Below are 112,999 nucleotides of genomic sequence, written 5' to 3' on the forward strand. Positions count from 1 at the left end.
CTACATCAACCACCGCAGCACCGATCTCTGACCTTGGGCTCCCCGCATAGCCCGCTCCCGCTCTGGAATCGAGAGAATACGCCGGTCACGAATACGTCAGGCCAGCACTTAACGCTTCGTAGTTCTCAGAAGGGTGCGCCGCCTTCGGTCCTCGGCTGAGCGCGGTCTGGCGATCACCCCCACAAGAGAGCTGCGATCACCGCGTGAATGACCCAACGCCAGCGTGTTCTCACCCATCAACCCAGAAGCCAGTCTCCATCAAGGGAGGCTCGGGCGCTGAGAATGCGCCCCCGGGGGCGCCCCGCGACATAGTGCGGTGGACAGATGCGTCCAGCACCCTCCTCCATGAAACCCTGACCTGTGAGCCTGATTAGGTCAAGTCGTTCCTTCCGGACGCGCCAGATGAGCCCACGGAGAGGTTCTCGACAGCGATATGCCTCCGCCCTCGATGGCTGGGGGGTGCCCAAAGCTTGATGCGACCGGGTCTTGGCTTCAAATCGATGAGTCGCAGTTAGGCCGATGAGCAAGAAATCGGTCGCGGCACCGGCATCGGTTTCGCTACCGTGCGGCGGTCGCACCATGCTCGGGGCGGGCAAGTTCCACTCACTGGTACGCGCCCTTACAGGCGCGATGATCCACATCACAATCGGAACCAGGCCGTCATGGGGCTTCCCTGTCGTTATCCGCCGGTTTTGTGTAGAGGACAAGACGACAGCCGGCCCCTCCGACGTGGCTTCACCAACGATTGGAGATCAGATGAGTCCCACCGCCGGGAAAACCATTCTTGAGAAATTCGCCGACGAGCTGCTGGAATCCACCAGGACTTTGGTGCCGGTGCCGCCACTGCGGGAGCGGTTCGACGGCATGGAGTTGCAGGATGCCTATGACATCCAAAACACCCAGCTACAGCACCACCTCAGTCAGGGGCGCGCGCTGGCAGGACGGAAGGTTGGACTGACTTCTCCTGCCATGCAGCAGCAGCTCGGGGTGGACTCCCCTGACTTTGGTTTTTTCTTCGCGGACATGGTGCATACCGATAATGCGCGGATCCCTGCGACTGGGTTCATCGCTCCCAAGGTCGAACCGGAGTTCGGCTTCGTGCTCAAGGAATCACTCACCGGCCCCAAGGTGAGTCTCGAGCGGGCCCGTGCCGCGATCGGCGCCGTCTATCCGGCGATTGAGATCATCGACTCACGGATCGCCGACTGGGACATCCGTCTGCTCGACACCGTGGCCGACAATGCGTCCTGCGGTGCCATCGCCGTGGGTTCGACCCCGCTGGACGTCAATCCGGAAGATTTGATCGATGTCGCCTGCTCCCTGCTGATCGACGGCCAGTTGCGGGAATCCGGCACCGGGGCCGACGTCATGGGCGACCCGGTCGCCCCCTTGGCGTGGCTGGCCAACACCCTCGGAGAACAGGGCGTGGCCCTCGAGGCGGGCCAACTCATCTTGCCGGGCTCCTTCACTAAGGCACTGCCCGTGCTGGCTGGTGAATCGGCCACCGCCGACTTCGGTTCCCTGGGCTCCCTGACCATCCACTTCACCTAGAAAACCGAGGACAACATCGTGACGAAGAAAACCGCCGCCATCGTCGGCTCCGGGAACATCGGTACCGACCTGATGTTCAAGATCATGCGCCGCAGCCAGAACGTCGAGGTGAAGTACATGGTCGGCATCGACCCGGCCTCCGACGGGCTGGCCCGTGCCGCCCGCCTCGGCGTGACCACCTCCGCCGAGGGCGTGGACTGGCTGTTGGCCCAGGAGGAGAAGCCGGACTTCGTGTTCGAGTGCACCTCGGCTAAGGCCCACGCCGCCAATGCCCAGAAGTACAAGGACGCCGGGATCCACGCGATCGACCTGACCCCGGCCGCCGTCGGACCCTATGTGGCCCCGGTGGTGAACCTGGACTCCGTCGAGGACGTCATGAACGTCAACATGATCACGTGTGCGGGTCAGGCCACCACGCCGATTGTGGCCGCGGTGTCATCAGTCGTGCCGGTCGAGTACGCCGAGATCGTGGCTTCGATCGCTTCTAAATCCGCCGGTCCGGGCACTCGGGCCAACGTGGACGAGTTCACCGAGACCACGGCCAAGGCCCTGGAGGTCATCGGCGGCGCGAAGACGGGCAAGGCGATCATCATCATCAACCCGGTGGAACCGCCGATGCTGATGCGCAACACCATCTACTGCATGATCCCGGCCGAGGCGGCCGAACCCGGGGAGCAGCAGGACGGCATCCGCGCCGCGATCGCCCAGGCCCAGGAGGACATCCGCGGGTACGTGCCCGGCTACGGGATGACCGTGGAACCGCAGTTTGATTCAGCTCGCGAGGACTGGGGTGGTTTCGGCCGGGTCGGGATCTGGGTCCAGGTCTCCGGCGCCGCCGACTACCTGCCCGAATATGCCGGCAACCTCGACATCATCACGGCCGCGGCCACGCGGACTGCCGACCTGCTGGCCGAGAAGATGGACGCCGCCCTCGTGACCGCCGGCTCCACGAACTGAAACGAGAAGAACCTGATGACTGCCCCCATGAACACCGCTTTCGACATCCGCCTGACGGACACCACCCTGCGTGACGGCTCGCACGCCATGAGTCATAAGTTCACCGAACGCCACGTTCGGGACATCGTCCGGGCCTTGGATGATTCCCGTGTGGAGGTCATCGAGGTCACCCACGGTGACGGGCTCGGTGGCTCGTCGTTCAACTACGGCTTCTCTCTCACCCCGGAATTGGATCTGATCAAAGCCGCCGTGGACGAGGTCAAGCAGGCCAGGATCGCCGTGCTGATGCTCCCCGGTCTGGGTACCATTCACGACCTGAATCAGGCCCACGCCGCCGGGGCCTCGGTGGCCCGGATCGCCACGCACTGTACCGAGGCGGATATCTCCATCCAGCACTTCCAGCACGCCCGGAATCTGGGCATGGAGACCGTCGGGTTCTTGATGCTCTCGCACCGGTCCAGTCCGGAGGAGCTGGCGAAGCAGGCCCGCATCATGGCCGATGCCGGCTGCCAGTGCGTCTACGTGGTGGACTCCGCCGGTGCGTTGATCCTCGAGGACGTCTCCGACCGCGTCTCGGCCTTGGTCGCCGAGCTCGGCGATGACGCTCAGGTCGGCTTCCACGGGCATCAGAACATGAGCTTCGGGGTGGCCAACTCGGTGTACGCGGTGCGGGCCGGGGCCAAGCAGATTGACGGCACCCTGGTCGCTCTCGGTGCCGGCGCCGGCAATTCGCCGACCGAGGTCCTGGCCGCCGCGTTCGATCGTCTCGAGGTCAAGACCGGCGTGGACGTCCAGGGCCTGATGGGCGCGGCCGAGGACGTGGTCAAGCCGATCATCACCCGCATGCCGGTCATGGACCGCGCCTCGATCATGCAGGGTTATGCCGGGGTGTATTCCTCGTTCCTGATCCATGCCGAGCGCGCTGCCGAACGGTACGGGCTTCCGGCCTACCGGATCCTCGAGGAGGTCGGCAAGGCCGGCTACGTCGGTGGTCAGGAGGACATGATCGTGGACGTCGCCGTGAAGCTCGCAGCGGTCAACTGATATGTAGTGGTGACTTTTCAAGAGGCAGAGTGAGACACCCGTCCCGTGGTGGGGCGGGTGCCTCGTGCTTCACCTCCGGGGGTCTAGTGAGTGTGTCGGTTCTTCGCGCGCGGTCAGAATGACCCTATGGGTTTGGATCAGGGCATGAAGAAGAAACCTTGATGTTCCGGTAGGGCTGTCGCGGGGCGACTCCAGGTCCTCTTGACTCGCCCATAGAAGCTGGCCGCCCAAAACACCAGGAGAGGCAAGGGCGCCTGCAGGCATCGGACGAAGCCTTTCCAACTCGTGCTTACACAAGAATGGCCCGGCCGCGGCCAACTGTGGGTTGGCCGCGGCCGGGCCGTGGTGAGGGCTCTACGTTTTACTGGTAGACGGCGAAGGCCTTGTTGGAGTTGAAGACGTCCGTGACTACGAGGTCTGACCATTCCCTGCTCAGGCCCAGTTCCTGGACGGCGCCGAGCATGCAGAACCAGTTCAGGATCTCGTGCTGGCCGGCTTCCACGACCTCGTCGCTGGTGTAGTTGCGCATCGTCTCGAAGTCGTCCTTCAACAAGACGTCGTACATCTTCCGGTCGGCTCTAGAAGACATCATCTGAGTGCTGTGGTCTCGCCTCGTAACTCTCTAAAGGTGGCCGAGCAACGGAGGGATGGAAGGAGGGGAGGCGCCTGCCACAAGCCGTATGGCATGGCGCATTTCTCCTCCATGACTATGAACCACTAGCTAGCCGTTCAGTTTGTCCAGATAGATCGTCTTGATTTCCTGGAATGAGGCCAGCCCTTCCCGCCCGAGTTCTCGGCCCAGGCCGCTGGCCTTGACGCCGCCGAACGGGGCGACGGGGTCGTTGGCGTAGCCGTTGATGCCGATCGTTCCGGTGCGCACCGTGCGGGCAAAGGCCTCGCCACGCTCCGGATCGGCCGTCCAGACCGAACCGCCGAGGCCGAAGTCCGAATCGTTGGCGATGCGGGTGGCGTCCGCCTCGTCCTGGTAGCGGATGATCGAGAGCACCGGGCCGAAGATCTCCTCCTGGGCGATGGTGGCCTTCGGATCGACATCGGCGAACACGGTGGGTTCCACGAACCAGCCTTGGTCGATGCCCTGAGGACGCCCGCCGCCGACCAGCAACCGGGCTTCTTGCTTGCCCTGGGCGATGTATCCCTCCACCCGATCACGCTGGCGTTCGGAGACCAGCGGACCGATCTGGGTCTCCGGATCGAGGGGATCACCGACCTTCAGGCCGGAGTACAGGTCGGCCAGGGTGCCGGTCAGCTCGTCATAGCGAGAGCTTGGAACCAGCAAGCGGGTCCCGGTCCAGCAGACCTGGCCGTTGTTGATCATGGTGGCGGCGAAGAAGTCCTCGAGCTGGGAGTCGAGGTCGGCGTCGTCCAGGATGACGGCGGCGGACTTGCCACCGAGTTCCAGGGTGACGGGGCGCAGGAGTTCACCGCAGGCGGCGGCGACCTTGCGACCGGCGGCCGTCGAGCCGGTGAAGGCGACCTTGTCCACCCCGAGGTGGGACACCAGGTAGGCGCCGATCTCGCGACCGCCCGGGACGATGTTGATGATCCCTGCAGGCAGTCCTGCCGCCTCGGCGGCCTCCGCCAGCAGGAAGGCGTCCAGCACCGTCTCGAGGGAGGGCTTGAGCACCACGGTGCAGCCGGCTGCCAGCGCCGGCGAGAGGGCCAAGAACGTGATGGCCTGCGGGACGTTCCACGGCACGATCTGGGCGACCACGCCGATGGGGCGTCGGAGCACCTTGGTCTGTTTGCCGAGCAGGCCCGGTCGGATCTCCTCCTGGGTGCTCTCCGCCAGGTCGGCGAAGTAGCGGACCAGCACGGGCGGGAAGCCCTGTTCCCACTGCTGGGCCAGCCGGATGGGCATGCCGTTCTGGATCGTGACCCGCCGCGCGGTCTCCTGGCCGCGCGCCTCGAGGGCTTGGGCGAATCGCTCGAGCGCCTCCCTCCTGCGTGAGGGGCTCCAGTGGGCCCAACCGGTGGGGTCATCGAAGGCACCGCGAGCAGCGGTGACCGCGGCGTCGACGTCGGCCTCACGGGCCTCCGGCACACTGCCCACGCGTTCGTGGGTGGTGGCGGAGTGGACCTCGATGCGTTCCGCAGTGGCGGGCGCGGTCCATTGCCCGCCCAGGAACAGGCGGTCGTAGTCGAGGGTCTGCTGGGTGTCGACGGTGGTCATGGTTTCTCCTATGACGGTGGGGCTCGGTGGGGGTGGTCTCAGCTGTGGGTGAGGACGACCTTGACGGCTTGCCCGTTGGCCTGGGCGGTGACGGCCTCGTTGATCTGCTCGAACGGCATGGTGGTGATCAGCCTGTCGAAGGGGAACCGGCCCTGCTCGTACAGCGCGATTAACTCGGGGATGAAGGTGTCCGGGTCACTGTTACCCTCGACGATGCCGGTGAAGCTCAACCCGCGGGCCTGCATCTCCAACAGGTTCACGGTCAACGCCGCGGCCGGATCGGAGGGGACGCCGACCATGCCCAGGTGCCCCTGCTGCCCCATGGACGCGAGGATCTCGGTGATCACCGGACCCATGGCCGTGGTGTCCAGGACGTAGTCGACGCCCGCCGGGACAATAGCCCGGACCTGTTCGGACAGCGGGGAGGCCAGGGGGTCCACCGCGTGGGTGGCCCCGAGCTCCAGGGCCAGGTCACGGCGCTGGGGTACCGGGTCGGACACGATGATCGTCCCCACCCCCCGGGCCACGGCGCCCAGCACGCCCGACAAGCCGACGGACCCTCCACCGGTCACCAGCAGCGACGAACCGGGCCGGGCGTCGAGCGCGTTGAGCACCGCCCCGGCCCCGGTCTGCACGCCGCAGCCCAGCGGGCCGGCCAGCTCCAGGGGAACCGACTCCGGGATATGGACGACATTGCGTTCCCGCGCCATGGCCAGGCGGGCGAACGTGGACTGGCCGAAGAACATCCCGGCGACCTGCCCGGCGTCGTTGCCCAGGGCGCTGGTGCCGTCCGGCCGGGCACCGCTGAAATTGCGCGCCATGAACTCGGCGCAGTAGGCCGGGGTCCCGCTCTCACACTGGGCACATTCCCCGCAGCTGTTGAAGCTCGCGGCGATCCGGTCCCCCACCTTAACCTTGGTCACCCCCTCGCCGACCGCCACCACGGTCCCGCTGCCCTCGTGCCCCACGACGCCGGGGAAGGGGAAGGGCAGGTGCCCGTCCCGGACCGCCAGATCCGTGTGGCACAGCCCCACGCCGGCCACCTCGAACAGGACCTCGCCGGGGGCAGGATCGGCGATCTCCAGCTCCTGGAGGGTGAAATCGCTCCCTTGGGACTCGAGAACGGCGGCCGTGGTCTTCATGTGGACTCCTTGACGGTGGGTCGGGATGGGTGGGTCTGGATGGGTGGGTCTGGATGGGTGGGTCTAGGGATGGGATGCGTGGGTCAACCGTTGGAGGTGGAGACCCGCACGCGGGCACCCTCACAGGCCTCGGACACGATGAGCTGGCACGAGAGCCTGGAGTTCGGGGCGGCATCATCGAGGAACTCGACGAGGTCGGTCTCCTCGGTCATCGCGTCGTCGAACGCGCCCTCCGGAGCATGTTCCAGGAACACGTGGCAGGTGGCGCAGGAGCAGCTGCCGCCGCATTCGGCGACGATGCCGGGCAGGTTGTTACGCACCGAACCGTCCATGACGGACTGGCCGCAGGGCACGTCCATCTGCTGTTCGGTTCCGTCCGGGAGGACATAGGTGATGGTGGGCATGGCCTTCGCTTTCTGGGTCTCTGGCGTATCTGGTGTGGTGGATGTCCGGCGGGCAGAACCGCTCAGGCGGCGATCAGGACCTTCAGGTCGGTGGCCGGGTCTCGCAGGGCTGCGGCCTCGACGGGGCATCTGCTGGACAGCATCCGCTTGGAGGCCATGAAGTCCTTGGGCGCGTTGACGGTCTCCGCGGCGACGAGCCGGCCGTCCCGCAGGTGGTAGAGGGCGAAGCCGCCGCCGGCCGGGTCACCGCGCTGGACGGTCTCGTAGTCGCCGTGGACGATTCCGGCGATCTTGATCTTCAGGTCGAACTGATCGGACCAGAACCACGGCACCTCGTGGTCCTGTGCTGGCCGACCCAGGATCAGGTCGACGGCGTGCCGGGCCTGGTCCACCGCGCTGGGAATGCTCTCCACCCGCATGCGGCCGTCCATGATCTCCAGCCCGTCCACCGGACGGTTGGTGACGTCGCCGATGGCCAGGATTGACTTGTCATTGGTTCGGCACCGCGCGTCGACCGTGATGCCGTTGCCGCACTCGAGCCCGGCCTGCTCGGCCAGCGCCTGACGGGGCACGGCCCCGGCTCCGACGAGGACGGTCCCGCAGGGGACCACGGTGTCGTCGGCCAGGCGCACTCCGCCGACCCGGCCGGAGTCGCACACGTACCCGACAGTCTGCGCGCCGGTGAGAATCCTGGTGCCGCTGGCACGGTGATGCTCGGAGAGCAAGCCGGACAGCGCCGGACTCGCGACCCGGGCCAAGAGGCGGTCCTCGCGCTCGATCACGGTGACGTCCACACCCTGGGCGCGCGCCGCCGCGGCCACCTCGAGCCCGATGTAACCACCGCCGACGATCGCCAGTGGGGCCCCGGAGAGGATCGCCTCCTCCAGCCGCTCGGCATCGGCCAGGTCCCGGAGGGTGTGGATCCCATCCAGTCCCTCACCCGGTAGGTTCAGCCGCCGGGGTTCGGCTCCGGTGGCCAGCACCAGCAGGTCGTAGTCGAGTACGCCGCCCCCGGTCAGCACCACGTGACGCCGGTCCCGGTCGATGGCGGTCACCGATTCACGCAGGTGCAACTCGATGCCCTGGGACTGGTAGTACCCAGGGTCGTAGATCCACTTGACCTTCTCGTCCCGACCGGTGCCGGATGTGCCGAAGGACTTGGACAACGGCGGGCGGTGGTAAGGGGCGTGCTCCTCAGCACCAACCAGGGCGATCTGTCCGTCATACCCCTCCCGACGCAGCAGTGCCACGAAGGTGCCGCCGGCGTGGCCGGCACCGACCACCACGATCTTGCGGGGATTCATGACAGCTCCAGGACCATCGGGCGGTTCTTCAGCCCACCGACGAAGTTGGTTTGGACGACCTTGCGTTCTCCGGCCAATTGGAGGGAACTGATCCGCGGCAACAACTCCTCCAGCATGACGCGGAGCTCCATCTTGGCCAGGTGCTGACCGATGCACATATGCGGTCCGTAGCCGAAGGCGATGTGCTTGTTGGGCCTGCGGTCGTAGCGGAAGTCGTAGGGATCCCCGAAAACCTCCTCGTCACGGTTGGCCGACTGGTACAGCGTCAGCAGCCGATCACCCGGCTCGATGCGCTGGCCGCGAAGCTCGTAGGGTTCAAGTGCCTGCCGGGTGAACTGCTTGACGGGGGACGCCCAGCGCAAGGCCTCGTTGACGAGGTCCGGAATCCTCGAGGGGTCGGCCTGGACGGCAGCCAACTGTTCCGGGTGTTCGGCCAGGGCCTCAAGGCAGCTGGCCAGGGTGGACGAGGTGGTGTCGTGCCCGGCGGTGGCGATGGCGATGAACCAGCCATAGGCTATCTCGCGCGGGAAGTACTCTCCGTCGGGCTGCTTGGCATTGGCGATAATGGAGGCGAGGTCGTCTCGCGGGTTGACACGGCATTCGTCCACCAAGGAATCGAAGTAGCGGTAGAAGTCCTGGATGGTGGCGGCCCACTGTTCCGCGGCCGCGGTTGGCGAGAGGGCTTCAACGTCGTCCCGCTGTGCATCCGGGTCGGCCGTGCCGAAGAAGTCCTGGGTCAGCGCCATCATGCGCGGTTCGTCCTCTGCCGGGACCCCGAAGAGGGTCATGATGACGTGCAGCGGGTAGTAGACGCTGAAGTCCTTGACGAAGTCCAGCTCGTTCGTCCCGGAAGAGAGCCGGAGGTCGATGGCCTCACGGGCCAAGTCCCTGATCTGGTCTTCCCACTTCTTCAATGACGCCGGCCGGAACCACTCGGTGGCGATATCCCGGACCATGGTGTGCTCTGGGGGATCGAGGTAGGTCACGTTTTCGAGGACACGCAGGGTGCCCCCGGTTAGCGACTTGGTGAACTCCTCCTCGGCCTTGGTCCCGAGGATGGGGTTGTGTGAGCCTTTGTTCTCGCCCCCGGCATTACTGAAGATCTGCGGCTGGCGTTCGATCTCCATGATGTCCACGTGCTTGGTCACCAACCAGACCGGGTCATAACCGTCCACTTCGACCTTGGCCAGCGGTGCATTATCCCGGAGCCAGCGATAGGCCTCGAAGACCGCCTCATCATCGCGGTGGCCTTCCGGGGTGACGATCTGGCGTGCAATGTGATCGGGGACCAGCGTGTCCTGAACATCCTGGGTAACGCTCATCATTTCCTCCTTGATTGGTGTGACTCAATCTAGGAAGCCTGTGAGGCGAATCACATCTATCGAAGGAGGTATCTTTCTGGCCCGGGGCGCCTCCAGCTACCCGCGCTCTCCCCGCCGATAGAGCGCAGCGGCCTGAGTCCGGTTGGAGACGCCCAACTTGCGGAACACGTTCCGGACGTGTGTTTTTGCAGTTCCCTCGGTGATCGTGAGCTCCCGACCGATCTCGGCGTTCGTCAACCCCGCAGCCACCCAGTGAAGAATTTCGCTTTCACGGACGGTTAGTTGATCCACGGGTGCCATCTCTCGAGCGGCGAAGCCGCCCCTGGAGCGTCGTTCTGCCTGAAAGGCAGTGTGCTCGGGCGGAGTGGCTCGATGCCGGGCGCGGTGAAGGCGCTCCAAGATGATGCCAGCTCCTGCAGTGTGGATGCTTAGCAGGCCCCGATCGAAATCGTCCACGCTCCCGGTCGTGGCATTTGCATCAATATTGACGAAGCCGACGACTGCATCTCCAGCTATCAGCGGTGATGCCACAAAGGCCTCAGCCTCCGTGGCTCTCAGCAACTCGGGATGGACCCGGCGGCTCTTGCGAATGCCATGCCTGAGAATCGAATGGCGTTCTCGGATCATCTCGTATTCGAAATAATCCCGCAGATCGCGAAACGGCTGTTGCCGTCCCGCCTCCACCAAGCGGCGACTCTCGTCTTCACCCTGAACCGAATGAGCTGACTGAGCCACCCAGTGAAGACCGTCTGCCCAGGAGAACAATGACCGCACATACCCGAGGCTTACGATTTCCTGCGGTACTTTGTGGATGAAGTCTTGCAGCGTGTCTACGGCGCGCAACCGCTGCAACGACTGGTCGACTCGATGCATCATTTCGTGGCGTGAAGCCATCGCCGTGGTGACCAGGCGACCCCTTAGGTCTACCACTTCAAGAAGCACGTCCCTTGCCACCTGCGGCCCGTCCAGTACGCCGGTCCGCGGTAGTTGTGGTCCGTGGGTCCGAAGAAAGTTCTCGGCCCAAATCAGAGCAGCATCGAGGGAAGGAAGATCGCTTCCGAGATCCCCAGGGGAATATCGCTTCCGCGCAAGACCCGACACGATTTGGAGGACGCGGTGAACGCGGTCGGTCAGGAACTGCCAGGCATCGCCTGAACCATCGGCAGGGCTGGTCATTCGACTCATCATCGACAACTAACCTTCCACGGGCGGGGTAACTGCTCCATTATTCCGAGAGCGTCTGAGGCTGCCGAGTGACTCCGAATCTTCTTTAATACACTCATTGAAATGTAGTCAACACACCAAGAGAGGCGATGGTGGTGCCGGAGGGCGTGAGGTAGTGCTTTCCACTCACCCCTGCGCAGGAAGGGCCCGGCCGCCGCCACCCGGTGAGGTCGGCAGCGGCCGGGCCGCGACGGGTCGATTGCGCATCATTGGTAGACGGCGAAGGCCTTGTTGGAGTTGAAGACGTCCGTGACTACGAGGTCTGACCATTCCCTGCTCAGGCCCAGTTCCTGGACGGCGCCGAGCATGCAGAACCAGTTCAGGATCTCGTGCTGGCCGGCTTCCACGACCTCGTCGCTGGTGTAGTTGCGCATCGTCTCGAAGTCGTCCTTCAACAAGGCGTCGTACATCTTCCGGTCGGCGTCGGTGTCCGGGCGGATGTGCCACAGCTTGTCTGCCAGGAAGGCGTGCGACCAGCTGGAGGACGCCACAAAGGCCACCCGGAGGTCGCGGTCCTTGAAGGCACGGGCGACGGCCTGACCCACCTGGAAGCACCGGGCCGGCGTCGGGCCGGCGGGGTCCAGGACCTCGTCCTCGATCTCGGCGAATCGGGCGAGACCGCCCTTACGGGCGATGGCGTGCTGTCCGTAGCAGTTCACCGTCATGGGGATGAACCGGTAGTCCATGGTCGCGCCGGCATTCTCATAATCCAGGAACAACTGGGTGTTGAGGATGGCGTGCGGGAAGTGCGCACCGTCCCGCTTCTTGTACGAGTAGGCCATGTCGAAACCGTCGGCAATCAGGGCGTCCGCCAGTGCCTTGGATTCCCCCGGAGCACCGCGCATGGTGATCTTGAAGTCTTCCGGCTTGCCCCACTGGTTGGGGCTGCCGCGCTCGTTCATCACCTCGAAGGCCGGGACCTCGAGGTCACCGTAGGCAAGGACGCAGAACGGGGGGACGACTTCCTCGCGGAAGTTCTCGTACTGGTCATCACCCCACACCACCACGAGGTCGGGTTCGAAGTCGTCGAGGGCCTGGCGGACCCGGGACAGGTTGTCGACGAGGGCCGCCCGGTGCTGGACAGCGGCGGCGTCGCCACCGTCGTCACCCCACTCCTGCCGCATCAGCTCCGGCCAGTTCTCCGGGTCCTTGTGCTCGGACGGGATGTCCGGGTCATTCAGGGTCCAGCGCAGCAGTCCGGCCATGTGCTCGTCCGTCCCGGCCAGCATCGGATAGTGCGTCATGCCAAGGGCAAGGAATTCTCCCATGGGTGTCCTTTCTGAGAATCCGGCGGCAAGGACCACCGGGTGACCTGCTTCACACCCATGCTGACCACTTTTCCTTCCACCGACCCCATGAGTTCCGGTGCCCGGAACCGACCGGGACGGGCCGGTGCCGGCTCTTGCTGGAATCGCCCCCCCCGCACCGGCCCTGGCGCGAAGGGGAGCTCAGAATTCGTAAGGGAATAGCTCCTGCCGCTTACGGACCAAGGCGATGGTGTCTAGGGTGATCCGCTTGGCGGTCAGCATGACGCCCTGGGTGATGGCATCGGACAACGGCTTCGACGCGTCAAACTGCACGGCAACAGCACCCATGGGCCGACCCTTGATAAGGATTGGCGACGCGACGTTGCCGATACCTGCGTGGATCTCGCCGAACTGCACCGCCGATTTACTGGACCGGACGGCTGCGAGTTGCTCGCGGATCTCCTGCGGGTCAGTGATCGAGGTCGGCGTCATGGCAATGAGTGGAGGAGCCAGGATTTCGTCAATCTCCTCTTCTGGCAGGAACGCGAGCATGGCCCGTCCCGCAGCTGACAGATGCGAGGGGATCCTGGCCCCGGGCTCACCGATCGGGCTTGTGGTGTCGGCCGCATGGAGCGTCTGGATGACCACGACGTCCTTGCCGCGCAGGACGCCGAAATGGACGGGCGCATTGGACCAGGCCTGCAACTGCGCCATGTGCGGCAAGGCCATCTCACGCATCCCGTCCACTGGCATGGCGGACGTCATCTGCATCAGTCGGATCCCCAACCGGTACCCGCTCCCGTGCTGTTCGATCACCTCGAGCTCGCTCAGCCGCTGCAGCAGCCGATGCACGGTGGACTTGGGCCAACCGCTCTTTCGGCTGATTTCGGTCAGAGTCAGGACGCGATGCTGGCCATTGAAGGTGCCCAGGATGTCAAAGGCCTTCGCCAGGATGGACGGCCGATCCGCATCCCCGGAGTCCTTGGCTACCCCATCTAGGTCGGACAATACAGGTGCCTCCTCGCAAAGCCCGCCAAGGCGGAACTGGACAATGTGATGCGAATCACGGTAGTCGATCCGCGGGCCTTCTCCTGTACGCCGGAGACCACCTCAGACCCTGGGGTTCCGACCGCTGGAACAAACCGAGTGGGCCGCCTCACACCCCGGCTAGCGTCACCGGCAACCCCACCGATGTCGGAAGGAGGCCTGGATGACGGCCCCGGGAACCATTGATGTACACGCCCATTTTCTTCCAGAAGGTGACCCGCCTGCCGCCGTGACCGAGTCATTCCGCGACGTTCCGCGCGTGGTCCGGGATTCGTCGACGTCTGGCCGAGTAGTCCGCGGTGACGTTGATTTCCGCACCGTGCGTTCGTCCCTGTGGAATCTGTCCGACCGCTTGGCCGAGATGGACGCCGCGGGCATCGGCGTTCAGGTCATCTCCCCCATGCCTGTGGCTCTGGACTACCAGGCACCGCCCAAGGCTTTCGCCGCCTACTGCCGCTGGGTCAACGATGCCATCGCCGCGGCCGTTCGAGACAGCCAGGGCAGGCTCTGCGGATTGGGCACTCTGCCGCTGGCCGATCCAGAACGCCTCGTGCAGGAACTCGATTACCTGCACTTCGACCTCGGCCTGTCCGGCGTGGAGATCGGCACCCGCATCGCCGGGATGGATCTGGACGATGCACGTCTACACGGGTTCTTCGCGGCCGCTCAGCGGCTGGGGATGGCCATTCTCGTCCACCCCGTCGACGGCGGCGGCGGCGCCATCCGGCGCGGGGGTTTCGTCTACAACTTCGGCTTGGGCATGCCCTCGGACACGGCCCTGGCCGCCAGCGCATTGGTCTTCGGCGGGGTGTTGGAACGCTTCCCTGCCCTACGGATCGCCATGGTCCACGGTTGCGGGACTTTCACGTGGGCCTACCCGCGTCTGAGAATGGGCGCGAAGATCGCCCGGACCCATGACCTCGAGCAACTCGACCGGAACCTGGCCAGGCTCTACGTCGACACCCTGGTCTTCGACCCCGACGACCTGCGGCTACTCGTCCAACGCTTCGGGACCGAACGGCTCCTCGTGGGCAGCGACCACCCCTTCGTCCCGGGCCAACCCGACGGTTCGCTCAAGGACCTCGCCGAGATGGCCCCCAACCTGGAATCGGAGGCGATGTCCCGCATCCTGCGCACGAATGCGCTGGAGTTTTTGGGACTCCCGGTCACCCCGGGTGCCCAAGACCCAGGCTCTCCTTCCACCCATGAACCCGCCACCGCATCGATCAAAGGATAAGAACATGGCATTGACCGAAGAGAACATCCTGGACGTCCCTGGAATGGCCAGCCGCTGGGTCCGACTGGCCAACGGTTCCCGCGCCCACTACATGACCTCCGGCACCACCGGCCCGGCCGTCATCCTCCTGCACGGCGGTCTTCCGGGCTCCTCGGGCCTGGCCGGTTGGCGCTTCATGGCGCCGTATTTGGGTGAGAACGGGTTCCGCGTCTTCTGTCCAGACATGCCCGGTTTCGGCCTCTCGGACACCCGCGAGGAGTACTGGCCCAAGGGCATGGAGAGCTTCGTCGACTTCATCGACCAGTTCGCCGAGGCGCTGTGCCTGGACGAGTTCCACCTCGCCGGCAACTCCATGGGCTGCATGAACACGGTCAACTACTCCGTGGCGCACCCGGACAAGGTCAAAAGCTTCATCCTGATCGCCGGTGACATCGGCGACGTGGTCCCCGAGCACCTCACGCCGCCCTCCGGCGACTTCCACCTCACCGCCTACGACGGCACGCGCGACGGCATGCGGACCATGATGGAAGCCATCATCTACCGCAACGAGGCCATCAGCGAGGACCTGATCGAGATGCGCTACCTGGCCTCGAAGGACCGAATGCAGGCCCACGCGAAGTTCTGGCCGACGCTGCTGGAGTACCGCCGCATCGTCGAGTGGAGCGATCAGAACCGTGCCGCCCGCCTGTCCACCAAGGGCCGTCTGGATCGTCTGAACATCCCAGGTCTCTACCTCTATGGCCGCCAGGACGTTCTGACGCCCGTGGAGTGGGGCTATGTCCAGGAGGACCACCTGCCGAACGTCCAGTTCTTCTACCCGGATGAGTGCGGCCACCAGGGCCAAACCGACCGGCCGGACCTGTTCAACCCGGTGTTCCTGGAGTTCTTCCGGGACGGCAAGGTGTCCGGGGAAACCGCCGATGCGGCCGGTGTCTCCGATCGCCGCCCGGAGCTTCCGTTGGTAGACCGGTCCATGGTCCTCGCCCACTGAGCCCACCGTGTACCTGGGCTGACGCCCTCAGCCACAGTGGCCGCGCTCCGACCGGGCGCGGCCACTGTTTTCTTGTCAGGCACCTAGAGAAAGACCCACGATGACCGCTACGTCTGCTCCGGCCAAAAGGCTCGGCGCCCCGCTCCAGGTTCCCCGTGCCCGTTCCGTTCCGGGTTGGTGGTCCGTCTGCCTGATCATGTTCACCGTCGCTTGGGGCGGCAACCAGTTCACGCCGTTGCTGTCCATGTACCGGGCGGAGAACGGGTTCAGCGACGTCACCGTCAACACCCTGCTCTTCGCGTACGTCGTGGGACTGGTCCCCTCTTTGCTGTTGGCCTCTGCCGCAGCAAAGCGCTTCGGCCTCAAGCCGATGCTGGTGGCCGCCTTGCCGATGAGCGCGTTGGGCTCAGCCCTGCTGATCCTGGGGTCTACCGCACCGGCGGTCATGTTCCTGGGTCGCACCCTGATCGGCCTCGCCCTCGGGATCGGCATGGTCGTGGGAGGACTCGCCCTCAAGCAACTGTCTCTGGCCACCGCGACGGCTCCGTCCGAGCCCCTCCTCGGGGACCAGCGCACGACGGCGCGAGCTCCCTCGGCGCCGCGGTCCTCGGCCATGTCATTGACCGCCGGATTCGCCCTCGGCGCGGGTTTGGCAGGCGTCGTGGCCCAATGGCTCCCCCACCCCACGGCGTTGCCGTACGTTCTCCACCTGCTGGTGTGCCTAGCGGCGGCCTTGGGCCTGTTCTGGCTCCGGCTATCCGGGCGCGATGATGACATTGGGGCCCACCCCCTGCCCCAAACCCGGAGACTTCCCGCGGCCTACCTATTGGGTGTGCTTCCAGCGGCCCCGTGGATCTTCGGTGCCTTGGGCATCGCGTACGCAATCTTGCCGTCCGTAGTGTCCTCCCAACTCACAGGGCTCTCGACCGCCTTTTCGGCACTGTTATGCCTGATCAGCCTGGGAATTGGCTTTGCGGCGCAGCAGATGGTCGCCCACTTCACCGGTCGCTGGCGCTTCCCGGCCCGCCCAGTCGGCGTCGGTCTGTTCGTCGTTGGTACCGCCATGGGCATCGTCGCCACGATCAGTGCCTCGGTGGTCCTTGTCGTGCTCGCGGCCATCGTCCTCGGCATCGGCTACGGGCTCATCCTGGTGGGTTGCCTGCAGGACTGCGACCGACTCGCCGGCCCGGGCCAGCTCGGCCAGATGACAGGGGTGGTCTACACGCTGGGGTACCTCGGATTCGGACTGCCCATGGTGGTGGCGTGGATCCAGGAGACCTTCGGCACGTCCTACCCGGTGATGCTCGCCTGGATCGCCGGCATCGCCCTGGTGTCCAACCTGGCCGGCGCCCTCGCGATCCGCGTTGTGCGTCACCGCCACCGCTAGCCTCCCACCCGTCAGTCGCTTCAGGACACAAACACGGATCCTCAGTTCTACCAACCTGCCGAGGGACTCATTGGCACGAGAAAAGCCGGTCGTTTCCATGGCCGGCTTTTCGCTATCCGCTAGTCCCGATGAGGACAGCAGGGACCTAAGGAACGGGGACGAGGGACGGGGTCAGCAGCCCGTGGCCAACCATCAATTGGTTGACCCGCATTTCGGGGTCGGCGGCCAGGCTGCGCAGGCGCGTGAGGTCGGACTCGAGTCGTTCCGGATCGGTCGAGTGGAAGACCAGGCGCTTGGTTTCCGACGAGCTGGGCGTGGCTACCTCGTTGAACACCCGGCGGCGGTCGTCCGAGTAGTGGTCCAGGACGCTCTGCGGAGCGGTGCCCGCGATGACGGCCCCGAGGGCATCGGCGAGGACCAGGGAATCCATCATGCCGGAAACCAGACCGAACCCGTTGGTGGGGTTAGTGGCATGGGCGGCGTCACCGGCCAGCAGCAAGCGCCCCGTCCGCATGCTGGAGGCCACCCTCTGGTGCATGCGGTACACGGAATGCAGGGTCTTGTTATACGGCCCGGTTCCGGGCAGCACCGTACGGTAGAAGTCCTCGATGCGCTCCTCGATCGAGCCCATTGGCGAGTCGGCCGGCTCGGCGAAGGTGACCCGCCATAGCCCGTCGGAGGTGACCTTGGCGATCACCGCGCCGAACTCCGGGTCCACCAGGTAGTTGCAGTCGTCCCAGCCATGGGCGCCCAGGTCATACCGGACATTGGTGGCCACAAACTGCTCCGGCCAGGTGAAGCCGACGAAGTCGGCCTCGGAGGCCTTTCGAACCAGGCTGCGGGCGCCGTCGGCTCCGATCACCCAGTCCGCGTGGATCTCGATCTCCTGGCCGGAGGCCCGGGCGCGAATCGTGGCTCCGTTCCCGTCCTGCTCGACCGAGATGACTTCGGTGGACCACTGGACGGAGGCGTTGGGAAACGCCGCGAGGTGTTGTAGGACGATCCGTGAGATCTGGTCTTGGCCGAGCACGACCGCATACGGATATGGCGTGAGGTGTCGTACGGCGTCGATGCCGAGCCGGATGACCTCACCGGTCCTGAAGACGCGATAGCACATCTCATGGAGCCGGAAGCCCTCGGCTTCCATGTCCTCCAGGATGCCCAACTCGGCCAGTCCATCAAGGACGGCCCAGTGGTAGGTCATGGCCCTTGGCTCGGGGACGACGTCCGCATGGCGTTCCAGTACGATCACGTCAACACCCTGCCGGGCTAGGCCTAAGGCGTTGATGAGGCCGACCGGACCGCCCCCGACGATGACGACCTGATGGGAAGCTGCACTAGGCATGGCTCAACCCGCTTTCGTGAAAAGGCCAGTTGGCCCGGGAGAGGGATCTCCCGAGCCAACTGACGGTTGATGAGAAAAGTAGTTGGAGAAGTCCTGGGCGTAGTGGCGTGGATCAGTGCTGGGTCAGGGATGGCCCGGAGTCCACGGCGACCTTTGCCTGGACCTCCTTCTCGCTGCCGTCTCCGCTGTCCTCGCCCAGGGATAGTCCCTTGGTCTCCCGCAGGAAGACCACGCAGACAACGCTGATCGCGGCGAGGATCGCCATCATGGCGGTCAGACCCATGCTGCCGGTGGCCGCAAAGATCGGGGCCGCAACGATGGGAGGAATCGCCCCGCCGAGCACGGACCCGAGGTTGAAGGAGACGCCAGTGCCGGTGGAGCGGTAGCGAGTCGCGAAGATCTCCGGGAGCAAGGCCGTGGTGGTGCCGCAGGCCACACCGACGATCACGAGGGATACGGAGACGGCGACACCCATCAGGACGATGTTGCCGGAATTGGCCAGCGGGAACATGGCAAAGGCCCACCCCACGGCCGCCAGGTTGGCGGCACCGATGGTAATGCGGCGACCGAACCTGTCCGCCAGGACGGCCCCGAGGATGGAACCGCCGATGTTGAACATCACGCCGATGAGGTTGACGGTCAGCATCTCGTTGCGGCTGAAGCCCAAGACCGCGGTCCCGTAGTTGGTGAGATAGACGGCACCGATGTAGAAGAACGAGAGCCACATGATGGTGGCGCCGGCAGCGAGCAGGACTTCTTTAGTCTGGTGCTGGAACAGCTGGGCCAGGGGCGTCTTGGTTGCCTTCTTGGCGGCGGCCTTTGCAGCAGCCTCCTTGAAAACCGGGGTTTCGGAGATGCCGAGTCGGACGTACATGCCAACGGCGACCAGGACGACGCTGAGCAGGAACGGCACGCGCCAGCCCCACGCCTCAAAGGTCTCGGTGGACATCGTGAACCCGGTGATCAGGAAAGTGACGGTAGACAGCAGCAGGCCGGTCGACGTGCCCAAGGTGGGGGCCAGGGCGAACAGGGCTCGTTTGTCCTTCGGAGCATACTCGCCGACGAAGAGGGCGGCAGAGGCCCATTCACCGCCAACGGCCAGGCCTTGGGCGAAGCGCAGTGTAATGAGGGCCATCGGCGCCCAGATGCCGATGGTGTTCCCGTCGGGCAGCAGGCCGATCATGACGGTGGCGACGCCCATCAGCATCATGGTGATCACCAGGGTGGTCTTGCGCCCGACCCGGTCACCAATGTGGCCGAAGACGATGCCGCCCAGAGGACGGGCCAGAAAGGCGACGCCGAACGTGGCGAATGAGGCCATGACGGCCGCGGAGTCGCCGAGGGCCGGGAAGAAGATCTTCGGGAAGACCAGCGCAGCAGCCGTGCCGTAGATAAAGAAGTCGTAGTACTCGACGGTGGTGCCGATGAATCCGGCGGCAACGACCTTGCGCAGAGTGCGGGGCGAGGGCGTCGCGGAGGTGGGAGTGGTCATAGTGGGTTCCTCTCTGTCCCCTCCGCCATAGACGGGGATTCGGCAAAGGGATGTGACGGAACATAGAAGTAATTTGGATCACACTCTGAAGCTGTTCCGCTCACTGGAACTTCCGCTGGACCGCATGTTTTCGTCCCGGTTCCAGCGGTCGGAACCGGCCGGGCGGGAGTGTGACGCACGTCCTAGCTTCGAGGGCATGAGCATCCTGATCATTGGCGCATCCGTAGCAGGGACCCGCGCGGCACTCTCCCTCCGGCACCGCGGATTCGACGGTGGCATCACGCTTCTGGAAGCCGAAAACCGCTGGCCCTATGACAAGCCCTCGCTGTCCAAGGAGGCCCTGGCCGTGGACGGTACCGGCGAGGCACCCGCCCTCCTGACCCCGGAGATGGCCGAGGAGTTCCGCCTCGATATCCAGTTGGGCAGTCGTGCCGCCGCCCTGGATCCTCAGGCCCGCATCGTCACCACGGAGGACGGCAGAACGTTCTCCTACGGGAGCCTGATCATCGCCGCTGGCGCCGCAGCTCGGCAGCTTCCGGTGCCCCACGGTATGGCCGGTGTGCACACCCTGCGCACCCAGGCTGATGCCGACGCCCTGAGGGCGGTCATGGCCACCAAGCCTCGCGTTGTGGTCATCGGCGCCGGCTTCATCGGTGCCGAGTTTGCCGCCGCCGCGCGTCAGCAGGGATTGGACACCACCATCGTCGAGGCCATGGATGTTCCCATGAGCCACTTGTTTGGCCCGGAGGTCGGTGCGGAAGTCGCCTCGATCCACGAAGCCCACGGCACCCGTCTGGTGACCGGCGCACGATTCCAAGGTTTCGTGGGCGCCGACCACGTCGAGGGCATCAAGCTCGAAGACGGCACCGTGCTCCCCGCCGAACTGGTCCTGGTCGGCATCGGCGTCACCCCCAATACCGGGTGGCTGGCCGACAGTGGACTGCCCATCGAGAACGGCATCAACGTCAATGAGGACTTTGGGGTCGTCGGTTTCCCGGGTATCTACGCCATCGGAGACTTGGCCATGCGCCACCACCCGCTGCTGGGCATCATGGCCAGGATCGAACACTGGACGAACGCCGGTGAGCAGGCCGACGCACTGGCCACCATCCTGACCGGGGGCGAACCATCCGCGGCTCAACTGCCGTACGTCTGGTCTGACCAGTACGGGCACCGATTCCAGATCATCGGCCGGCCCAACATGGGAACCCTGACACACCGCGTCGGGTCCGTGGCCGAGGGACGCTTCCTGGCCCTCTTTGCGCACGAAGACGGCTCGCCCGTCGGAGCCGTGTCCTTCAATGACGTCAAGGCCATCACCCGATACCGCAAGAACCACAAGCGCGGCGGATCCGTCACGGACCTGATCGACCAGCTCACCCCCGCCAGCTAGGCGACACCGCACGAACAGAGGAACCATGCGCCATATCCAGCACTTCAACGACGGCCCGGACAAGATCCTGCACATCGAAACCGAGGGCTGCAAGATCAACGTCATCATCGGCACCCACGACCCCAGCGGCGAGCTGTTCACCACCGTGGAGATTCTGGCCGCCGAGCCGGACGACGAAGGCAACAACTGGATGACCATCGGCCCCAGCGCCGTCCTGGTCGTCCCTACGGCCGGCATGGATGACGCCGAATGGCACTTCCGCGACGCCGTCGCCAACCAGGCGGCCCAGTCCGCCAGCCACCACTAAACCACCACCAAGAGCTGGCCTTCCCGCCCGCCCAGCACCTCACCTCAGTCCCCGATGGAACGGAGCACACCATGACCGCGTCGACGTACGTCAATGACGACCGCCAGAACCACCTCTTCCAGGTCAACCGCGAAGTCTTCACCTCGCAGGAGATCCTGGAGAAGGAGAAGCAGGAAATCTTCAGCAAGGCCTGGATCTATGTCGGACACGAGTCCGAGATCCCGAACAAGGGCGACTTCCAGACCCGCGATGTTGCTGGCCGGCCGGTGATCTTCAACCGCGACCGCCACGGCGAGGTCCGCGTCATGCTCAACAGCTGCCTGCACCGTGGCGCGTCCCTGTGCCGCCACTCCTCCGGCAACGCCAAGATCTTCACCTGCTTCTACCATGGTTGGGCCTACCGAAACTCCGGCGAACTCGTCAACGTCCCCGGCAACGAGGACTACAAGGCCGAGCCGGCCAAGGTCTACGAGGGCCTCAAGGGACCGGCCAAGGTGGAGAGCTACCGCGGTCTGTACTTCGTGAACTTCGACGAGGACGCAGAGTCGCTCGAGGACTACCTCGGGGAGGCCAAGTACTTCATCGATCTGGTTGCCGACCAGTCGCCCGAAGGCATCGCAATCCTGGAGGGCACCCACAAGTACTCGATCAAGGCCAACTGGAAGCTGCTCGTGGAGAACAGTGTGGACGGTTACCATGCCAAGTCCGTTCACCACACCTACTTCGAGATGATGATGGACCTGGGGGCAACCCCGCCCATGCTCGGTGAGGAAATCGTCAACGGAGTGGCCCCGTCCGGCATGGGCACCGAGTTCCCCAACGGGCACGCCACCCTGATGTACCCGGCCAATGGGTTGCCATTGGCTACCGAATCGGTCAAGGAGACCCTCGCCGGTATGCGGCGCACCGCCGAGGAACGCTTTGGTGAGTCTTATGCCACCGCCATGTTCGGGCTCTCGCGCAACTCCGTCTTTTTCCCGAGCTTCATCGTCATCGACCTGAGCTTCGGCCTGACCCTGCGCACCATGTACCCCATCTCCCCCAGCGAGACGATCGTCACCGGTTGGCAGATCATTCCCAAGGGAGTGGACGAGGAGTTCATCAAGTACCGCGTCGACAACGCCCTCACCTTCTGGGGCCCGGCCGGCCTGGCAACCCCGGACGACGTTGAGGCCCTGGAGCAGGCCCAGAAGGCCTTCAGCACCCAAGCGGAAATCGGCTGGTCCGACATCTCCAAGGGCATGGGCAAGCAGATGCCCGCCGCCAACGACGAGCTCCAGATGCGCGCTTGGTGGCGCGAATGGAACAAGCGGATGACCGGCGAAGCCCTGCCGTCGGAAGGGAAGTCGTTCGTTCCGTTCCAGAAGCAGACCACCGACGCCTAGTCTCCGTTCCCAGAAAGGCATTGATATGGCCATCACCGCTCCCACGGCAACCGTCACCACCCGTACTGAAGTCGAGGATTTCCTCTTCCAGGAAGCTGAGATGCTGGACACTTGGCGCCTCGAGGAATGGCTCGAGTTGTTCACGTTGGACTGCACCTATGAGATCCCCGCAACAGACCGTCCGGACCTGGACCCGGGACTGTCCTGGTCCCTGATTCACGACGGCCGCACCATGCTCGAGCAGCGGGTGATCCGTCTGAAGAAGCCGGAGGCGCATGCGGAGTTCCCGCATTCGCAGACCAGTCGCATTGTCGGCAATGTGCGTATCCTCGCGCAGAGCGGCGATGAGGTCCTAGTGACCGCCAACTTCAACATCAACCGATCCAAGGCCGGGAAGTTCGACACGTATGTGGGCCGCTACGAGTACACCCTCGTGCCGACCAATGGGACGTTCCAGATCCGCCAGAAGAAGGCGATCCTGGCTCACGACAAGCTGGACCCCCAGGGCAAAATCAGCTTCATCATCTAACCGCAGCCAGTCACAGAACTGACGGTGGAGCCGGGCACGCAGTTGCCCGGCTCCACCCATGTTCCGCGCCAGACCGCCATTCCAGCCACTGGAACCTGATAGGCGGCAGACGCGGAAAAAACCTCAAGATGGATTCAAGAACGTGGCGCAGACCACACGCTTGCTCCAACTGAAGGACGATCCCATGAGCACCACCGCCTCCACCACTGCCATCTTCGCTTGCAACGTCGGGGATATCGAGGACGGCGAATCACTGACCCTTGAGGCCAATGGTGGCATCGCTGTCTACCGGGTCGACGGAGAGTTTTTCGCAACTTCGGACACCTGCACCCACGAGAAGTGGTCCCTTGGCGAGGAGGGCGAACTGGAAGGCCATGAGGTGACATGCACCCTGCACATGGCGCGGTTCGATGTCCGGACCGGAGCCCCGCTGTGCTTCCCGGCGACGCTCGCCCTGAAGAAATACGCAACGAGCATCGACGGCGACAAGGTCTACGTCCACCTCATCGAGGACTAAGAAACTTCACCACTCGGGTTAGGAACACATCATGAACCGTTTTATCGACAGGGTCGCTATCGTCACCGGCGCCGCCTCCGGTATCGGCAAGGCCATTGCATCCCGCCTCGGGGACGAGGGCGCGGCCTTGGTCCTGGCGGACATCAACGCCGCAGACCTCGAGACCGTCGCCGAGCAGCTGCGCGACGGGAACGCCTCCAGCATCCTCACTGTCCAGGGCGACCTGACCCAGCGCTCCGGGGCGGTCGATCTGGTGAACCGCACGCTCGAGGAATACGACCGCGTTGACGTTCTCGTGAACTGCGCCGGCGGCGGCGTCATCCTCCCGACCGCAGACCACACGGAGGAGACCCTCCGCGCCACCATCGACCGGAATCTTTGGACCACGATCTATGCCACGCTCGAGGTTCTACCGCACATGTCCGCACGCACCTACGGGCGCATCGTGAACATCGGCGCCGAATCGGTACGGAACGGTCTCTATCGCCATGCCGTCTACAACGCAGCCAAGGGCGGGGTGCATGCCTTCGGCACTGGCTTGGCCCGGGAATATGCCTCTTCGGGCGTCACGGTAAACACGGTCGCCCCAGCCTGGATCGTCACCCCCGAGGCCGCAGAAAAGCTCGAGTCCGCCTCCATCGAGGTCAAGGAAGACATGGAGGAGTTCGGCGCACAGATGCGAAACCTCATCCCCATGGACCGACCGGGCACGGTGGAGGAGGTCGCCGCCGCGGTGGCCTTTGTGGCCTCAGACGAGGCGTCCTACGTGACCGGACAGGTGTGGAGCGTCAACGGCGGCAGCTCGATGCTGTAGTGGCTCATTTGACGAGCTCGAATCCCCACATCTCAACGCTACTCCGCCGGAGACGCGTGCCGGCGTGACGATGAAACTCGGCGACAGGTGGTGCCAAGTAAATAGCGCGGACAAGGTGTGGTACTGCTCCCCAGGGCTTATGCCCAGGCGAACGACGCCCGGGAAGCGGGCGTAAGTTACTCGAACTTGATCCGCATCGACATCCCAAAAGGCTTTACAAACTCTCGGGATTGCTCCAAGCGGCTGGGAAGCACAGGCAAGAACGAGTCCACCGGGGCAGCAAGCCCGCGCAGAGAGTGCCGCCTAATCCACCACGGTTTTGCTCACCTGTCCTGCGTGTCCTACCGGAAGGAAATCCGTTGTTTCCCACTCAGCTGTCCGCCGTTCGAATACTCGACTTGAACAAGCTGGAGCGCGGAGACGCTATTGAGGTGCACCACTTCGACACCGTGGCCCTGCGGGGTCAGGTGGACGCTGTAGCACCGCACTTGGGCATCCTATGGATCCAGCAGAATGCTTGCCACGGACGCAAACTTGTCACACTTACCGAACACGAAGTCTGGAAGCTGTGACGTGCAGGGCGCTGGACAAGATCATCCATATACGCGTGGTGCCGGTGGAAGCCTTCCCCACCCTGACCGGGGGCAGACGTCCTCCAGCGGCCGGAAGTGACTCGAGGTGCCGTGTAAGAGCTGGTATACCCGTTTACACACCATCGGGGCCGACGGAGATATGCTGTCAGAGTGGGTCCTAAACCGGGCCTTTGACACTTTCGTGAGGGCGGGTCCTGAAGATGGTTGGACAGGTTGTCGGCTACGTTCGGGTGAGCTCAGTGGACCAGAACCCGGACCGGCAACTAGAAGCCATCGGGGAGTGCACCAAGGTCTTCACCGACAAGGTCAGCGGCAAGTCCCGTGCCAAGCGCACCGGCCTGGCGAAGCTGTTGGACTACATCCGCGACGGTGACACCGTCCGGGTGGCCTCCATGGACCGCCTGGGCCGCAGCACCCGAGACCTGTTCGACCTGGTCGACGAGATCGCCGCGAAGGGCGCGGCAGTGGAGTTCGTCAAGGAACGCATCACCGTGGACAAACATGGGTCCTCACCGATCGATGCGCTGATGCTCGGGGTCATGGCGTCCTTCGCCGAGTTCGAGCGCAACCTGATCCGGGAACGCCAAGCCGAGGGCATCGCCCTGGCCAAGGCCAAGGGCAAGTACGTCCAAGTGCCCAAGCTCAGTGCGCAGGACGTGGAGCAGGCCCAGGCCATGATCGACCTGGGCCTGCCTAAGACGGAGATTGCTGTGCGCCTAGGAGTGTCTCGCCAGACGCTTTACAGCACTCTCCATAGATATGCGAACGCTGAAGAACACCCCGCCTAAAAAAGCAGCGACTTAGATGGTCTCCGCAGCGATCGTGAAGAAACCGATGAGGACAGCCTCAAGACCGAGCAACTTGATGAAGGCCTCCGGAACGAAGGGGCCCTTGTCGGCCAGGTTGCACAACTCGAAAATGATCGCGAACCCGCCATAGGCGGCTATGGCACCAGCAATCACCGCGTTGGACCAGCCAAATCCTGCTGTCACGACAATCACTGCGATGGCGACTATGAACAGGAAAATAGCGAACCCGAAGTAGCGTCTGGTCATTTCCTTAGATTCTGGGGTGGCCTTTTTGAACGCGTCCTTGGCGTCGTTGAGAGTCCTGATCGCCTCTCTTAGCTCTGCGGGGTCGGGTTCCGGGGCAGGGGGTGGACGATCCATTAGTCGTAGTTCCTTCCTGGGAGCGAGTGAAGCCCGCTCAGACTAGGCCAGCCGAGGTGTGAGTTGGCGACCAATAGTCTTCGGTGACATGCATGGACGGTGCCGACCGTTGGCTTAGCGTTCCATGTCCATCCAGGCCCCGGGGGCCTTGCTTGCGTTGGTGGCCGGCCCCGGGGGTCGGCCGGGAGGGTGCCCGCGGGTCGGGGTTGGGCAACAAGGGAGAGCGGCTCATGACGTGGCTGCGGTAGTGATGGCGGTCGGCCATGGCGAGGCGGTCGCGTAGTTCGGTGCGGTTGATGGAGTCGATGAGTGGCTGGGGGTCGAGTCCTTGGAAGGCGGCTTTGTCAGCGAGGCGGCCGAGGGCTCCGGTGGTGTGGCGGGCGACGGCTTCGATGCCGACGGGGCTACCGCGGGTGATGTATTGTCCGGCGGCGGCGAGGTCGGCGAGGTCGGGGCGTCGTGCGTCGTCGCAGCGGCGGAAGGCGTCGACGAGGCGGTCGGCCTTGACGTTGTCTCCGATGACGTCGGCCAGGAGGTTGTCGCGGATGTGTTCGCTGGTGGCGGTGGCGTGGGCGATGAGCGCGACTTGTTCGTCGGTGAGCCCGGTCTTGGATGCAGCTCCTTCGGTGAGGGCTTGGGAGGCCCATTCGTACTGTGCGGAGGGCTGCATCGAGTTGAAGCGTTCGGCGGTGTCCGGGTGCAGGGTGGCTTGTTGGTCTTCGGGGACTGGTGCGTAGTGTCGGGCGAGTTCCTGGCGTGAGTGGGCCGGCTGTTGGCCGGTGACCATGGCGTATTCGGTGGCGGCGGTGGCCTTGAGGTCGGTTTCGAGGCTCCATCCGTGGCCGGCGGAGAAGACCTGGAGGCGGTCGTTATGAACGGCCCATGCCCGGGGGGGCTGTTCGGTGTGGCGGGTGAAGGCGTCTTGGAACAGCAGCGCCCGCTCGGGGCCCTCGGGCCCGTAGCCGATGGCCAGGTACCGGTCGGCGCGGTCTCCGAAACCGCCGGTGATGTGCTGGGCGACTTCAGCGGCGTGTGCCGGCCCGTCGCCGAGTTCGGCGGTCCAGGTGTGGACGGCGACGCCGACGTAGTCGGAGTCGTGGAAGCCGAGGACGGCGACCTGGTTGTCGGCGGGTTGGTATCCGACCATGTTGGGGACGGCCCCGGCCAGGGCGGTGGGGGTGGTGATGCGCACGGTGGGCTTGTCTTCGGCCATGGTTCAGTTCTGGGGTTCGAAGGTGACGGTGAGTGGTTCGCGGTGCAGGTGCAGGTCCACGAGTACTGCCGGGTCCGGTGCGTCGGTGAGGAGTTCGGCGAGCTTGTCGGTGATGGTCGATTCCATGGTGGTCTCCTGGTGGTGCTCTTAGTCGGTTGACTGTGGTTGGTCGGATGGCTGGGGAGTGGCGGTCTTGGTGCCCTGGTCTCCGCTCGTGCTGCTGGTGGTGGTGCGGCGTCGTTTGGCTGGGCGCAGCTTGTCGAGTTCGGGCTTGGTCCAGCCCTTGCGCTCGGCGTCCTTGAAGGCTTTGCGCTCGGCCGCCTGGGCGTCCTTCAGGGCTTGTTCGGCATCGACGCGGGCCTGCACGGCGACGGCGATGTCCTGAGCGGCGGCGAGGCGCTGGTCGTTGAGTTTGCGGGCCTGGTCAATGAAGGATTCGGTGATGTTCTCGGTCATGGTTTTCACCCTAGAGCGGACGCGCGATTCCCGCTGAGAAACCGTAGGTAGTTGTGGACATCTTCGCGCCGGTACCGGCGGATCGAGGCGCCGATCTCAATGGCCGGCAGCATGTCGTCCCCGGTCATCGAAAGCACTGTCTCGGCGTCGGTGCAGAGCACCTCGGCGACCTCGGCCACGGTGAGCAGAGTCGGGTAGCCGGCGAGCTGTTCGCCGGCCCGGTGGGTGGCCGCGTAGGCCAACACCTTGGCGCCGGTATCGGCACCGAGGAAGTCTTCGAGGGCAGTCTGGAAACCGCTGGTGGTGAGGCGCATCGGGAACTCTCCTGTCGTTTTGCTCTGGCTGCCGTTCCTTTCGGCGAAGACCGAAATACTCGGGCCGCCAGGTTCGGTCCAGCCGGAGGGGTCGGTCGTGGAATACCGGAGGGAGCGAGGAACGAGCGAGTGAGGATATGCCGCGAAAGCCGAGCCCGGAGGCTTGACCGGTTCTGGCGGACCAGTACCCTCCAAGGCCGAATGGAACGCTCCGTTCCCGTCAATGCTTCGCGGGCGGTAGCCCGCATCCACTCCCGCGCCAGCGGGACCGGCTGAGCCGGAGCCAGCGGGACCGACTGAGCCGGAGCCAGCGGGACCGACTGAGCCGGAGCAAGCTATATGGTTAGGTGCCCTAACCAGCTTGCGTCCTTGCACTGTCGCGACGTTCGGTGGGACACTCATGGGTGAGCGGCGTTGCACTGGGCGGACGTCAAGGACAGCAGGTCAGGCACGGGACGGGGGTGGTCGCGGTGGCGGAGCGCAAGCGTCAGGTCAACGTGACCGGTGGCCGTCCGGCACGTCGGGTGGTCAAGCTCTCCGCTTCTGAGGATGCGGCCCTGTCACTGGCTGCCGTGGAGCAGGGCGTGTCCGTTCCGCGGCTGCTGAAGGAATCCGCATTAGCGGTTTCGGTCGGTGAAACGGCAACGGATCGACGCCGAGTGCTGACCGCGTTGAACGTGATGACCGGGCAGCTCGCCCGTGTCGGGAACAACCTGAACCAGATTGCCCGTGGGCTGAACACCGACGGGGAACTGCACGGAGACGTGCGCGGGTCGTTGGATGAGTTGCGCGGGGTGCTGCGTGACGTTGATGTCACGATCGAGACCCTGGCGTTGGATAGGGGCACGCCATGATGCCGAACGTGGTCCGCGGCGGGCAGATGATCGGGCTGATGAGCTACCTCGCCGGCCCGGGTCGGTCCAACGAGCACACCACACCAATGGTGATCTCCGGCGACGACCGGGTATTGATTGAGTTCGAACCCGGACAGGAGCTTTCCGTCGAGGACGGGCAACGCATCGGTGCGATCCTGGACGGCCCCCGGCGTACGCATGGCACCGAGGTGAAGGCCCCCGTCTTCGCGTGGGACGAAGCGTCCCAGCGCAAGGTCAAGGTCGCCGAGAAGGACGGCCATGTCTGGCACTGCTCCTTATCCCTAGCCAAAGGCGAGCGGGAGGTGTCCAAAGAGGAGTGGGGAATCATCGCCCAAGAGTTCGTGGAGCGGATGGGGTTCATCGACCCGGATGGGGCGCAGTCCTCCCGCTGGGTGGCCGTGCACCACGGAGTGTCGAAAGCCGGCAACGATCACATTCACATTGCCGTGCAGTTGGTCCGGGAAGACGGAACCAAGGCCAATATTCACAACGACTACTACCGCGCGCAGAAGGTCTGCGGGGAGCTGGAAGCGGAGCACGGGCTGGCGGTGTTGGAGTCCCGTCAGGTGGCCCGTGGCTTGTCCGGGGATAAGCCCGCCGAGGTCGCTCGTGCGTCCGCCGAGGGCTACCCCCAGGCTCCTCGTCCGGAGCTGCGCCGACGGATGCGCACCGCGCTGGCGACAGCCGCCACTCCGTCCCAGTACATCGAACGATTGGGTGAGTTGAACGTGCGGGTGGCACCGTCGTTTGCCAAAGGATCCACCACCCAGATCCGCGGGTACAAGGTGGCCCTCGGCGAGGCACAGGAATCGGTCTGGTACTCCCCATCGAAACTGGATGCCACCCTAGGGTGGCCCAACGTTCTACGCCGCTTCGAAGGCGCCGGAAGGGAATCGGCCGAGACCCTGCTGGCCTCGATGCACAACAGTGCGAAGCGCGACTGGTCTTCGGTGCAGGTCGGGTCCTTTGACCCGGCATCGGTGGAGAAGTTGTTCAGCGGAAAGACCGGCACCGGCCCGGACGACCTGTCCACGATCTACGCCCGCTTGTCCATGCACGTCGAGCGAGGCAAGCCGGGTGCGTTCTCCCAGCTCTCGGAGCAGTACGCCCGTGCTGCCCAAGGGCGGGGCAACGTGACCCACGCGGTGCGCTTGGGAGCTCGATTCGCGGCCAAGGACAGTGCCCGTGGGTGGCTTGCGGTGTTGGCCCAGGCCAATCGGCTCTCCCGGGCGATGACCACTCAATCCTTGGCCACGCACCGTCCGCAGTTGGCGAGCCGCACCGCTGCGCTGATGCGCACCGTGGACGTGATCACGGCCCAGTACACCCTCGCACCCAGCCAGACCCGCGCCCGGATGGGCGGCCAACAGTTCACCCGGCCCCGACCGGATACCGGAATGGATCGATAGGAGAGGGACATGGCAGAGAACGAGGAAGAATCCGAGATGGCCGCGCAGTTCGGCAACATGCTGCGCGTGGCGATGGGCTCCAGGATGCAACTCCGTGAAGCCCAAGCTCGCCGTGAACAGATGCAGGCCGCCGAGAGGACCGCACAGGCCGACCAACAGACCCGGGCCGAGGCCAACGTCGCCGCGATGGTGAATCGGGAGATGTACAACCCGGAGTTCTGGCGCACCGCCGGCTCTGAATCCATCGCCGACCGCGTCACCGTGGCCGCGCACCTCTCCGGTTCCCACCCAGAGGCTCGCGGGGCATGGATGCACGCCGCCGACGTGCTGCGCAACGACTACGGGATCAACCTGGAACTGATGAACAAGGACCACCCCACGTCCTTGGTCGACCGGCACGCGGCCCTGCGTGATGCGTTGGACGACTACTTCGCCCGACAGCGTTTGGACGCAGAGGCCGACCAGGCGCTGGCCCCCACGGCCACACCGGACCAGGAGACCGACCGAGATGAGCAGCAGGGTACCGACTCTCAGCTGGATGCCAGCACACAGCCCAGCGAGGCCGATCAGGCCGCCAGTCAGGAGGCAGCGAAGGCTGCCGACGCCAAGGCTGTGGACGAAGACGCACACCTAGCCCTGGCAGACCGATATGGATCCGAAGCACAACAGGACCAGGTACATGCCCAGGCTGAGGAACAGACCGGGGGAAGGCTGTCGAATCAATACCAGCGAGTCACAGACGCCCAACTGGCTCAAATCGAGCGCCACGCCAACACCCCTGAACTGGCAAACGTGCGATCCCAGCAAGCCGACTTCTTCCCCCGCTCGACCGCTGAACGCATCGCAACCAACCCGGCCAAGACCACAAAGCGGCCAGTCTCCACCGCACCGACCGCCGGTCGCAGCCAAGAGACAGGAGTGAGCCGATGATCGTGGAATTCGGCAGCGCTGACGATCCGGCCACCGAGACGCACCAGGGGGCCGAGAAAGAGCGGCCTCTGTGCTTTCCCAATGCCGGTGCCTGGGTCGAGGGCTGGCTGCTCCCCCACTATCGGCGCAACCCCGCCACCCGCCGCTGGGACCCCCAGTGGTGGAGGTACGAGGAAGTCGGCACCGTCCTCGAAGCACTCTGGGAATCCTGGGAACAAGTCCGGTGGGGCGACGCCATGGCCTCCACCGCCTGGTTCCGGGACTACCTCTGGCCCATCATGGACCGACTCACCGACCCCGACGCCCCCTTCTGGGACTACGACCCACCCCGATCCACCGACGTGCCTCCTCAGTGGGCGGTCACCCCAGCGCCTCGAGGTTGGTTCTGATTTGTTGAGCTCGGGTGATAATGACGACGTGGAAACCACCGGAATATTCAGCCTTGCCGAGGAAGACGAACACCTCGCAGATGCTGTTGTTGTAGATACAAATCTCTTCTGGGGCGACCTCCATCTAAGGGGAGGTACATGGAAACGACTAGTGAATCTTCAGCGTTCTAGAGTTGTTCGCCTGTACTTCCCTGAAGTAGTCGTGCGGGAGATGGTTAGGCATTATCAGCGCAGGCACCGCGAAAATATGAACCTGATCATTAACGCGGTAGACAATCCAGTTGACCTTGACAATGTCCTGATTGACCTTGGTCTATCCTCGCCGGGCGTGAGCAAGAAGGATCTGCGTAGCCGACGGGACGCCGCCCTCTCTAGCGGGGTATATGAGGACAGTCTAAGAAGGCAAATTACGTCGGTTGGCGAAGTTCTCGACCTGCCACCAATTAATCCCGAAGATCTGATTGATTCCTACTTGCGGGCAAAAAAGCCGTTCAAGACAGACGATGCCGGAATCGCCGACTATGTGATTTGGCAGACGGTCCGCTCACTTGCTGTCTCCGAACCTCGCCGAAGCATCATTCTCCTCACTAAAAACCATAAGGATTTCGCTTCTGGAGGCACTCTGCATCCGGACCTCCGGGTGACCCTGAATGAAGCGGACCAAGTAGCTGTATGCATCGACGTTGAGAACTTCCTGGCGGAGTATGAAGAGGAGGTTCGTCTCGCGGAGGAAGGCCAGACATACTTTGCTCCGGCAGCCAAAGACCTCGCTATGGATGCGGCCGAAGACTACGTCGAGAACCATCTGGTTGGCGCTAAGGTCGCCGGGTCCGATTTTGATCCGTATCCCTCGGGTTTGGAGATTGACGGGCTAGTACTTCCCTCGGAGATCGAGTCTCCTCACATCAGCTGGGTAGCTCTCGAGGTGGACTCAGCCAGCTGGGATCCGTATGAGGCCTTCGAGAACACCATGGAGCTTGGTCAGCTTGAATGCCGGGCGGAAGTGAACATCAGCGCGCATGTTCACCGCTCTGAGGCTTACTCCTTAGAACAATCTGGTGAAGTCGACGCCGTGGACCTGGGGAATTTAGAGGAGCACTACGTTGAGGTCGACTTAACTCGGCACGTCGTATTGCAGTTCAACATTCGCGTGGACAAAGAGATGTCTGGGCAGGTGGAGCACCTCGACAAGATTGCAATTGATTGACATGTTCCGCCCAGCACCAGCACCAGCGGCAGAGCAAGTGGATTGCGCAGGCCGCCTCTAGTTACTGACTAACCGGCGAGCTGTTCGTAGTAGTCCTTTGAGGCGTCTACGTCATCGCCGTAGGGGTTGGTGGAATAGTGCTGGAGCTCGATCAGGCCCGGGGGCAGCCCGGAGGTGGAGAGCACGGCTCTGCCGCGGGGTAGGGCGGCGAGGTCGTTGACGTCCAGGAGGCGTTCGCGCTGGATGGCGGTGGACACCGAGCGTCCACCTTTCTGGGTGGAGGTGGTGCGGCGGATGACGTCGTGGTCGCCGATGAGTTGGGACAGGAACGGCAGGAACGACGAGTCCGAGAGGCCAGAACCGGCGATCCGAATGTTGGCGGCGGACCAGAGCTTCTTCATGCCCTTCTCCCCGAAGGCCTCCAGGCCTTGGTCCCAGCCTTGGAAGAACGAGGACAGCACGATCCCCCGGGAGCCGTAGTGGGAGTACACGTCCGGTAGCTGGCGCCACCGCACGACGTTGGCGACCTCATCGAGCACTCCCGTCATCGGCGGGGAGAGCCGGCCCCCGGGCTGGAGGGCGGCAATCTCTTCGGCCTCGGTTAGCACCGCCACGGCCAGGGCACCGGCGATGGCACGGGTGGACCCTGCGCCCTCTTTAGAGATCAGGTACAGGGTGTCGGTTGAGGATGCGAAGCGTTTGGGGTCGAACTCGGCTCGGCCGAGCTGGCCGGTATCGCGCACCCAGGGGACGACTCGGTCGTAGGAGAGCACGTTGACCCAGGGGCGCATGGTCCCGTAGACCCCGTCGCGCTGCTTCGGCGTGAGCTGCTGGATCTTGCCCAGGGAGACGGCCACTGCCGTGTGGCTGTGCTCGAGCAGTAGGTCTCGGGGTGCCTTGTCGTCGGGGTTTTGGGCCCAGAGGTGTACGTCCGTGATGGGACGGCCACCGACTGCGGCGGCGTAGAACATCATCGACAGCAGGCGTCGGCCGTCGGATTCGAAGTAGGCGTCCTGGGTGGATCCGGCGGACGTGGCGGAGGTGACGAAGATGTCCGCGAGCATCTCGGCCCGCTCCATGCCAGTGACGAAGGACAGCGGGTTCCACCACCAAGTGGGTTCCTCCCCGATGATGCCTTGGACGTCGTGGACCCACACCACCCCGGTCCTCGACCGGGGGCCCCGCGTCATGTCCACGAGGTCGCGCTTGTTCGAGGTCGCCACCACAGGGCCCTTGGTTTCCAGGATCTGAGGGACGCACACACTGGTGGTCTTACCCGCGCGAGGTCCCATGAGCCAGATCTGTACCCATTCCCACGACGCGAAGAGTCGTTTGCCGTTGTTGACCAGCTTGGCCAGCGGCACTCCCGGCCCAGCGGACGTGGCGCGGAGCCGTTCAGAGTCCTTGGTCATGGCGGGTTCGTTGAGTGCGTCGAACTCCTTGGCCTTGGCCATCCGGGAGGCCAGGTGGTCGATCCGGGACCCGTTCTTGCGGCCCCGACGCAGCACCACCAGGAACGAGGCCGCCACGACCAGCAACATGGCCACCCCGGCAGCGAACACGATGAGCTGCCAGATACCGACCGGTGTATCGCCGGTGGCTTGGGACATGAGGACATCGAAGGGCCCGCCGGTGGCGCCGATAGTGGGGTCGATCCAGGCGCCGAAGACCCAGAGGGCGAGAGCTCCGATGACGAGAATGAGTAGGCCGGCGGCCAGTACCCAGCCGGTCTCAGAAGAAGCCGGCTGGGTGCGCCTGCCGGGGCGGGGGTCGGCGAGCATCACTGCACCATGTCCCAGTCGCGGTTGGTGTTGGTGTTGTCGATCTCCAGATCGGTCAACTGTACGTGCAGCGGTACCCCGGCTTCCTTGCCCGTCTTGAGCAGGAAGTTTCCGGCCCCTGGGCGCAACCCGGCCCTGCCGGTCCACTGGTCCACGGGCGCTTCGGCGATCCAGTCCGAGAGTTGGGACACCTCGGCGCGGGAGAGGTTGAATACTTCTCGCAGGTTGCCCATCTCGCCCTCGGCGAGCCCGCCGAGGAACACCATCGCGGAGCGTTCCACGAATCCCCACGCGGTGGCGGTCAAATGTGGTTCGGCGAGCTTGAGGTCGTTCATGGTGTGGGTCACCATCACTTGGGCCATCATCCGGCCACGGTTCAGACGGGTGATGGAGTCGATGAAGTGCACCATGTCCGCCGAGGCGCGCAGGATCCGCCACAGCTCGTCCATCACGAGCAAATAGGTCTTCCGTCGCCGTCCCTCGTCGGCCGCCAAATAGGCTTCTGCGCTGACGGTGGCTGAGCCGAGATTCCAACACAGAGACTGAACGGCGGCCATGAGCACATGGTCGTTCTCGTTGACTCCGGAGATGTCGAATACGGCCGGTCGGCCGACCTCGATGTGTTCGGAGGTGGGTTCGGAGAACATCGTCCCGTACATCCCGGATGGGCCCAGGGAAATCAATGCGTCCAGGACCTCGCGGACGCGCAGGTCGTACTCGGTGTCATTGTCGTTGGTGAGGGTCACCGCCCGCAGTGTTTGAGGCCGGGCGCTGATGTGCGCAATGACCTCGCCCAACAGCGGAGGGGTGGTGAGCTCGGGATCCAGGTCGGACAGGGAGGTGGCGATCACCGATCGTTCATGCGGTGCTAGTTCGCGCCCCAGCATCATGCCCACCACGCCAGCGATCAGGGATCGACGCCGGGAGGCCATTTCCTCCAGTGCCTTGCCCCTTTCTTTGGCATCCTGGATGCCGGCCAGTTGTCCCACGATGGGTCCCAGATCCATCGGGTTGATGTGTCCCTGGCCGGGCGAGAACTTGATGACCTGACCACCGAGGTCGGCGATGGTGTGCACGTAGTCCGGGCGGGTGTCGGCCAGGACCATCGGGATGACGCCCCAGTCCGCCAGCACGGTGATCCATCGGTGCACCATGGAGGTCTTTCCCAGCCCAGGCTGGCCGAGGATGAATGCCGAGGGATTGGAGATAATCCCGGCCCGAAACCACGACACTGGGTCCGCGCAGACGAGGGAGCGTCGGCGCAAGTGATAGCCCAGCGGTGCGCCGATCACCGGCAACCCGGCCCCGGCCGAGAACGGGTAGAAACCGCACACCTGGACCGTGGTGCCCTGCAGTTCGAAGGGGGCCTCGATGACGTCCACCGGTCCTCCGCCGGTCCGGTTCCAGCCGCGCGGGCCGGGCCGGTGCCGGGAGGCCTCGCGGGCTTCGCGCCAGCGTTGGGTGGTCTTGGGACGGTCCCGAGCTGCGGCGCGTTGACGCTTGGCGTCCTCGCGTTTGAGCCGGGCCAGGTCCTTCTTGGACAACGTCAGCGCGGTTCCGGTGAGCGTATCCGGGGGCGTCTGGCGATCGGCCATCAGAAGAACTCCCTCAGGGTGTCGGGGATGAGCATGTGATCGGGCAACACCAAGCCCAGGGGCAGGCCTGCCTGGAAGGTCACGGCCTGGTTGGCCAGGGCGGGACGGATTCGCAGCCGGGCCGGTCCCAGTAATCCGGGGATGCGCTTGTCCCAGACCTTCAGGTCTTCCTCCGAGGTGCCGGTGATGGTGATGACCAGCCCGAAGCGGGTCAATCCGGCACCTTGGGCTTCCTCGGAGGCGGTCTTGGCTGCGGCAGCCTGTCGCAGGGCAGCGCGGGCGTTACGCCGAGTCTGGGAGCCGGCGAAGGCCGCGTCATTCTGTTCTTGCTGCACTAGGGCGGTGGTCCGTTCGGCCGCGATGGGCCGGTAGAGCAGGGTGACGCGCTTGCGCAGCAGCCCCGGGGAGGGCTCCAACACCCGTTTCAGAGAGCTGGACGTGAAGTGTCCTTCCGGGCCCTTGTACATCGTCCAGGACTTCGAGACCGCCCGGTCGTGGCGGTAGTGCTCGAAGGAGTCCTGGGCGAACGAGGGTCCGGCATCCTCCCAGTGAAGGTCGGTGCCGCCATCGGCCTGCATTTGCTCCACCAGGGAGGCCACGGTCGGGTCATAGGCCACGCGGGTGAAGTCCGTGATCTGCTGTGCGGTAGACGCCCGCACAGCCCCTGCCCCGGTGCCCTGCAGGCCGCCGACGAGCCCAGGTAGGCGGGTGCCGATCTCCTCGGCCATTTCCGCCCAGCCGCGGTCTCCGGTCTTGCCGTCGTGCCGTCGTCCGTCGAAGGTCACGCTCACGCGGGCCACCAGCTGCGGGGCCCCACCCTGATAGGTCTCCCCGATCCGGTCAGTGACCGCCTTGGCGTAGTCGGGGCCGGTTCCGGTGCGGTTGGCCTCCAATAGATTCGCCAGACGCAGCCCGGAGTCCGGGGAGGACTCGATGGTCACCGAGGCCCCACGGATGCCCTCGTCCAGGCCGCGCTGGGTCAGCCAGGAACCCCACACGGCCACCCGGTGATCGATCTGTTCTTGGTCCACCAGAGAGTCCCCGTCGGGGTGAGTCTCGATGACGACGGAGTAGTTATACACGTCGGATCCGGCGACCCGGATCAGCCCGAAGGCGTTGCCGTAGGAGTCGGTGAACTCGCCCAGTTCGGACTTGGCCATCAACCCGGGCAGGCGAGTGGCCCCGTCGGGGGTGCCCTTACCGGTCGGACCGGCCAGGTACACGTCGCGGCCAGATTTCTCTTTGATGCGTTGTGCCAATCGCAAGGTGATCCTTCCGTAGATACTGCGTCCTTGGCGCCGGGTCACCTTCAGCAGCAGCACCGCCACCGTGGCGGCCATGACGAGGGCGAAGGCGATGTACCAGCGTCCGGTGGCCATGAACAGGATGCTCAGTAGCACCACCGGAATCAGAGCAATACTGATTCCCATCGACAGTCCACCCAGCCCGGAACGGCGGGGCACGGTGAGGTTGCCGAAGACCTGCGGTTCGATCCGAACGGACTCGGTCGTGCTCATGCTCGGTCTCCTTCATCGTCCACGGCCCGGTCCACCCGGGCACCCTCGGCGGCCTGCGATCCGGCCTGGCTGGCCTGGCTATACCGGTTGATGGCCTCGGCCCACCGACCCGACCCGGACGAACCGCCAGCGGCAGTGTCCGTCATTCCCGCTCCAGCCGGTGCACCACCGGCAGCCGAACCCGCGCCGGCCTGATCACCAGTGGTCGTCTCAGCACCCGAAGCGGCACTAGAGCCCTGGGTCGCACCCGCAGTGGAGGACGACTCCCCTGACGGGGCATTCCCACCCGCAGCTGATCCACCGGAGGACCCTCCCTCGGCGCTGGCACCGGACGCGGTGCTGGTGCTACCACCGGCTGAGGTGCCCCCAGCTGCCGCTTCGGATCCAGTGGAAGAACCACCATCCGCGCCGGCGGCCGCGGTGGACGTCCCCGACACAATTTCGGCCGTTGACGGAGCACCCCCAGCCGGGCCACCCCCGGACGATGAGAGGGCCCCGGATGGGTCTCCCCCACCGACGGCAGCCGCCGAGGTGCTGCCAGTCGCAGCCCCACCTCGGGCGGCCATCGCACCGGCGCCCACGCCACCGGCCAGCACCGCAGCTCCAGCGGCGACCCCGGCGGCCCCGGACAATGCCGCGCCTCCAGAAAATCCGCCTGAGCCCGCGGCCGCGGCAGGGACGATGAACTTGATCAGTCCGGGCAGGGCGAAGGCCGCCAGCACCAGGATCAGCAACCCCGTCATAGCGTCGACCAGCCCAGCCCCCAGGTCGGACGTCTGGGAGAGATCGGTGCCGTCGATCATCATCCGGAAGCCCAGGGCATAGATGCCGGCGGCGACCGGCTTGAACAGCAGCAGGGCGATCAGCCAGCCGTTGGCCTTGCGCCAGGCCTGATTGCCTCCCTCGGTTCCCGAGGCGGCCGCGAGCACGGCGATGAAGGCCACGAGGATCACCAGCATGAGGTTTCGGAAGATCATGAACATGAAGTTCACGCCCGAACCGAGCAGCATCAGCAGGTAGACCACGAACGCGACCCCGTAATTACTGGCCATGGCTCCGGTCGCGGGGATGAGCATTTCCATAGACGAATCGCCGTCAGTGGAGCGGTCAAGCAGCCACCGCGCGGTTTCGTCTCCGGCGGTGAGCAGGATCGGCACGGCGGCCATATAGACGCCCGTGGCCAACACGAGGTTAAAGAGCGGCTTGGCCAGATTGACCGCACTGGATCGGACGTCCTCGGTCATCACCAGCCGGATCAAGCCGAAGAAGAAACCGATCATGGCGAAGACCACCACGAACCAACTCAGGTCCTGCTGGAGCAAGTTCAGGCCCACTGAGTCCAGGTTCGGCGGAGGAACCTCCATCCACCACGTGCCAATGATCTTGGCCATCTCCACAGCCCCGTCATAAAGACCTTCGACCATCGCACCAAAAGCGGAGTTCGCAGCATCGCCCAACCAACAATCCACCTGATGAGGTAGGCATCCAGCCATGATCTGCTCCTACCGCCAGCGAACGTAAGGAGAGGTGTCTTCCAGTGCGGAGACGCGTGGATGCTCCCCTGGTGTTTCGAGATTGAGCTTCCAGTCGCCGGCCTCGTTGTCCCAGACCAGGTCCACACTTTGGGAGATGTCAGTTCCCTGTCCTGTGATCCAGTAATCAATGGTCGCGGAGTTCATGTCTGCGGCCAGGACGCGGAATCCCTCGTAGACAGGGCGCTCGAAGTCCGCATCACCGCTCTCTTCGACGAGCTGAAGCATTTCATCCCGCCCTGGGCCAGGGATTGCGGCCTCTGCTTCTCCCATAGAGATGGCGGTCAGCAGGTTTGGGCCGGCGAAGATGGCACCGGTGGGTGAGCGCTCAAAGCAGGTCCACAGGTTCCCGTCTTGAGTGCTGGGGCCGTATTTCTCGGAGGTCGGCATGAGCATCTGGTACGGGTGGGTCTTCCAGACAGTTTCTGGTGCTTCGCTGGGGACCGTCTGGTCAGCGTCGCTGGTCTGGCATGCGGCGCCCGCCTGGGCAGGCGCCGAGGTGGGTGCCTGCTCCGGGGCCGTTGCCGTGGCTGTCGGGGTGAGGGTGTTCTCTGGTGCGGTCGTGGTGTCGCGTGGCCAGAGGACCACGCCGACGACAATCGCGACAATCAGGACCACTAGCAGTCCGCCGGAGACCCACCATCCCAGGCTCTGCGTGCCTGGGGAGTCGGTGTTCTTGTTCTTGGCCACGAGGGCCCCCCTTCGCTCGGTGTCCTGCTTGCGTTAGACGAAGACGGCCATGATCGCGCCGGCGCCAGTGGCCAGTCCGCAGACGATGATCGCGATGGCAAGACCCTTGAGGCCTTGAATCTCCCGACCGGTGAAGGCGGCGAACACCAGCGAGCCGGCCGAAGCCAGGAATCCGGCCACGCCGATGATGATGACGATCCAGGCGATCCAGTTCAGTAGGGTCGTGATGCCCTCGGTGCCTGGAGGCTGCTCCGGGGTCGGGTTCGGGATGACGCTGGCGAAGGTCGAGGCGGTGGCCATCAGGTCCATCAGCATGGGTGGGTCTCCTTATCTAGGGGTGCGGAAGGCGTGGATGATCTTGGTAAGCCTGCGTGGCAGTCGCCCGGGGTCCGGCGGCAGGTGCCGCCAGGCCTCGATCCACGGCAGGTGAGCGCCGCGGGGAACCTTGCGCGCCAGTCTCTTGACGGCCTTCTTTTGGCCGTCGGCCAGGGTGGGGCCGTCATCGACAAGAAGCAGCCCCAACAGGGTCGAGGAAGGCAACTGGCCGGCGGCCCATTGATGGGTGAACGCCTCGGCGGCGGCCAGGCCGGCGTAGTGAGTCCGGGCTACGGCCAACACCTGCAAGGTCGGCAGGGGGCGGGCCCACCCGCCAGCGACCGGCCAACCGGTACCGGCATCGACAGCGTCGTCCCCAAACAGGGAAGCGACCGTGGTGGCCCCCGCTCCCCCATGCAAACCAAAGACGGTCACCTGACGAAAGTCCGTCACGGTCGTCTGCGGCCACGGCGCGGCCTCCGGATCGGCGGCGACGGTGATCTCCTCGGGCGAGGGCGGCCCGTAATACAGCGCCGCGGTGTCGAGACCGCCGTCGTTCTCAGACAGACTCTGCGAGGAGTCCCCGGGCACGACGACAAGAGGGTTCCCCCGTTGGGCCACGTCTGCTCATCCCCTTAGCATGTGATTGGCCAATACAGTCAACATAAACACCCTGCGTCAGATGCGTCAATATGGACTTTTGTCCATATTGCGTGTCTTGCGCTTGACGAATGCAATGCGTTCGTGAGGACAATGGAGCGTGATGATGAACGATGCCACGGCGGTCGATTCACTTCTGGAGGGGCAGCCTGACCTGCTCACCACCGATGACATCTGCACGCTGATGCGGGTGTCCCAGGGCACTGTCCTGCGGTGGATGAAAGAGCAAGGGCTGCCGACGATCTCGGTGGGACCGCGGTTGCGCCGCGTGCGACGCGAGCACTTCCGGGAGTGGCTGCTGAGAGCGGACGAGATCGACGACTGACGTTTCCACCTCGGGGGTGTAGTGGACGAGACCGCAGAGACAGGGTTCAACCTAGAGACCGTGCCGGTCTTTCCGGTGCTGACCCTCTGGCTGGATGAGGGAACCGAACGGTCCGAGCTGAACGGGGTCCCCGTCGAGCCCGTCCCTGGTGAGGGCTACCGGCAGGCGGCTATCGCTGCCGTGGTGCGCGAAGTCCAGCGCCTGTGCTTGGATGCTGTACGGGTGCGGGTGCTCTCCCCCACCGATGAGGCCTGGGACATGGTGGTCACCGCCACCGGGGACGCACACGACGCCACCGTCACCGACCCCGCCGCCGATCAGCCCCAGCGGTGGCCGCGCCGCCGTTGGCTGCTCCTCGGGGCCAGCACCCTGGGAGTGCTCGCCCTCGGCGGTCTGGGCACCGCCGTGGCCCTGTCCGTCACCGGCGAGAGCGCTCCGGAACAATGGGTCGTTCCTGGTGCAGACCAGCAGATCCCCGTCGCCCTGCCCGAGGCGTTCTCCGGACGCTCGGCCTGGTCCGTTCCGGTGGCCGAGAACTCCGATGTCACGGCCTTGGACGCCGGGCACATTCTCTCCGCCGATCCCGACGGCACCCTGACAGCTCGGGACCCAGAGACCGGTCAGCCGGTCTGGCGCGGCACCTCTGCCCCGAAAGACCTCACCGCCGCTGTGCACACCGATTGGGCCGGCACCCCTTCTCTGGTGGCCCAAGCAGGCAACGAGCTGCGCGTGTGGGACCTACGTACGCCCGAGGATGGCTCGACCGTCCCGGCCGCGACCATTCCGGTGGACCAGGGCTGGCGGGTGGAAGTGCGAGGGGCACGACCCCTGGTCGCCAAAGAGCACTGGATCGTCGGTATCCCCACACCGGGCAACGGTCTCACCGATGTGGTCATCCCCGCCGGGTCCCGCGCCCTAACCGTCACCGGCGACAACCAAATCATCACCGCCACCGAAGACAGCCTCCACACCGTCAACGCAGACGGAACCGTGGCTGGACGGGTCCCCCTCACCGCGCCGACCGGCTCCAGTGGCGCACCTGTGGCGTCGTGGATGCTCGACGCTGACCACGCCCTGCTGGGCTGGAAGACCAAGGACTCGTCCACCCCCATGGCCATCATCCAGATCCAAGACGGTGCCACCCTGGCCACCGCAGAGGTCCCGCAGCCCCCCGACCAACGCCAACAACAACCCATCGTCGACGCCGAAGGGCGCACTGCCGCCTTCGACACCCTCTCCTTGACCTGGGGTGAAGGGGCGGTACTGCGTCCGCTACACAGCTTCGAAACCTCCACCCTTGACGGCACCACCGCCTATGGAATGGCCGGCCGCACCGCCCCGGCCAGCCTCGACCTGTCTTCCCTGACCTCGGCACCTCTGCCATGGGAGACCTTCACCGACGAGGACCCGGCCCCGGACTTGGTGGAGGCCGACGCGGCCTACATCGTCGCGGAAACTCTTGAGAACACCGTGCTCTACCGCTCCGAACCAGCCGACGCCCTAACCAGCGGCCGGGCTGACGACACGAAGGAGAAGTGATGATCCGCATCCAGATGGACTCCCCCACCCGAGCGAGCCTGACAACCGACACGGAGACGACAGAAGTCACCTGCGCAGCCGGTGAGCAGCTCATCGACGCGGTGATCGAACACCTGGTGCGCCGGGCCCGCCGCGACGGCACCCGACTAATCGCCCAGACCGACGACACCCCGCCGACCTGGATTGCCGTGGACCCCACCGGCACCGTCACCCCCCTCGACCAGCCGCCCGCACCCTCGCCCGTGGCCACCAACGACGCGAACACCACCGACATCACTCCCGCGGAGCAGCCCGCACCAGAGGCCGAACCGACTGTAGTCACGGTCCCTGCCACCCCGGCGACCCCACCGTCCCGGCCCAACCCCCTCATCACCAACGGCACCACCACTGGCCCGGCGCCGGTCACGTCCGACCCGGCCGGTGCTGCGCCCCAGCCGACCACCACAGTGGTTCCGACTCGGCGTAGCCTGCGCGACACCACCTTCCTGGTCCCAGATCAGGCCACCGAGCCGGCCTCTCGGGGCTGGCGGGCCGCCCTGAACACCCTAGGCCTGCGCATCCCTCCCTCGGAGGCCGAGATGGCCGAACGCCAAGATGTGAGCACCGTGTCCCAGCACTGGCCTGGCCCACGCACCGTGGCCGTGGTCAACCGCAAGGGCGGCGCGAACAAGACCCCCACCGTGGCCCTGCTCTCCGCCGTGCTGGCCCGCTACGGCGGCGGGCCCGTGCTCGCCTGGGACAACAACGAGTCCCAGGGCACCCTGGGCTGGCGCACCGAACAGGGCCCTCACGCCGCTAGTGTGCTGGACCTGGTGGATTCATCGACTCGGCTGCTCTCCCCAACCACCTCCACTGCAGACCTGGCTCACTTCGTCCACCACCAGCCGGCCGACAAGTACGACGTCCTGCGCTCCGATGAAAACGACGAGGGCGACCACGAGGTCACCGCCGAGGAAGTCGACCTCGCCCACCAAGTCGCGTCCCGGTTCTACCGGATGATCATCATGGACTCAGGCAACACCGCACGCTCAGCCAACTGGCGACGAATGATCGACCACACCGACCAGCTCGTCGTCCCAGTCACCGCGATGGAAGACCGCGCCGAGGCAGCCCTACTGACCCTGCAGACCCTCGAAGCCCGAGGCGGCCACGACGCAGAACTGGCCCGCAATGCCGTGGTCATCGTCTCCGAGTCCACCGACGCCGGCCGAGGACTGGGCGGGGACGCATTAAAGAAGGCCCGCGCCGAAGCCCAACGCATCGCCGACGGCTTCGCACCCCTGGTCCGTTCAGTAATCCGTGTGCCCTATGACCCGGCCCTGGTGCGTGGGGTAATCCGCTACGACGCCCTGCTCCCGGGGACCCAGCGGGCGTGGCTGGCGGCCGCCGCCGCCGTGGCCCAGGGCTTCTAAGGAACAAGCCGCCGTGGACAACTCTCGCAGCCTGCTACAGATGGGCGCAGCAGCCGCCGTCGTGGGGCTGCTGATCCTCATCCCGGTGATACTCATGAAGTTGGACAAGCCCGCTCCCGCCGCTCACACCGGGTGCGTTCCGGCCGGTGGCAGCACTGCTGGCATCCCTGAGCAGTACCGCGAAGACGTCAGTGCAGCCGCCACCGAAGCCGGGGTCCCGGCGGCGCTGGTCGCCGCCCAGATCCAGTCTGAATCGACCTGGAACCCCCAGGCCAAGTCCCCCGTGGGAGCCAGAGGCATCGCGCAGTTCATGCCAGCCACTTGGGCCGAGTACGGCCAAGGTGCCGATCCCTTCGATGCGAAGGCCGGCATCGCTGCCCTAGGGCGGTATATGAAGGCCATCCGCGCAGACGTCCAGGACCTCGGCACCACCGAGGCTGAGAGGATCGACCTGACCCTGGCCGCCTACAACGCCGGCCCAGGCGCCGTGCTCCAACACGGCGGCATCCCGCCGTTCCCGGAGACCCAGGCCTACGTTCGTAAGATCAACGATCTGGCCCAGCTGGACTACTCCGCCGACTGCGCCCCTCCGGGCGGATCCGTCATCGGCGACCTCGGCACCGGAGAATGGACTCATCCCCTACCCGGTGGCGTCCTGACTAGTCGCTTTGGGTATCGCGGCTGTGTAGCGGGGGTCCAGTGCAACGAGTTCGTCTCCACTCACCGCGGCCTGGACTTCTCCACCGGCGGCGGGGCCACCGTTGTGGCCCCTACCGACCTTCGCGTGACCGACGCCGGGGTCAACCAGTACCAGGGCCACTACGTCGTCGGCCGGATGACCGACGACCCAGGGCTGGTCTTCCAGTTCCACCACTGCACCCCTGACACCCTCCAAGTGGGCCGAGGCGACACCGTCGCCACCGGGACTCCGCTATGTGTGGAAGGCAGCTCGGGCAACTCAGCACGGGCGCACCTGCACTTCCAGATCAACGCACCCGAAGCCGACGACACTCGGCCCACCTACGACCACGCCCTGGACCCCTATCCGATCCTGATCCAGATGGGCATCCCACTATGAACCGCACCCGGATTCTGACCTACATTGCCATCACAGCCGTCGCCGTCCTGGTCGGCGTCGGAGTGGCACTGGCCTTCACTCAACCGTGGAACCGCGAAGCACCCGCACCCACCACCGCCCCAACCTCCGCCGCTACCAGCACCGGCGCACCAGATGATTCTGTTGCAGACGACATCAGCGATCGCCAACAGATAGCGCTGGAAGCCGCGCGCATCATGACAACCTGGACGCCGGACGAGGACCTCAACCGCACCGCCGCCGAACTGCGCGCACGGACCCTGATGACCAAGGAGCGCGCCGCGGCCGTCATTGCCCCCGAGCGGCCTGCCACAGGAGTCGAATGGCTCGAAGCCGCAGAACGCGGAGCCACCTCCGTGCCCAACGTCGAGCTCAACTACGCCACCGAATCCAGCGAGACCGGCGTTTCCGTGACCGCAACTTGGACCTGGAACGCCCCCGACGGCAGCGACATCCCCGAAGAACCGGGAACACAACCCCGCAGGTATTACTTCGAGTTCACCGAGGAGAACAAAATTCATGACTACAGCTACTAACCCCGTCGTCCCACGGACAGGTGGCTACTTCGGAAACTACGCTCCCGTGCTCGCAGCACCGTGTACGGGGAGAAATACTCCACACCGGACCTACTGGCCAGCACCGGCGCCGGACGGCGGCCCACTACTGGGACCTCCCGGCCCGCCACCAGGTCGCCAAACGCTTCATAGACACCACCTGCTGGTTTCCCGCCGGTGCCGGAGCCGACCGCTGGCAGCCGGCCAGTCTGGCCGGGATCGACCTGGCACCTGCCCACGATGTGGACGCCATGGTGCAGGCCTCCTCCATGCTGGCAGCCACCCCGCACTGGCTGCGCCGCGGCAACGTCTCGGACGTCCTGGGCGACCCCATGGAGAGGGCCGGGATCTCGAGTCCGGCGAAGTTCCGGCAGCGCGAGACCATCGACTCCACCGGCCGCAACCTCACCCTGATCTTGCCGGCCCCGCTGCGGTGACGCCTGGTCGGACTGCCGCTGAGAGCACGACACGCCCAACACGCCAGCGGCTGAGAAAAAATCTCTGGCTGATCTTGAGGCACACGGGCCACATCCCGGCCCGGGCTGCCGACCACTCCCCTGGTCCAGGCGCGTATCCGGCCCTGGGCAGGAGCAGAGCGGTAATGCTGGCGTGCCCGGAACCGGCTGCAGATCTACCGCGGCACAGCAATGCTGGCATTGCCATCAACGGCGTCTTCCACACAGCCACGTGAGGCAAGTATTAGCCTGTAACAGGATGCTCCCCCACATCAAGAATCTCTACGCTGGCGGCATAGCCGGTAATGCTGGCATGAATGGCAATGACGGGAATGACAGCACTGACGCCATAGCCGTTTCTGGAGGCATTGCCGGTCGGTTCGAGCCAGGCCGGAGCCGGCAACAAAGCGCTCGGCGATGGGCAGCCCATCCCAGTGCTGGGGCGGAAAGATGCGGCATGGGCACTGGCACAGAGGTGAATCACACGGTGGTAACTTCGAAGGCATCAACCACCAGTCAGACATGGAAGGAGCGACGCGATGAAGCAATCCGTCACCACCTCCGGCAACGGTTCGACGGCTCGAGCCACGACACGACGGTCCGATTCCAAAGGCGACCGGGCCTTCGTGGGGACACGCATCCCCGCGGACTTGCAGCCACGACTGAAGTCGAAAGCCGAGCAGTCGAACCTCACCGTGTCTGAGTACGTGGAGCGGTTGATCGCCGCGAACCTCACCCAGGAGGGGCAATGGATCGCGTAGCCACTCCGGACAAAAAGATGGGCCCGCAGAAGCGGGCCCATCAAGAAGCCGGACACCAGGGGCCGTTGCCGGGGCCCGCCGGAAAACCGGACATCGTGTAACTACACCTCACCTCGACGGAACGGACTGCAATCCGATACGTCAGTAGACCGAAGGCCCCTGCAAGGGCCGCCGACCAGAAGGAGGTAGAGCCCAAGGCTCCATCACTACTTCGATATGCACTTAGCCAACTGACCGGCCCACCTGACTCTCACACCACGGTGGGTACCGGTACTTTGACGTTCCCGGAAGGAACATCGCCATCGTAACGCAGCCTGAAGAGGGACTGCCAGCATCACGCACCCCCGCGCGTCGAACCGACCACGGTGCCATCTGGCGAGCCCTAGCCCCCGCACTCGGCGGCCGCGACCGCGTCCGCGTCTCCCGAGACGGCGGACGCAACTACCCGGCCCGGTCCGAGGTCGACCTGCAGGAGATCCTGGCCAAGCCACCCGTCCGTCCAGCAGCCGTCCTTATTCACACCCGTGACGGGATGTGCCGGACCCTGTGCCTGGACTTCGACGCCAAACCCGCCACCGGTGGGGAGCCTGCCGTCCTGTCAGACGTGCATACGACCACGGGCCTCTTGCACGCCGCCGGCGCCTCCTGGATCCGCGACCGGTCACCTTCCGGTGGGCGCCACGTCTACGTGCCACTACGCGAGCCCGTGCCCTTCCATGTGGCCCGTGAGCTGGTCGAGGCCCTGGCGATCGCCTGCCCCACCCTGGACCCTTCACCGCACCGGTCCATCATCAGCGGATGCATCCGCACCCCCGGGTCGGTTCACCGTGCCGGCGGCCACCAGCAGCTGGAGATGGGCCTGGAGGACGCGGTGGCCGTCGCCACCCACCGCAACGGTCAGGATGCCTTCGACCGGCTCTGGGAGGAGCTGTCTGAGCACCGGGCCATGGTCCGGGCCCACCGGTACGAGGAAGCCGAGCCGGATGGGGTGGTCTCAGCCGACGCGTCCGGCCCAGTGGCCGTCTCGGGCCGGACCATGTCCACGGAGATGCTGCGCACAGCCACCGACGGGACGTGGAACCACACGCGGTACGCCTCGGCCTCCGAGGCACGGCAGGCCGTCCTGGTCAACGCCGCGGGGTCCGGACTGGGCCTCGTCGACATCCAGGCCAGGATCCTCAACGGCGTGTGGCCCGGCCTGGCCCAGTTCTACTCGCGCTACTCCCCCACCCACCGGCAGGCAGCGCTGCGACGGGACTGGGTTGAGGCCCAAAGATTCGCAACCCAAAGCCCTGTCCGTAAATCCAACACAAGCCAGCCTTCTACACAGGGGGGGCCCTCAATATCTGCCTCCCAGCAGGTACGGACCTGGCTGAACGCCCTAAAGGTCGTGGATACCCGGATGGGTAGTGACCGCAATTCGCTCACCAAGCGCCTGCTGCTCCGGGCCGTGGCGGAAGCCTGCATGAAGACCGGCGATGTCGTGGTCGCTTTCGGGGTCCGTGCCCTGGCCGTGGCCATCGGCAGTGATGCCAGCACGGTCTCTCGCCATCTCCGCGAACTGGTCCAGGACCCGGAGCCGTTGCTTGCGCTCATCCAGAAGGGTCACGGCACGGAGGCAGACACCTACCGGCTGGTCGTACCTGACCACCTAGAACAGGCCGCTGCTGCACGGTCTTGGCGGCCGGGGAAGATCCATGCCCTGCGCCCGGTGTTTCGGTCACTGGGGATGCCTGAGGCCCTGGTGTTCGAGGCCCTGGAGATGCTGGGTACCTCTGTGCCGGTGAAGACCCTTGTCCAGGAGTCTGGGCTGTCGCGGACCGCGGTCAACGATGCGCTGAACGTGCTGGCGTCATGGCGGCTGTGCACCGGCTCCGCCGGACTCTGGAGCCTCTCCCCCACTGCCAGTGACGCAAACCTGGAGGCGTTGGCCGAGCAACTCGGCGTCCTCGAGCAGGTTTCCCAGCAGGTCGCCCGGTACAGGGCCGAGCGCGCCGTCTGGCACAGCTGGCTGGCGGCACGTGCCGCAGCGCAGTCCGCCGGGTACATCGACGACCTGGGGCACGCCTCCCTGCTGTGGGAGTTGGTCGAACCGCCACCGGACCCATGGGAGTCAACCCTCGTACCCGGCTGAGGCTACCGCCTGGGTACAGCTGCAGACCCTAGAACCTGTCTCCCAGATTGGCGACCGGTGCAAACAGCGGCTGGGTGTCGATGACCGAGTTGTTGAGAGGACGGGGGCATGACCAACAACCCAGTCCTCAGGCCCGAGGCGTGGACCGCGCCTACCCTGGCCGCGGTCGCTTACCTTGCTCTTCTGCTCTGGGCCGTCCTTAAAGTAATCCGAACCCCTCATCTATCGGTTCTGCTCCGTCTGGGCCTATTGCTTCTTGCTATTACGGTGCCCTCCCTGGGCGCCATAGTCGCGGCGATTGCGGCGCGCTAGCAGCGTCGCGTTCTCCCCGAACGATGAGGTGTCTGTTGACCAGGAGTGTGTTTGATGTGGTGCGGTGGGTCGACGTCACGGATACCCTGCAACTTTCGTCGGCCGAGCCGCGGTGAATGTGGCAGACCTGATTCCCATCGGGGGATGTCTACCAGTGCTTTGATTCTGATGGTGATGGCGGGCAGCATGACACCGCCGCGGCAAGTCAGGGTGAGCTTGTCGTACCGGGTGGCCAAACCCCGCCACTGCTTGAACACGTTGAAGGAACCTTCCACGACGTTGCGCCGTCTGTAGGCCTCGGTGTCGACACAGACCGGTCGGTCGCCCCTGGCCACGCGGCGGGGCCGGTTGGGTAGAGGTCGACCCTCTGCGGGATGACCGCCTGGACGCCCTTGTGGCGCAGCAGTGCCCACTGCGCATCGGTCAGGGCTTCAGTGCGTGTCGCGCTCTCAGCACGTCAACGTGACCAGTCACCCACTAATAAATGCGCCTACGCCGCCTAGTCCTCCTGGGCATCGGCCGGCTGGTACCCAAGCCCAAGACCCACGGCAGCCAACGCGTTGGTGCCGACTGTGCGCAGGGTCGCGTCCTGCGGGACCGGCGTGACTTCGACATCTCCGAAGAGGATGCAGTTCACAGCGGAACCTCGCCTTCCCCCGGCACCCGGTTGCTGAGGGTGGAGGTCATGCCAGCATTACCGGTCGAGCTGGCAATGGAGTCGGCGAGTCCCCGATCCACGCTCCCCCGCTCGAGAACACGGCTGGCTTGCACGATGCTGTCGAAGAGCCCGATGCCCACGACCGGTGTCGCCTCACCGGAGGCAGTCGGCGAAGAAGGCCATAGACACAATGGCTTCCACATCGAAAGCCGTGGGGCATTCGCCTCGGTCATCAATGAGTGCTGACACCATGGCGCTGAGGTCGACTGGTGCTGGATTGGCGGTGATCGTCATGCTGAGCTCCTGCGTACGGGTTGGTCCGACTGCCATGTGTGCGGAAGCCCGCCCGAACTTCACCCGGTACCTGGGGGCACCTCGCTGGCAATGCTGGTATTGCTGGGAGTGCGGGCTTTGCCAGCCTCAGGGTCAACGACGACGGTTGTTCCAGCACTAATGGCATTGCCAGCATTACCGCCCCCACTGGCGTCCTGGGGTCCGCCCCGTGGGTCTGCCGTTTTGTGTCGGACCTCGCGGCCGGGATGCAACGAGCAGGGGACGGGAGGCGACCGCCCAAGCCGGTGGCGTTGTGCGCTGGAGCGTGCCCGTCCCCACGTGCTCTGCGTGCACTGTGGGCTTCATCCCGTCAACCCGGCACCGAGGTCGCTCAAGCCTCCGGGTTCGTCTGCGCCATGCCGGTCGGAGGGCTGCCGACCGCCGCCATGATGGTTCGCCGACGCGATGAGAATCGCCGTGGACCGCGCATCGCTCATCGGGGTACGTCGACAACAGCCGTGAATGCCGAGCGGTAATGCTGGCATAACCGGCCATCCCGGGGTTGACGGTCTAACGGGTCACGTTCGCTGTGCTCTCTTCGACAGTGAAGGGGCACTGCTGGCTTTGCTGGCTCCACTGGTAAGCCGTCATTGACGGCACGACTGGCTCAAACAGCAATACCAGTATCACTGGCGATATTGGAGCGGCCTGCGGGAATTATGCCGTCGAGGGGCATCTGTGCAGAGCTCACTGGTAGTGCCAGCAAAAGAGCTATTTCACTTGGTAAGACCGGTAATGCTGGCAAGGCGCTTTGCGCGGAACCAGCGTCCTTTTCTCCGGTTAAAGCGGCAAGCAAGCGACTCATGATCCCTAGGGAGTTTTAGCATCAAGGCCGATAATGCCAGCATTATGGAGATGCGTGATGGTGAAACCAGCATTGATGGCACAACCGGCAAGGCCGGTTGGGGAGGGGGCTTGCCATCAGTCTTCGGCGAGTGAAGATGGCAATGCCAGCAATGCCAGCAATGATGGTCAAGCTAACCTGCCCGATCACGAGGCGAGCACTGGCCAGAATAACAAACAGTAATACCAGCATAACCAGCCAAGCTTGTCTGACTGTTACTGCTGGCCATGGCGTTGATACCGTCAATGTCGGCGTTTCGTGAGGGTGTTCGCCCGGGGCTTCAGGTTAGCCTGTGACAGGATCGCGCTCGTGGACGATCGGGCCGCAGCCGCGGTGCCGGTCTCGGGCCAGCCGATCTTGCCCCGTCGTAGCCGGACGACCGGGGAGCGGCATTGTTCTGCAGTGCCTGCCCCCTGCCTCCAGCTGCCCGCGCCGGGGACCTACCAGCAGGAGTGGAGGCACCGCGTGAGCCGAGTGATCGCCGTGTGCAACCAGAAGGGCGGCGTGGGCAAGACCACCGTGGCCGTCGGCTTGGCCGAGGTCTACGCCCTGCATGAGGGCAAGAAGGTGCTCCTCATTGACGCCGACCCGCAACGCAACGCCACCAGTGCTCTGGCCGTCACTGACCCGGAGTTCACCCTCAACGACGTGATCTACGGCGACCCGGACAACAACTTCCGCGTCCCGGCCGGTGCCGCAGCAGACGCCATCACCGAAGCCGGGGAGGCCTGGCAAATCGGCAAAGCCGCACCCCACGTCATCGCTGCCGAACGGCACCTGGCAGCCCGGGAACGGGACCAGATGCTGGCCCGGGAGTTCCGACTGCGCTCGGCCCTGTCCGGGGTCTCGGAGCTGTACGACATCGTCATCATCGACGCCCCGCCGTCGCTGGGCATGCTCACGGTCAACGCTTTGACCGCGGCCGACTGGTCCATCCTGGTCACCGAGCCGCGAGCCTCCTCCTTCGAAGGCATCGGTGAGATCGCCAAGACCATGGTCGAGGTCTCGGAAGCGTTCAATGAGAACCTTCAGGTGGCCGGCATCGTTCTGAATCGCCTCCGTCGAGGACTGCGCGACCAAGAGAACTGGGCGCTGAAGATTAGGAACACCTACGGCGACGCCGTGGTCGAACCCTCGCTGCCGGCCCGTGAGGCTTTCGCGCTGGCCCATGCCGAGGCTCGCCCGCTGATGAGCTACGGCAGATCAGCCAACACCTCGCTTGAGCCCATGAAACTGGTAGCCCGTCGTATCTGGGAGGGGAGCAACTCGTGAGCCGGTCAGACAACGTGTCGAGAGGCAGCGGGGGAGAGGACGGCGCCAACGCCCTCAAATCACTGCGCCGCGTCGGCCTGAAGAAGGCCCGCTCCACCTCCGTGGTCAACGACCTGGTTGCGGGGGAGTCAGCGGCCGCCGAAGAGGCATCGAATGCACCTGCGCCGGTGGTGACGGACAAGACTGCGAAGACGCCGGCAGCACCTGACTCGGTGCAGCCGGCACCTGTCGAGCCCGCCCCGTTAGCACCCCCTGCGACCCCGGAGCCGACTCTGATGCCGCCGCCGACACAGGACCAGCAGTCGACACCGGCACCGACTGCGGTGTCTGAGACAGCGGAGGAGAAGCCGCGGAAGGTGACGTTCTACCAGGACAACGAGCAGCGTCTGCGTGCTCGAGCGGCTTACGTGCACACCATTCCGGTCACCGGAGCGACCAGCTGGTCGGACTTCATCGCCCGTGCGGTGGAGCGCGAAACCCTCCGCTTGGAGGCCGCCTACAACGACGGGGAACCTTTCACGCAGATGCCGGGCATGGTGCGCCGAGGTCGGCCGTTCTCTTCTTGACAAGGCTCCTGGGGCAGAAAGTCGGCCGCTCAAAAGGGGGTGCGAAGCGCGCTATGCGCAGTCCACTCCGTCGCGATCGTGGCTCACAGAGTCCGGAACTCACAGAGTTTGTCAGTTACAAGGTAATGGACACACAACGCCTCGGCTGGTCACCTGCGCCGATGTGAGACCTCAAGCAGGGAGAGGCTGAGGTCGCCGTCCGGTCGCCGGAGGATAACTTGGACGGTGCTTAGGATTGACTAACGCTGTCTAACACGCTGAGAATGTCTAACAAGGTCTAACATGACGAGGGCACCTCATGGCAAGAGTCACTAATCCGTTTACCCCCGGTTTCGGGCAGAGCCCAGCCATTCTTGCTGGTCGGGCCAGCGTCATCCGCGAGTTCGAACAGGCCGTGGCCGGCGAATTGCCCGGTCAACGCAATGTCCTGATCTCCGGAGCTCGCGGAGCAGGCAAAACCGTGCTGCTCACCGAGTTCGAGGCGGTCGCCGCCGATGCAGGGTGGACGTGTATCACTCTGCACACCGCCTCCAGCTCGCTCGTGGCCGAACTGCGGGCCGAGATCGTCGAGCATCTGCGGGAGAGTGACCCTCAGGCTGAGCGGTCCCGACTGACTGGCGCGGGACTCTCCGGGGTCTCTGCCCAGCGGGACGTCGTGGAACGCTACGACGGCGAAGCCTTACCCGTCGGCCGCCTCCTCGACCGGCTCGCCGGCATCCTGGACGCCACCGGGGGAGGTCTGCTGATCACCCTGGATGAGCTGCAGTCCGTCGACCCGGCGCAACTGCATGAGGTCACCCAGCATGTTCAGGACCTCACCCGTCGTGGGCATCAGGTCGGGTTCGTCGCCGCCGGCATCCGTGCAGGCCTCGATGACCTCCTGGAGAACGACAAGACCACCTTCCTGCGCCGAGCCCACCGCGTAGAGCTCGGCAGCGTCCCTGTCGGAACTGCCGCCGAAACCATTCGTCAAACGGTGGCCGATACTCCCAAGACCATCACTCCCGAAGCCGCAGTGCGCGCCGGCGAGGTCTCTCAGGGCTACCCGTACCTCATCCAGCTCGTCGGGGCCCGCGCCTGGACCCACGCCGGCAACGCCGACACCATCGAGATCGGCGACATCGAACAGATCCGCACCGAGGTCATCCGCGAGATGGTCAAGAACGTTCACCGGCCCGCGCTCCGAGAAATCAGCGGCAGGAAACTCGACTACCTCAACGCCATGCTCGAGGACACCGGCCCCTCCCGCGTCGCGGACATCGCCGCCCGCATGGGAGAAGACCGGCGGTATCAGTCGGTCTACCGTGAACGGTTGATCCACGATGAATTGATTCACCCGGCCGGGCGAGGGTACGTCGAATACGCCCTGCCCTACCTGCGCGACGCGCTCGAAGCTCTCCGCGCCGGAACTGCGCCCGTCCCTGGCGCTGACGAGGTCACCCGAACCCGTACCAGGCTCCCCGCGTCGAGGAGCCGGCCGGAGACCCGGGATCGAACGACACGGGACAACAACCGGAGGCCCTGACCGGATACGGGAAAGGGCAAAAGTCGAAACGGCACCCGCCCCCATCGGCTCAGCAGGATCAGGACAGCACCCCTCCGCGGGTACCCACCGCCGGGCCCCTTGATTCGGCACCACTGGATGCACCCCAGGGCCAAGCCGGTACCGTCCCCCATGGTCCAAGACGCACGCTGCCGGCGCACGCAAGCGTCGGGCTGTACGTGTGTCAGTATTCCGCCTAGGAACCCTGCACGGTCTGGATCAACTCCGGCCCGTTGTTGCGCACGTTGCCTACGGCGGTCCCGACCTCGGTCAGGGTCCATGTTGAGGCGGTCCGGTAGGCCTGGTTCCGGACCTCCTCGACCAGTGTTTCGGCCTCGTCTGCGGACGCTAGCTTCTCGGGCTTCAGCCAGGTGTCCATGGTGTCCCGGTCCATGGGCAGGGGTAGGCGGTCGTGCAGGCCGGCCAGTTGCTCCAAGGTCGGCTCGTCGGTGCCGGCCTCGGGGGAGGGGCCGGTGAGGATTGTGCAGCTCAGGAGCCACCGGCCCTCATCGTCCTCCGCGGCTGCTGGGTCTTTCCACCATTCGTAGAGCCCGGCGAAGTAGATCGGCGAGCCGTCGGCGGGGCGAACGAAGAAGGGCCGCTTCGGTGTGCCCTTGGGCGCATCGGCGGTCGGTTTGAGCCATTCGTAGTACCCATCGACCGGGACTGCGCATCGTCTGGCCTTCACGGCCGCGCGAAAGGTTGGTTTCGTGGAGACGGTTTCCGAGCGGGCGTTGAAGGCTCTCGAGCCGACGGCGATGTCCTTGGCCCACGGTGGGACCAGGCCCCACCGGGCCACGTGGATCTCCCTGCGTGTCTGTGCCTCGGCGGCCCGTTCTAGGACGATGGGAACCTCGCTGGTCGGTGCAACGTTCCATTTCGGACGGAGTACCAGCTCTTCCTCGGGCTCGACCGCACCGGCGTCTGCTACCAGGTCGCCGAGGGTGTCGGGAAACGGAATTATTCGTTTGCGTTTAATTGCCCGTGTTCGCTTGCTCGCAGCTCCGGGTAGATGCCCCAGTTGGCACTGGTGTCGATGGCATGTCGTAGTGCTGTCTCTACGGCGACGCCCGTGACGTCCGCTACGATGCTCGCTGGGAGTACTTGAGCGAGCTGATCAAGTCGGGCGCGCTTCATTTCTCGGGCATTAATACCCTGTCTGGCCAGGTGAAGGGCGACACCGCCCTCGCTCGTGTGCTGGTGGGGCATCGTGCCATCAAAGAGCCATCCGGACGGCTCTCCAACGTATGGCTGCCGGGCACGCGTCTCGTCGAGATGTCTTCGAAGGAGATCGGTGATGGGCGCAGGAAGCTCGATCGGTGTGCTGCCGAACTTGAGCGAGAAGACCTCTCCGTTGCGGTGGATGTCCTCGAGTCGCAGGCGAACGGAGTCTCGGATCGGTTGAGCGAACACCAGCAGGAGCAGGCCGATGATGCGGCTCGGCAACGGTGTGGATTCGTCGTTCAGAAGTCCGTCGACCTTGTCCCAGACCACGTCTTCGGGAATGGGGGCCGGAGGCGGGGAGGGCTGCTTTCGGGGCACGCGGAGCCGGGTCGTGATCCGGTTCCGCACGGCCCAGTTGAGGAAGCTCGCGAGTGTTTTGTGTCGGTCGTGCCGGGACAGGTAGTGGTCGAGGGTGACTTGTTCGAGCGAAGCGAGGGGTTGCCCGTGGTTGTCGAGCCAGGTGAGAAACGCGACGATCTTGCGGATCTCGGCGGTGCGGGTGTTGACGACGCCCGCGCTGATGGGCTGGCCGCCTGTTCGTCGCCGCAGCCTTCGGAGGATTTCCCAGTTGAAGTACCGGGTAATGATGGCGGCATGGGCAGGTGGAATGCTTCCTGTGAGAGCCTTCGTGCGTAGCTCCAGGTCGTTCAATCGGACGTCGATGTTGGGGAGTGTTCCCGAGCTGATCAGCATGTGCCGGAAGTATCGGACGCGGGTGGATTGCGGAAGCTCGTTGAGGGTGTGGTGGCTGACTGGCTTCTTGCCCTGGGCCATGTCGCGGAGAGTGCGGTCGATGGGTTCGTGGCGCAGCCATCGAGTGGCCGAGCGGGGGTCCCGGGCGGTGAGGAGATGCTCGCGGAGGGGAGCGAGTTCCGGGTGGATCTGGCCTGTGGTGTCGGAGAGGACATCGCCTAACCGGTCCTCCAGGCGGCATCGCCCGCAGTGCGAGCCGGTGAGGTGCTGTTCGCTGCCGCAGGTGGCGCATCCGAACCTCGAGGGAACGCCGGCGCACGCAGCGCACACGACGAGGCCATCTGGTGACCGGAACGCCAGGACCTTGGTCTGTGCGCAGGCCGGGCACGCCGAGGCGTTCCAGCGGAGCCTGGTGTAGCAGGCATTGCAGATTCGTTGTTCGAGGATTTCGTACCGGGCCTCGACATGCCGGCGGCATGAGTCGCACTGGGGCTTCCACGTGGTGCTCATCTTTGTTGCGGTCGGGTCAGTCGGTCAGGCGGTGCAGTTTCGCGGGGATCGGTCGCAGTGCGCCGATGGCGGGACCGGCGCTCCGCGGCTCGCCTGCTGCTCGGCGGTTTCCGCAGGATGCGGCCGGGGCCACCTCGATGAGGTCGTTGGGTGTGCAGTCGAGGATTCGGCACAAGGCGGCGAGGACCTCGACGTTCAGGCGCTCCGGGGTCTTGGATACGAGGCGATAGATCTGCTCACGGGACAGCTGCACGCCCTGTTCTCGGAGCGGTTCGATGAGGTCGGTGGTTTGGAACATCCCGGCGGCGGCCATGACTTGTCGGAGCTGCCAGGTGATGGGGTTGTCGTCAGCGGTTGTGGGCATCGTTTCCTCCGTAGATTCGGGACAGTGCTCGAGTGACCATGCGTGTCTTGTAGTCGTCGCCGACCGAGGTGTAGATCGCGGTGGTCGACGCGTACGCGTGGCCGACCTGGTCCTGGACGAACTTCTCGGAGTAGCCCCACTCGATGAGATTGGTGACGTAAGTGTGGCGCAGTGCGTGCACGCTGAGCTCCGAGGGCAGCCCCAGCTGGTCGCGGATCGTCGCGAACCGCAGGTCGATGTATCGGAGACTGACACGGCTTCCCCGCTCCGTGGGCCAGAGCTTCCCGGTTGGCTCGTCGGTGCAGCGGGGGCGGGCCTGGTCTACCCACTGCGCCAGCCCCTCGGTCACCCAACCGAGCTCGGGAACGGTGAGGACTGAGCGCCGGCGCGGCCCGGATCCCCGCGTGCCCTTGCCCCACCTGGCCTCGACGGCGCCGAAGCGCCCGAATCTGGGTGCGGCTCCGTTGGGTCGCAGGTCTGCCACGTCGAGGCCGACCGCCTCCGCCCGACGCAGCCCATAGGCGTAGATCGTCTTGAAGATCTGCGCATCGCGCAGGGCCGCCAGAGCGCCCTTGCGGCCCTGGGCGAGGATGGACTCGACTCGGGCGTCCGCTGCGGTGAAGAACTGCTCGAGCTCGTCGTAGGTGAGTGCCCGTCTCTGCGCGCGTCCCTCATAGTCCACCAGGTGCGCGGTGGTGTTCCACACGTGGCAGATCTGTTGGGGAGCCGACGCGAAGCGTCGCTCACACTCGCGAGCCCACTCGTAGCGTCCGTCGCAGAGGTAGTCGCAAAAGAGACGGATGATCGTCTGGAACGCACGGATAGTCGATTTCGCCGCGGGGCGCGCCTTTGACTTTGCACGAGTCGTGTAGTCCTCGACGTCGACCGGGGCCCATTCCCACGGGTACCTCTCCGTGAAGCTCTCGAACCGCCTGATGGCCAGAATCCTGTTGCGGATCGTTGGTGTGGCCAGTCCGCGGCTGGACTGCTGATCGCTCCAGCCGGTGAGCATCGCCTCGTAGACGAACTGCTTTTCGTCCAGCGCACGCACGTTGCCGAGCAGTCGAAGGGCGGTCGCGCCACCGGTATTGGGGTCCACACGGCAAGTATTGCATTAGATGCATCATTGATGCATTCGCTACGGCGGCGTGTTAGGCAAGAGGGGAGGGTTATTGCGTGTCTGGCGTGCCGCGCGCGATGAGGCGCAGATCGTCATGGCCGTCCTTGATGTCCCAGTCCACGAACGCGCAGCAGCGTCGTTCGACCGCGACGAGCTCTCGCAGCCGCCGGATTGAGTCCTCGACCTTGGCGTAGGGGACGGTGAGTTGCGTCGACCGAACTCGGCATGCCTGTCTTGATGACTAGTTGGGTCGTGCTGGCCCTAGGGTATACATAGACAAACATCTATGATCTATTCAATGGGCGACTCCCGTTCACCTTTCGTTCATATAGACAGCCTTCTATGAATGCGGCGCGTCGTTTGCGTCTCATCCCCGCATCTAGAAAGGCTTTCCTCCGTGAAGAATGCTCTCAGGGGCCGTACCGGCCTGGCTGTCCTAGGAATCTCCGCTTTGTTGCTGACCGGTTGCGGCAATGCCGGTTCCGCTGACGACACTTCTCCGGCCGCGGGCGGGTCCGCCGCTGCCGAGGGTGGTACCTCAGGTGACGTGGCGGTGGACGGTTCCTCCACCGTTGCCCCGCTGTCCGAGGCCGCTGCCGAGCAGTACCGCACGAGCAACGATGCGGTGAACGTGTCGGTGGCCACCTCGGGCACCGGTGGTGGTTTCCAGAAGTTCTGCGCCGGCGAGACTGACATCTCGAACGCTTCCCGTCCCATTGACGAGGAGGAGATGGCACAGTGCGAGTCCAACGGGATCGAGTACACCGAGGTCATCATGGCCAATGATGGTCTGTCCGTGGTTGCTAACCCGGCCAACGACTGGGCTCAGTGCCTGACTGTCGAGCAGCTGCAGACCATCTGGGGCCCGGAGTCCGAGGGCGAGGTCATGTCCTGGTCCGACGTGGACCCGTCATTCCCGGATGAGCCGCTGGATCTTTATGGTGCCGGCACCGACTCGGGCACCTTCGACTACTTCACCGAAGCCATCAACGGTGAGGAGGGCGCCATCCGGACCGACTACTCCCCGTCCGAGGATGACAATGTCACTGTGCAGGGCGTGTCCGGCTCCGCCGGCGCGCTGGGCTTCCTGGGCCTGTCCTACGCCATGGAGAACCCCGACACGCTGAAGCTGATCGACGTGGACGGCGGCGAGGGTTGCATCACACCGTCGGAGGAGACCGTCCAGGACGAGTCCTACCAGCCGCTGGGCCGCCCGCTATTCATCTACGTGGCCAACGCCTCCTACCAGGACAAGTCGCAGGTCCAGGACTTCGTGGACTTCTACGTGGAGAACTCCACGGAGATCGCCGAGGCCGCCCAGTTCATCGGACTGACCGAGGAGCAGACGCAGACGGCCCAGGACCAGCTCGCCGAGCTGAACTGATCGCCCGAAGGATCGTACGCATCGTGAGTATCACCACAACCCGGGGGACGGCAGCAGCAGCTCTGTCGTCCCCCACGGGGTCCCGTCATTTCAAGGCCAAGTCCCGCCCGGGGGAACGCGTCATCATCTGGGCCCTGCGGTTCGCGGCACTGCTGACGGTCGCCACCACCGTCGGCATCGTGGTCTCCCTGGTCGTTCCCGCGGTGGAGTTCTTTACCGAGATCAACGTCGGGGACTTCCTGTTCGGGGACCGATGGGCTCCACGATTCGCCGAGGCGTCCTTCGGCGTCCTGCCGCTGATCACAGCAACGGCATGGACCACGGGCATTTCACTGCTCGTGGCAGTTCCCCTGGGATTGGGGGCGGCTATCTACCTGTCCGAGTACGCCCGGCCACGGGTGCGCAAGGTACTCAAGCCCGTGCTCGAGGTGCTGGCGGGCATCCCGACGGTGGTATACGGATTGTTCGCTCTGACCTTCGTGCAGTCGGTGGTCTTCAAGCAGTGGCTCGAACTGCCGACCGGGGCCTTCAGCGTGCTCGCGGCCGGCCTGGTCATGGGCGTGATGATCGTCCCGACCATCGCCTCGATCTCCGAAGACGCCCTCTCGGCCGTGCCGATGTCCCTGCGGCAAGGCTCGGCGGCGCTGGGCGCCAACCGCATGCAGACCTCGCTGAAGATCGTCGTGCCGGCAGCGGTGTCCGGAATCGTCGCGGCCGTCGTGCTCGGAGTGTCACGGGCGATCGGCGAGACGATGATCGTGGCCATGGCCGCCGGCCAGCAGGCCCGGATGGTTGCTGGTCCGCTGGAGCAGGGCCAGACAATGACCGGTTTCATGGCCAGTGCCGCCCTGGGCGACTCCCGGGTCGGATCACTGGAGTACAACACGCTCTTCGCGGTGGGGCTTCTGCTGTTCGCCCTGACCCTGGTGGTCAACATGATCAGCATCCAGATCGTCCGCCGCCTCAGGAAGGCCTACTGATGAGCAGTACTGCACACCGGACCTCCCCGGCCCCGAAGACCTCCCGCGGACTGAAGCAGACCGGCTTCTTCCAGGGTGAGCGCTCCCCAGCCGCACTGGTAGTGCTGTTCGCCCTGTGGGCCTGTCTGGCCTTCGCCGTACTGTTCCTGCTGGTGCTGCTGGTCACGACATTCCTGGACGGACGCGAGATGTTCTCCTGGCACCTGATCACGGACTATGCCTCCTCCGACCCGGAGCAGGCCGGGGCCCGCGCGGCGATCCTGGGCTCGGTCTGGGTCATCGCCACCACGGCGGTGATGACGATTCCCATCGGAGTAGCCGCAGCCGTCTACATGGAGGAGTTCGCCGACCACAACAAGTGGTGGAACCGGGCCATCGAGGTCAACGTCCAGAACCTGGCGGCGGTCCCGTCAATCATCTACGGCCTGGTGACCCTCGGGGTGCTCACCGCACTGAACATCGTCCAGCGCAACATCGTCATTGCCGGGGCCATCGCGCTGAGCCTGTTAATCCTGCCGGTCGTCATCGTCGCCACCCGCGAGGCCATCCGAAGCGTGCCGAACGAGATCCGTCAGGGATCCCTGGCCTTGGGGGCCACGCAGTGGCAGACCACCTGGCGGCAGGTGCTGCCCTCCTCGGTGCCCGGCATCGCCACCGGCTCCATCCTGGCCCTGTCGCGGGCGATGGGCGAGGCTGCACCGCTGCTGGTCCTCGGAGCGCTGGTCTTCGTCACGTTCGACCCCACGAGCATCTTCGACCAGTTCTCCACGATGCCGATCCAGACCTTCAACTGGGCCTCCCGCCCCCAGGAGGAGTTCCATCAACTGGCGTCGGCCACCAGCATCCTGCTGCTGGTCCTGCTGCTGGCGATGAACGCCGTGGCCATCACGATCCGAAACATCTACGAGAAGCGTTGGTGACATGAACAACACAATGCCCGCAGCCCCCGCCACCGACGACGTGGCCGCCCATCTCGGTGAGTCGTCACCGGGCACCCACCTGGAGCGGCCCGACAACCCGATCATGGCCTGCGAGGATGTCGACATCTTCTACGGCGATTTCAAGGCCGTCTCGAACGTGTCGCTTCAGTTCGGCTTCAATGAAATCACCGCCCTGATCGGGCCCTCCGGGTGTGGCAAGTCCACGGTCCTTCGCTCGCTCAACCGGATGAACGACCTCATTGAGGGGGCCCGGGTCGAGGGGACCATCACTTTCCGGGGCGAGGAGATCTACGGCAAGAAGGTCGACCCCATCGAGGTCCGGCGCCGGATCGGGATGGTGTTCCAGAAGGCCAACCCTTTCCCGAAGTCGATCTACGACAACGTCGCCTACGGCCCCCGGGTCTCCGGCATGAAGGTCGAGAGCATGGACGAGCTGGTGGAGAGTTCCCTGAGGGCAGCCGCCCTGTGGGACGAGGTCAAGGACAAGCTCAAAGACTCCGGGCTGGGCCTGTCCGGGGGCCAGCAGCAGCGCCTGTGCATTGCCCGGACCATCGCCGTGCGTCCGGATGTGATCCTGATGGATGAGCCCTGTTCGTCGCTGGATCCGATCGCCACGTTGCGCATTGAGGATCTAATGCACGAGCTCAAGCAGGATTTCTCCATCGTCATCGTGACTCACAACATGCAGCAGGCGGCCCGGGTCGCGGATCGGACCGCGTTCTTCACGGCGCTTTCGGCCGAGGGCTCCGGTGACCGGACCGGCGTGCTTGTCGAGTACGCCCCGACGCGGAAGATCTTCGACGACCCGGCCGACCAGCGGACGGAGGACTACGTCTCTGGGCGCTTCGGATGACCACCGCAGTGCACCCGCACCGCACCGCTGGCGCCCATCGCCCAGATCTGGTCATGGCGCTGTCCGGGATCCTCCGCGTCCTGGTCGTCGGCAACCCGGACCAGGTCCTGGAAGGCACCGACGACGAGCACCTCGCCGCCGGGCTGGAGGTGTTCACCGCAGCCGACGGGTCAGCCGGGCTGCTGATGGCTGGAGAGCTCAAACCGGACCTTGTCGTGGCCCATGCCGAGCTGGGCGGCGTCGACGTCGTGGCCTTCGTGTCGGCGGTGCGGCGCTGGTCCTTGGTTCCCGTCCTGGTCACCATTCCAGCGCAGACCGGGTCCGTGGACACGGCCTTCCGAGTGCTGGAGGCCGGCGCCAATGGCCTGTGCCACGGAATCTTGGATGCCCGCCGTCTGGTCGAGGTGGCCGGCCGGACCCTACCCCGACGGCCGGGACGGTCACGCCGGCTGATCCTGGGTCCCTTGGTCCTGGACTGCGGGTCCATGGTGCTCAGCGGCGAGCAAGGCCAAACCCAGCTGAGCGTCAAGGAATATCTGGTGCTGGTGGAGCTGATGTCCGCCAGTCCGCAGATCCGCACCGCCGCCGAGCTCGTCGAAGCCGGCGGCTTCCCCCAACGCCAGCAGTCCAAGGCCCTGCCGGTCACCATCGGCAGGCTACGCCGGAAGCTCGGCGCCGTGGAAGTCGACGGAGGGCGCTATCTGACTACTATCCGCAGGGTGGGTTACCGGATGGGATTGCCGGATTCCCGGCCGACCAATCAAGGCTGATGGTGCTCCGACCTGCTGGGGGACAGTGACCGCCACAGGTCCTCCACCCGGTGCTGGATCTCATCGCGCATTACTCGTTGGGCCTGAAGATCATGGGTCGGGGGGACTTCGATCGCCCAGTCCAGGTAGATCCTGCCCGGATAGACTGGGCAGGCGTCCCCGCAGCCCATCGTGATGACCACATCAGAGGCCTGGACAATCTCATCGGTGAGCGGCTTGGGGAATTCCCCCAGTAGGGAGCAGCCGATCTCGTCCAGCACCTCCACCACCTCTGGAGCGATATCGGTGGCCGGCGCGGATCCGGCCGAGCGCACATGGACTTGGTCGCCGCCGATGAACTTCAGGATGCTGGCCGCGATCTGGGACCGATGGCTGTTGGCCACACAGACGAACAAGACCTGCGGGACCGGGCGCATCTCGATGCCCCGCGCCAGTGCCAGGGCGTGCAGCCGTTCTGTCGCGAACCGGCTGGTCAAGGACGCCAGATAGCGCTGGACCCGGCTGCGGGAACGCAGCAGAAAGTACGTCTCACGCACGTAGCGATGCACGGTCTCGGCGGAGAACGTCGCGGAGAACCGGTGCGCGAGCTGGTCGGCGATCCGGTGGATGACCGGCGGAACCTCCTGTCCCGGCGGCGGTGTCGGGCCGGGGACGGGGTGAGGCCCCAATGGCCGGTCATCGGAGCCGACCCCTGATTGCACCCCGGGAGCATCAGTTGGAAGCGGACCCGGGCCCGGGCGCTTGTCCAACAGCGAGCTGAACCTGATCCAGGCATCTGCCGTCGGGGACACCCGGGGATCGCCGGCACGATCACCGCGTTGCCAGTGCACGAGCCCGGCCTGCGCGAGAGCATCCAAGGCTTCATCGACGGCTTCCGGGGCTATTCCCAGTGTTTCCGCGATCCCAGCGGCCGAGGCCGAGTAGTCAGGCAGAGAGGTCAACAGGCTCAGGACAGACAATCGTTCCGGGTGGGCCAGCACCAGGACCTGACGGGCCCGGTCGAGGGCCTCGGTTGGGTCCATGGCCTTCTGAGGCAGGCTGGCTTCTTCCACTGGACTACCGCAGCAGGTCGGAGATGGACCCGGCGTGTTCGGCAGCGATGGAATACCAGGTTTGCCGCCCGGTTTGGGACTTGCACACGATTCCTTCGTCCAACAAGATCCGCAGGTGGTGGCTAATAGTCGGCTGTCTGAACGTCAGCGCGTCCGTGAGTTCCTTGACCGTCGTCCCCTCCGGGCCGGCACCGTTCATCAGGGCCAGCAGCTGAATCCGCGTTGGATCCGCCAGGGCACGCAGCATCCTCGCCAGGTTCTCCGCTGTACTCCGATCGGGGGCCAGATGCCCGTGGCTCGTGGGAGCGGGCGCGTCGAACTCGGGCATCGGGGAACTCATAGACACCAGTTTATGGGATCTGGGGGCCGCAGGATTTCCGGCCACGTCCGGGCCAAAGCATCCTGGCGCATATCAGATGGCGGACGCGGCATGTCGGGCCGCAGCAGTGGCAGTCTCGCGGGCAGGGGCGCCAACGCCGATCAGGGTGGCCGAGGCCGGACCGCACCAGTCCCCGTAGCCGAGGAAGAACAGTCCCGCCCGGTCGCGGGATCGGGTCGGCAGATCACCCGCGGTCACTGGGGCTGCCCCATTCATGTCCAGCCCCAGTGGCCGAACGTGGCCCAGATCGGGGCGGAAGCCGGTGCACCAGATCACCGCATCGGTCTCCTGCTGGCGCCCGTCAGCCCATTGAACGCCAGTGGGTGTGAAGCCAGAGAACATCGGCTGGGCCTCCAGGTGGCCGGCGTCGCGGGCCTGCCGTACTGGGGGGATCGCGACGATGTCGCCCAGCGATCCGACCCCACCGCCAGTAAAATCCCCTCGCTCTAGGGCGTGGACATGGCCGGTGGCGAGCTGGAACAGGGCCCGGCCGTCGACCTCGTCGGGCAGGTAGCGCGGGGGTCGGCGGGTCACCCAAGTGACCGAGGCGGCGGCCGGCAGCAGATCGGCGGCGATCTGCGCGCCCGAGTTGCCTCCGCCGACCACCACGACCCGATGTCCGGTGAACGACTTGCGGCTCCGGTAGCCGGTGGTGTGCAGTTGAGACCCGGTGAACTTCTCCGCCCCGGGCATTGTTGGCACGAAGGGGCGGCGCCAGGAGCCAGTGGCGTTGACGACGACGCGGCTGATCCAGGCTCCCTGGTCAGTCAGAGTGCGATACCGGCCGTCGGGCAGGTCTTCGACAGCCACAACGGTCACGGGACGGTGGACCGGCAGGGCATACCGTTCCTCATAGGTTCGCAGGTAGGACACCACATGGCCGGCCGAGGGGTTGCCCGGACTGGCCCAGGCCGGCATGCGGTAACCGGGCAAAGAGCTGTAGGCGGCCGGGGAGAAAAGTTCCAGGGTGTCCCAGTAATGCTGCCAGGCCCCACCGGGTTGCTCATTGGCGTCAAGGATCGCGAAACTGGGAGCTGGCCCGCCGCGCCCACGGGCGGCATCCCGGGACAAACGGTGCAAATAAAACCCGACAGCCAGTCCGGCCTGACCTCCGCCGATGACTAAGACATCGACAGCGCGAGTCTCCACCGTTTCCCTGTCGGTGTGGCGTGCGATCAGCCCAGCTCCAGCATCCGCCGCAACCCCGCGAAGGCCTCCGGCACCACACTGTAATGGGCCCACTTGCCGCGTTGCTCTCGGGTGAGCAAGCCGGCGTCGACCAGTTTCTTCATGTGGTGACTGACGGTGGGCTGACTGATCCCCAGCTCGTCAGTGAGGTCACACGCGCACACCGCCCCGCAGCCCTGGGCGGCGATGTGGGACAACAGGCGCAGTCGCATGGGGTCGGCCAGGGCCTTGAGCATGCCGGCGGCCCGCTGGGCCTCATCGGCACCGATCGGTCCGTTCGTCAGGGAGCAGCACTCCTGGGCGACCAGGACCGGTCTGCGGCGATCGGTGTAGGTCGGGGCGGAGAAGGCAACTGTGGAAACCATCACCCCATCTTACATTGACGTATGTCAATATGACCAGTAGTGTTCCCATCGATGGTTATCGATACGAGAGATGGGCCTGCATGAGCACCACCACCGCCCCTGCCCCGCACCAACCGGTGATGAAGGAGATGTCCTTCCTCGACCGTTGGCTGCCGGCCTGGATTCTGCTGGCCATGGTGGCCGGCCTGGCCCTGGGCCGCTTCATCCCCGGTCTGAACACTGCGCTGGAGGCGGTGAAGATCGGCGAGGTGTCCCTGCCGATCGCCATTGGTCTGCTGGTGATGATGTACCCCGTCCTCGCCAAGGTCCGCTATAACGAGACCCGACGCATCGCTGGGGACAAGCGGCTCATGATCACCTCGCTGGTGTTGAACTGGGTCGTCGGTCCGGCCCTGATGTTCGCTCTGGCCTGGATGCTCCTGCCGGACCTGCCCGAGTACCGCACCGGCCTGATCATCGTCGGCCTGGCGCGCTGCATCGCCATGGTCTTCATCTGGAACGACTTGGCCTGCGGGGACCGCGAGGCCGCCGCCGTCCTGGTGGCCATCAACTCCGTCTTCCAGGTCTTCGCCTTCGGCGCCCTGGGCTGGTTCTACCTCCAGGTCCTCCCGTCCTGGCTGGGCCTGCCGACCACCTCGGCCGATTTCTCCGTCTGGTCCATCGTCCTCAGCGTGCTGGTATTCCTGGGCATTCCTCTGTTTGCCGGCTTCCTGACGCGCTACTTCGGTGAGAAGGCCAAGGGACGCACTTGGTACGAGGAGACGTTCCTGCCGCGTATCGGCCCCTGGGCCCTGTACGGGCTGTTGTTCACCATCGTGCTGCTGTTCGCCCTGCAGGGTGAGGCCATCACCACCAACCCGTGGGACGTCGCTCGGATCGCCCTGCCGTTGCTGGCCTACTTCGTGTTGATGTTCGGCATCGCCCTGCTCGCTTCCAAGGCCGTGGGACTGAACTACGCCAAGTCCACGACCGTGGCCTTCACCGCGGCCGGCAACAACTTCGAGCTGGCCATCGCCGTGGCCATCGGCACCTTCGGCGTCACCTCCGGTCAGGCCCTGGCCGGCGTCGTCGGCCCCCTGATCGAGGTCCCCGTCCTCGTCGGCCTCGTCTACGTGTCCCTGTGGGCCGGCCGCAAGCTTTTCCCCGGAGACCCCACCGTCCCCGCTCGCGCTGAGACCGCCTCCGCGAACCACGCCTGAACCGTCGACCGACAGGAGACCCGTAGAGATGACCACCGAGCCACCATCCTCATCCCGCCCCTCCGTGCTGTTCATCTGCGCCAAGAACGGCGGCAAGTCCCAGATGGCTGCGGCCCTGATGGAACACCGGGCCGCCGGAGCTGTCGAGGTCCACTCCGCCGGCACCAAGCCGGGCGAGACGATCAACGCGCTCTCGGCCGAGGTCATCGCCGAGTCCGGCGCCGACATGTCCGCAGGGCACCCCAAGCCCATCGACCCGGGCCTGCTGGCCCGCGTGGACCGGGTGGTTGTCCTCGGCGGCGAGGCCAACGTCGAGCCGGTCGACGGCATGGCCGGCGATATCGAGACCTGGCACACCGACGAGCCCTTTGCCCGTGGCATCGAGGGAGCCGAGCGCATGCGCCTGGTTCGCGACGACATCGACGCCCGGGTCAAGGCACTGCTGGCCGAGCTCACCGACTCCACCACCTCCTGATACTCCGACGCCCGCACTCGCCGACAGATTTGGATCGCCCGATGACCGCAGAGACCACCACTGAAACCACCGAGGAAGCCACAGATCGACCGTCGGTGCTGTTCGTCTGCGTGCACAACGCCGGCCGCTCCCAGATGGCCGCTGCCTACCTGTCCCACCTGGCCGAGAGCCGGATCGAGGTCCGCTCCGCGGGATCCGCCCCGGCCGAGTCGGTCAATCCGGCGGCCGTGGAGGCGATGGCCGAAGAGGGCATCGACATCAGCGCGAACCAACCTAAGGTCCTGTCCGATCAGGCCGTGAAGGACTCCGACGTGGTCATCACCATGGGTTGCGGAGACGCCTGCCCGTTCTTCCCCGGCAAGCGCTACGAGGACTGGAAGCTCGAAGACCCGGCCGGCCAGGGCATCGAAGGCGTCCGCCCCATCCGCGACGACATCAAGGTCCGCATCCAACAGCTCATCACCGAGCTGCTGCCCGCCGGGTCAACGACGAACTGAAGGTGAGCCTCCCCATGGACAACACGATCACCGACACCACCATCTCCGACGCTGCCACCGACCAACTGATCATCATTGGTTCGGGCCCCGCCGGCTACACCGCGGCGATCTACGCCGCCCGGGCCGGACTGGCCCCGCGGGTCATAGCCGGCTCCGTCACTCACGGCGGGGCGCTGATGAACACCACCGAGGTGGAGAACTTCCCCGGTTTCCCCGGCGGCATTCAAGGTCCCGAGTTGATGGCCGGACTGGCCGAACAGGCCACCCGGTTCGGCGCGATCATCGAGTATGACGACGCCGCTACCGTGCAGCTCAAGGACCATCTCAAAGAGGTCACCACCCTGGCCGGGAAAACATACCAGGCCCCTGCGGTGATCATGGCTACCGGCTCCGCCTACAAAGAACTCGGCCTGCCCGAGGAGAAGCAACTCAGCGGGCACGGGGTGTCCTGGTGCGCCACCTGTGACGGATTCTTCTTCCGAGACCAGGACATCATCGTGGTCGGCGGCGGGGACTCGGCCATGGAAGAGGCCCTCTTCCTGACCCGCTTCGCGCGCACCGTGACCATCGTGGTCCGCAGGGACGCCTTGCGGGCCTCGAAGATCATGGCCGCCCGAGCCAAGGATAACGAGAAGATCCGCTTCGCCTACAACAGTCGAATCGCCGCCATTCACGGCCAGGACAAGGTCACCGGTATGACCCTGACCGACACCATCACCGGGGACACTCGCGAACTATCCGCGTCCGGGGTGTTCGTGGCGATCGGGCATCTGCCCCGCACCGAACTGGTCACCGGCCAGCTCGACCTGGACGACGAGGGATACATCCTCGTGGACGCCCACACCACCGCCACCAACCTGCCCGGGGTCTTCGCCTGCGGCGACGCCGTGGACCACCGCTACCGCCAGGCCATCACCGCCGCCGGTACCGGGTGCTCTGCCGCCCTGGACGCCGAACGCTACCTAGCCGCCCTGCACGACGCCGACAGCATTGCCGCTGCACTGATCGAGGAGCCGACCCATGTCTGACACCACCACTACCAAGGCCACCACCGGAGCCGACGGTACGACGGTTCTGCCGGTCGTCGTCATCGGCGCCGGACCCGTCGGGCTGGCCGCCGCCGCCCACCTTTTGGAGCGCGGTCTGACTCCGCTGCTGCTGGAAGCCGGTGCTGAGGTCGGCGCCTCCATCCGCGACTGGGGCCACACCCACCTGTTCTCGCCCTGGCAGTACAACATCGACGCCGCCGCCGAACGCCTGCTGCTCGCCGCCGGCTGGACCGCCCCGAACCTGCAGGGCCTGCCCACCGGAACCCAACTGGTCACTCAGTATCTAGAACCCCTGGCCACCACCACGACGCTGGCCACCTACGTGCGCACCGATTCCCGCGTCATCGCGGTGACCCGGTCCGGGATGGACAAGACCCGCACCACCGGACGGGCCGAAACCCCGTTCCTGGTCCGGACCCAACACAGCGACGGGACCATGGAAGACATCCAGGCTTCCGCGGTAATCGATGCCGCAGGTACCTGGTCTACCCCGAACCCCTTGGGCCAGTCCGGATTGCCCGCCCCCGGCGAGGTCGAGGCGGTAGCGTCCGGGCGCATCACTGTCGCGTTGCCGGACGTCACCGGCCGGGATCGGCAGACGTTCGCCGGCCGGCATGTGCTCGTGGTCGGGGCCGGGCACTCGGCAGCCAACACCCTGCTCGAGCTCGGTTCCCTGGCCGAGGATGCCCCGGACACCCGGATCTCGTGGGCCGTGCGCTCGGCCGATGTCTCCAGCGTCTACGGGGGCGAGGACCGCGACGAGCTGACCGCCCGCGGCGCGCTGGGCACCCGACTGCGCCACCTCGTCGAGTCCGGCACGATCCAGGTGCACACTTCCTTCACCATTACCGGCTTCAGCGCCGCAGCAGATCATGTGGACGTGCTCGCCTCAACCCCGGCAGGCGACCAGACCCTGGCCGTAGATGTGGTGGTGCCGGCCACCGGCTTCCGCCCGGACCTGTCCATCCTGTCCGAGCTCCGCCTCGAGTTGGACCCGGCCGTAGACGCACCCCGCCAACTCGGGCCCCTGATCGATCCGGAGTTCCACTCCTGCGGCTCCGTGGCCCCTCACGGGGAAAAGATGCTAGCCCACCCGGAACCCGGGTTCTACATCGTGGGCATGAAGAGCTACGGGCGGGCCCCGACCTTCCTGATGGCCACCGGCTATGAGCAGGTACGTTCCATCGCTGCCTCCCTGGCTGGGGACCAGGCTGCTGCGGACAACGTCGAACTACACCTGCCCGAGACGGGGGTCTGCTCTACCGACCTCGGCGGGTCCTGCGACGCACCGGCCCCCGCAGCACAGGAGACGGACCAGGGTTGTTGCGCCCCGGCCCCCGCTCAAGTGGCCGAAGATGGGTGCTGCGGAGCGCCTCAGCCAGTCACCATCGGAGCCGGCCCCTCCACGACCCGAGATTCCGGCTGCTGCTAAGCGCAGCCGGCCGCCAGCCCACCACTGCGTGAAGGAGTCCTCATGACCGAGCCCGCCGAGACCAGGGATACCCACGTCCTGCAACGATCCGCCGAGCACCTGGCTGAAAGGTACACCGGGATGTTCTCCCCGGAGACCGTTGAACGCTACGTCTTCGAGTCCTACACCACGCTGTCCCGCACAGCGAAGGTGCGCACGTATCTGGCCTCCACCGCCACGCATTTCGCGGACAGTCGTCTCCGGGCCTTGGCCCAGGCTGAAGGCAAGATCGATTCCCCGGTCCCGCAGGTGCTCTTCGTCTGTGTGCACAACATCGGCCGCTCCCAGATCGCCGCGGCCCTGCTGGCTCACCATGCCGGAGACCAGGTCGAGGTCCGCTCCGCCGGTTCCCTGCCCCAGTCCGAAGTCCACCCCCTCGTCGTGGAGGTCCTGGCCGAGCGCGGGATCGATCTGTCCGGGGCCTACCCCAAGCCCCTGACCGACGACGTCGTGCGGGCCGCGGACTACGTCATCACCATGGGTTGCGGGGACGCCTGCCCGGTCTACCCCGGCAAGCGCTACCTGGACTGGGAGATCCCCGACCCTGCCGTCGAGACCCTTGACGGGGTCCGAGCCATCGTCGAGAACATTGACACCCACGTCAAAGAGCTCTGGGCACAGATCACGGCCTGACTGCCGCCTCTCCTGCTAGGCGAGCAGACCAGTCAGTCCGACGTCAACCAAGGCCCTCGGAGATAGGTACCTCTGTTCTGCTAATACCCAACGGCCAAACTCCTTCGTCGAGAGGGGATGCCCGCTGTGGACACTGTCCCTGCACCAGAGTGCCTTCGTGGTTCTCCCTCCGGCGAAAGACCGTTCCCGATACCCCTTGCGCCTCGACCCCTACCCGCTTTGAAAGGCTTCACCATGAGCCCCGGCCCGTCCGACGCCGTCCAGGACAGCGCCTCCAAGACCTCGCTTCCCGGGGTTTTCACCGCAGTTGAAGGCTCCGAAGCGCAGTCTTTGCGCAGCACCGCCCAGCTGGTCTGAGCATGGCCATCACGCAGAGATTCACGACCAAGCGCGGCTACGTCGTCGCTGGACTGGGCCTCGGCCAGATCCTCTCGTGGGGTTCGACGTTTTACCTGCTGGCGGTTCTTGCAGCTCCCATCGCCGCGGATACCGGGTGGCCGATTTCCCTAGTGGTGGCGGGCGTCTCGGTGGGTCTAGTTATCGCTGGTCTCGGCTCGCCACGCGTCGGCGCCTTGGTGGCCGGCAACCACGGTCGTGCCGTCCTGGTTGCCAGCGCCCTGCTGCTCGCCTTGGGCCTGACCGTCCTTGGTCTGGGTCCCAATCAGTGGTGGCACCTCGGCGCTTGGCTGATCCTCGGGTTGGGCATGAGCGGCGGACTCTACACCGGAGCGTTCGCAGTTCTGGGACATACTTATGGTCCTTCCGCCCGCTCGGCCATCACCCTCCTGACGCTTTTCGGAGGGTTCGCCAGCACCATCTGCTGGCCGCTGAGTACCTTGCTGGTCAACGAAGTCGGATGGAGGGGGACGGCCCTCATCTACGCAGGGGCGCACCTGCTGGTCACCGCACCCCTGTACGCGCTCACCATTCCTCGACAACCACGTGCGTCAACGCCCAGCGCTGGACCAGCCCGCCCGAACAATGAGAGCCCCCGGTCAGCGGGGCCTCGCTGGCCGTTGATTGTCCTGGTTGCGTGCATCTCCACATTGGGCATGTCCATTGCCGCGTTGATGTCGGTCCACATGTTCACCTTGCTAGCAGGCATCGGCATCGCCGGCACAGCAGCCGTCGTGCTGGCCGCCACCATCGGCCCCTCGCAAGTCGGTGCCAGGTTCATCGAACTGGTCATCGGGCGCAAACACCACCCGTTGTGGACCTTACTGGCCGCGACCCTCGCCACGGCCATGGCAATCAGCTTCCTCGGCACCGGGATCCTGGCACCCACGATCCTCGTCATCATCTACGGGGTGGGCATCGGACTGAGTTCCATCGCCAACGGAACCGTGCCGCTGGCGCTCTTTGGACAAGACCACTACGCCCGGATCATGGGCCGCACCGCCTTGCCATCGCTCCTTGCCCAGGCAGCGGCCCCCCTCATCGGTTCGGTGCTCATCCAACACCTCGGGCACAAAAATACCCTGATGGCACTGGGCCTTTTCGCATCCCTGGCCTTCGTGCTGGCCATGTGGCTGATGGTTCTTCACCGCAACCAGCGAAAGACCGCAGGCACAGCGGCAGAACCCACGGAATCCAACCTCAGCGCTTTCCCTTCCTAGGCCGGATGCAATAGGGCCTTCAGCTGATGGGTTCGGTCACTTGGGGCCGTTGTCGCCGGCGGCGGACCGGTCCTTGGGGGAGGGGACGTTGAGTGCAGCAAGCTGGTCCGGGGTGCCACGGGCGATGTGTTCAGCGGTGCGACCCGCAACTCCCTCGTCGTGCTCCCACTCGTCCTCGCCCTACCTGCCGCGTACGACCTCGCCCCACTCGTCGTCGTCACCCAGACACTCGTCGAGCTCATCATCATGGTTCTCTTCGTGCGGCTTATCCCGCGCCTGATCCCCGCCCGCGGCCCGGAACGCTCGGACGCCTAACCCCGCTGGGCACTGGTCACCCCCGACAAGCGTCAGCACATTTGCGACGACGCTGTTGCATCAGCCGATTAATGCTCAGACCTCGGGCCATCACATACCGTCCACACATGAGCCCCAGTCTGCCGCACCCGACCTCCTGGGCCGAAGGCACATAGGCTGAACGGATGAACATCACCACCGTCATCGAGACCATCCCCGACGATGACACGGGTCGTGGAGATCGGAAGGCCGATGAGTTGACGGCTGAGGGCGAGTCCTACGAGGCGGCGGTTGCCGCGCTGCGTGAGCGAGTGCCCGCCGGCTGGCGCATCATGAATCTGCGCCGCAGCGAGTACTGAGCCGAATGCCCCTCACCACTGGTCCCGGTGTCTGCGGGTGTCCTTCACAGGCGGACAGTGACGAGCTCGTCCCAGTGAGTGGTGGCCCGAGGGGAGAGCATGGCGCGGCGCATCTGCCAGGACGGTGGTGTTCCGAGGCCCCCATATCCCAGGCCAATACTCCCGACCCCGAAGCGGGCCACCACAGCATCTAGGGTGGGGCCGAGCTGCCGGCCCTCACCAGGCGGGCCGAGGCCGGGGAGGGTCTCGGCCTGGCCGGCCGGGCGTAGATCGGTGAGTACGACGCCGGCCCGCACGTACCGGGTGCCCGGACGGATCAACTCGGCTAGCCCTAGGGATCCGCGTGCGATCGTCAGCGGCTCTGCCGTGGGTACGGGCAGCACGGCACTGACCTGGGGTGAGTGGGGTTCCTGGTCTGTGGCGAACGGGGAGGTGGAGGCCCAAGCCGTGAGCACGCGGGCCTGCTGGCCGGCACTGCGGAGGCGGGAGGCGAGTTGCTGGGCGTAGATGGACAGGACTTGGCGCATGGCCGGGGTGGTGGTGACCGGCTCCGAGAAAGATCGGGAGTAGATGAGCTGATCTTTGTACTGGCGGGGTTCTTCTTCCAGGGGGATGCAGGGTGTGCCGCGCAGTTCGCGCACGGTGCGCTCCAGGACCACCGAGAACCGCCGACGCATCTGCCCGGGGTCTTGGGCGGCGAGGTCGGCGGCGGTATGGATATTCAGATTCGCCAGGCGGCGGCCGAGACGTCCGGCCACGCCCCACAAGTCGGTGACGGGGATGCTGGCCAGAATGGCGTCCCGTTGGGTGGGGGAGTAGCCCCCGAAGTGGCACACACCGACTTCGGCTAGCGGGGCGGAGCGCTTCACCCCGAGCAGGGCGACCTTCGCTAGGGTTTTGGTGGGGGCGATGCCCACGCGCACCGGAATCCCGGTGCAGCGGGCCACGTCCTCGCGGATACGCCGGCCGAGCTGCACCAGCTCCTCGACGGTGCCCCGCAGGCCGATGAACGACTCATCAATGCTGTAGACCTCTTGCCAGGCCGCGTGCCGGCCGATGACCTCCATGACCCTCGCCGAGAGGCTGCCGTACAGCTCATAGTTGGAGGACCGCGCCACGATCCCCTGCGCCGCGGCGACGGGCTCGAGCTTGAACCAGGGCATGCCCATGGGGATCCCCAGCGCTTTGGCCTCCTGGGACATGGCCACCACGCAGCCATCGTTGTTGGACAGCACCACCACCGGACGATTCTCCAGGCTCGGGTCGAAGACCCGCTCGCACGAGGCGTAGAAACTGGCGCAGTCCACCAGGGCGATCATGGCCTCACGAGGCGCGGGAGACATGATGCAGTGCCACCGTGACCACACCCCAGACCCGCAGATCCGAGAGTGAGGGAACGGCGATGTCGGGATACGCCGGGTTCTCCGAGGAGAGCACCACGCGGCCGTCGGCGTGGATGCTGAGTCGTTTCACGGTCAGTTCGCCATCGAGCACGGCGATCACCACGTGGCCGTGCTGGGGTCGAATCGAGCGATCGACCACCAGTTCGTCGCCGTCCCAGATCCCGGCACCGGTCATGGAGTGTCCCCGCGCCCGCACCAGGTACGTCGAGGCCCGGTTGGGCATCAGGTGCTCGCTCAGGTCGATCTCGGCGGTGGTGTAGTCCTGGGACGGCGAGGGGAAGCCGGCCATGACCACGCCGTCCTCGACGCGCGTTCGGAGCTGGTCGTCTAGCCCATCGGCCAGGGCCCGGACCTCAGTTGCCAGCAACTCTCCACCCCAATGAATCGAAACTATGTTCGATTGGTAATCGTACACGTGGTAACTGGAGGCCGCTGCCAGAATCTGCTCTCGCCGGCCGCGGTTGGGGCGCTGGTTGGACGGGTGAGGCGACAGGCCTACGAGCCGGCCTTGATGTGGGGCCCAGCGGTTGGCAACGTCCGCAACAATGGCCCGGAAATTGCTGCTGCCCTAGGCGGGTTTGCCCGCCTTGTCCTCAACTGTTGTGGAGGCCCTAACCCCACCCTGTCTTCTGCACTCAGTGCCGTCTCACGTCGTGATCCGCGGTCTTGCAAGTAGGCCGCGCGGCTACTATTGTTTGAAGTGCCCACCGTTACGACGGACAGGGAAGAAGGCCTTAGAACCCCAGCCGGACGACTGGATCTAGGGCCTTTCGTTTTGCCCTGTGGGAATCAGGGATTCGGGAGTGCTCTGCTTGAGGTAGATCGTCTGCTCCAGCGCCTCAAGATATTGGTGCTCCCCTATGTGGGAGGCGTTGACCGCTCCGAGCACTATGTCGGAGATCCATAGCAGGGGCTCATCTCCGCCGCGACGGTGCGAGATGCGGATTCCTCGATCGAGGCCTTGGCCTTGAAGGGCGACAATGTGGGCCCGGTCTCTCTTGTCCTGTGCCTCGGTGCGACATTCGAGGGTGAGATCGTAAACCTCGAGATCAGCGAGTTGATAGTAGAGGACCTCCAGGCACTTGCGACGGAACCGTTCCGTTTTACGCTGACGTTCACTGAGATGGGTCACGATGACATTCATCGGGCCCAGGGCTCCTATGGCTTGCACGATCCGCCGTCGGCTACTGGAGTTCTCATCAGTCCAGTGCAGTTTGATCTGGCCAGGGCGTAGAAGGGGCCGGAGCTCCTCGCGGACCATTTCCACCTGATCGGGCTCCAAGAGTGCCGCACACACCAGGTACTCCTGGGCTGCCTCGCTGCGGGCCACTGAAGACTCATCAAGGTAGGCGTTGAAGGCGGAGATCGGCACCAGTCCAAAGTACTAGGTGAAGACGACCGAAGAACCGAAGCGACCGCCATGCCGCGCGGAGGACGCAGTTTTTGCGCCAACGTAACCCTTGGGCCCGGCCGCCCCTCAATAACTCCCGAACAGTTCACGCTGGTGCCCTCGGAGACTCACAAGCGATGCAAGGAGCGCCTCAGTACGAGCGTTATCGGGCAGGGGCGACATCGATGCCCAAGGCTATCTGGTGCAGGATCAGTGTCCACAGCAGGGATACCGGAGTCGCCTCGGTGGCCAGTCCTTCCATAGACCCACCTCAGTCTCCTCCGGGCCCAGATCCATTACCTACGGGGTGAGGCGGGGTGACTCACGGGGTCCGAGCCAAGGCCTGGGTGACATGTGGGGGGCCAGTTGTGCGGCGTCGGTGGAGACGAAGCCCAGCAGGGCCTAGCCGGTGCCGCTGCCTGGGTCTCGGACCGGGCCGATCTGGTCGGTGTAGCCCGGAGCTTCGTCGTCGGCGAGGTTGATGGTGGTGCCCCGATCGGTCCGGATGGGAGTGCCCCTGGTGGGCCGATCGGTGGAAACCCGAGGATCTTGGCCGGTGCTCGCCTGATCGGGCGAACCGGGAAGTTCTTCGTCGGTGGTGTAGTTGGTGGTATCCCGGGGAGTCTGGACCGAGGTGTCTGAGTGGTGGGTGGCGAGCCCGCCGGTGGGTCCACCGGAGTTGGTGGTTTTGCCGGAAACGAGGCGCCGGCTGCCCTTGACCGACAGGGACACCACCTTCTCCAGCGGGCCTTGGCCGACGGATCGTTGCCAGAACCAGGCGAACGCGACGGCCACCCCCAGGTGCACGAGGAACCACAGAGCGGGTTCGTCGTAGTGGATCTCCAGGGCCAGGACGAGCAGGTGGGCGGAGTAGAGCGTGAGGGTCATGGCGCCCATGGCTGCCAGCGGACTCAGCCATTGCCCCGCCTTGTTGGCGATGAGCAGGAACAGGCCCAGCGCCAGCAGTGCCATGCCGAGGCTGGAGGCGATGGCCAGGGGCATGTTGGTGTGCGGGGTGGTGATGGCCAGCCACCAGCCGGAGGTGTTCGGCACGAGTTCCGGGCCGTAGACGAGGGCTTCGTCCAGGTCGTGCATGGTCATGCCCGGGGTTGCCAGCAGCGCCTCGTAGCCGCCGACGGCGTAGAGCAGGACGTAGGAGGCGAGGCTGGCCAGGATGGCCAGGGCCGCGCCGGCCCCGGCAATGGCGGCCTGCACGGGGATGCTTCGCAGGTTCAGCCGACCCAGGGCCATGCCGGCCAGGATGTAGGTCATGTAGGGCAGGGCCGGGTAGGTGCCGGTCAGCAGCAGTTGGGAGGCGATGGAGACCGGGTCAGCCAGGACGTGCTCAAGGGTCGGGTTGTACGAGACCCAGTCGGGCAACACCGGGGGCAACTGCTGGATCAGGATCGGGGAGACGATGCCGAAGACCGCGGCGCAGATGAACAGGGCCTTGGGTCCGAGGTGCAGGAAGGGGATGGCCAACAGGAAGAACACCGCATAGTAGATCAGGATGCTGTAGGCCGGCGGGTCAACAGGGGGCATGAGCGAGGCGATAAGAAGTGCCACCACGGCGATCAGCACTGCCCTCACAACCAGGCCGACCCGGTTCGCGGTCATCTGCCGGCCGCGGTGCGGTATGCGCCCGCCGGAGGACAGGGCCAGGCCGAGGCCGGCCAGCAGGGCGAAAAGCGCGGCCGAGTCGCCGGAGAATAGTTGCCAGGTGAGGGTGGGCTCGCCGGTCTCCTCTTGGTAGGAGGCCAGGATGTGGATGGCCATCAAACCGATCAGCGCCAGCCCTCGCGCCGCGTCGATGCCGATCAGCCGCTTTCCAGGCCCTTCCTCGGTCCGCTTCTTCGTCGCCGCGGGAGCGCCCACGACGGCTCCCCGGATGGCTTCGTCCGAACTCATGGATCTTCCCTGACTCTCTGTTGGTATCCGGCGACGGCGCATCGAGCACCACCACATCCGGGCCCACGGTGCACATCCGCAGCCAATGTGTAGATAGGTTCGCAGGCGGACATTGAGGGATCCGAGCAGACGTCTCAAGATTCCATGAAGATTCCCGTGTGGATAACAGGGTCTCCACGCAGCCCTCAGACGCCGCCGGGGACGCCTGAGGACCCTGCAAGCTTCACCGCCTGCCGCAGCTCATCTCCCCTGAAAAATTCAAGAGCTCGTGTAGCTCGACTTTCCATGGGTGGCAGGGAGGGCGGCGCGGGCTCCCGGAAGCGGTGCGGGAACTGTCAGGGGACGAGTGGATGTATCGTCAGCCGGTGCCGTGACTGCGGTCGCCTTCGTGGACCCAGGCAATGTCGCGGCGAATCTGACGGCCGACACCCACCCCGGGACTGATTGAGTATCACCCCCTACAAACCCAGCACCCCGCCAGCGGTCACGCTCACCGCCCCACAGGGCTACCCGACTGAGCCACGGGGCGTAGGACCACTACACGTCGCCCACATCTCCGGCGCCGATCCGGGGCGCCCTGCACGCTTTCGGAAGCGGACCGTGTTCTCCGGCCGCCTTCCATAACTCACCAGCCGGTACCCCCGACGGCGTTGCCACCGTGCTGTTCCATCCGCACCACGAACCTGTGGATCTGAGGCCGGGGGGACTGCTGTCATCTGGGTGACACCATGTCTCGATCCCTGATGATGTGTCCCGGTCGGAGGAATCGGCAGAGATGCCTGTCGAGGAACGCGGATGAACCTCACGGCGCAAATTGCTCCGCCGTCACCCTCTTGGACAACCCGGAGCGCACCCCGGTGTCGTCGGGCTCCGTATCCTTGAACCGAACGGCAGGACGATGGATTCGCGCCGACCATGGACCCGCAGGAAGGAGGCACCATGACCGAGGCATCGACGGGACGGGTACTGGTGGTCGAGGACGAACCGGACCTCGCGCGCTTGATCCGGGACTACCTGCAGAATGCAGGCTTGCGGGTGGAGGTACGCCATGACGGGGCCGAAGCCGTCTCCGCGGTGCGTGACTTCGCACCCAATGTCCTGGTGCTGGACATCGGTCTGCCGGGAACCGACGGCTTCGAGGTGTGCCGCCAGGTGCGGACCTTCTCGGACTGCCACGTGTTGATGCTCACCGCCCGCGATGATGAGGTGGACAAAATCGTCGGGCTGTCCCTGGGGGCAGACGACTATGTGACCAAGCCCTTCAGCCCCCGGGAGCTCGTCGCCCGAATCCAGTCAATGATGCGTCGGGCACGGGTAGCCCCGACAGCGGCCGGACAACCGATGGACGAGTCCTCCGGCCTCATCCATCAGATCGGTGAACTGCGGGTGGACGGGTCCTCGCGGCAGGTCCACCTGTCCGAGAAGCCCATCCTGCTGACGAAGACGGAATTCGACCTGTTGGCCAGCCTCGCGGCCCACCCGAAGCAGGTGCTGAGTCGACGCCAGCTGCTCGACATGGTGTGGGGCGACGATTGGACGAGCGACAACCACCTCGTGGACGTCCACCTGGCCAGGGTACGACGGAAGCTGGGCGAAGACGCCGCCAATCCCCGATACATCCATACGGTGCGCGGCATCGGCTACCGGATGGAAGCCCCGGCGTGAGCGCAGGAGCAGCCGGCCAGGACGCCGGAGCACGCCCCAACGGCGGCCGGCGGGGCAGCGATCCGGACCCGGAGGACTCCCCGGAGGGTCAGGAATCCAAGTACTCGCTGACGGTCCGTATCCTCCTGGTCCAGGTCGCCGTGCTCCTCGTCGGGCTGATCGTGGTGACGGTGACAACCCTGCTCATCGGACCACAGATGTACATCAACGAGCTCTTCCGAGAAGGCCATGGCCGCGCTGCCCGCGCCATCTTCCACCTGGATGACGTCTTCCGGGAGGTGAGCCTGGTGGCCATGACGGTCGGTGGCCTGACCTCGCTGGTGATCGCCGTCCCCGTGAGCATCCTCATGACCCGCCAGATCAGGAAATCCATCTCCGAGGTGAGCCGTGCCGCCAACCGGATCGCTTCCGGGGAATACGGCATCCGCCTGGAACAGGGACATTTGGGCGCCGAGTTCGACTCGCTGGTCGATTCCTTCAATGACATGACGGCGAAACTCGACGCCGTGAACCAGACCAGGCGCCAGATGCTCGGCGACCTCGCCCACGAAATGAGGACTCCACTGGCCACCCTGAAAGGACATCTCGAAGGCATCGAGGACGGGATCGTGGCTCTGGACGGGCGCGCCTCTGCCATCCTGAACGGCCAGGTCAGCCGGCTGGAGCACCTGGCCCAAGATATGAGGTCCCTGACCCAGGCGGAGGAGGGGATGATCAACCTGCGTCTCAGCAATTGGGATCCCGCCGAGCTGGTCGTGGAGGCGGTCGCGGCGGCAGAACAGATGGCGAGATCGCGTCAGGTGGAGCTCACGGTCAGGAGACCCCACAATCCGGTGGAACCCGTGCTGATGGACCGGGACCGGATGCGCCAGGTGCTCAGCAACCTGGTGGACAACGCCCTCCGGCACACCCCGGCCGGCGGCCGCGTCACGGTGGGCCTGACAGAACGCGACAATGCGGTGGTGCTCACGGTGACGGACTCCGGTGACGGGATCGCCGCCGAGGACCTGTCCCGCATCTTTATGCGGTTCTACCGGGTGGAGGAGGGCCGGGAGGCGAAGCCCGGGGGATCCGGACTGGGCCTGGCGATCAGCAAGGCGCTGGTCGAGGCACAGGGAGGGACCCTGACAGTCGCCAGCGAGGGGCGTGGCCGGGGAGCGGAGTTCACCGTCCGTCTGCCCCGGGCGAGAGCGAGTCGCTGACGGGCTCCGCGGCCGTGTCCTCGGGGCCCTGGTGGAAGGACACCTTGTGTCGCTCCTTCGCCGGAGTCATGCACCGTAGACCGTGGCGGTGTACTTGGCAGCGGAAGGGCCTTACCCACCTCCAATAGTATTGTTGGCCCAGCCGGGAGGCTCGGCGACGGAATTGAAATGGCCCTCAACTGGATCTGGTGGTCGATTACCTGTACACCTCGGCGGTCTCCGCACCGGGGATGCCGGCGTAGGAGTGCAAGCCGGGGAAGTACGTGTTGACGATGGTGAAGTTGAAAACGATGCAGGCGTAGCCGATGATCGAGAGCCAGGCGGCGCGTTCTCCGGTCCAGCCGCGCGTGGCGCGGGCGTGCAGGTAGCCTGCGTAGACCACCCAGACTACGAAGGTCCACACTTCCTTGGTGTCCCAGCCCCAGTACCGGCCCCAGGCGGCTTCGGCCCAGATGGCGCCGGCAATCAGGGTGAAAGTCCACATCACGAATCCGACGGCGTTGATGCGGTAGGACCAGTTCTCCAGGCTTAGTGCCGGGGGCACCATGCGCAGGAATGGCCTGATTCGGGCTTTTTCAACAGACATCGCGGCCTCACGCCGGTGCTGGATGAGTTGCAGCACGCTCATGGCGAAGGTCAGGGTGAACAGGGCCGAAGCCAGCACAGCCACCGACACGTGGATGATGATCCAGGGGGATTGCAGGGCCGGCTGCAGGTGGGCGATCGGCGTGGGGAAGCCCATGGTCGCCGCAGCCATCATGACCACCACGAGGCCGGAGACGAAGGTCCCGAGGAAACGGATGTCTTTGCGGATCAGGAACAGTAGGTAGACCACGGCGACCAGCATCGCGCCGGTGGTGAGGAACTCGTACATGTTGCCCCACGGCACCCGGGAGGCGGCCACACCGCGGGCGATCACCGCGAAGGCATGCAGCAGGGCCCCGATGACCATCAGGGCCACGGCCACGTTCGCGACAGGCCGGCGGACGGTACCGAGATAATCCATGTCGTCGTTGACCAGCTCCTCGTTGAGCTGAATAGCGGTCGCTGAGGACCCACTTTGTGCACGGCCTGCCGGCGCCGCTGGCGGGTGGTCTCCTGCGGTGTCAGGCACAGGGCGCCCGACGCCGGCTCCGGCCATTTCCCGGCGGGGTCGTTGGCGAGCTAGTTCGGACTCTAAATTTCGGATGGTCGTGGAGGAGGTCGCCACGTCCAAAGTGAACAGGATGAAGGCCGCGACGTAGATGAACGCAGCGATTAACATGAACAGGTCGCTGTAGCTGGCCAGCTGCAGGTTGATGGAGGGCATGATTTACTCCGGTCGGTTCTCGGTGGTGTTGGGTTTGCTTTCTGGGGGCCGGTGGATGGCAGGCATCGCGGCCTGAATGTCGACGGGGTGGGCATCGTGGCCGCTTGGCGGCTTGTAATCGGAGGTGGAGGGGCCTCCCTCAGCGTCGTCGGCATCCTTGGGTGCCTGGACCGGCCAGGTCCTTTCCATCTGGCGTCGCAGGGCGACGTTCTCTTCGCGCAGGCCGAAGCTCTCACCGCGAGCCAGCAGGCCATACTCGACCGTGGTATACCCGTTGGGGTCTGTGGTGCCACGGACCCACACGCGGCGGCGGCGCACGAACAGGCTCACGCCCAGTGCCAGCATCGCCAACACGGCGAAGATGCCCACACCCCATTTGGCGGGGTCGTAGACGATGTCCAGGCCCACGAAACGCTTGACGCCGTCAAAGGCTATGGAACCCTTGCCCTCCGGCAGCTCGTAGGACTCCCCCGGGGACAATGTGATGCCGCCGGCCTCGAGGTTGCGGGAGTTCAGCTCGGTGAGGGTGTCGGTGTCCAAGACGTAGACGTTCTGCGGTTCGCCCGTGTCCAGGCCGAGATCGCCGTAGTAGGAGTTGAGGTTCAGCTCGGGGTTGAGCAATTCGGGGTCAATCGAGATGGCCACCCCGTCCTCTCCGGTGTAGGCCGTGGGCAGGAAGAACCCGACGAAGCCGAGCTGGTCGGGTTCGGAGTCGGGGGCTTTGATGACCATCAGGGAGGTGTACACCTGGTCTTCTGCCCGGCCGATCACGGGGCCTTGGAAGGCGATGTTCCCAATGCCGTCCCGCACGGTGACCTCGGGGGCGTAGCCGTTGCCGACCAGGTACACGCGGACACCGTCGATGTCCAGGGGATGGTTCACCTTCAGCTCCGTGGTCTGCTCCGGTTCGCCCGGTCCATGACGTACGCCCAGCACGGCGGTGAAGTCCAATGCTTGGCCGTAGTGGGTATCCGACTCGCGGTCGAACTCGGCCTCGAAGCTGTCCAGGGTCATGGAGAACGGGTTTAGCTTCTGCTCGGAGAAGGCGCTGCCGGGGGTGAAGGCGTCGTAGGCGACGAGGGTGTTGGCGAATCCCTCGCCTTCGACGAGGATCTTCTGGCCCCGGTAGCTCAGCATCGAGCCGGCCGCCATAAACGCCAGCACTCCGATGAGGGACAGGTGGAAGACGATGTTGCCGATTTCGCGCACGTAGCCGCGCTCGGCACCTACGGAAGCGTTGCCCTCGGCTTCCTGGCGGACCTGGATCCGGTAGCCGCGCTTCTTGAGGATCTTGGCCGCTTGGTCTACCGCGTCCCGGGGGGACGGCCCGGTGGATTCCAGCACGACTTTTCCGTACTCGGGCAGGCGGGAGAGTAGGCGGGGGGTGCGCGGCGGGGCAGAGCGCAGGGCCTTGGCGTGTTTGACGGCGCGCGGGAACACACAGCCGATCAGGGAGACGAACAGCAGGAGGTAGATGGCGGAGAACCAGACGGACGAGTACACGTCGAACATCTGGAAGCGGTCCAGCCACTCCCCAGCCGCGGGATTGTCGGAGATGTAGTCATCCACGATCCCGGGACCGGCCGGCCGCTGCGGGAACAGCGAGCCCGGAACGGCTGCAACGGCCAGCAGCAGCAACAGCATCAGCGCGGTGCGCATGCTGGTCAGCTGGACCCACAGGAACCGCAGGGTGCCCGTGAAGCCCAGGGCGGGCAGCTCCGCGTCCTGGCGCTGGTTCGGCGCATCGGTGTGGCTCATTTCGGAATCCTCCCGTCAGTAGCGGGCGAGGCCTGCCGGTCGTGGAAGCCGGTGTTCTGGGGGCCGGCGGCCAGCAGTGGATCCGGCACGTCCTGGCTGGAGGTGTACGTGGACAACGAACCGGCGGTGACGATATCGGTGAGGGGTTGGTTCACCAGATACTGGACGGCGGCGCGCGGGAGGGTCAGGAGGTCCATGGTGGGTTCAGGCCTGTTCGCCTAGCACCGTGGTGATCAGGGTTCGTAGCGTGGACCGCTCGGCGATCCCCAGGATTCGGGCCGAGACCCGGCCCTGACGGTCCAGCACGATCGTGGTGGGCACGGCCTGCGGTGGGACGTAGTCGGTCATGGCCAAGAGCACCTGGCCATTGAGGTCTTCGACCGAGGGATAGGTGATGCCGAAGTTGCGTTCGAAGGCCTGCGCGGTGGCCACCGTGTCCCGGACATTGACGCCCACGAAGCGGACGTCTTGGGGCTCGAGCTCCTCGTGCAGGGCCTGCAGGTCCGGGGCCTCCACCCGGCACGGCGCACAGGCGGCGTACCAGAAGTTAAGCACCGCGGGATCCCCGACGAGGCTGTCCGTGCTGATTGGCTCCCCGGAGAACAAGGTGGAGCTGAACTGCACCGGCTCACCGCGCTCATCCGGCCTAATCTCCAGGACCGACCCGTCGCCGGCGATGTAGTTCTTGCCATCGGCATTGCCGGCTTGGGCGGCCAGTGGGTCGTCGCTTGAGCAAGCGGCCAGCACCGGCAAGGCGGCGATCCCGGCCAGTCCGACCAGGACCTGTCGGCGTCCGGGCCGACGCAGGGGGTCGGGGGTCCGAGGGGCGGACCCAGGGGAATGCTTCAGGTTGGACATGACGTACCTCCGATACTTCTTCTGCGGGGGTAGGACGACCTTCGAATTCTACAGTCTGTAGAAATCGGGGAAACGATGGCGAAGGCCGACCGGGGGGTGTGGTTTATGGCACGCGGCGGTTGAGCCGGTGAGCAGTCGTCAGTTCGGGGTGAGTCCTGGGACGAGGACCTTTTAGATGGGGGTAGTGAAGGTGCCGGCGAGGTTCTGCAGTTGATAGATCCAGGCCGTCCAGATCCCGGTGGCCATTAGGACACCGACCAACACGAGCAGGGTGCCGCCGGCGATGTTGAACACGCGCATGTGGCGGCGCACGAAGCCCAAGGTGGTGCTCACCCAGCCCAAGCCTCTGGCGACGAGGACGAAGGGGATGCCCAGTCCCAGGCAGTAGGAGAATCCCAGCAAGGCACCGCGCCAGGGGTCGCCGGTGGTGGTGCTCAGGGCCAGGACGGCGCTGAGGGTGGGGCCCATGCAGGGCGTCCAGCCGAGGCCGAAGCCCACGCCCAGTAGCGGCGCTCCGGCCAGCCCGGTCTTGGGTTTAAAGGTGAGAGTCTTGGTTCTTTGCAGGGTCGAGAGCATGCCCATCAGCGCCAGGCCCATGAGGATGACGATGACCCCCAGGATGCGGATCAGCAGGTCCTGCCAGCGCAGCAGCCACCCGCCGATCAGGCCGAAGGCGGCGCCGTAGAGGGTGAACACGGCGGCGAAGCCGAGGATGAACAGGCCCACCCCTGTCATGACCCTGCGTCGGTTGTCCGGACGGGTCGGGTCGGACAGACCGGAGACATAGCCCAGGTATCCGGGGACGAGCGGCAGGATGCAGGGCGAGAGGAAGGAGACGAGCCCGGCGATGGCCGCCAGCGGGATGGCCATCAGCAGCGCCCCGGACTGGACGGTCTGAGCGAAGTACTCGCCCATCTATTTCCTCCTTGGGGTTGTGTCCGGGGATGGTGGCCGGAGGCCCGGGTCGGGACGGTCCTGGACGTGGTGGGTGCGAGTGGACGATAGGGGCATGTTCTTTCCTGAACGGGCACCGGGCGACCGCCCGGTGGATGGAGGGACGAGGCGTGGGTGGAGTGGTCAGTGGATGTAGGAGAAGACGCCCATCATCCCGGCCTCGGCGTGGTAGGCGTTGTGGCAGTGGGTCAGCCACTGTCCCGGGTTGTCCGCCTCGAAGTCGAAGACGATGGTCTGCCGGGGTTTGACGATGACTGTGTCCTTGCGTGCACCGTTGTCGGCCAGCTGGAAGGTGTGGCCATGCAGGTGCATGGGGTGCCACATGTCGGTGTCGTTGGTCATCGTGACCCGCACACGCTCGTCCAGCCGGAGCTTGAAGGCACCGTCAAAGGGGTTGGCCGGGTCGAAGCGGCGCCCGTTGATACCCCAGTCATAGTCGGCCATCGATCCGGTGAGCCGCAGCTCATGGCTCCTGGTCGGTTCCTTTGGCTCGAGCAGGACGGATTCGTGGGCCTTCAGTCGGCTGCCATCGAGCACGGTCCCGCCCAGGGTCTGCGGGAGCCGTCCGGAGAGAGCGGTGTTCGATCCGGCTTTGATGATGCCGTAGGAGTGGCCGGTCTTGCCCTCGGGCAGGGCCAGAACGGGCACGGCCTGGTCGCCAAGGGTGACCAGCACATCCAAGCGTTCACCCATGCCCAAGACGACGGCGTCGGCCTGACGCGGCTGGACCGGGAACCCATCGGTGTGGGTGATGGTCAATTCCTGACCGGGGACCCCAACCCGGTAGGCGGTGTCTCCGGCGGCATTGATCAGTCGCAGACGGATACGGTCGCCGGGCTTGCCGTCGATAGTGTCGGGTTCGGCTGGGGGGCGGCCGTTGAACAGGTGCACGGGGATCCTCACGTCGCCGGCATCCCCGCCCAGGTAGTCGCTCTCAGCCCCCATGAGCATGTGCTTCATGGGCATGCCGGAGGAGCTGTCCTCGCTCATGGACCCGTGATCCATCCCCTCCATACCCTCCATGTCACCGGACATGTCCATTCCGGCGGAGAGCTCCTCGACGACTTCCTCGGGCGTTCCGGTGATCCCGTCGAGCCAGTCGTCCAGGATCACGACCCATTCCTGGTCATAGTCGAGGGTTTCGTTGGGATCCTCGACGATCAGCGCACCGTACAGGGCGCGTTCGCGCTGGGTGTCGAAGTGGGAGTGGTACCAGTAGGTGCCCGGATGGGAGAGCCGGAATCCGTACGAGTAGGTTCCTCCGGCCGCGATGGGATCCTGGGTCACTCCCTGGACTCCGTCGGCGTCATTGCGCAGGGCCAGTCCGTGCCAGTGCACGCTCGTTCCCTCCGGAAGACCGTTGGCGACGGTGACGTCGAGCAGGTCGCCGGTCTTGGCGCGCAGCAGCGGTCCGTTGAGGCTCTTGTCGTATCCCCAAGTGGTCAGGGTCCGACCTTCGAGGGAGGTCTCGAAGGGTGCGGCGGGGAGTCGGTTGGCGACGGTGGTGCCTGAGTAGGCACGTCGTTTTTCGTATTCGGCGATCAGCGGGTCGGTGGGCAGGATGCGCCCTGACGGTCGGGCGGTGGCCAGGGGGTCGGAGCATGCGGCCAGTCCGGCCATGGCGAGGGCGCCGACGGAGGTGCCCAGGAAGGCGCGGCGGGTGGTCAGTGGGGAGGTCATCGGTTCTTCTTTCCTTCTCCCGATCACCTGCCGCAGGGAGGTACGACGGGGGACGGGTATGGCTCATCAGTTGCTGATGGGATGGTGGCCCACAGGCTGCTGCGTGCCGTCCCCAATGCAAGGGGGCGGCTGTGCTTGCCGGTGGACACGACCGGGCATCCTAGGTGCGGTTGATGGCCAGTTGAACCAGTGAAGGAGTCCAGGGAAGCCTGAAGTGGACAACCCAAGGCAGTGGGGGCGCGGTCAGCCCCTGCCCGGGAAATGACGTGAGCTCCCGGGGCTCTAGATCCAGGACGACGGAAGGCGTGGTTAGGGAGGAGGCGCAGGTGTCGCCCCCGGCCTCCAGTGCGCAATACGGCAACCCGCTGCCGCCTGCGGCATTATCCCCGGGAGGCTGGGCTGTGAGCACGTCTCCGGGTGCCCAACCGGCAGGGCCGACGGTTGTCGGCCCGGGATGCTGGGACACCGTTAAGGCGGAGGTGTCGATGCCGGCCATCACCGCGCCGGTGCCAACGCCAGCATGCATCCCGAGCAGGCCGAGGAGCAGCACGAGGATGCCCAGAACCGGCCTGAGGGCGGTCCGACGGGACAGGTCAAGGCGGTGAAGATGTCGGCGTTCCGCCATCGGCACTGGCCTTTCCTGTTCGTCCTTGCTGGTCATGGTCCGGTTTAGGGCCCGCGGCTTGGCGCGGCATGGGTCACAGCAGCGGTTCGGTGGTGTTCCCGCCGTCGGTGGTGCGTAGGACGGCCGTGCCGATGACTAGGAGTGCTTCGACCTGCCCGTCGTCAGTGATGCTGGCTCCCAGGGCGGAGGCCGTGTCGCTCAGTGGGTCACTGGAGGTCCAGGTGTCGCCGCCGTCGGAGCTGGTCAGCAACCGGCCGTCGGTACCGGCGCCAACGACTGTGGTGTCGTCGGCCCAGGCGACCAGGTGCATCAGCTGCGGGGTGTCCAGGGTGCTCCAGGTGGCACCGTTGTCTACTGACCGCAGCATCCCGGCTTCGGTGGTGGTCAGCACGGTCCCAGTTTTCGGGGAGATGGCCAAGGACGCGGGTGGGGTAGGGATCGTGAGGGTCCGCCAGTTGATTCCGTCGGCGCTGGCACGCAGTTGACCATCGAAGCCGAGGACGCCGGCCGGGCCGGCGGCCAGGGCGTGGAAGTCGGATTGGCCGCCACGGGAGAGCACCTCCCAGCTCAGGCCGCGGTCCGTGGACTCGGCCAAACCCAATGGTTCGGGCAGGTCGGTACCGGGCGCCGGGTGACCGGAGGCCAGATAGCGGCCCTCGGGCGTCACGGCGAAACCCATGAGATCCACCACCGGGCCCACCTGGACCAGATCGCGGTCCTGGAGGCGGAACAGGCCCTCGTGGGTGGCCAGGAGCACGAGGCCGTCGTCGGGGTCGCGCACGATGGCATGAATGTGGGTGATCGCCGTACCCGGGGTCTGCGTGTTGGCGTCTTGGGGGCTTGAGGTGTTCGGCACGGTGCAGGCGGTCAGGGTGCCGACACCGATCAGGCCGAGTCCGCCGGCGAGCAGGGTTCTGCGGGTAGTCATGGTGCCTTTCCGCCCCGATCCGATTGCGGGGCCACCTACCATTGTCCGCCGGAGGCTCAGGGGCTCCGGACGGTTTGCCTTGAAGGTTTGATGAAGATTCCCCGGTCTGGTGTCTTGGGTCGCTCTCCGGGCCGTGAGCCGGGGGAGACTGAACACATGAACTTTGGCACTGGCTCGTCCACCGGGCGGGTGTTGGTCGTCGATGACGAAAAACCCCTGGCACGCATGGTCGCCACCTACCTGGAGCGGGCCGGCTATGAGGTCACCACCACCCACACCGGACCCGATGCGGTACAGGCTGCCCGCATGCATGATCCCGACGTGATAGTCCTGGACCTGGGCCTGCCCGGACTGGACGGGATCGAGGTGTGCCGGCGCGTGCGGGCCTTTTCCGAGTGCTACGTGCTGATGCTCACCGCCCGGGGCAATGAACCTGACCGGCTGCAAGGGCTGGCGGTGGGCGCCGATGACTACATCACCAAACCCTTCAGTGTCCGGGAACTGGTCGCCCGTGTGGGGGCGGTCATGCGGCGGCCCCGCACGACGGTAACCGTCCCAGAACCGGCACGGGCTTTCGGGTCGCTGGTGATCGACCTGGGCGCCCACGAAGCCCACGTGGACGGGAAGTCGGTGGGGCTGACGCGCACGGAGTTCGACCTGCTGGCGGCCCTGTCGGGACGTCCCTATCAAGTGTTCTCCCGGCGTCAGCTGATCGATATCGTCTGGGATCCGGGGTGGGTGGGTGATGAACGAATCGTGGATGTGCACATCGGCAACCTGCGCCGCAAACTCGACGATAACCCCGGGCGCTATGTCGACACGGTCCGCGGTGTTGGCTACCGGATGGCAGAACAGTGACCGGCCAGCGACGTTACCGCGGCCTGGCGGCCCGGTTCTTCCTGGCCCAGTTGCTGGTGGTGGTGGTCAGCATCCTGGCCGCGGTGGCGGTGGCCTCCCTGGCCGGCCCCCCGCTGTTCCACGAGCATTTGGAACAGGCCGGGGCCGGGCATGATGCGACCCAGATGCTGCACGTGGAGCAGGCCTACCGAGACACCAACTTCTGGACCCTGGGTGTGGCCTTGGCCACCGCCCTAGTCTGCTGCCTGGTGTTGACCTGGTATGTCGCCCGCCGGATCCAGAACCCGATCCATGCCCTGACCCAAGCCGCGACGGCCATGGCCGGCGGCAAGTACGACACCCGGGTCCCGGCCATGGGGGCAGGGACCGAGGTGGAGGACCTAGCCGCCTCGTTCAACACCATGGCCGAGCGGCTCGAACGCACCGAGAGCACCCGCCGTCGGATGCTCTCGGACTTGGCCCACGAGATGCGCACTCCCATCTCCGTGCTCACCGTCTACCTCGAAGCCCTGCAGGATGGAGTCTCACACTGGGGCGAAGCCACCGGCGAGCTCATGGACGAACAGCTGGCCCGCCTCACCCGGCTGGTGGAAGACATCCACGACGTCTCCCGGGCGGAGGAAGGACGGATCGAGCTCGATCGCACCATCGAATCGGCGGGCGAGTTACTGCAGGCCGCCGCCGTAGCCCATCGGGACACCTATGCCGCCAAGGGCGTGGCCTTGATCCTGAATCCGAGCCAGGACATCGCGACCGTGGAGGTCGACCGCCAACGCATGGGTCAGGTGTTGGGCAACCTGCTCACCAACGCCTTGCGCCACACCCCCGCAAGAGGCCAGGTCACCCTGGATGCTCGGCAGAGTCCAGGAGGGATCACGCTCAGCGTCAGCGACACCGGCGAGGGCATCCTCCCCGAGCACCTGCCGCACATCTTCGAACGGTTCTACCGCGGGGACACCGCCCGCGACCGGGACCACGGCGGGTCCGGGGTCGGCCTGGCCATCTCCCGGGCCCTGGTCCAAGCCCATGGAGGGTCCCTGACCGCCAGCTCCGCAGGTCCGGACACCGGGGCGACGTTCACCGTCCACCTGCCTGCCCGAAGCGACAGAAACCACTCCATCGCCACTTGATTGATACCCTCCAGGGGTATATACCGGGAGGAGGGCGCAGTCCCACCGCCCACATCCGACGAAGGAGCCCACCATGACCGAATCGATCCCCAGCCCCCTGCCGATGGCCACCGGCGGCTGCTCGTGCTGCACCCCGGACGCCGCCCCAACGCCGGGCTCCGCCGCCGCGGAGACGTCTTTCCCTGCCGCTTCCGGGACCTCCACCACGTATCGGGTGGAGGGGATGACCTGTGGGCACTGCGTCGGAATCACCGCCGGAGCGGTGAGTGCCCTGCACGGGGTGGACGATGTCAAGGTCGAACTGGTGGCCGGCGGCATTTCCCCCGTCACCGTGACCGGGTCCGCCTCCGCGGACGCCGTACGGGCGGCCATCGAAGAGTCCGGCTACCGCGTCCTGATGTCCTGATCGCTTGGCCCACTGTCTCGGACCCGTAGGGGTCAAGGGAAAGGAAATATCATGAGCACCTCGCACCACCACGGCGACCATCACGCCGACCATGACCAGCACGCCGATGAGGACACCCACGGTCAGGCCATGCCCCAGGGACACGCCCACTCCGCGGTGGATGAAGACCACGCGGTCCACGACCACGGGGAACATGCCGGACACTCGGTGGCGATGTTCAAGAACCGGTTCTGGCTCTCACTGGTCCTGTCGATCCCGGTGGTGGTCTTCAGCCACATGGTCGCCGACCTGCTCGGCTACCGGGTTCCCGAGTTCCCGGGCTCGGAGTGGATCGCCCCGGTGCTGGGCACCGTGATCTATTTCTACGGCGGCATGCCGTTCCTGAAGGGCGGGATCACGGAGCTGCGCTCCCGGCAGCCCGGGATGATGTTGCTGATCGCGATGGCCATCACGGTGGCCTTCGTGGCCTCCTGGATCACGTCTCTGGGCATCGGCGGGTTCATGCTGGACTTCTGGTGGGAACTGGCCCTGCTGGTGGTCATCATGCTGTTGGGCCACTGGATGGAGATGCGCGCCCTGGGCGCGGCCTCTTCCGCCCTGGATGCCCTGGCCGCCCTGCTACCGGACGAGGCTGAGAAGGTCACCGAGGACGGCACTACCGTCACCGTTGCGATCGGTGATCTGGCCGTCGGGGACACAGTCCTGGTCCGCTCTGGGGCGCGGGTGCCTGCCGACGGAACCCTGACTGAGGGCACGGCCGAGTTTGACGAGTCCATGATCACTGGCGAATCCCGGTCCGTGGCCCGCACCGTGGGCGAAACGGTGGTGGCCGGCACTGTGGCCACCGACAACACCGTGCGGGTCCGCATCGAGGCCGTCGGGACCGATACCGCCCTGGCCGGCATCCAACGGATGGTCGCTGACGCCCAGGAATCCTCCTCCCGCGCCCAGGCGTTGGCCGACCGGGCTGCCGCGCTGCTGTTCTGGTTCGCCCTCGCCGCAGCCATCATCACCGCCATCGTCTGGGTGGCCATCGGCCAGCCGGACGACGCCGTCACCCGCACTGTCACCGTGCTGGTGATCGCCTGCCCGCACGCCCTGGGCCTGGCGATCCCGCTGGTGATCGCGATCTCCACGGAACGGGCCGCCAAGGCTGGGGTGCTGATCAAGGACCGGTTGGCCCTGGAGCGGATGCGCACCATCGATGTGGTCCTGTTCGACAAGACCGGCACCCTGACCGAGGGCGCGCACGTGCTGACCGGAACCGCACCGGCCCCAGGCACCTCCGAGGCACATCTGCTGGCTTACGCGGCCGCGGCCGAGGCCGACAGCGAGCACCCCGTGGCCCGAGCCATCGTGGCAGCCGCCACCGCCCATGCCGAAGCCGCCGCGCTGGGACTGCGTGGCACTGGGTTCCAGTCGGCGACCGGCCGCGGGGTGAAAGCGACCGTGGACGGGTCCGAAGTCCTCGTGGGTGGACCCAACATGCTCCGCGAACTCGCCCTGGACACCCCCGAGAACCTCCGCGCTGACACCCAGGCCTGGACCGAGCGAGGGGCCGGGGTGTTGCACGTCGTCCGTGACCGCGCCGTCATCGGGGCGGTGGCCGTGGAGGACCGCGTCCGCCCCGAGTCCCGGGCCGCGGTGGCCGCCCTGCACGCCCGCGGGATCAAGGTCGCCATGATCACCGGCGACGCCCGTCAGGTCGCCGAGGCCGTGGGAGCGGACCTGGGCATCGACGAGGTCTTCGCCGAAGTCCTGCCGAAGGACAAGGACTCCAAGGTCACCGAGCTGCAGTCCCGCGGATTGCGCGTGGCTATGGTCGGCGACGGCGTTAACGACGCCCCCGCCCTGGCCCGGGCCGAGGTCGGCATCGCCATCGGTGCCGGCACTGACGTGGCCATGGAATCGGCCGGCGTCGTGCTGGCCGGCAACGACCCACGCGCCGTGCTGTCCATGATCGAACTTTCGAGAGCCAGCTACACCAAGATGATCCAGAACCTCACCTGGGCCACCGGCTACAACCTGATCGCTGTTCCTCTGGCCGCCGGCGTGCTCGCCCCGATCGGGTTCGTGCTCTCTCCGGCGGTCGGGGCGGTGCTGATGTCGCTGTCCACCATCGTGGTCGCCCTCAACGCCCAACTGCTGCGCCGGACCGATCTGGATCCGGCCCGACTGGCCCCGGCCAGCCCTTCGGATCGGGACACCACACTCCAGCCCGCGACGGCCACCAGCTGATCGCGGCCCTGGACCCTATGTCGAAACCCCAATGGAAGGAAACCCATGAAACGCAACACCACCACCCTGGCCGCCCTGGCCTTGGCCTCCGCCCTGGCCTTGACCGCCTGTGGCGGCACCGGTGCCGAGGACAACGGCGCCGGCTCCGAGTCCACCCCGGCCGCCAGCTCGGCTGCTGCCACCTCCACGGCCACAGACACCGCTGCCCCGTCCGCCACGGCTACCGGCTCGGCCGAGGAGATCTCGGCCGAGCATAACGACGCGGACGTGATGTTCGCCCAGATGATGCTCCCTCACCACGAGCAGGCCGTTGAAATGAGCGAGATGCTGCTGGCCAAGGACAACGTCCCGGCCGAAGTCGCGGACTTCGCCCAGCAGGTGATCGACGCCCAGGGACCGGAGATCGAACGCATGAATGCCATGCTCACCGCCTGGGACGCGGAACCCATGGCAGAGATGGAGGGCATGGACCACGGCGGGATGTCCGGGATGATGTCCGAGGAGGATATGGCCGCTCTCGAGGAAGCCCAGGGCACCGAGGCGGCCCGGCTGTACCTGGAACAGATGACAGCCCACCACGAGGGCGCCGTCGACATGGCCCAGGACCAGGTCGACAACGGCCAGAACCCCCAAGCGGTGGCCCTGGCCGAGCAGGTCATCACCGCCCAAGAGGCCGAGATCGCCGAGATGGAGCAGATGCTCGGAAACCTCTGACGGGATCCACGGCCCCCTCTTGATCGGCTCTGCCCGTTCCGCTGCCGCACCAAGGACCTACACGGCCCCCTCCATCCTGGGTGGGGCCGTGTAGGTCCTGGCGCATCGGTTGGACCTCCAACCGACTCGGGATCCCGACATTGCTGGGGGTGCGCCCTGGGGATCCGTCAGTCGGTGGGGCACTGGCGTTCGGCCGGTTCCTCGTAGTCAGGCACGGACCGTGCTTGGGCCTGCTCGGGGGTCGTGACGATCCCGTTGTCCTGGATGTCCTGGATCAGCCAGTCCATCTCGAAGATTTCCCTCCGCTGGGCCTCGCTGATTTCCACGGCCAACTGACACACCCTGACGTCCTCGATACCGGCCCGCTCGGACCTCGTGATGGCCAGCGAGTGGTGTGGAATCATGGCGCGCATGAAATCGCTGTCGTTGACGGTCGCCTGGCTGCGGTCCAGGACGATGCCGCCGCCCAGAAGCACCGCGCTCACGAGCACCACAGCAATGTTCGCCTTCGCGTTCCGGTACATGTTGAGCATCCAGGCCAGCATCACCAGCCCCATCGCCCCGCCCATGGTCAAGGCCATGAACAGCCTGCTCTCACTCCAGCGGACGTGTCCCCACTCCCAGGAACCGGCGAACATCGTCCAATACATGACCACCATGCCGGTCAGGATCATCGCGGCGAACCGCAGGTACATCTTCAGGGAGCGGCTGGGCGCCTGATGACCCCCGCCGCGATCACCACCCTGGTCACTGCTGTGCTCTGTCTTTGACACGTCGAGTTCTCCTTCTGCGGGGATGCTCTTGTACCGCCGGGCCAGTCAGGGCCAGCAGCCGTGGAACACGTGCTGCTGGCCCTGACCGGCATTCCGGCATGGGCCTGGACTGCGCTCAGCCCAAGGAGGCGAGCAACTCGGCGCAGGCCCGCTCGCAGCGCCGGCAAGCCTCAGCACACACCTTGCAGTGCTCATGCATTTCAGCGTGGGAGGCGCACTCGTCCCCGCACGTCTTGCAGGCGGTCCGACACGCCTCGAGCAGGGCACGAGTGGTCTCGACATTGTTGCCGGTCTGCCTGGACAGCACCGCCCCGGTGGTGGCACAGATGTCGGCGCAGTCCAGATTGAACCGGATGCACTGCCTCAGTTCGGCCACCATGTCCTCGGCCAGGCACGCGTCCGCACAGGCCGTACAGGTCTGAGCGCACTCGAAACAGGCCTCGATGCACTCGGCCAACTTCTGCCGGTCGATGTCGCCCAGGTCCTTCGGGTAGGTATCCAGCATCGAGCTCACGTGATGGGTCATGGCTTACTCCTTCATCGGTGCGGTTCGGAAGACGAACCGGCCGGAACCGGCCCGCCATGCAACCGACCGTAGACCCCCGCCCGGCCCGGATAAAGGGCTCAACTTTGAAGATTCCGTGAAGATCCCAGCCGGTCACGGGCTCCGCTCGGGCCGTTCGAGCGGGCGGCTAGGCCCGAGATGACGGCCTTTCCGGTCCCGGCTCAACCCTGCATCGGCTCGGAACTTGGCACTCCGGCAAGTTGCGACCTGATAACGGATCCGTATTGTTGCATAACGTTCTGGTCACGGACCATTTCGGCTAAGTGATAGCTTGCTCGACGCCGAGTTGCGAGGCCGTGGGAGAAGTCCAGAACATGTACGCCAATGTCTACCGAGGTAACCCATGTCCTACCCCACCCGCCGTGCCCGCATCGAGGCTGAGGCCCAGGCCCGCCGTTCCCAGTACCGCCGTTCCCTCACCATGGGTGCGGTTGGCCTGACCACCGTGGTGGGAGCCACGGTGGCCGGCATGGGGCCGGCCGCAGCCAACGAGGGCGCCTACTCCGCGCCCAGCGGCTCCACTGCTAATTCCTGGACGTGGGAGGGCGGTACCGCAGCCGAGACGTCCCGCTCTTCCAGGGTTCACACGCACTCGTCCGGGACCAGCAGTGAGCCGGCCCAGGACATCCAGCGGGCCTCTTACTCCACTGCTTCCTCCAGTAGCACTGGTTGGGGGGCGGCCGTGCAGTGGGCTACGGCCAAGGCTGCCGATCCGGGCGTCGGTTACGTCTGGGGTGGTAATGGCCCGACCGGCTACGACTGCTCCGGCTTCACTCAGAACGCGTTCGCGCAGGCCGGCATTGAGCTGCCTCGGAACTCCAAGGCCCAGTATGCGGCCGCTAGCCAATACGTCTCCCTGGACAACCTCCAGGTCGGTGACCTGGTCTTCTGGTCTAACAACGGCTCGGCCTCCGGGATCTACCACGTGGCCATGTACATCGGCGACGGCAAAATCGCCCACGCTCGCAACCCGCAGATGGGGGTGGCCGTGACGGATGTCGACTACAGCCCCTGGAATATGATGGGCACCGCTGCCCGCTACTGAACGGCACGGGATCAGCCTGCTCGCAAGGTGAAGGCCTGCAGGGCCGATCGGTGCTTGACTGCATCTCTTCCAGTTGGTGGGCTCAGATTAGACGTAGCGGTTAGGCGGGACCCTTGGTGAAGGTCGTCCCGGCCGCGGTCCACACGGGTGCTGAGCGAGAAGAGTCCGCTTGTGCAACACATGCTCCCGCGTCGGTCGCAGACCGTTTAGGGAGCTGGTCGGCTGCGTGTCGGTTCTCCCGCGTCGGCGGTGCCTCCGCCGGCGCGGCGAACTGATCTGGGATCGCACGTGGACAAGAATCATTCGTGACTCAAACGTTATATTCCCAGTCCCCGCCGTCGTGAAGGACCTCATGACAAGCATCGCCTTCCGGACCGCCTCTGCCCTGGTCGCAGCACTGCTACTGACATCGTGCAGCGCGCCTTCCCCCGTGCCGAACCTCCCTGGGGAAGCAGACGGCGCCGGCTCCGGCGCTTCCGCCTCTCGCGCGCCCGCTGCCCCATCATCGGCTGCCACCAGCCCGACGATGGAACCCGAGCCGGGACAGCAACTCCAGCAGCACGCCGTGGCTGCGGCCCATCCGGAGGCCGTCGAGGCCGGGATGGACATCCTGGCCCAGGGTGGCAATGCAGCCGACGCCGCTGTGGCCACGGCCTTCGCCGTGGCCGTGGTGGAGCCCTATGCCTCCGGGATCGGTGGCGGGGGATCGGCGATCCTGGCCGGCCCAGGTCGCGAACCGGTCAGCTTCGACTACCGCGAAGTGGTGGCCCAGGACGGCAGGATCCCGGACTCCGGCACGGGCATTCCCGGTTTCGTTGCGGGACTCGCCGAGCTGCATGCCGAGCACGGCGACCTGGACTGGGACCAGGTGCTGGAGCCGGCCATCGGTTTGGCGGGCGATGGCTTCCCCGTCTCGGAGTTCTTGTCTCTTCGGTTGCGTTCCGACTTCGGCCCCGCCTCCATTGAGGGGCTCAACCATTATCATGACGCTTCTGGCGATCCGCTGGCCGCCGGCGACCGGCTGGTTCAGCGGGATCTGGCTCAGACCATGGCCTCCTTGGCCCAGGAGGGACCGGAGTCCTTCTATACCGGCGGCCTGGCTGCGGAGTTGACCAGGGTTGACGGTCTGGACGCCGATTCCCTGGCCGCCTATGAGCCGGAGCAGGTCGTGCCGGTCGGCGGTGTCGTCGGAGACTACGAGGTCCTCTCGGCTGCCCCTCCGCTGCCCGGTGCGGCCCTGGTCCAGCAGTTGCAGCTCGCCGAGGCCTTGGGCATCGACGGCCACGAGCCCGGCAGCCCCGGATACGTAGACCGGCTGTCCGAGGCATGGATCGCGGCCGAGGGTTCGGTGAAGCACCTGATCGGCGACCCGGATTTCGTGGACGTTCCCGTCGATCGGATCACGGATCCCGAAGCCAACGCCCGGATCGCCGAGCAGGTGAATCTGCTGGCCGGCGGAGCCGACGCCAGCGCCTCCACGGGGCCGGACGCCCGCGAGGGCGCCGTGCCCGGTGCCGGGGACGCATTGGTGCAGGCCACCGGTCAGCCCGTGACGGCTGGGAACACGACGCACCTGACTGTGGTGGACCAGGACGGTTTCACGGTGTCGATGACCAACACGCTCACGAGCTTCTGGGGCGGCAGCGAGTCGGAGTACGTGGGAGGGTTCTTCCTCAACAATCAACTCTCCCGGTTCGCCACGGAGGAGTCGGAGGCCAACCAGCCGGAGCCGGGGCGCAAGTCCGTGAGCTGGTCGGCCCCGAGCATGGTGCTCGACGATCAGGGCCGGCCGGTGCTCGGGCTGGGTAGCCCGGGCGGGCACCAGATCCCGAACATCCTCACCGGCGTGCTGGTGGCGTGGGGCCTGCGGGACGCCACGCTGCAGGAGGCCGTGGACGCACCCCGATTCCACCTGCAGGACGGCGTGCTGGCCGTAGAGGAGGAGCCCTCCCCCGAGCTAGCCGAACTGATCGCGGCACGGGACTGGGAACTGCAGCGCACCGAGCGTGACCAAGCGATCTTCGGTTCCGTGCAGGCCCTGGAGATCAACTACGAGACCGGTCAGATTACCGGTGCCAGGGACAACCGCCGGGAAGCAGACGTGGCCATCGCCGACTCCCGGACGGGAGCAGAATGACAGCCATGGGCACTGTCCCCTTTTCCTTCGACCAGCCCGACGGTGAACGGCGGACCCCGCGTCCGTCCGACGGCGGAACCGGTCAACCGGGGCGTGACGCCCACGGATCCAGCGTGGGACGCGCCAGCGACGGACAGTCCGACGGCAGAGGGCAAGGTGGACGACTGGTCGGTCTGGACGTCGCCCGGTCGATGGCAATCATCGGGATGATCGCCGTCAACGTGGGCCCCCGGGGCGCCGACGGCATCCTGGGCACGCTGTACGACCTCCCCCTGGGGCGGGCCTCCCTGCTGTTCATGCTCTTGGCCGGGGTCGGGACATCCATCATGACCCGGTCCGTGCGCGCTCCCAGCGGTGCGTCCATGCCGTGGCGTACCCTCCTGTGGCGGGCGGCGCTGCTGCTGGTCGGCGGCTTGGCCCTGCAGTTGGCTGGCCATGAGGCGAGTGTGATCCTGCCCCTGTATGGGCTCCTTTTTATCGCCTGTCTGCCATTGCTGAAGGCACCCGGCTGGTTGCTGGCCGCCCTGTCCGGCGCATCCCTGGTCCTCGGCCCGCTGGTCTGGCTGGCAGCGCGGAGGGAATCTGACGCGTTCCAGGTCACGGAGCCGACCCTGCTGGACCCACCCGCTGAGATCCTGGGCGGCATCCTCTTCACGGGGTCTTACCCGCTGGTGGTGTGGGCGGCCCCCTTCCTGATAGGGATGCTGCTCGGACGCATCGACCTGAGGAACCCGGCCCTGCACCGACGGCTGGTGTTGTGGGGTGCAGTGGCAGCCGTGGGCGCGTACCTGCTCTCGCAGCTCCTCATCCTGGTCCTGGGCGCGCCGGGCCGGATCGTGGGGCTAGATCGGCTCGTCTCGGCAACCGCCCATTCCCAGATGCCGTTGTGGCTGGTCTCCAGTTCCGGTGCCGCGCTGTTCGTGCTGGGCCTGTGCCTGATGGGGGAAAGGTTCGCGTCCCGGCACCTGTCCGTGTTGGCGGCCACCGGCCGGCTGTCCCTGACCGTCTACGTGGGACACCTACTGGCCCTGGCCGTCATCGTCCGCCCAGGCCCGGGCTCCCTGGCCGAAGGGATCCTGGTCACGGCGGTCCTGTGCACCGCAGCGGTCGTCTTCTCCTGGCTCTGGACCCGACGGTTCCAGACCGGCCCGTTGGAGATACTGTTGCGCCTGCCGCCGCGGAAAACGACATCCGAACGGAACGGGTAACAAGCACCGTCCACTGCCGATATGCGTGCTCAGGATCTCCCGTATCCAGCATTGCGCTGTGTAATCGGCATGAACCGGATCCGACTGGAGCCTGATCACTCCATAGACGAACGCGGCTGCCAAGCCCAAGTCGTTTTGCCTTCTTCCTGAGGTCAGTGGTGTGCGTGCTGGCAATCCACGCTCGACACTTTTGTGCGTGGGTGCCAACGGCACCCACGCTGCCGATCGCGAGCCGGATGGCGATTCCAGCTTGGTCCATTGTCTTTCCCGATGGTGCTTGACAGGGATACCCCCTGCGGGTATAAATAAGACCGTAACGTACCCCCCTGGGGTATAAAGTCCAATCGGGAGAGATCATGAACACCACTGAATTTCAGGTGACCGGAATGACCTGCGGGCATTGCGAGATGTCGGTGCGCGAAGAGGTTGAGGAGGTCCCCGGCGTTGAGTCGGTCGAGGTGAGCCACCAGGACGGGACGCTCGTGGTCACCGGCGCCGAACCCGTCGATGAAACCGCGGTCATCTCTGCGGTGCAGGAGGCTGGCTACCAGGCGGTGCGGTCGGCGTGAATACTGCCGGACGGCTGGGTGCCTACGCTGCGGGGCTGGCGGTGGTCTTCGCTGGTTCCTTCGCGGCCGGCGGAGCCCTAGTGCCGGACGAAACGGTCTCAGCCTGGATACAGCAGGCTGAGGAGCTGCGGATGGACCAGCACCCCGCCGACGGGCAGGAGGAACACCCCGCCCCCGCCGAATCGCCTGAGCCAGCCGACACGGACGACGACCTCTGACTCTGGCCAAGGATCAATGAGTGTGGCCGGACCTCCCGGCGACACCGGAAGAAGGATGAACCCCATGTCTGCACCCCTGGTCACGCCTGAGGCGGGCAGTACCGACGTCGAACTGGTGATCGGCGGAATGACCTGTGCCTCGTGCGCGAACCGGATTGAGCGCAAGCTCAACAAGCTCGAGGGCGTCACCGCAGCGGTGAACTACGCCACCGAGAAAGCCCGGATCAGCGCCCCGGCTGGCTACGACCCCCAGTCCCTGGTCGCCGAGGTTCAGAAGGCCGGCTACGCCGCCACACTGCCCGGCACCGGCCGGCAGGACCAAGACGGGGAAGACGACCACCCCGACGCCGAGCTGGTGTCCCTGCGGCACCGGCTGATCGGCGCCGCGGTGCTGGGCATCCCGGTCATCGCCATGTCGATGATCCCGGCCCTGCAGTTCGAGTACTGGCAGTGGTTGTCCTTGGCGCTGGCCGGACCGGTGATCGTCTGGGCTGGCTGGCCGTTCCACAAGGCCGCCTGGATGAACTTGCGCCAGGGCACCGCCACCATGGACACGCTGATCTCAATGGGCACCATCGCGGCGTTCCTGTGGTCCCTCTACGCCCTGTTCCTCGGCACCGCAGGGACCCCGGGGATGACACACCCCTTCGAGCTGTCCGTGGCCCCCACCGACGGGGCCGGGAACATCTACCTCGAGGTCGCCGCCGGGGTGCTGCTGTTCATCCTGGCCGGCCGCTACTTCGAGAAGCGCTCCAAGCGCCAGGCCGGGGCCGCGCTGCGCGCGCTGCTGGACCTGGGCGCGAAGGACGTGGCCGTGCTGCGCGACGGGGCCGAGACCCGCATCCCCACCGACCAACTGGCCGTGGGCGACGAGTTCGTGGTGCGTCCCGGGGAGAAGTTCGCCACCGACGGCGTCGTGGTCACCGGCCGCAGCGCGGTGGACGCCTCGATGCTCACCGGCGAGTCCGTGCCCGTGGAGGTCGCCGAGGGCGACCCGGTCACCGGGGCGACCGTCAACACCGGCGGCCGGCTCGTGGTCCGCGCCACCCGCATCGGCTCCGACACGCAGTTGGCGCAGATGGCCAGGCTGGTGGAGGACGCCCAAACCGGCAAGGCAGAAATCCAGCGGTTGGCCGACCGGATCTCCGGGGTGTTCGTGCCCATCGTGATCGCCATCGCGGTGGCCACCCTGGCCGCTTGGCTCGGTGCCGGGTTCCCGGCCGCCGCCGCGTTCACCGCCGCCGTGGCCGTGCTGATCATCGCCTGCCCCTGCGCCCTGGGCCTGGCCACCCCCACTGCCCTGCTGGTCGGCACCGGTCGCGGCGCCCAGCTGGGCATCCTCATCAAGGGCCCGGAGGTGCTGGAATCGACCCGCAAGGTCGACACCATCGTGTTGGACAAGACCGGGACCGTCACCACCGGCAAGATGACCCTGCAGGGCGTGCACCCCGCTGCCGGGACCGGCCAGGACGAGCTGTTGCGCCTGGCCGGGGCCGTGGAGGACGCCTCCGAGCACCCGATCGCCCAGGCCATCGCCCGCGGCGCCACCGAACGCGTGGGAGCCCTGCCGGTTCCCGAGGCCTTTGCCAACCACGAAGGCCGCGGCGTGCAGGGCGTGGTCGACGGACACCTGGTCATCGTTGGCCGCGAGACCATGCTGGCCGACTGGTCCCTGACCATGCCGGCGGACCTGGCTGACACGAAGGCCCAAGCCGAGTACACCGGTCAGACGGCCGTCGTCGTGGCCTGGGACGGGCAGGTCCGCGGTGTGCTGGTGGTGGCCGATGCCCTCAAGGCCACCAGCGCCGAGGCGATCGCCCTCTTCCGCAGCCTGGGCCTGAAGCCGATCCTGCTGACCGGTGACAACCGTGCCGTGGCCGAACAGGTCGCCGCCCAGGTGGGCATCGAGGAAGTTCTAGCCGAGGTGATGCCCCAGGACAAGGTCCGCATCATCACCGAGCTGCAGGAGCGGGGGCAGGTCGTGGCCATGGTCGGTGACGGCGTCAACGACGCCGCGGCCCTGGCCCAAGCGGATTTGGGCCTGGCCATGGGCACCGGTACCGATGCGGCCATCGAGGCCGCCGACATCACCCTGGTCCGCGGGGACCTGCGTGCCGCCGCGGACGCGATCAGGTTGTCCCGCAAAACCCTGGGTACGATCAAGACCAACCTGTTCTGGGCGTTCGCCTACAACACCGCTGCGATTCCGCTGGCCGCCCTGGGCCTGCTGAACCCGATGCTCGCCGGGGCGGCCATGGCCTTCTCGTCCGTCTTCGTGGTCGGCAACAGCCTCCGGCTACGTGGTTTCACCAGCAAGGCCGGCACTACCGTGCAGGCCGCCAGTCCAGCGCCGGAATCCCAGCCGGCCCACGCCCTAACCACCTGAAACGTCTGACGCCTGACCGAGTGGAGACCACCATGACCACCCCCGCCGAAGCGACCGAAGCCGCGCACCATGCCGGGCACCACGGATACATCTCCGACAAGGACCGGTACCTGGCCCGTCTTAGGCGCATCGAAGGACAGGCCCGCGGCATCCACCGCATGGTCGAGGAAGAGAAGTACTGCATCGACATCCTCACGCAGGTCTCTGCTCTCACCTCCGCCCTGCGCGGGGTCGCATTGGGACTGCTGGACGACCACATGAAGCACTGCGTCGTGGATGCCGCCCAGCTCGGCGGAGACGAAGCCGAAGCCAAGATGAAAGAAGCCTCGGACGCCATCGCACGTCTCGTCCGCTCCTGACCCGACCGCCAGCACCTCAGAGTCATGCCCACCGTTTAGCGGACGGGCCCCTCGCGATCGCAACAAGGTGGTCCACGACGAAGTCGCCATTGGAGCCCGGTCGGGAGGGTGTACCCCTTCGAGACACTCGCGGTGCCGACGGAAGTGTGCTGTTAGAGAGGAGCCCACAATCACATTGGGACTAACACGGATGACGGGACACCGAGGGGTGCGGGCCAACGACCTACTATGGAACCGTGAATTCTCCCGCAGACGTTGCCCCCGGCACTGAGGCAACTCGCCCCCTGAGCTGGTACGCCCGGCCCTTCGGCACGGCCTGGGTGCTGCTGATCACCGCCCTGCTGGGCCTGTACGGCACCCTCATGCTGGTCATGGAACGGGTGATGCTGTGGAACGATCCGAACCACATCACCAGTTGCGATCTCAATCCCTGGGTGTCCTGCGGCGAGGTCATGAAGACGTGGCAGTCCCAGCTGTTCAACTTCCCCAACCAGTTCATCGGCATGGTGGCATTCCCGATCGTCATCACCATCGCCATGGGCCTCTTTGCCCGGGCTCGGTTCGCCCGCTGGTTCTGGATCGGCATGAACCTCGGAGTCCTGGCCGGCTTCGTCTTCATCGTCTGGCTGTGGAGCCAGGCCGTCTACGAGATCAACATCCTCTGCCTGTACTGCATGGTCGTCTGGGCCGGCATGATCCCCCTCTTCGTCCTGCTGACGTCCCGGAACCTCCAGCACGGTGTGATCCCCGCGTCTGCCAGGGTTAAGAAGTTCGCCGCGGAGTGGTCCTGGCCGATCATCGTCCTGCTCTACGTGGGCGTGCTGGCCTCGATCATGCTGCGCTTCTCCAACGCTTTCTTCTAAATCGAAGCACCTCCCCGTCGCGAAAACGTGCCAGCTGAAGAACTGGCGGTCTTCTGTCTCCATGCCCTCACCCTGGCCGGCATGCGCCCACAGTCGTGACATGACCCTGGGCAGGTGGTCCCCACCGTGGAGGGACGACGCGCACCCGGACTGCAGGGACCTTGCCGGATCGTGGATTGCGGCCGCCGTGTCCACCGGTAGTCGTGTCCCGGAGGCTAAGTTGGACGCACCCGGCGCCGGGGACGGCGCCGAGGCCCGAGTCGCAGGAGGCGGAGTGTTTCGACCCACTGACGGACGGTCCTCTCGCCTCGGCCTACTGCAGGCCACCGCTGACGCCGTGTTACAGGGCGGCGGCCCCCTGCCGGGGCATCGGTGCACGTGGGACTTGACTATGATCCTCGGTGACACGAACGGCCCCCGCCGGCGACCACGGATCTAGAATGAGGTCCTGTGACGTGTACCACGCAGCCTGAGGGGGTATCGGGATGAGGGCGTGGCTTTCGCGCACCCGTGGCGGCCTCCGCAAGCAGTCGGCCGGCGGTATGGCCGGTCACGCCCGCCGTCATGGCGGGCCGCGTCGGGCGAGGGCGGTCCGCCGGGTCTGCGCCCTGCTGGCCGCTACTGGACTGGCGGTGGTGGTCGCCGGCTGCGCTGGGCCCGGCCAGGGGCAGCCCCCGGAACCGGTCCTGGGGCACGGCGAGCAGTTCTCGGTGGGTGTCTTCGAGCCTCGGGCCGGCCGGGTCGGCGCGCCCCGCGCGGGGACGCTGGTCGTGCACGAGGGCGGGTGCCTGGCCCTGCGGCACTCCCCCGCCGCCGGCGGTGGGACCCGGGTGGTGGCCGTCCCGGTGGGCAGTTCCGTGTCCGAGCGGGGCACGGTGTACGTTGTGGCCGGCGACGCCGACCGCAACGACGGGCCGGTCATGGCCGGGCATGTGGGAGCCCAGGTCCGGTTCAAAGGCCCCGAGGTGGTCCTGGGCGAGGTGGGCGGCAAAGGCGTCTTCATGCCGCCGGGCTGTAGAGCCGACGGCACTCGGATCCTGTTGGTCAAGCCCTGAAGGCCGCACTGCTCGGGCAGGCAACGGCGTCGTGAGTCCCCGGGCTGGCGTTGGGCAGCCGCCTAGGGCGTGTCTCCTAATGCCTTGAGCCAGATGGTGATGGCGCGCAGTACCACGCCGCCGCGGTAGGTCAGCGCGAGCTTGTCATAGCGGGTGGCCAAGGCCCGCCACTGCTTGAACACGTTGAAGGAGCGCTCCACCACGTTGCGGCGCTTGTAGGCCTCGGGGTCGTAACCGACGGGCCGTCCGCGCTTGGCACCGCGGCGGGTACGGTTGGCGATCTGGTCGGCCCGTTCCGGGATCACCGCCTGCACACCCTTGCGGCGCAGCAGCGCCCGGATGGCCTTGGAGGAGTAGGCCTTGTCGGCCAGGGCCCGCACCGGGGTGGTCCGGGGCCGTCCCCTGCCGGTGCGGGGCACGTACAGGCCGGCCAGGACGTGTTCGAACATCGGGGCGTCCCCGCCCTGGCCCGGGCCGAGCAGTATCACCAGCGGGCGCATGTTCCCGTCGCACAGGTGGTGGATCTTGGTGCTCAGCCCGCCCCGGGAGCGGCCGATCGCGTGGTCAGGCGGCTCCTGGCGCTGTTTCATGTAGTTCGTCAGGTCCCCCTGTGCTGCGCGTCAGGTTCGTGGCGTGCTGGTGCGCGCGGTTGATGGTCGAGTCGACCGAGACCTCCCAGTCGATCAGGCCGGCTGCGTCCGCGTGCCCGAGCAGCGCGGTGAGGATGGCGTCCCAGGTTCCGTCGCCGCTGAACCGGCGGTGGCGCTTCCAGATGGTCTGCCACGGGCCGAAGCACTCCGGCACATCGCGCCAAGCGATCCCGGTCCGGTACCGGTAGATGATGCCCTCGACCACCACCCGGTGGTCCCGGAACGGCCGGCCCGCCCCGGTGGCCGAGGGCATCAATGGCTCGATCAGCGCCCACTGCTCGTCGGTCAGGGCTTCAGTGCGTGTCACTCGTCCAGCATGTCAACGCGACCAGCCACCCATTAGGAGACACACCCTAGGCGGCTACCACGACACCGTCACCCCGCGGGCCGAAACCGCCAGCGTTGACGAACTCCGCGACACCGGACTGCTGATGGTCCCGTTGATCCCCAACCGCACCATCGTGCAGGAGGCCAGGACCGCACGCTCCTGGTACGGCGACTACCGAAAGGGCCGCCCCGTCGTCGACGCATACACCGAGATCACCAGGAAGGTCCTCAGCGCATGAGCACCCAACCAGACCGCCCCGAAACCTTGCCCCGCCGCAACCGGCCTCAACCGGCTCCAGATGAGGCGGTTGACCCCGTCGTGCCCACGGTTCGCACCAGTGAAGGTCAGCCGTCCCAGGTGCAGGCCCCGGCAGGGTCGGCCCGAACAACCCGGCGAGGGCAAGCCACCGTGCAGCTCGGAGTTCGCGTCACTGAGGACATCGCAGACCTCGTCGCGGCAGAAGCTGACCGTCGCGGCATCAGTCAACGCGCCGTCGTCGAAGAAGCGCTCCGCGCCCACCTCGGCGGCTGATCCTGTGACGGCTGACTTCCGCGATGCGTCAGTCCGCCCACACCGCCAACGGCATCAGTTGGGAACTACCTGGGGACGCTGAGGACGAAGCCCGGGCGATCACCGACGCGAGCTAACCCAGACCCTGAATCAGCTCAGGTCCGTTGTTGCGCACGTTGCCTATGGCGGTCCCGACTTCGGTCAGGGTCCATGCTGAGGCGGTCTGGTAGGCCTGGTTCCGCACGTGCTCGACCAGTGCTTCGGCTTCGCCTGCGGAGGCTAGCTTCTCGGGGTTCAGCCAGGTGTGCATGGTGTCGCGGTCCATGGGCAGGGGTAGGCGGTCGTGCAGGCCGGCCAGTTGTTCCAAGGTGGCCTCGCCGGTGCCGGTCTTGGGGGAGGGGCCGGTCAGGATGGTGCAGCTCAGAAGCCACCTGCCCTCATCGCCCTCCGCATCAGCCGGGTCTTTCCACCACTCGTAGAGCCCGGCGAAGTAAATCAGGGAGCCGTCTGCGGGGTGAACGAAGAAGGGCCGCTTCGGTGTGCCCTTGGGTGCATCTGCGGGGGGTTTGAGCCATTCGTAGTACCCGTCGACCGGGACCGCGCACCGTTTGGCTTTCACGGCAGCGCGAAAGGTTGGTTTCGTGGAGACGGTTTCCGAGCGGGCGTTGAAGGCCCGCGAGCCGACGGATACGTCCTTGGCCCATGGCGGGACCAGGCCCCATCGGGCCACGTGGATTTCCCGGCGGGTCTCGTCCTCGATCGCTCGTTCTAGGATGATGGGAACCTCGCTGGTCGGTGCGACGTTCCAGTTCGGTCGAAGCACCAGCTCTTCCTCGGGCTCGACCGCACCGGCATCTGCCACCAGGTCGCCGATGGCTCGGGCCATCACATACCGTCCACACATGAGGCCCAGTCTGCCGCACGCGCTCCTGCGGGCCGAGGGCACAAAGGCCGAACGGATGAACATCACTGCCTCCATCGAGACTATCCCCGACGATGACACGGGTCGTGGAGATCGGCAGGCCGATGAGCTGCCGGCTGAGGGCGAGTCCTACGAGGCGGGGGTTGCCGCGCTGCGTGCCCGGGTGCCTGAGGGCTGGTGGATCATGAATCTGCGGCGCACCGAGTACAAAGCCGAAGACCCCTCACCACTGGTCCCGGGGTCTGCGGGAGTCCTTCACAGGCGGACAGTGACGAGCTCGTCCCAATGGGTGGTGGCCCTGGGGGAGAGCATGGCCCGGCGCATCTGCCACGACGGCGGTGTTCCGAGGCCGCCGTATCCCAGGCCGACGCTCCCGACCCCGAAGCGGGCCACCACGGCGTCCAGGGTGGGGCCGAGATTGCGGCCCTCCCCGGGTGGGCCGAGGCCGGGCAGGGTCTCGGCCTGGCCTGCGGGGCGCAGATCGGTGAGCACGACGCCAGCCCGCACGTACCGGGTGCCCGGGCGGATCAGCTCGGCCAAGCCCAGGGATCCACGAGCGATCGTCACTGGCTCTGCCGTGGGCACGGGTAGGACGGCGCTGATCTGGGGCGAGTGGGGTTCCTGGTCCGTGGCGAACGGCGAGGTCGACGCCCAAGCGGTAAGGACCCGGGCTTCTTGTCCGGCATTGCGTAGCCGGGAGGCGAGTTGCTGGGCGTAGATGGAGAGGACTTGGCGCATGGCCGGGGTGGTGGTGACCGGTTCCGAGAAGGATCGGGAGTAGATGAGCTGGTCTTTGTACTGGCGAGGTTCTTCCTCGAGGGGGATGCACGGGGTGCCGCGCAGTTCGCGCACGGTGCGCTCCAGGACCACCGAGAACCGCCGGCGCATCTGCCCGGGGTCTTGGGCGGCGAGGTCTGCGGCGGTATGGATATTCAGATTCGCTAGGCGGCGGCCCAGCCGGCCGGCCACGCCCCAGAGATCAGTGACGGGGATGCTGGCCAGAATGGTGTCTCGTTGGGTGGGGGAGTAGGCCCCGAAGTGACACACTCCGACCCGGGACAGCGGGGCGGAACGCTTCACCCCGAGGAGGGCAACCTTCGCCAACGTCTTGGTGGGGGCGATGCCCACGCGCACCGGAATCCCGGTGCAGCGGGCCACGTCCTCGCGGATACGCCGGCCGGCCTGGATCACCTCTTCGACGGTGCCGCGCAGGCTGATGAAGGACTCGTCGATGCTGTAGACCTCCTGCCAGGCGGCGTGCCGGCCGATGACCTCCATGACCCTCGCCGAGAGGCTGCCGTAGAGCTCGTAGTTGGAGGACCGTGCCACGATCCCCTGGGTGGCGGCGACGGGCTCGAGCTTGAACCACGGGATCCCCATCGGGACCCCCAGTACCTTGGCCTCCTGGGACATGGCCACCACGCAGCCGTCGTTGTTGGACAACACCACCACCGGGCGGTCCTCCAGGCGCGGGTCGAAGACCCGCTCACACGAGGCATAGAAGCTGGCGCAGTCCACCAGAGCGATCACGGCCTCACGAGGTGCGGGAGACATGATGCAGTGCCACCGTGACCACACCCCAGACCCGCAGATCCGAGAGCGAGGGAACGGCAATGTCGGGATACGCCGGGTTCTCCGAGGAGAGCACCACCCGGTCCGCTTCGATTCTGAGCCGTTTCACGGTCAGTTCGCCATCAAGCACGGCGATCACCACGTGGCCGTGCTGGGGGCGGATCGAGCGGTCCACCACCAGTTCGTCGCCGTCCCAGATCCCGGCACCGGTCATGGAGTGCCCTCGCGCCCGCACTAGGTACGTCGAGGCCCGGTTGGGCATCAGGTGATCCGTCAGATCAATCTCGGCGGTGGTGTAGTCCTGGGACGGCGAGGGGAAGCCGGCCTCCACCACGCCGTCATTGACGCGCGTTCGCAGCTGCTCCCCGAGCCCTTCGGCGAGAGCCCGGACCTCGGTTGCCAGCAAGCCCTCACCTCACGCGAATCGAAAGTATGTTCGATTGCCAATCGTGCATGTGGTAAGCAGGCGGCAATTCCACCCGAGGGCTATGTAGCCGCATTTTGTGCTACAGTTTAGGAATGGGGGTGGAGCGGACGCGTAGCGCTGACAAGCACGGGATAACCCGAGAGGGTGCGCTCTGCGCCATGATGCATGCCGAGGTGACAGCAGAAATCGAGGGCGAGCCAGGGGATCAGACCATCGTGTATATCGGCCACTCGCATGGGCGGACTGAGCGCTACCTCGAAGTGATCGCGGCCCACTAACCACCCCGCACCGTCGTCGTCTTCCACGTCGTGGACCTCACCGATCAGTTCCGATACCTATTGCATGAAGGAGAAGCGCCATGACCGCCGATACGTACGAAGAGCTGGCCGGCCGGGCTGCGCGTGGAGACCTGACCGTGAAGCCGGGCACCATTCGGCGCGGCGAGGATGCCCGCCCCGATGCGCGCCACGCTCTCGTGGAAGCAACTGGAGCGGCAAGCCCACAGGAGGCCGTGCGGCTGGCCGTGGGGCGGCCGCCGGCCGGGACGAAACGAGGGCCCTCACCTGTCGTTCGGGCCCGCGTGCCGCAGGCCCTGAAGGATCGCGTGCATGCTCTTGCGGAGCGCGAGCAGCGCGACGAGTCCGACATCGTGCGTGAGGCCGTCGCTGCGTACCTCGAGCTGCGACATGTTTCCTGACCCTGGGTGGTAATCGTCCCTGGGCGACGGAGCGTTACCCGGTGCTGTCGGTGGCCGCGCCGCTCAGGTCGCGATTGATCTGCGGTTCGCCGGAGTCCTCGAAGATGATGAGGACATCCTGATGGACGGTGCCGTCCGGCATGGTGATGTCGGCGCGGAGTGCATTGCCGCGCCAGCCCTTATCTTCGACTGATTCGACCCCGTACTTGTTGGCGACATTTTCCTGGATGTTGGACTGCGAGGCGAAGTGTCCGTAGATCGAATAGGCGAGAGTCGCCAGACCGAGCACGAGAATGCCTGCACCCGCGAACACCTCGCGGACGGCGTCTTTGATCCGGTCCGGCCCGGCGTAGCGGGCGTCCTCGTCATCCAAGTGGGCTTGGTAGCGTTTGCGGCGCCACAGCCCGTGGGCGAGGACCGCCAGCCCCGCGATCGTCACGAGTGTGCCGATCCATTGGGTGACGAGTGGGGTCTGGAGGTCGATCGGGGCGTACATGACTTTATTGTCTCCCGGATGCCCCAGCCGGGAGTCTTCTGGTCGTGTACCAGTCGCGGGACAAGGCGGCCGGGAGGCCGGGCCTATCATGGGCCACTATGGATCCAGCACCCCAGAAGCCGGCGGATCATGTGCCGGTTGATAGCTTTGCGAACCGATATGGGCGGACCCAGCGTGCTCGGCCGTCATTCGGGTCCCGCTGGGGCAAATGGATTGCCGTCACCGCCCTAGTGCTCGCCGTGGCCGCTACTGCCTGGTTGGCATTCCCGACCTCGCAGGACTCTCTGTCCTGGAAAGACGTCGGCTACGCCATTGACTCCCCGACCCGGGCCTCGGTGACGTTCGAAGTCACCAAAGATTTCGAAGACACCGTGGCCTGCGCCATTCAAGTGCTTTCCGAAAACTATGCCATCGTGGGCTGGCGGACCGTCACCATCGGTCCGGCGAAGGTCGAGGATGCCACAGGCGGTTCCCTTCCCTCGGACAAGTCTCAGTACT

Annotated in this window: 112 protein-coding genes and 1 pseudogene (1 of these 113 cut by a window edge); 61 read left to right on the forward strand and 52 right to left on the reverse strand. The window is 65.8% G+C overall.

The annotated features are described in order from the left end of the window. Positions 1-519: 519 nt before the first annotated feature. From IEX49_RS14370 to dmpG, 3 genes are read left to right on the forward strand one after another with little or no spacing between them, the layout of a single operon-like run. Positions 520-1,551, forward strand: coding sequence for a 2-keto-4-pentenoate hydratase (locus IEX49_RS14370; protein WP_229672742.1), 1,032 nt, complete (start codon positions 520-522; stop codon positions 1,549-1,551). Positions 1,552-1,569: 18 nt separating this feature from the next. Then, positions 1,570-2,508: an acetaldehyde dehydrogenase (acetylating) gene (locus IEX49_RS14375; RefSeq protein ID WP_188806855.1), complete on the forward strand. Its 939-nt coding sequence runs from the start codon at positions 1,570-1,572 to the stop codon at positions 2,506-2,508. Between the two features lie 27 nt (positions 2,509-2,535). Further along, positions 2,536-3,552: a 4-hydroxy-2-oxovalerate aldolase gene (dmpG, locus tag IEX49_RS14380; RefSeq protein WP_229672750.1), complete on the forward strand. Its 1,017-nt coding sequence runs from the start codon at positions 2,536-2,538 to the stop codon at positions 3,550-3,552. A 361-nt stretch (positions 3,553-3,913) separates the two neighbouring features. On the opposite strand, the gene IEX49_RS14385 is transcribed toward dmpG, so the two are convergent. The 9 genes from IEX49_RS14385 to IEX49_RS14425 all read right to left on the reverse strand — a co-directional run bounded on the left by IEX49_RS14385 (position 3,914) and on the right by IEX49_RS14425 (position 13,394). Continuing rightward, positions 3,914-4,144 (reverse strand): class III extradiol ring-cleavage dioxygenase family protein, encoded by a 231-nt coding sequence (locus tag IEX49_RS14385; RefSeq protein ID WP_229672751.1) that lies wholly within the window; start codon positions 4,142-4,144, stop codon positions 3,914-3,916. A 129-nt stretch (positions 4,145-4,273) separates the two neighbouring features. Then, positions 4,274-5,743 (reverse strand): aldehyde dehydrogenase, encoded by a 1,470-nt coding sequence (locus IEX49_RS14390; RefSeq protein WP_188806857.1) that lies wholly within the window; start codon positions 5,741-5,743, stop codon positions 4,274-4,276. A 38-nt stretch (positions 5,744-5,781) separates the two neighbouring features. Continuing rightward, the gene (locus tag IEX49_RS14395; protein WP_188806858.1) at positions 5,782-6,885 is read right to left on the reverse strand and encodes an NAD(P)-dependent alcohol dehydrogenase; all 1,104 of its coding nucleotides are present in this window, start codon (positions 6,883-6,885) and stop codon (positions 5,782-5,784) included. Positions 6,886-6,968: 83 nt separating this feature from the next. Continuing rightward, entirely contained in the window at positions 6,969-7,289 is a 321-nt protein-coding gene (locus IEX49_RS14400) for a 2Fe-2S iron-sulfur cluster-binding protein (protein WP_188806859.1), read from the reverse strand. A 62-nt stretch (positions 7,290-7,351) separates the two neighbouring features. Beyond that, complete coding sequence (locus IEX49_RS14405) at positions 7,352-8,593, reverse strand: NAD(P)/FAD-dependent oxidoreductase (RefSeq protein WP_188806860.1); 1,242 nt, start codon at positions 8,591-8,593, stop codon at positions 7,352-7,354. Beyond that, positions 8,590-9,915, reverse strand: coding sequence for a cytochrome P450 (locus IEX49_RS14410; RefSeq protein ID WP_188806861.1), 1,326 nt, complete (start codon positions 9,913-9,915; stop codon positions 8,590-8,592). The genes IEX49_RS14405 and IEX49_RS14410 overlap by 4 nt, the downstream gene beginning before the upstream one ends. A gap of 96 nt (positions 9,916-10,011) precedes the next feature. Continuing rightward, positions 10,012-11,091: a helix-turn-helix transcriptional regulator gene (locus tag IEX49_RS14415; protein WP_188806862.1), complete on the reverse strand. Its 1,080-nt coding sequence runs from the start codon at positions 11,089-11,091 to the stop codon at positions 10,012-10,014. 254 nt (positions 11,092-11,345) lie between these two features. Further along, entirely contained in the window at positions 11,346-12,407 is a 1,062-nt protein-coding gene (locus tag IEX49_RS14420; RefSeq protein ID WP_188806863.1) for a DODA-type extradiol aromatic ring-opening family dioxygenase, read from the reverse strand. A 180-nt stretch (positions 12,408-12,587) separates the two neighbouring features. Beyond that, positions 12,588-13,394, reverse strand: coding sequence for an IclR family transcriptional regulator (locus IEX49_RS14425; RefSeq protein WP_188806864.1), 807 nt, complete (start codon positions 13,392-13,394; stop codon positions 12,588-12,590). A 202-nt stretch (positions 13,395-13,596) separates the two neighbouring features. On the opposite strand from IEX49_RS14425, the gene IEX49_RS14430 reads away from it, so the two are divergent. The 3 genes from IEX49_RS14430 to IEX49_RS14440 all read left to right on the forward strand — a co-directional run bounded on the left by IEX49_RS14430 (position 13,597) and on the right by IEX49_RS14440 (position 17,048). Further along, entirely contained in the window at positions 13,597-14,670 is a 1,074-nt protein-coding gene (locus IEX49_RS14430; RefSeq protein ID WP_188806865.1) for an amidohydrolase family protein, read from the forward strand. Between the two features lie 4 nt (positions 14,671-14,674). After that, positions 14,675-15,661 carry an alpha/beta fold hydrolase gene (locus tag IEX49_RS14435; RefSeq protein WP_188806866.1) on the forward strand — a complete coding sequence of 329 codons (987 nt, stop codon included), beginning with the start codon at positions 14,675-14,677 and terminating at the stop codon, positions 15,659-15,661. Between the two features lie 196 nt (positions 15,662-15,857). Beyond that, positions 15,858-17,048, forward strand: coding sequence for an MFS transporter (locus IEX49_RS14440; RefSeq protein ID WP_188806867.1), 1,191 nt, complete (start codon positions 15,858-15,860; stop codon positions 17,046-17,048). A 145-nt stretch (positions 17,049-17,193) separates the two neighbouring features. On the opposite strand, the gene IEX49_RS14445 is transcribed toward IEX49_RS14440, so the two are convergent. Both IEX49_RS14445 and IEX49_RS14450 read right to left on the reverse strand, forming a co-directional pair. Beyond that, positions 17,194-18,393: an FAD-dependent monooxygenase gene (locus IEX49_RS14445; protein ID WP_188806868.1), complete on the reverse strand. Its 1,200-nt coding sequence runs from the start codon at positions 18,391-18,393 to the stop codon at positions 17,194-17,196. Positions 18,394-18,505: 112 nt separating this feature from the next. Further along, positions 18,506-19,885 carry an MFS transporter gene (locus IEX49_RS14450; RefSeq protein ID WP_188806869.1) on the reverse strand — a complete coding sequence of 460 codons (1,380 nt, stop codon included), beginning with the start codon at positions 19,883-19,885 and terminating at the stop codon, positions 18,506-18,508. A gap of 196 nt (positions 19,886-20,081) precedes the next feature. Here IEX49_RS14450 and IEX49_RS14455 point away from each other — a divergent pair, with 196 nt between their 5' ends. The 7 genes from IEX49_RS14455 (at position 20,082) to IEX49_RS14485 (ending at position 26,211) form a co-directional block, all read left to right on the forward strand. Further along, entirely contained in the window at positions 20,082-21,278 is a 1,197-nt protein-coding gene (locus IEX49_RS14455) for an NAD(P)/FAD-dependent oxidoreductase (protein ID WP_188806870.1), read from the forward strand. A gap of 25 nt (positions 21,279-21,303) precedes the next feature. After that, positions 21,304-21,585, forward strand: coding sequence for a hypothetical protein (locus IEX49_RS14460; RefSeq protein WP_229672753.1), 282 nt, complete (start codon positions 21,304-21,306; stop codon positions 21,583-21,585). Positions 21,586-21,656: 71 nt separating this feature from the next. After that, positions 21,657-22,970, forward strand: coding sequence for an aromatic ring-hydroxylating oxygenase subunit alpha (locus tag IEX49_RS14465; RefSeq protein WP_188806871.1), 1,314 nt, complete (start codon positions 21,657-21,659; stop codon positions 22,968-22,970). 25 nt (positions 22,971-22,995) lie between these two features. Continuing rightward, positions 22,996-23,499 (forward strand): aromatic-ring-hydroxylating dioxygenase subunit beta, encoded by a 504-nt coding sequence (locus IEX49_RS14470; protein ID WP_188806872.1) that lies wholly within the window; start codon positions 22,996-22,998, stop codon positions 23,497-23,499. 184 nt (positions 23,500-23,683) lie between these two features. Next, on the forward strand, positions 23,684-24,016 hold the full coding sequence (locus IEX49_RS14475; RefSeq protein ID WP_188806873.1) for a non-heme iron oxygenase ferredoxin subunit: 333 nt from the start codon (positions 23,684-23,686) through the stop codon (positions 24,014-24,016). Between the two features lie 31 nt (positions 24,017-24,047). Continuing rightward, positions 24,048-24,830: an SDR family NAD(P)-dependent oxidoreductase gene (locus IEX49_RS14480; RefSeq protein WP_188806874.1), complete on the forward strand. Its 783-nt coding sequence runs from the start codon at positions 24,048-24,050 to the stop codon at positions 24,828-24,830. Between the two features lie 793 nt (positions 24,831-25,623). Beyond that, positions 25,624-26,211, forward strand: a complete 588-nt coding sequence (locus IEX49_RS14485) for a recombinase family protein (protein ID WP_188806875.1) — start codon at positions 25,624-25,626, stop codon at positions 26,209-26,211. 12 nt (positions 26,212-26,223) lie between these two features. Here the strand turns inward: IEX49_RS14485 and IEX49_RS14490 are convergent, their stop codons facing one another. Genes IEX49_RS14490 through IEX49_RS14505 form a run of 5 tightly spaced genes read right to left on the reverse strand, consistent with a single transcriptional unit; the run spans position 26,224 to position 28,575 of the window. Continuing rightward, a complete protein-coding gene (locus tag IEX49_RS14490; RefSeq protein ID WP_188806876.1) occupies positions 26,224-26,592 on the reverse strand; it encodes a hypothetical protein in 369 nt (122 codons plus the stop codon). 37 nt (positions 26,593-26,629) lie between these two features. Beyond that, a complete protein-coding gene (locus IEX49_RS14495) occupies positions 26,630-27,805 on the reverse strand; it encodes a DUF4192 family protein (RefSeq protein WP_188806877.1) in 1,176 nt (391 codons plus the stop codon). Between the two features lie 3 nt (positions 27,806-27,808). Next, the gene (locus tag IEX49_RS17040; RefSeq protein WP_268237729.1) at positions 27,809-27,931 is read right to left on the reverse strand and encodes a hypothetical protein; all 123 of its coding nucleotides are present in this window, start codon (positions 27,929-27,931) and stop codon (positions 27,809-27,811) included. 21 nt (positions 27,932-27,952) lie between these two features. Then, positions 27,953-28,261 (reverse strand): hypothetical protein, encoded by a 309-nt coding sequence (locus tag IEX49_RS14500; protein ID WP_188806878.1) that lies wholly within the window; start codon positions 28,259-28,261, stop codon positions 27,953-27,955. A 5-nt stretch (positions 28,262-28,266) separates the two neighbouring features. Beyond that, a complete protein-coding gene (locus tag IEX49_RS14505; protein ID WP_188806879.1) occupies positions 28,267-28,575 on the reverse strand; it encodes a helix-turn-helix domain-containing protein in 309 nt (102 codons plus the stop codon). A gap of 470 nt (positions 28,576-29,045) precedes the next feature. Between IEX49_RS14505 and mobC the strand changes: the two genes are divergently transcribed. The 5 genes from mobC to IEX49_RS14530 are packed head-to-tail and all read left to right on the forward strand — an operon-like array spanning position 29,046 to position 33,385. Further along, positions 29,046-29,429, forward strand: coding sequence for a plasmid mobilization relaxosome protein MobC (gene mobC, locus IEX49_RS14510; RefSeq protein WP_188806880.1), 384 nt, complete (start codon positions 29,046-29,048; stop codon positions 29,427-29,429). Beyond that, entirely contained in the window at positions 29,426-30,859 is a 1,434-nt protein-coding gene (locus tag IEX49_RS14515; protein ID WP_188806881.1) for a relaxase/mobilization nuclease domain-containing protein, read from the forward strand. The genes mobC and IEX49_RS14515 overlap by 4 nt, the downstream gene beginning before the upstream one ends. A 36-nt stretch (positions 30,860-30,895) precedes the next feature. Further along, positions 30,896-31,789 carry a hypothetical protein gene (locus IEX49_RS14520; RefSeq protein WP_188806882.1) on the forward strand — a complete coding sequence of 298 codons (894 nt, stop codon included), beginning with the start codon at positions 30,896-30,898 and terminating at the stop codon, positions 31,787-31,789. After that, positions 31,786-32,178 (forward strand): DUF4913 domain-containing protein, encoded by a 393-nt coding sequence (locus IEX49_RS14525; protein WP_188806883.1) that lies wholly within the window; start codon positions 31,786-31,788, stop codon positions 32,176-32,178. Before IEX49_RS14520 ends, IEX49_RS14525 begins: the two co-directional genes overlap by 4 nt. A 28-nt stretch (positions 32,179-32,206) precedes the next feature. Next, complete coding sequence (locus IEX49_RS14530; protein ID WP_159554292.1) at positions 32,207-33,385, forward strand: PIN domain-containing protein; 1,179 nt, start codon at positions 32,207-32,209, stop codon at positions 33,383-33,385. A gap of 68 nt (positions 33,386-33,453) precedes the next feature. On the opposite strand, the gene IEX49_RS14535 is transcribed toward IEX49_RS14530, so the two are convergent. From IEX49_RS14535 to IEX49_RS14565, 7 genes are all read right to left on the reverse strand, one after another. Further along, a complete protein-coding gene (locus tag IEX49_RS14535) occupies positions 33,454-35,166 on the reverse strand; it encodes a type IV secretory system conjugative DNA transfer family protein (RefSeq protein WP_229672756.1) in 1,713 nt (570 codons plus the stop codon). Next, entirely contained in the window at positions 35,166-36,761 is a 1,596-nt protein-coding gene (locus IEX49_RS14540) for a putative type IV secretion/conjugal transfer ATPase (RefSeq protein ID WP_188806884.1), read from the reverse strand. Before IEX49_RS14540 ends, IEX49_RS14535 begins: the two co-directional genes overlap by 1 nt. Then, complete coding sequence (locus IEX49_RS14545) at positions 36,761-38,278, reverse strand: SCO6880 family protein (RefSeq protein ID WP_188806885.1); 1,518 nt, start codon at positions 38,276-38,278, stop codon at positions 36,761-36,763. Before IEX49_RS14545 ends, IEX49_RS14540 begins: the two co-directional genes overlap by 1 nt. Further along, complete coding sequence (locus tag IEX49_RS14550; RefSeq protein WP_188806886.1) at positions 38,275-39,669, reverse strand: hypothetical protein; 1,395 nt, start codon at positions 39,667-39,669, stop codon at positions 38,275-38,277. Before IEX49_RS14550 ends, IEX49_RS14545 begins: the two co-directional genes overlap by 4 nt. A gap of 111 nt (positions 39,670-39,780) precedes the next feature. Then, a complete protein-coding gene (locus IEX49_RS14555) occupies positions 39,781-40,500 on the reverse strand; it encodes a DUF8175 domain-containg protein (RefSeq protein ID WP_188806887.1) in 720 nt (239 codons plus the stop codon). A 33-nt stretch (positions 40,501-40,533) separates the two neighbouring features. Continuing rightward, positions 40,534-40,815, reverse strand: a complete 282-nt coding sequence (locus IEX49_RS14560; RefSeq protein ID WP_188806888.1) for a hypothetical protein — start codon at positions 40,813-40,815, stop codon at positions 40,534-40,536. Between the two features lie 12 nt (positions 40,816-40,827). Continuing rightward, a complete protein-coding gene (locus IEX49_RS14565) occupies positions 40,828-41,406 on the reverse strand; it encodes a DUF6668 family protein (protein ID WP_188806889.1) in 579 nt (192 codons plus the stop codon). Between the two features lie 172 nt (positions 41,407-41,578). On the opposite strand from IEX49_RS14565, the gene IEX49_RS14570 reads away from it, so the two are divergent. From IEX49_RS14570 to IEX49_RS14605, 8 genes are all read left to right on the forward strand, one after another. Next, complete coding sequence (locus IEX49_RS14570) at positions 41,579-41,800, forward strand: helix-turn-helix domain-containing protein (protein ID WP_188806890.1); 222 nt, start codon at positions 41,579-41,581, stop codon at positions 41,798-41,800. Positions 41,801-41,860: 60 nt separating this feature from the next. Further along, positions 41,861-43,339: a PQQ-binding-like beta-propeller repeat protein gene (locus tag IEX49_RS14575; protein WP_188806891.1), complete on the forward strand. Its 1,479-nt coding sequence runs from the start codon at positions 41,861-41,863 to the stop codon at positions 43,337-43,339. Beyond that, positions 43,339-44,751, forward strand: a complete 1,413-nt coding sequence (locus tag IEX49_RS14580) for a MinD/ParA family ATP-binding protein (protein ID WP_229672758.1) — start codon at positions 43,339-43,341, stop codon at positions 44,749-44,751. The genes IEX49_RS14575 and IEX49_RS14580 overlap by 1 nt, the downstream gene beginning before the upstream one ends. Before the next feature lie 40 nt (positions 44,752-44,791). Next, positions 44,792-45,829 (forward strand): transglycosylase SLT domain-containing protein, encoded by a 1,038-nt coding sequence (locus tag IEX49_RS14585; RefSeq protein ID WP_188806892.1) that lies wholly within the window; start codon positions 44,792-44,794, stop codon positions 45,827-45,829. Then, positions 45,826-46,383 (forward strand): hypothetical protein, encoded by a 558-nt coding sequence (locus IEX49_RS14590; RefSeq protein ID WP_159554270.1) that lies wholly within the window; start codon positions 45,826-45,828, stop codon positions 46,381-46,383. Before IEX49_RS14585 ends, IEX49_RS14590 begins: the two co-directional genes overlap by 4 nt. A gap of 269 nt (positions 46,384-46,652) precedes the next feature. Further along, on the forward strand, positions 46,653-46,838 hold the full coding sequence (locus IEX49_RS14595) for a hypothetical protein (RefSeq protein WP_188806893.1): 186 nt from the start codon (positions 46,653-46,655) through the stop codon (positions 46,836-46,838). Between the two features lie 557 nt (positions 46,839-47,395). Continuing rightward, positions 47,396-47,617 carry a hypothetical protein gene (locus IEX49_RS14600; protein ID WP_159554266.1) on the forward strand — a complete coding sequence of 74 codons (222 nt, stop codon included), beginning with the start codon at positions 47,396-47,398 and terminating at the stop codon, positions 47,615-47,617. A gap of 532 nt (positions 47,618-48,149) precedes the next feature. Then, positions 48,150-49,751, forward strand: coding sequence for a MarR family transcriptional regulator (locus IEX49_RS14605; protein ID WP_188806894.1), 1,602 nt, complete (start codon positions 48,150-48,152; stop codon positions 49,749-49,751). Between the two features lie 1,123 nt (positions 49,752-50,874). Here the strand turns inward: IEX49_RS14605 and IEX49_RS14615 are convergent. Beyond that, positions 50,875-51,015, reverse strand: coding sequence for a hypothetical protein (locus IEX49_RS14615; RefSeq protein WP_159554260.1), 141 nt, complete (start codon positions 51,013-51,015; stop codon positions 50,875-50,877). 1,348 nt (positions 51,016-52,363) lie between these two features. Between IEX49_RS14615 and IEX49_RS14620 the strand changes: the two genes are divergently transcribed. The 3 genes from IEX49_RS14620 to IEX49_RS14630 all read left to right on the forward strand — a co-directional run bounded on the left by IEX49_RS14620 (position 52,364) and on the right by IEX49_RS14630 (position 55,261). Continuing rightward, positions 52,364-53,170 (forward strand): ParA family protein, encoded by an 807-nt coding sequence (locus IEX49_RS14620; protein ID WP_159554258.1) that lies wholly within the window; start codon positions 52,364-52,366, stop codon positions 53,168-53,170. Then, a complete protein-coding gene (locus tag IEX49_RS14625; protein WP_159554256.1) occupies positions 53,167-53,736 on the forward strand; it encodes a ParB family protein in 570 nt (189 codons plus the stop codon). The genes IEX49_RS14620 and IEX49_RS14625 overlap by 4 nt, the downstream gene beginning before the upstream one ends. 298 nt (positions 53,737-54,034) lie before the next feature. Then, positions 54,035-55,261, forward strand: coding sequence for an ATP-binding protein (locus tag IEX49_RS14630; RefSeq protein ID WP_159554254.1), 1,227 nt, complete (start codon positions 54,035-54,037; stop codon positions 55,259-55,261). A 214-nt stretch (positions 55,262-55,475) separates the two neighbouring features. On the opposite strand, the gene IEX49_RS14635 is transcribed toward IEX49_RS14630, so the two are convergent. The 4 genes from IEX49_RS14635 to IEX49_RS14650 all read right to left on the reverse strand — a co-directional run bounded on the left by IEX49_RS14635 (position 55,476) and on the right by IEX49_RS14650 (position 59,169). Further along, positions 55,476-56,258, reverse strand: a complete 783-nt coding sequence (locus IEX49_RS14635; protein WP_308421956.1) for an SOS response-associated peptidase — start codon at positions 56,256-56,258, stop codon at positions 55,476-55,478. Beyond that, entirely contained in the window at positions 56,240-57,277 is a 1,038-nt protein-coding gene (locus IEX49_RS14640; RefSeq protein WP_159554252.1) for a site-specific integrase, read from the reverse strand. Before IEX49_RS14640 ends, IEX49_RS14635 begins: the two co-directional genes overlap by 19 nt. A 445-nt stretch (positions 57,278-57,722) precedes the next feature. Further along, entirely contained in the window at positions 57,723-58,070 is a 348-nt protein-coding gene (locus IEX49_RS14645) for a helix-turn-helix domain-containing protein (RefSeq protein ID WP_159554250.1), read from the reverse strand. Next, positions 58,054-59,169 (reverse strand): tyrosine-type recombinase/integrase, encoded by a 1,116-nt coding sequence (locus IEX49_RS14650; RefSeq protein ID WP_229672759.1) that lies wholly within the window; start codon positions 59,167-59,169, stop codon positions 58,054-58,056. Before IEX49_RS14650 ends, IEX49_RS14645 begins: the two co-directional genes overlap by 17 nt. A 418-nt stretch (positions 59,170-59,587) precedes the next feature. Between IEX49_RS14650 and IEX49_RS14655 the strand changes: the two genes are divergently transcribed. The 5 genes from IEX49_RS14655 to IEX49_RS14675 all read left to right on the forward strand — a co-directional run bounded on the left by IEX49_RS14655 (position 59,588) and on the right by IEX49_RS14675 (position 64,118). Beyond that, a complete protein-coding gene (locus tag IEX49_RS14655) occupies positions 59,588-60,574 on the forward strand; it encodes a PstS family phosphate ABC transporter substrate-binding protein (RefSeq protein ID WP_229672761.1) in 987 nt (328 codons plus the stop codon). Between the two features lie 23 nt (positions 60,575-60,597). After that, positions 60,598-61,554, forward strand: coding sequence for a phosphate ABC transporter permease subunit PstC (pstC, locus tag IEX49_RS14660; RefSeq protein ID WP_201301234.1), 957 nt, complete (start codon positions 60,598-60,600; stop codon positions 61,552-61,554). After that, positions 61,554-62,474, forward strand: a complete 921-nt coding sequence (gene pstA, locus IEX49_RS14665; RefSeq protein WP_159554244.1) for a phosphate ABC transporter permease PstA — start codon at positions 61,554-61,556, stop codon at positions 62,472-62,474. The genes pstC and pstA overlap by 1 nt, the downstream gene beginning before the upstream one ends. A gap of 103 nt (positions 62,475-62,577) precedes the next feature. Continuing rightward, positions 62,578-63,348 (forward strand): phosphate ABC transporter ATP-binding protein PstB, encoded by a 771-nt coding sequence (gene pstB / locus IEX49_RS14670; RefSeq protein WP_201301309.1) that lies wholly within the window; start codon positions 62,578-62,580, stop codon positions 63,346-63,348. Beyond that, positions 63,345-64,118, forward strand: coding sequence for a response regulator transcription factor (locus IEX49_RS14675; protein WP_159554241.1), 774 nt, complete (start codon positions 63,345-63,347; stop codon positions 64,116-64,118). The genes pstB and IEX49_RS14675 overlap by 4 nt, the downstream gene beginning before the upstream one ends. Here the strand turns inward: IEX49_RS14675 and IEX49_RS14680 are convergent. The 4 genes from IEX49_RS14680 to IEX49_RS14695 form a co-directional block, all read right to left on the reverse strand. Further along, entirely contained in the window at positions 64,109-65,140 is a 1,032-nt protein-coding gene (locus tag IEX49_RS14680) for an arsenate reductase/protein-tyrosine-phosphatase family protein (protein WP_159554239.1), read from the reverse strand. The genes IEX49_RS14675 and IEX49_RS14680 overlap by 10 nt on opposite strands. 34 nt (positions 65,141-65,174) lie before the next feature. Next, positions 65,175-65,510, reverse strand: coding sequence for an ArsR/SmtB family transcription factor (locus IEX49_RS14685; RefSeq protein WP_159554237.1), 336 nt, complete (start codon positions 65,508-65,510; stop codon positions 65,175-65,177). Between the two features lie 72 nt (positions 65,511-65,582). Next, complete coding sequence (locus IEX49_RS14690; RefSeq protein ID WP_159554235.1) at positions 65,583-66,698, reverse strand: ArsO family NAD(P)H-dependent flavin-containing monooxygenase; 1,116 nt, start codon at positions 66,696-66,698, stop codon at positions 65,583-65,585. Between the two features lie 26 nt (positions 66,699-66,724). Next, on the reverse strand, positions 66,725-67,102 hold the full coding sequence (locus tag IEX49_RS14695) for an ArsR/SmtB family transcription factor (protein WP_159554233.1): 378 nt from the start codon (positions 67,100-67,102) through the stop codon (positions 66,725-66,727). Positions 67,103-67,182: 80 nt separating this feature from the next. Between IEX49_RS14695 and arsB the strand changes: the two genes are divergently transcribed. The 9 genes and pseudogenes from arsB (at position 67,183) to IEX49_RS14740 (ending at position 74,695) form a co-directional block, all read left to right on the forward strand. Further along, entirely contained in the window at positions 67,183-68,301 is a 1,119-nt protein-coding gene (arsB, locus tag IEX49_RS14700; protein ID WP_159554231.1) for an ACR3 family arsenite efflux transporter, read from the forward strand. 28 nt (positions 68,302-68,329) lie between these two features. Continuing rightward, positions 68,330-68,776, forward strand: a complete 447-nt coding sequence (locus IEX49_RS14705; RefSeq protein ID WP_159554229.1) for an arsenate-mycothiol transferase ArsC — start codon at positions 68,330-68,332, stop codon at positions 68,774-68,776. Positions 68,777-68,817: 41 nt separating this feature from the next. Further along, the gene (locus IEX49_RS14710) at positions 68,818-69,273 is read left to right on the forward strand and encodes an arsenate reductase ArsC (RefSeq protein WP_159554227.1); all 456 of its coding nucleotides are present in this window, start codon (positions 68,818-68,820) and stop codon (positions 69,271-69,273) included. A 14-nt stretch (positions 69,274-69,287) separates the two neighbouring features. Further along, positions 69,288-70,301: a thioredoxin-disulfide reductase gene (trxB, locus tag IEX49_RS14715; RefSeq protein ID WP_159554225.1), complete on the forward strand. Its 1,014-nt coding sequence runs from the start codon at positions 69,288-69,290 to the stop codon at positions 70,299-70,301. After that, on the forward strand, positions 70,294-71,754 hold the full coding sequence (locus tag IEX49_RS14720) for an FAD-dependent oxidoreductase (protein ID WP_159554223.1): 1,461 nt from the start codon (positions 70,294-70,296) through the stop codon (positions 71,752-71,754). Before trxB ends, IEX49_RS14720 begins: the two co-directional genes overlap by 8 nt. Positions 71,755-71,796: 42 nt before the next feature. After that, complete coding sequence (locus IEX49_RS14725; protein ID WP_159554221.1) at positions 71,797-72,426, forward strand: arsenate reductase ArsC; 630 nt, start codon at positions 71,797-71,799, stop codon at positions 72,424-72,426. 359 nt (positions 72,427-72,785) lie between these two features. After that, positions 72,786-74,042 carry an MFS transporter gene (locus tag IEX49_RS14730; protein ID WP_159554219.1) on the forward strand — a complete coding sequence of 419 codons (1,257 nt, stop codon included), beginning with the start codon at positions 72,786-72,788 and terminating at the stop codon, positions 74,040-74,042. Positions 74,043-74,168: 126 nt separating this feature from the next. After that, positions 74,169-74,357 (forward strand): annotated as a pseudogene (locus IEX49_RS14735) (arsenic resistance protein); the annotation flags it as partial. Between the two features lie 164 nt (positions 74,358-74,521). Next, the gene (locus IEX49_RS14740; protein WP_159554217.1) at positions 74,522-74,695 is read left to right on the forward strand and encodes a hypothetical protein; all 174 of its coding nucleotides are present in this window, start codon (positions 74,522-74,524) and stop codon (positions 74,693-74,695) included. Positions 74,696-74,739: 44 nt separating this feature from the next. Here IEX49_RS14740 and IEX49_RS14745 read toward each other — a convergent pair whose 3' ends face one another. The 4 genes from IEX49_RS14745 to IEX49_RS14760 form a co-directional block, all read right to left on the reverse strand. Continuing rightward, positions 74,740-76,038, reverse strand: a complete 1,299-nt coding sequence (locus IEX49_RS14745; RefSeq protein ID WP_188806896.1) for a Y-family DNA polymerase — start codon at positions 76,036-76,038, stop codon at positions 74,740-74,742. Then, a complete protein-coding gene (locus IEX49_RS14750; RefSeq protein ID WP_159555318.1) occupies positions 76,019-76,387 on the reverse strand; it encodes a LexA family protein in 369 nt (122 codons plus the stop codon). The genes IEX49_RS14745 and IEX49_RS14750 overlap by 20 nt, the downstream gene beginning before the upstream one ends. A gap of 471 nt (positions 76,388-76,858) precedes the next feature. Then, positions 76,859-77,470 carry a hypothetical protein gene (locus tag IEX49_RS14755; RefSeq protein WP_201301233.1) on the reverse strand — a complete coding sequence of 204 codons (612 nt, stop codon included), beginning with the start codon at positions 77,468-77,470 and terminating at the stop codon, positions 76,859-76,861. Positions 77,471-77,890: 420 nt separating this feature from the next. Further along, entirely contained in the window at positions 77,891-79,396 is a 1,506-nt protein-coding gene (locus IEX49_RS14760) for a heparan-alpha-glucosaminide N-acetyltransferase domain-containing protein (RefSeq protein ID WP_159554215.1), read from the reverse strand. A 939-nt stretch (positions 79,397-80,335) separates the two neighbouring features. Here IEX49_RS14760 and IEX49_RS14765 point away from each other — a divergent pair. Together IEX49_RS14765 and IEX49_RS14770 are read left to right on the forward strand one after the other, a co-directional pair. Beyond that, entirely contained in the window at positions 80,336-81,061 is a 726-nt protein-coding gene (locus IEX49_RS14765; protein WP_159554213.1) for a response regulator, read from the forward strand. Continuing rightward, positions 81,058-82,263, forward strand: coding sequence for a sensor histidine kinase (locus tag IEX49_RS14770; RefSeq protein ID WP_159554211.1), 1,206 nt, complete (start codon positions 81,058-81,060; stop codon positions 82,261-82,263). The genes IEX49_RS14765 and IEX49_RS14770 overlap by 4 nt, the downstream gene beginning before the upstream one ends. Before the next feature lie 196 nt (positions 82,264-82,459). Here the strand turns inward: IEX49_RS14770 and ccsB are convergent, their stop codons facing one another. The 8 genes from ccsB to IEX49_RS14810 all read right to left on the reverse strand — a co-directional run bounded on the left by ccsB (position 82,460) and on the right by IEX49_RS14810 (position 90,375). Continuing rightward, positions 82,460-83,572 carry a c-type cytochrome biogenesis protein CcsB gene (gene ccsB, locus IEX49_RS14775; protein ID WP_159554209.1) on the reverse strand — a complete coding sequence of 371 codons (1,113 nt, stop codon included), beginning with the start codon at positions 83,570-83,572 and terminating at the stop codon, positions 82,460-82,462. A 3-nt stretch (positions 83,573-83,575) separates the two neighbouring features. Next, positions 83,576-85,330 carry a cytochrome c biogenesis protein ResB gene (resB, locus tag IEX49_RS14780; protein WP_159554207.1) on the reverse strand — a complete coding sequence of 585 codons (1,755 nt, stop codon included), beginning with the start codon at positions 85,328-85,330 and terminating at the stop codon, positions 83,576-83,578. Beyond that, the gene (locus IEX49_RS14785) at positions 85,327-85,527 is read right to left on the reverse strand and encodes a hypothetical protein (RefSeq protein WP_159554205.1); all 201 of its coding nucleotides are present in this window, start codon (positions 85,525-85,527) and stop codon (positions 85,327-85,329) included. The genes resB and IEX49_RS14785 overlap by 4 nt, the downstream gene beginning before the upstream one ends. Before the next feature lie 7 nt (positions 85,528-85,534). Next, positions 85,535-86,188, reverse strand: a complete 654-nt coding sequence (locus tag IEX49_RS14790; protein ID WP_159554203.1) for a TlpA family protein disulfide reductase — start codon at positions 86,186-86,188, stop codon at positions 85,535-85,537. A 171-nt stretch (positions 86,189-86,359) separates the two neighbouring features. Then, positions 86,360-87,103, reverse strand: coding sequence for a cytochrome c biogenesis CcdA family protein (locus IEX49_RS14795; protein WP_159554201.1), 744 nt, complete (start codon positions 87,101-87,103; stop codon positions 86,360-86,362). Between the two features lie 162 nt (positions 87,104-87,265). After that, positions 87,266-88,822, reverse strand: coding sequence for a multicopper oxidase family protein (locus IEX49_RS14800; RefSeq protein ID WP_159554199.1), 1,557 nt, complete (start codon positions 88,820-88,822; stop codon positions 87,266-87,268). A gap of 160 nt (positions 88,823-88,982) precedes the next feature. Beyond that, complete coding sequence (locus IEX49_RS14805) at positions 88,983-89,483, reverse strand: hypothetical protein (RefSeq protein WP_159554197.1); 501 nt, start codon at positions 89,481-89,483, stop codon at positions 88,983-88,985. A gap of 37 nt (positions 89,484-89,520) precedes the next feature. Then, positions 89,521-90,375, reverse strand: coding sequence for a F510_1955 family glycosylhydrolase (locus IEX49_RS14810; protein ID WP_159554195.1), 855 nt, complete (start codon positions 90,373-90,375; stop codon positions 89,521-89,523). 156 nt (positions 90,376-90,531) lie between these two features. On the opposite strand from IEX49_RS14810, the gene IEX49_RS14815 reads away from it, so the two are divergent. From IEX49_RS14815 to IEX49_RS14835, 5 genes are all read left to right on the forward strand, one after another. Next, complete coding sequence (locus IEX49_RS14815) at positions 90,532-91,233, forward strand: response regulator transcription factor (protein WP_159554193.1); 702 nt, start codon at positions 90,532-90,534, stop codon at positions 91,231-91,233. Next, on the forward strand, positions 91,230-92,363 hold the full coding sequence (locus tag IEX49_RS14820) for a HAMP domain-containing sensor histidine kinase (protein WP_159554191.1): 1,134 nt from the start codon (positions 91,230-91,232) through the stop codon (positions 92,361-92,363). Before IEX49_RS14815 ends, IEX49_RS14820 begins: the two co-directional genes overlap by 4 nt. 73 nt (positions 92,364-92,436) lie before the next feature. Further along, on the forward strand, positions 92,437-92,769 hold the full coding sequence (locus IEX49_RS14825) for a heavy-metal-associated domain-containing protein (RefSeq protein WP_159554189.1): 333 nt from the start codon (positions 92,437-92,439) through the stop codon (positions 92,767-92,769). 51 nt (positions 92,770-92,820) lie between these two features. Further along, positions 92,821-95,007 (forward strand): copper-translocating P-type ATPase, encoded by a 2,187-nt coding sequence (locus tag IEX49_RS14830; RefSeq protein WP_159554187.1) that lies wholly within the window; start codon positions 92,821-92,823, stop codon positions 95,005-95,007. A gap of 45 nt (positions 95,008-95,052) precedes the next feature. Then, complete coding sequence (locus IEX49_RS14835) at positions 95,053-95,721, forward strand: DUF305 domain-containing protein (protein ID WP_159554185.1); 669 nt, start codon at positions 95,053-95,055, stop codon at positions 95,719-95,721. A 167-nt stretch (positions 95,722-95,888) separates the two neighbouring features. Here the strand turns inward: IEX49_RS14835 and IEX49_RS14840 are convergent, their stop codons facing one another. Both IEX49_RS14840 and IEX49_RS14845 read right to left on the reverse strand, forming a co-directional pair. Then, positions 95,889-96,494: a DUF305 domain-containing protein gene (locus IEX49_RS14840; RefSeq protein ID WP_229672763.1), complete on the reverse strand. Its 606-nt coding sequence runs from the start codon at positions 96,492-96,494 to the stop codon at positions 95,889-95,891. Between the two features lie 115 nt (positions 96,495-96,609). Beyond that, positions 96,610-97,020 carry a four-helix bundle copper-binding protein gene (locus IEX49_RS14845; protein ID WP_159554183.1) on the reverse strand — a complete coding sequence of 137 codons (411 nt, stop codon included), beginning with the start codon at positions 97,018-97,020 and terminating at the stop codon, positions 96,610-96,612. Positions 97,021-97,402: 382 nt separating this feature from the next. Between IEX49_RS14845 and IEX49_RS14850 the strand changes: the two genes are divergently transcribed. The 9 genes from IEX49_RS14850 (at position 97,403) to IEX49_RS14890 (ending at position 106,899) form a co-directional block, all read left to right on the forward strand. Continuing rightward, entirely contained in the window at positions 97,403-98,104 is a 702-nt protein-coding gene (locus IEX49_RS14850) for a C40 family peptidase (RefSeq protein WP_159554181.1), read from the forward strand. Between the two features lie 526 nt (positions 98,105-98,630). Continuing rightward, positions 98,631-100,241, forward strand: a complete 1,611-nt coding sequence (locus IEX49_RS14855; protein ID WP_159554179.1) for a gamma-glutamyltransferase — start codon at positions 98,631-98,633, stop codon at positions 100,239-100,241. 5 nt (positions 100,242-100,246) lie between these two features. Next, on the forward strand, positions 100,247-101,449 hold the full coding sequence (locus IEX49_RS14860) for a DUF418 domain-containing protein (RefSeq protein ID WP_159554177.1): 1,203 nt from the start codon (positions 100,247-100,249) through the stop codon (positions 101,447-101,449). 356 nt (positions 101,450-101,805) lie between these two features. After that, positions 101,806-102,018, forward strand: a complete 213-nt coding sequence (locus tag IEX49_RS14865; RefSeq protein ID WP_188806897.1) for a heavy-metal-associated domain-containing protein — start codon at positions 101,806-101,808, stop codon at positions 102,016-102,018. Continuing rightward, positions 102,015-102,236, forward strand: a complete 222-nt coding sequence (locus IEX49_RS14870; RefSeq protein WP_188806898.1) for a hypothetical protein — start codon at positions 102,015-102,017, stop codon at positions 102,234-102,236. The genes IEX49_RS14865 and IEX49_RS14870 overlap by 4 nt, the downstream gene beginning before the upstream one ends. A 64-nt stretch (positions 102,237-102,300) precedes the next feature. Further along, positions 102,301-104,622: a heavy metal translocating P-type ATPase gene (locus IEX49_RS14875; protein ID WP_159554175.1), complete on the forward strand. Its 2,322-nt coding sequence runs from the start codon at positions 102,301-102,303 to the stop codon at positions 104,620-104,622. A 32-nt stretch (positions 104,623-104,654) separates the two neighbouring features. Then, on the forward strand, positions 104,655-104,981 hold the full coding sequence (locus tag IEX49_RS14880) for a metal-sensitive transcriptional regulator (RefSeq protein ID WP_159554173.1): 327 nt from the start codon (positions 104,655-104,657) through the stop codon (positions 104,979-104,981). 236 nt (positions 104,982-105,217) lie between these two features. Then, on the forward strand, positions 105,218-105,844 hold the full coding sequence (locus IEX49_RS14885; RefSeq protein ID WP_159554171.1) for a vitamin K epoxide reductase family protein: 627 nt from the start codon (positions 105,218-105,220) through the stop codon (positions 105,842-105,844). A 485-nt stretch (positions 105,845-106,329) separates the two neighbouring features. Next, entirely contained in the window at positions 106,330-106,899 is a 570-nt protein-coding gene (locus IEX49_RS14890) for a hypothetical protein (RefSeq protein WP_159554169.1), read from the forward strand. A 62-nt stretch (positions 106,900-106,961) separates the two neighbouring features. Here IEX49_RS14890 and IEX49_RS14895 read toward each other — a convergent pair. The 5 genes from IEX49_RS14895 to IEX49_RS14915 all read right to left on the reverse strand — a co-directional run bounded on the left by IEX49_RS14895 (position 106,962) and on the right by IEX49_RS14915 (position 111,239). After that, positions 106,962-107,856, reverse strand: a protein-coding gene (locus IEX49_RS14895) for an IS5 family transposase (RefSeq protein ID WP_159554167.1) whose coding sequence is annotated in 2 segments (ribosomal slippage) — positions 106,962-107,498 and positions 107,500-107,856 — 894 coding nt in all. Because the reading frame shifts where the segments join, the coding sequence is not laid out codon by codon here. A gap of 192 nt (positions 107,857-108,048) precedes the next feature. Further along, positions 108,049-108,396, reverse strand: coding sequence for a hypothetical protein (locus tag IEX49_RS17200; protein WP_229672764.1), 348 nt, complete (start codon positions 108,394-108,396; stop codon positions 108,049-108,051). Between the two features lie 124 nt (positions 108,397-108,520). After that, a complete protein-coding gene (locus IEX49_RS14905) occupies positions 108,521-109,291 on the reverse strand; it encodes an SOS response-associated peptidase (protein ID WP_159554163.1) in 771 nt (256 codons plus the stop codon). Positions 109,292-109,564: 273 nt separating this feature from the next. Next, positions 109,565-110,863 carry a Y-family DNA polymerase gene (locus tag IEX49_RS14910; protein ID WP_159554161.1) on the reverse strand — a complete coding sequence of 433 codons (1,299 nt, stop codon included), beginning with the start codon at positions 110,861-110,863 and terminating at the stop codon, positions 109,565-109,567. Continuing rightward, entirely contained in the window at positions 110,844-111,239 is a 396-nt protein-coding gene (locus IEX49_RS14915) for a LexA family protein (RefSeq protein WP_159555310.1), read from the reverse strand. Before IEX49_RS14915 ends, IEX49_RS14910 begins: the two co-directional genes overlap by 20 nt. Before the next feature lie 427 nt (positions 111,240-111,666). On the opposite strand from IEX49_RS14915, the gene IEX49_RS14920 reads away from it, so the two are divergent. After that, on the forward strand, positions 111,667-112,005 hold the full coding sequence (locus tag IEX49_RS14920) for a ribbon-helix-helix protein, CopG family (protein ID WP_159554159.1): 339 nt from the start codon (positions 111,667-111,669) through the stop codon (positions 112,003-112,005). A 34-nt stretch (positions 112,006-112,039) separates the two neighbouring features. Here the strand turns inward: IEX49_RS14920 and IEX49_RS14925 are convergent, their stop codons facing one another. Beyond that, positions 112,040-112,501, reverse strand: coding sequence for a YidH family protein (locus IEX49_RS14925; protein ID WP_159554157.1), 462 nt, complete (start codon positions 112,499-112,501; stop codon positions 112,040-112,042). A 98-nt stretch (positions 112,502-112,599) separates the two neighbouring features. On the opposite strand from IEX49_RS14925, the gene IEX49_RS14930 reads away from it, so the two are divergent. Beyond that, on the forward strand, positions 112,600-112,999 hold the 5' portion of the coding sequence (locus IEX49_RS14930; RefSeq protein ID WP_159554155.1) for a DUF4307 domain-containing protein. It continues 77 nt past the right edge of the window; 400 of the gene's 477 nt are visible here — the first part of the coding sequence; its start codon is at positions 112,600-112,602; the stop codon falls past the right edge of the window.

This window comes from Citricoccus zhacaiensis (genome assembly GCF_014645315.1).
GTDB classification, from domain to species: domain Bacteria; phylum Actinomycetota; class Actinomycetes; order Actinomycetales; family Micrococcaceae; genus Citricoccus; species Citricoccus zhacaiensis.

Bases quoted from the DNA above. Each gene is read 5' to 3' on its own strand.
- IEX49_RS14370 (WP_229672742.1), top strand. From the start codon at position 520: ATGAGCAAGAAATCGGTCGCGGCACCGGCATCGGTTTCGCTACCGTGC.
- dmpG (WP_229672750.1), top strand. From the start codon at position 2,536: ATGAACACCGCTTTCGACATCCGCCTGACGGACACCACCCTGCGTGAC.
- IEX49_RS14385 (WP_229672751.1), bottom strand. From the start codon at position 4,144: ATGATGTCTTCTAGAGCCGACCGGAAGATGTACGACGTCTTGTTGAAG.
- IEX49_RS14390 (WP_188806857.1), bottom strand. From the start codon at position 5,743: ATGACCACCGTCGACACCCAGCAGACCCTCGACTACGACCGCCTGTTC.
- IEX49_RS14395 (WP_188806858.1), bottom strand. From the start codon at position 6,885: ATGAAGACCACGGCCGCCGTTCTCGAGTCCCAAGGGAGCGATTTCACC.
- IEX49_RS14400 (WP_188806859.1), bottom strand. From the start codon at position 7,289: ATGCCCACCATCACCTATGTCCTCCCGGACGGAACCGAACAGCAGATG.
- IEX49_RS14405 (WP_188806860.1), bottom strand. From the start codon at position 8,593: ATGAATCCCCGCAAGATCGTGGTGGTCGGTGCCGGCCACGCCGGCGGC.
- IEX49_RS14410 (WP_188806861.1), bottom strand. From the start codon at position 9,915: ATGAGCGTTACCCAGGATGTTCAGGACACGCTGGTCCCCGATCACATT.
- IEX49_RS14415 (WP_188806862.1), bottom strand. From the start codon at position 11,091: ATGACCAGCCCTGCCGATGGTTCAGGCGATGCCTGGCAGTTCCTGACC.
- IEX49_RS14420 (WP_188806863.1), bottom strand. From the start codon at position 12,407: ATGGGAGAATTCCTTGCCCTTGGCATGACGCACTATCCGATGCTGGCC.
- IEX49_RS14430 (WP_188806865.1), top strand. From the start codon at position 13,597: ATGACGGCCCCGGGAACCATTGATGTACACGCCCATTTTCTTCCAGAA.
- IEX49_RS14435 (WP_188806866.1), top strand. From the start codon at position 14,675: ATGGCATTGACCGAAGAGAACATCCTGGACGTCCCTGGAATGGCCAGC.
- IEX49_RS14440 (WP_188806867.1), top strand. From the start codon at position 15,858: ATGTTCACCGTCGCTTGGGGCGGCAACCAGTTCACGCCGTTGCTGTCC.
- IEX49_RS14445 (WP_188806868.1), bottom strand. From the start codon at position 18,393: ATGCCTAGTGCAGCTTCCCATCAGGTCGTCATCGTCGGGGGCGGTCCG.
- IEX49_RS14450 (WP_188806869.1), bottom strand. From the start codon at position 19,885: ATGACCACTCCCACCTCCGCGACGCCCTCGCCCCGCACTCTGCGCAAG.
- IEX49_RS14455 (WP_188806870.1), top strand. From the start codon at position 20,082: ATGAGCATCCTGATCATTGGCGCATCCGTAGCAGGGACCCGCGCGGCA.
- IEX49_RS14460 (WP_229672753.1), top strand. From the start codon at position 21,304: ATGCGCCATATCCAGCACTTCAACGACGGCCCGGACAAGATCCTGCAC.
- IEX49_RS14465 (WP_188806871.1), top strand. From the start codon at position 21,657: ATGACCGCGTCGACGTACGTCAATGACGACCGCCAGAACCACCTCTTC.
- IEX49_RS14470 (WP_188806872.1), top strand. From the start codon at position 22,996: ATGGCCATCACCGCTCCCACGGCAACCGTCACCACCCGTACTGAAGTC.
- IEX49_RS14475 (WP_188806873.1), top strand. From the start codon at position 23,684: ATGAGCACCACCGCCTCCACCACTGCCATCTTCGCTTGCAACGTCGGG.
- IEX49_RS14480 (WP_188806874.1), top strand. From the start codon at position 24,048: ATGAACCGTTTTATCGACAGGGTCGCTATCGTCACCGGCGCCGCCTCC.
- IEX49_RS14485 (WP_188806875.1), top strand. From the start codon at position 25,624: ATGGTTGGACAGGTTGTCGGCTACGTTCGGGTGAGCTCAGTGGACCAG.
- IEX49_RS14490 (WP_188806876.1), bottom strand. From the start codon at position 26,592: ATGGATCGTCCACCCCCTGCCCCGGAACCCGACCCCGCAGAGCTAAGA.
- IEX49_RS14495 (WP_188806877.1), bottom strand. From the start codon at position 27,805: ATGGCCGAAGACAAGCCCACCGTGCGCATCACCACCCCCACCGCCCTG.
- IEX49_RS17040 (WP_268237729.1), bottom strand. From the start codon at position 27,931: ATGGAATCGACCATCACCGACAAGCTCGCCGAACTCCTCACCGACGCA.
- IEX49_RS14500 (WP_188806878.1), bottom strand. From the start codon at position 28,261: ATGACCGAGAACATCACCGAATCCTTCATTGACCAGGCCCGCAAACTC.
- IEX49_RS14505 (WP_188806879.1), bottom strand. From the start codon at position 28,575: ATGCGCCTCACCACCAGCGGTTTCCAGACTGCCCTCGAAGACTTCCTC.
- IEX49_RS14515 (WP_188806881.1), top strand. From the start codon at position 29,426: ATGATGCCGAACGTGGTCCGCGGCGGGCAGATGATCGGGCTGATGAGC.
- IEX49_RS14520 (WP_188806882.1), top strand. From the start codon at position 30,896: ATGGCCGCGCAGTTCGGCAACATGCTGCGCGTGGCGATGGGCTCCAGG.
- IEX49_RS14525 (WP_188806883.1), top strand. From the start codon at position 31,786: ATGATCGTGGAATTCGGCAGCGCTGACGATCCGGCCACCGAGACGCAC.
- IEX49_RS14535 (WP_229672756.1), bottom strand. From the start codon at position 35,166: ATGCTCGCCGACCCCCGCCCCGGCAGGCGCACCCAGCCGGCTTCTTCT.
- IEX49_RS14540 (WP_188806884.1), bottom strand. From the start codon at position 36,761: ATGGCCGATCGCCAGACGCCCCCGGATACGCTCACCGGAACCGCGCTG.
- IEX49_RS14545 (WP_188806885.1), bottom strand. From the start codon at position 38,278: ATGAGCACGACCGAGTCCGTTCGGATCGAACCGCAGGTCTTCGGCAAC.
- IEX49_RS14550 (WP_188806886.1), bottom strand. From the start codon at position 39,669: ATGGCCAAGATCATTGGCACGTGGTGGATGGAGGTTCCTCCGCCGAAC.
- IEX49_RS14560 (WP_188806888.1), bottom strand. From the start codon at position 40,815: ATGCTGATGGACCTGATGGCCACCGCCTCGACCTTCGCCAGCGTCATC.
- IEX49_RS14570 (WP_188806890.1), top strand. From the start codon at position 41,579: ATGATGAACGATGCCACGGCGGTCGATTCACTTCTGGAGGGGCAGCCT.
- IEX49_RS14580 (WP_229672758.1), top strand. From the start codon at position 43,339: ATGATCCGCATCCAGATGGACTCCCCCACCCGAGCGAGCCTGACAACC.
- IEX49_RS14585 (WP_188806892.1), top strand. From the start codon at position 44,792: ATGGGCGCAGCAGCCGCCGTCGTGGGGCTGCTGATCCTCATCCCGGTG.
- IEX49_RS14590 (WP_159554270.1), top strand. From the start codon at position 45,826: ATGAACCGCACCCGGATTCTGACCTACATTGCCATCACAGCCGTCGCC.
- IEX49_RS14595 (WP_188806893.1), top strand. From the start codon at position 46,653: ATGGTGCAGGCCTCCTCCATGCTGGCAGCCACCCCGCACTGGCTGCGC.
- IEX49_RS14600 (WP_159554266.1), top strand. From the start codon at position 47,396: ATGAAGCAATCCGTCACCACCTCCGGCAACGGTTCGACGGCTCGAGCC.
- IEX49_RS14605 (WP_188806894.1), top strand. From the start codon at position 48,150: ATGTGCCGGACCCTGTGCCTGGACTTCGACGCCAAACCCGCCACCGGT.
- IEX49_RS14615 (WP_159554260.1), bottom strand. From the start codon at position 51,015: ATGACGATCACCGCCAATCCAGCACCAGTCGACCTCAGCGCCATGGTG.
- IEX49_RS14630 (WP_159554254.1), top strand. From the start codon at position 54,035: ATGGCAAGAGTCACTAATCCGTTTACCCCCGGTTTCGGGCAGAGCCCA.
- IEX49_RS14640 (WP_159554252.1), bottom strand. From the start codon at position 57,277: ATGGCCCAGGGCAAGAAGCCAGTCAGCCACCACACCCTCAACGAGCTT.
- IEX49_RS14645 (WP_159554250.1), bottom strand. From the start codon at position 58,070: ATGCCCACAACCGCTGACGACAACCCCATCACCTGGCAGCTCCGACAA.
- pstA (WP_159554244.1), top strand. From the start codon at position 61,554: ATGAGCAGTACTGCACACCGGACCTCCCCGGCCCCGAAGACCTCCCGC.
- pstB (WP_201301309.1), top strand. From the start codon at position 62,578: ATGGCCTGCGAGGATGTCGACATCTTCTACGGCGATTTCAAGGCCGTC.
- IEX49_RS14675 (WP_159554241.1), top strand. From the start codon at position 63,345: ATGACCACCGCAGTGCACCCGCACCGCACCGCTGGCGCCCATCGCCCA.
- IEX49_RS14680 (WP_159554239.1), bottom strand. From the start codon at position 65,140: ATGGACCCAACCGAGGCCCTCGACCGGGCCCGTCAGGTCCTGGTGCTG.
- IEX49_RS14685 (WP_159554237.1), bottom strand. From the start codon at position 65,510: ATGAGTTCCCCGATGCCCGAGTTCGACGCGCCCGCTCCCACGAGCCAC.
- IEX49_RS14695 (WP_159554233.1), bottom strand. From the start codon at position 67,102: ATGGTTTCCACAGTTGCCTTCTCCGCCCCGACCTACACCGATCGCCGC.
- arsB (WP_159554231.1), top strand. From the start codon at position 67,183: ATGAGCACCACCACCGCCCCTGCCCCGCACCAACCGGTGATGAAGGAG.
- IEX49_RS14705 (WP_159554229.1), top strand. From the start codon at position 68,330: ATGACCACCGAGCCACCATCCTCATCCCGCCCCTCCGTGCTGTTCATC.
- IEX49_RS14710 (WP_159554227.1), top strand. From the start codon at position 68,818: ATGACCGCAGAGACCACCACTGAAACCACCGAGGAAGCCACAGATCGA.
- trxB (WP_159554225.1), top strand. From the start codon at position 69,288: ATGGACAACACGATCACCGACACCACCATCTCCGACGCTGCCACCGAC.
- IEX49_RS14720 (WP_159554223.1), top strand. From the start codon at position 70,294: ATGTCTGACACCACCACTACCAAGGCCACCACCGGAGCCGACGGTACG.
- IEX49_RS14725 (WP_159554221.1), top strand. From the start codon at position 71,797: ATGACCGAGCCCGCCGAGACCAGGGATACCCACGTCCTGCAACGATCC.
- IEX49_RS14730 (WP_159554219.1), top strand. From the start codon at position 72,786: ATGGCCATCACGCAGAGATTCACGACCAAGCGCGGCTACGTCGTCGCT.
- IEX49_RS14740 (WP_159554217.1), top strand. From the start codon at position 74,522: ATGAACATCACCACCGTCATCGAGACCATCCCCGACGATGACACGGGT.
- IEX49_RS14745 (WP_188806896.1), bottom strand. From the start codon at position 76,038: ATGTCTCCCGCGCCTCGTGAGGCCATGATCGCCCTGGTGGACTGCGCC.
- IEX49_RS14750 (WP_159555318.1), bottom strand. From the start codon at position 76,387: ATGGCCGGCTTCCCCTCGCCGTCCCAGGACTACACCACCGCCGAGATC.
- IEX49_RS14760 (WP_159554215.1), bottom strand. From the start codon at position 79,396: ATGAGTTCGGACGAAGCCATCCGGGGAGCCGTCGTGGGCGCTCCCGCG.
- IEX49_RS14765 (WP_159554213.1), top strand. From the start codon at position 80,336: ATGACCGAGGCATCGACGGGACGGGTACTGGTGGTCGAGGACGAACCG.
- ccsB (WP_159554209.1), bottom strand. From the start codon at position 83,572: ATGCCCTCCATCAACCTGCAGCTGGCCAGCTACAGCGACCTGTTCATG.
- resB (WP_159554207.1), bottom strand. From the start codon at position 85,330: ATGAGCCACACCGATGCGCCGAACCAGCGCCAGGACGCGGAGCTGCCC.
- IEX49_RS14785 (WP_159554205.1), bottom strand. From the start codon at position 85,527: ATGGACCTCCTGACCCTCCCGCGCGCCGCCGTCCAGTATCTGGTGAAC.
- IEX49_RS14790 (WP_159554203.1), bottom strand. From the start codon at position 86,188: ATGTCCAACCTGAAGCATTCCCCTGGGTCCGCCCCTCGGACCCCCGAC.
- IEX49_RS14795 (WP_159554201.1), bottom strand. From the start codon at position 87,103: ATGGGCGAGTACTTCGCTCAGACCGTCCAGTCCGGGGCGCTGCTGATG.
- IEX49_RS14800 (WP_159554199.1), bottom strand. From the start codon at position 88,822: ATGACCTCCCCACTGACCACCCGCCGCGCCTTCCTGGGCACCTCCGTC.
- IEX49_RS14805 (WP_159554197.1), bottom strand. From the start codon at position 89,483: ATGACCAGCAAGGACGAACAGGAAAGGCCAGTGCCGATGGCGGAACGC.
- IEX49_RS14810 (WP_159554195.1), bottom strand. From the start codon at position 90,375: ATGACTACCCGCAGAACCCTGCTCGCCGGCGGACTCGGCCTGATCGGT.
- IEX49_RS14815 (WP_159554193.1), top strand. From the start codon at position 90,532: ATGAACTTTGGCACTGGCTCGTCCACCGGGCGGGTGTTGGTCGTCGAT.
- IEX49_RS14825 (WP_159554189.1), top strand. From the start codon at position 92,437: ATGACCGAATCGATCCCCAGCCCCCTGCCGATGGCCACCGGCGGCTGC.
- IEX49_RS14830 (WP_159554187.1), top strand. From the start codon at position 92,821: ATGAGCACCTCGCACCACCACGGCGACCATCACGCCGACCATGACCAG.
- IEX49_RS14835 (WP_159554185.1), top strand. From the start codon at position 95,053: ATGAAACGCAACACCACCACCCTGGCCGCCCTGGCCTTGGCCTCCGCC.
- IEX49_RS14845 (WP_159554183.1), bottom strand. From the start codon at position 97,020: ATGACCCATCACGTGAGCTCGATGCTGGATACCTACCCGAAGGACCTG.
- IEX49_RS14850 (WP_159554181.1), top strand. From the start codon at position 97,403: ATGTCCTACCCCACCCGCCGTGCCCGCATCGAGGCTGAGGCCCAGGCC.
- IEX49_RS14855 (WP_159554179.1), top strand. From the start codon at position 98,631: ATGGAACCCGAGCCGGGACAGCAACTCCAGCAGCACGCCGTGGCTGCG.
- IEX49_RS14860 (WP_159554177.1), top strand. From the start codon at position 100,247: ATGGGCACTGTCCCCTTTTCCTTCGACCAGCCCGACGGTGAACGGCGG.
- IEX49_RS14865 (WP_188806897.1), top strand. From the start codon at position 101,806: ATGAACACCACTGAATTTCAGGTGACCGGAATGACCTGCGGGCATTGC.
- IEX49_RS14875 (WP_159554175.1), top strand. From the start codon at position 102,301: ATGTCTGCACCCCTGGTCACGCCTGAGGCGGGCAGTACCGACGTCGAA.
- IEX49_RS14880 (WP_159554173.1), top strand. From the start codon at position 104,655: ATGACCACCCCCGCCGAAGCGACCGAAGCCGCGCACCATGCCGGGCAC.
- IEX49_RS14890 (WP_159554169.1), top strand. From the start codon at position 106,330: ATGAGGGCGTGGCTTTCGCGCACCCGTGGCGGCCTCCGCAAGCAGTCG.
- IEX49_RS14905 (WP_159554163.1), bottom strand. From the start codon at position 109,291: ATGTGTGGACGGTATGTGATGGCCCGAGCCATCGGCGACCTGGTGGCA.
- IEX49_RS14910 (WP_159554161.1), bottom strand. From the start codon at position 110,863: ATGTCTCCCGCACCTCGTGAGGCCGTGATCGCTCTGGTGGACTGCGCC.
- IEX49_RS14920 (WP_159554159.1), top strand. From the start codon at position 111,667: ATGACCGCCGATACGTACGAAGAGCTGGCCGGCCGGGCTGCGCGTGGA.
- IEX49_RS14925 (WP_159554157.1), bottom strand. From the start codon at position 112,501: ATGTACGCCCCGATCGACCTCCAGACCCCACTCGTCACCCAATGGATC.